This window comes from Saccharibacillus sacchari DSM 19268, from assembly GCF_000585395.1.
In the GTDB taxonomy this organism is placed as follows: domain Bacteria; phylum Bacillota; class Bacilli; order Paenibacillales; family Paenibacillaceae; genus Saccharibacillus; species Saccharibacillus sacchari.
On the sequence record NZ_KK073875.1, the window covers coordinates 4,326,524 to 4,441,190 of the forward strand.

General features: G+C 53.1%; 120 protein-coding genes, 1 riboswitch and 1 other annotated feature (1 of these 122 only partly in view). Of the genes, 16 read left to right on the forward strand and 104 right to left on the reverse strand.

All coding sequences use genetic code 11. The features are described 5' to 3' along the window. Window positions 1–204: 204 nt before the first annotated feature. The 5 genes from SACSAC_RS18665 to SACSAC_RS18685 all read right to left on the reverse strand — a co-directional run bounded on the left by SACSAC_RS18665 (window position 205) and on the right by SACSAC_RS18685 (window position 5,486). Complete coding sequence (locus SACSAC_RS18665; RefSeq protein WP_037289183.1) at window positions 205–885, reverse strand: DnaD domain-containing protein; 681 nt, start codon at window positions 883–885, stop codon at window positions 205–207. 57 nt (window positions 886–942) lie between these two features. Continuing rightward, window positions 943–2,238 carry an asparagine--tRNA ligase gene (asnS, locus tag SACSAC_RS18670; RefSeq protein ID WP_037289186.1) on the reverse strand — a complete coding sequence of 432 codons (1,296 nt, stop codon included), beginning with the start codon at window positions 2,236–2,238 and terminating at the stop codon, window positions 943–945. 23 nt (window positions 2,239–2,261) lie between these two features. Next, entirely contained in the window at window positions 2,262–3,470 is a 1,209-nt protein-coding gene (locus tag SACSAC_RS18675; protein WP_037289188.1) for an acetate/propionate family kinase, read from the reverse strand. Beyond that, complete coding sequence (locus SACSAC_RS18680; protein WP_037289189.1) at window positions 3,467–4,339, reverse strand: 3-hydroxyacyl-CoA dehydrogenase family protein; 873 nt, start codon at window positions 4,337–4,339, stop codon at window positions 3,467–3,469. The genes SACSAC_RS18675 and SACSAC_RS18680 overlap by 4 nt, the downstream gene beginning before the upstream one ends. 208 nt (window positions 4,340–4,547) lie before the next feature. Next, window positions 4,548–5,486, reverse strand: a complete 939-nt coding sequence (locus SACSAC_RS18685) for a LysR family transcriptional regulator (protein ID WP_245608663.1) — start codon at window positions 5,484–5,486, stop codon at window positions 4,548–4,550. Between the two features lie 107 nt (window positions 5,487–5,593). Between SACSAC_RS18685 and SACSAC_RS28500 the strand changes: the two genes are divergently transcribed. Beyond that, the gene (locus SACSAC_RS28500; RefSeq protein ID WP_245608664.1) at window positions 5,594–6,346 is read left to right on the forward strand and encodes a tautomerase family protein; all 753 of its coding nucleotides are present in this window, start codon (window positions 5,594–5,596) and stop codon (window positions 6,344–6,346) included. Window positions 6,347–6,436: 90 nt separating this feature from the next. Here the strand turns inward: SACSAC_RS28500 and SACSAC_RS18695 are convergent, their stop codons facing one another. From SACSAC_RS18695 to SACSAC_RS18985, 57 genes are all read right to left on the reverse strand, one after another. Next, entirely contained in the window at window positions 6,437–7,939 is a 1,503-nt protein-coding gene (locus SACSAC_RS18695) for an AAA family ATPase (protein WP_037289191.1), read from the reverse strand. Then, window positions 7,932–8,477, reverse strand: a complete 546-nt coding sequence (locus SACSAC_RS18700; protein ID WP_037289193.1) for a hypothetical protein — start codon at window positions 8,475–8,477, stop codon at window positions 7,932–7,934. The genes SACSAC_RS18695 and SACSAC_RS18700 overlap by 8 nt, the downstream gene beginning before the upstream one ends. 416 nt (window positions 8,478–8,893) lie before the next feature. After that, a complete protein-coding gene (locus tag SACSAC_RS18705; RefSeq protein WP_037289195.1) occupies window positions 8,894–9,412 on the reverse strand; it encodes a DUF5590 domain-containing protein in 519 nt (172 codons plus the stop codon). A 25-nt stretch (window positions 9,413–9,437) separates the two neighbouring features. After that, complete coding sequence (locus SACSAC_RS18710) at window positions 9,438–10,748, reverse strand: amidohydrolase (protein WP_037289197.1); 1,311 nt, start codon at window positions 10,746–10,748, stop codon at window positions 9,438–9,440. Continuing rightward, window positions 10,711–11,388, reverse strand: a complete 678-nt coding sequence (locus SACSAC_RS18715) for a redox-sensing transcriptional repressor Rex (protein ID WP_037289199.1) — start codon at window positions 11,386–11,388, stop codon at window positions 10,711–10,713. Before SACSAC_RS18715 ends, SACSAC_RS18710 begins: the two co-directional genes overlap by 38 nt. A 25-nt stretch (window positions 11,389–11,413) precedes the next feature. Further along, the gene (dinG, locus tag SACSAC_RS18720) at window positions 11,414–14,278 is read right to left on the reverse strand and encodes an ATP-dependent DNA helicase DinG (RefSeq protein WP_037293228.1); all 2,865 of its coding nucleotides are present in this window, start codon (window positions 14,276–14,278) and stop codon (window positions 11,414–11,416) included. 224 nt (window positions 14,279–14,502) lie between these two features. After that, window positions 14,503–14,886, reverse strand: coding sequence for an aspartate 1-decarboxylase (panD, locus tag SACSAC_RS18725; protein ID WP_037289201.1), 384 nt, complete (start codon window positions 14,884–14,886; stop codon window positions 14,503–14,505). Next, the gene (gene panC / locus SACSAC_RS18730; RefSeq protein WP_037289203.1) at window positions 14,879–15,793 is read right to left on the reverse strand and encodes a pantoate--beta-alanine ligase; all 915 of its coding nucleotides are present in this window, start codon (window positions 15,791–15,793) and stop codon (window positions 14,879–14,881) included. The genes panD and panC overlap by 8 nt, the downstream gene beginning before the upstream one ends. After that, the gene (gene panB, locus SACSAC_RS18735) at window positions 15,790–16,719 is read right to left on the reverse strand and encodes a 3-methyl-2-oxobutanoate hydroxymethyltransferase (protein WP_037289205.1); all 930 of its coding nucleotides are present in this window, start codon (window positions 16,717–16,719) and stop codon (window positions 15,790–15,792) included. The genes panC and panB overlap by 4 nt, the downstream gene beginning before the upstream one ends. 502 nt (window positions 16,720–17,221) lie before the next feature. Continuing rightward, complete coding sequence (locus SACSAC_RS18740) at window positions 17,222–18,271, reverse strand: biotin--[acetyl-CoA-carboxylase] ligase (protein WP_051507250.1); 1,050 nt, start codon at window positions 18,269–18,271, stop codon at window positions 17,222–17,224. Then, on the reverse strand, window positions 18,268–19,554 hold the full coding sequence (locus tag SACSAC_RS18745; protein WP_037293233.1) for a CCA tRNA nucleotidyltransferase: 1,287 nt from the start codon (window positions 19,552–19,554) through the stop codon (window positions 18,268–18,270). Before SACSAC_RS18745 ends, SACSAC_RS18740 begins: the two co-directional genes overlap by 4 nt. A gap of 48 nt (window positions 19,555–19,602) precedes the next feature. After that, window positions 19,603–20,733 carry an N-acetyl-alpha-D-glucosaminyl L-malate synthase BshA gene (gene bshA / locus SACSAC_RS18750; RefSeq protein WP_037289207.1) on the reverse strand — a complete coding sequence of 377 codons (1,131 nt, stop codon included), beginning with the start codon at window positions 20,731–20,733 and terminating at the stop codon, window positions 19,603–19,605. Window positions 20,734–20,760: 27 nt separating this feature from the next. Further along, complete coding sequence (gene bshB1, locus SACSAC_RS18755; RefSeq protein ID WP_037289210.1) at window positions 20,761–21,459, reverse strand: bacillithiol biosynthesis deacetylase BshB1; 699 nt, start codon at window positions 21,457–21,459, stop codon at window positions 20,761–20,763. Next, window positions 21,452–21,877: a methylglyoxal synthase gene (gene mgsA, locus SACSAC_RS18760; RefSeq protein WP_037289212.1), complete on the reverse strand. Its 426-nt coding sequence runs from the start codon at window positions 21,875–21,877 to the stop codon at window positions 21,452–21,454. Before mgsA ends, bshB1 begins: the two co-directional genes overlap by 8 nt. Window positions 21,878–21,912: 35 nt before the next feature. Continuing rightward, a complete protein-coding gene (gene dapB, locus SACSAC_RS18765; RefSeq protein ID WP_037289214.1) occupies window positions 21,913–22,713 on the reverse strand; it encodes a 4-hydroxy-tetrahydrodipicolinate reductase in 801 nt (266 codons plus the stop codon). Continuing rightward, window positions 22,710–23,063, reverse strand: coding sequence for a nucleotide pyrophosphohydrolase (locus SACSAC_RS18770; protein ID WP_037289215.1), 354 nt, complete (start codon window positions 23,061–23,063; stop codon window positions 22,710–22,712). Before SACSAC_RS18770 ends, dapB begins: the two co-directional genes overlap by 4 nt. 97 nt (window positions 23,064–23,160) lie before the next feature. Next, a complete protein-coding gene (locus tag SACSAC_RS18775; RefSeq protein ID WP_037289217.1) occupies window positions 23,161–23,808 on the reverse strand; it encodes a DUF1405 domain-containing protein in 648 nt (215 codons plus the stop codon). Window positions 23,809–23,936: 128 nt separating this feature from the next. After that, entirely contained in the window at window positions 23,937–24,155 is a 219-nt protein-coding gene (locus tag SACSAC_RS18780) for an IDEAL domain-containing protein (RefSeq protein WP_037289219.1), read from the reverse strand. A 323-nt stretch (window positions 24,156–24,478) separates the two neighbouring features. Continuing rightward, a complete protein-coding gene (locus SACSAC_RS18790) occupies window positions 24,479–25,084 on the reverse strand; it encodes a histidine phosphatase family protein (protein WP_037289223.1) in 606 nt (201 codons plus the stop codon). A 37-nt stretch (window positions 25,085–25,121) separates the two neighbouring features. After that, window positions 25,122–25,739: a hypothetical protein gene (locus SACSAC_RS18795; RefSeq protein ID WP_051507252.1), complete on the reverse strand. Its 618-nt coding sequence runs from the start codon at window positions 25,737–25,739 to the stop codon at window positions 25,122–25,124. Next, on the reverse strand, window positions 25,729–26,334 hold the full coding sequence (locus SACSAC_RS18800; RefSeq protein ID WP_037289224.1) for an RNA polymerase sigma factor: 606 nt from the start codon (window positions 26,332–26,334) through the stop codon (window positions 25,729–25,731). Before SACSAC_RS18800 ends, SACSAC_RS18795 begins: the two co-directional genes overlap by 11 nt. A gap of 207 nt (window positions 26,335–26,541) precedes the next feature. Beyond that, window positions 26,542–27,162, reverse strand: a complete 621-nt coding sequence (locus SACSAC_RS18805; RefSeq protein WP_037289226.1) for an immunity protein Imm33 domain-containing protein — start codon at window positions 27,160–27,162, stop codon at window positions 26,542–26,544. Window positions 27,163–27,181: 19 nt separating this feature from the next. Continuing rightward, window positions 27,182–27,625, reverse strand: a complete 444-nt coding sequence (locus tag SACSAC_RS18810) for a hypothetical protein (RefSeq protein WP_037289230.1) — start codon at window positions 27,623–27,625, stop codon at window positions 27,182–27,184. Between the two features lie 43 nt (window positions 27,626–27,668). Next, window positions 27,669–28,460 (reverse strand): metallophosphoesterase family protein, encoded by a 792-nt coding sequence (locus tag SACSAC_RS18815; protein WP_037289233.1) that lies wholly within the window; start codon window positions 28,458–28,460, stop codon window positions 27,669–27,671. 18 nt (window positions 28,461–28,478) lie between these two features. Further along, window positions 28,479–28,793 carry a hypothetical protein gene (locus SACSAC_RS18820; RefSeq protein ID WP_051507253.1) on the reverse strand — a complete coding sequence of 105 codons (315 nt, stop codon included), beginning with the start codon at window positions 28,791–28,793 and terminating at the stop codon, window positions 28,479–28,481. Next, window positions 28,790–29,515: a DUF4274 domain-containing protein gene (locus SACSAC_RS18825; RefSeq protein ID WP_037289236.1), complete on the reverse strand. Its 726-nt coding sequence runs from the start codon at window positions 29,513–29,515 to the stop codon at window positions 28,790–28,792. Before SACSAC_RS18825 ends, SACSAC_RS18820 begins: the two co-directional genes overlap by 4 nt. Before the next feature lie 280 nt (window positions 29,516–29,795). Continuing rightward, window positions 29,796–30,488, reverse strand: coding sequence for a metallophosphoesterase family protein (locus SACSAC_RS18830; protein ID WP_037289238.1), 693 nt, complete (start codon window positions 30,486–30,488; stop codon window positions 29,796–29,798). A gap of 118 nt (window positions 30,489–30,606) precedes the next feature. After that, window positions 30,607–30,954: a hypothetical protein gene (locus SACSAC_RS18835; protein ID WP_051507254.1), complete on the reverse strand. Its 348-nt coding sequence runs from the start codon at window positions 30,952–30,954 to the stop codon at window positions 30,607–30,609. A gap of 473 nt (window positions 30,955–31,427) precedes the next feature. After that, on the reverse strand, window positions 31,428–32,516 hold the full coding sequence (locus SACSAC_RS18840; RefSeq protein ID WP_037289240.1) for a prephenate dehydrogenase: 1,089 nt from the start codon (window positions 32,514–32,516) through the stop codon (window positions 31,428–31,430). A gap of 85 nt (window positions 32,517–32,601) precedes the next feature. Then, entirely contained in the window at window positions 32,602–33,699 is a 1,098-nt protein-coding gene (gene hisC, locus SACSAC_RS18845) for a histidinol-phosphate transaminase (protein ID WP_037289241.1), read from the reverse strand. Window positions 33,700–33,865: 166 nt separating this feature from the next. Next, on the reverse strand, window positions 33,866–34,774 hold the full coding sequence (gene trpA / locus SACSAC_RS18850) for a tryptophan synthase subunit alpha (RefSeq protein WP_245608665.1): 909 nt from the start codon (window positions 34,772–34,774) through the stop codon (window positions 33,866–33,868). Continuing rightward, the gene (trpB, locus tag SACSAC_RS18855; RefSeq protein WP_037293243.1) at window positions 34,771–35,973 is read right to left on the reverse strand and encodes a tryptophan synthase subunit beta; all 1,203 of its coding nucleotides are present in this window, start codon (window positions 35,971–35,973) and stop codon (window positions 34,771–34,773) included. Before trpB ends, trpA begins: the two co-directional genes overlap by 4 nt. Before the next feature lie 5 nt (window positions 35,974–35,978). Then, on the reverse strand, window positions 35,979–36,695 hold the full coding sequence (locus SACSAC_RS18860; protein WP_037289243.1) for a phosphoribosylanthranilate isomerase: 717 nt from the start codon (window positions 36,693–36,695) through the stop codon (window positions 35,979–35,981). Then, the gene (gene trpC / locus SACSAC_RS18865; protein ID WP_037289245.1) at window positions 36,692–37,510 is read right to left on the reverse strand and encodes an indole-3-glycerol phosphate synthase TrpC; all 819 of its coding nucleotides are present in this window, start codon (window positions 37,508–37,510) and stop codon (window positions 36,692–36,694) included. Before trpC ends, SACSAC_RS18860 begins: the two co-directional genes overlap by 4 nt. After that, window positions 37,500–38,576: an anthranilate phosphoribosyltransferase gene (gene trpD, locus SACSAC_RS18870; protein WP_051507255.1), complete on the reverse strand. Its 1,077-nt coding sequence runs from the start codon at window positions 38,574–38,576 to the stop codon at window positions 37,500–37,502. The genes trpC and trpD overlap by 11 nt, the downstream gene beginning before the upstream one ends. Before the next feature lie 437 nt (window positions 38,577–39,013). Further along, window positions 39,014–39,385 (reverse strand): chorismate mutase, encoded by a 372-nt coding sequence (gene aroH / locus SACSAC_RS18875; protein ID WP_037293248.1) that lies wholly within the window; start codon window positions 39,383–39,385, stop codon window positions 39,014–39,016. Further along, window positions 39,385–40,500, reverse strand: a complete 1,116-nt coding sequence (gene aroB, locus SACSAC_RS18880; protein WP_037289248.1) for a 3-dehydroquinate synthase — start codon at window positions 40,498–40,500, stop codon at window positions 39,385–39,387. Before aroB ends, aroH begins: the two co-directional genes overlap by 1 nt. Window position 40,501: 1 nt before the next feature. Next, window positions 40,502–41,671 (reverse strand): chorismate synthase, encoded by a 1,170-nt coding sequence (aroC, locus tag SACSAC_RS18885; protein ID WP_037289250.1) that lies wholly within the window; start codon window positions 41,669–41,671, stop codon window positions 40,502–40,504. Between the two features lie 199 nt (window positions 41,672–41,870). Beyond that, a complete protein-coding gene (locus SACSAC_RS18890) occupies window positions 41,871–42,695 on the reverse strand; it encodes a CheR family methyltransferase (protein ID WP_037289252.1) in 825 nt (274 codons plus the stop codon). Then, the gene (ndk, locus tag SACSAC_RS18895; protein ID WP_037289254.1) at window positions 42,686–43,129 is read right to left on the reverse strand and encodes a nucleoside-diphosphate kinase; all 444 of its coding nucleotides are present in this window, start codon (window positions 43,127–43,129) and stop codon (window positions 42,686–42,688) included. The genes SACSAC_RS18890 and ndk overlap by 10 nt, the downstream gene beginning before the upstream one ends. A 360-nt stretch (window positions 43,130–43,489) precedes the next feature. After that, entirely contained in the window at window positions 43,490–44,464 is a 975-nt protein-coding gene (locus SACSAC_RS18905; protein ID WP_037289259.1) for a polyprenyl synthetase family protein, read from the reverse strand. Continuing rightward, window positions 44,461–45,315 carry a menaquinone biosynthetic enzyme MqnA/MqnD family protein gene (locus tag SACSAC_RS18910; RefSeq protein WP_425414821.1) on the reverse strand — a complete coding sequence of 285 codons (855 nt, stop codon included), beginning with the start codon at window positions 45,313–45,315 and terminating at the stop codon, window positions 44,461–44,463. Before SACSAC_RS18910 ends, SACSAC_RS18905 begins: the two co-directional genes overlap by 4 nt. After that, window positions 45,312–45,929 (reverse strand): UbiX family flavin prenyltransferase, encoded by a 618-nt coding sequence (locus SACSAC_RS18915; RefSeq protein ID WP_037289263.1) that lies wholly within the window; start codon window positions 45,927–45,929, stop codon window positions 45,312–45,314. Before SACSAC_RS18915 ends, SACSAC_RS18910 begins: the two co-directional genes overlap by 4 nt. Beyond that, window positions 45,923–46,795 carry a UbiA-like polyprenyltransferase gene (locus SACSAC_RS18920; protein WP_037289266.1) on the reverse strand — a complete coding sequence of 291 codons (873 nt, stop codon included), beginning with the start codon at window positions 46,793–46,795 and terminating at the stop codon, window positions 45,923–45,925. Before SACSAC_RS18920 ends, SACSAC_RS18915 begins: the two co-directional genes overlap by 7 nt. 1 nt (window position 46,796) lies before the next feature. After that, window positions 46,797–47,513, reverse strand: a complete 717-nt coding sequence (locus SACSAC_RS18925; RefSeq protein WP_037289268.1) for a demethylmenaquinone methyltransferase — start codon at window positions 47,511–47,513, stop codon at window positions 46,797–46,799. Further along, window positions 47,513–48,304, reverse strand: a complete 792-nt coding sequence (locus SACSAC_RS18930; RefSeq protein WP_051507256.1) for a heptaprenyl diphosphate synthase component 1 — start codon at window positions 48,302–48,304, stop codon at window positions 47,513–47,515. Before SACSAC_RS18930 ends, SACSAC_RS18925 begins: the two co-directional genes overlap by 1 nt. Window positions 48,305–48,421: 117 nt before the next feature. Further along, entirely contained in the window at window positions 48,422–48,646 is a 225-nt protein-coding gene (gene mtrB / locus SACSAC_RS18935) for a trp RNA-binding attenuation protein MtrB (RefSeq protein WP_037289270.1), read from the reverse strand. A gap of 168 nt (window positions 48,647–48,814) precedes the next feature. Continuing rightward, window positions 48,815–49,087 carry an HU family DNA-binding protein gene (locus tag SACSAC_RS18940; RefSeq protein ID WP_037289272.1) on the reverse strand — a complete coding sequence of 91 codons (273 nt, stop codon included), beginning with the start codon at window positions 49,085–49,087 and terminating at the stop codon, window positions 48,815–48,817. A gap of 242 nt (window positions 49,088–49,329) precedes the next feature. Further along, window positions 49,330–49,692 carry a 2Fe-2S iron-sulfur cluster-binding protein gene (locus tag SACSAC_RS18945; RefSeq protein ID WP_037289274.1) on the reverse strand — a complete coding sequence of 121 codons (363 nt, stop codon included), beginning with the start codon at window positions 49,690–49,692 and terminating at the stop codon, window positions 49,330–49,332. A gap of 60 nt (window positions 49,693–49,752) precedes the next feature. After that, window positions 49,753–50,793 (reverse strand): NAD(P)H-dependent glycerol-3-phosphate dehydrogenase, encoded by a 1,041-nt coding sequence (locus tag SACSAC_RS18950; RefSeq protein WP_037289276.1) that lies wholly within the window; start codon window positions 50,791–50,793, stop codon window positions 49,753–49,755. Further along, window positions 50,786–51,424 carry a glycerol-3-phosphate 1-O-acyltransferase PlsY gene (gene plsY / locus SACSAC_RS18955; RefSeq protein ID WP_037289278.1) on the reverse strand — a complete coding sequence of 213 codons (639 nt, stop codon included), beginning with the start codon at window positions 51,422–51,424 and terminating at the stop codon, window positions 50,786–50,788. The genes SACSAC_RS18950 and plsY overlap by 8 nt, the downstream gene beginning before the upstream one ends. Before the next feature lie 60 nt (window positions 51,425–51,484). Further along, window positions 51,485–52,813, reverse strand: a complete 1,329-nt coding sequence (gene der / locus SACSAC_RS18960) for a ribosome biogenesis GTPase Der (protein WP_037289280.1) — start codon at window positions 52,811–52,813, stop codon at window positions 51,485–51,487. Between the two features lie 208 nt (window positions 52,814–53,021). Continuing rightward, entirely contained in the window at window positions 53,022–54,302 is a 1,281-nt protein-coding gene (gene rpsA / locus SACSAC_RS18965; RefSeq protein ID WP_037289282.1) for a 30S ribosomal protein S1, read from the reverse strand. Between the two features lie 93 nt (window positions 54,303–54,395). Then, window positions 54,396–55,091, reverse strand: coding sequence for a (d)CMP kinase (gene cmk / locus SACSAC_RS18970; RefSeq protein WP_037289285.1), 696 nt, complete (start codon window positions 55,089–55,091; stop codon window positions 54,396–54,398). Window positions 55,092–55,277: 186 nt separating this feature from the next. Next, on the reverse strand, window positions 55,278–55,919 hold the full coding sequence (locus SACSAC_RS18975) for a flagellar brake protein (RefSeq protein ID WP_037289287.1): 642 nt from the start codon (window positions 55,917–55,919) through the stop codon (window positions 55,278–55,280). A gap of 211 nt (window positions 55,920–56,130) precedes the next feature. Then, window positions 56,131–56,880 (reverse strand): glutamic-type intramembrane protease PrsW, encoded by a 750-nt coding sequence (gene prsW / locus SACSAC_RS18980; RefSeq protein WP_156951040.1) that lies wholly within the window; start codon window positions 56,878–56,880, stop codon window positions 56,131–56,133. Window positions 56,881–56,987: 107 nt separating this feature from the next. Then, entirely contained in the window at window positions 56,988–57,599 is a 612-nt protein-coding gene (locus SACSAC_RS18985; protein ID WP_037289289.1) for a genetic competence negative regulator, read from the reverse strand. Window positions 57,600–57,959: 360 nt separating this feature from the next. Here SACSAC_RS18985 and SACSAC_RS18990 point away from each other — a divergent pair, with 360 nt between their 5' ends. Beyond that, window positions 57,960–58,922, forward strand: a complete 963-nt coding sequence (locus SACSAC_RS18990) for a polysaccharide deacetylase family protein (protein ID WP_037289291.1) — start codon at window positions 57,960–57,962, stop codon at window positions 58,920–58,922. Between the two features lie 63 nt (window positions 58,923–58,985). Here the strand turns inward: SACSAC_RS18990 and SACSAC_RS18995 are convergent, their stop codons facing one another. Genes SACSAC_RS18995 through SACSAC_RS19005 form a run of 3 tightly spaced genes read right to left on the reverse strand, consistent with a single transcriptional unit; the run spans window position 58,986 to window position 60,834 of the window. Further along, window positions 58,986–59,822 (reverse strand): metallophosphoesterase, encoded by an 837-nt coding sequence (locus SACSAC_RS18995; RefSeq protein WP_051507257.1) that lies wholly within the window; start codon window positions 59,820–59,822, stop codon window positions 58,986–58,988. Next, window positions 59,813–60,247 carry a hypothetical protein gene (locus tag SACSAC_RS28070; protein ID WP_156951041.1) on the reverse strand — a complete coding sequence of 145 codons (435 nt, stop codon included), beginning with the start codon at window positions 60,245–60,247 and terminating at the stop codon, window positions 59,813–59,815. The genes SACSAC_RS18995 and SACSAC_RS28070 overlap by 10 nt, the downstream gene beginning before the upstream one ends. Further along, entirely contained in the window at window positions 60,244–60,834 is a 591-nt protein-coding gene (locus SACSAC_RS19005) for a type II CAAX endopeptidase family protein (RefSeq protein WP_037289293.1), read from the reverse strand. Before SACSAC_RS19005 ends, SACSAC_RS28070 begins: the two co-directional genes overlap by 4 nt. 314 nt (window positions 60,835–61,148) lie before the next feature. Then, window positions 61,149–61,390, forward strand: a binding site (T-box leader). A gap of 230 nt (window positions 61,391–61,620) precedes the next feature. Between SACSAC_RS19005 and serA the strand changes: the two genes are divergently transcribed. Beyond that, window positions 61,621–63,207, forward strand: a complete 1,587-nt coding sequence (gene serA / locus SACSAC_RS19010; protein WP_037293259.1) for a phosphoglycerate dehydrogenase — start codon at window positions 61,621–61,623, stop codon at window positions 63,205–63,207. Between the two features lie 106 nt (window positions 63,208–63,313). Here serA and glpK read toward each other — a convergent pair whose 3' ends face one another. The 9 genes from glpK to ribE all read right to left on the reverse strand — a co-directional run bounded on the left by glpK (window position 63,314) and on the right by ribE (window position 72,129). Further along, the gene (glpK, locus tag SACSAC_RS19015) at window positions 63,314–64,816 is read right to left on the reverse strand and encodes a glycerol kinase GlpK (protein ID WP_037293261.1); all 1,503 of its coding nucleotides are present in this window, start codon (window positions 64,814–64,816) and stop codon (window positions 63,314–63,316) included. Between the two features lie 95 nt (window positions 64,817–64,911). Next, on the reverse strand, window positions 64,912–66,366 hold the full coding sequence (locus SACSAC_RS19020; RefSeq protein WP_037289296.1) for a HAMP domain-containing sensor histidine kinase: 1,455 nt from the start codon (window positions 66,364–66,366) through the stop codon (window positions 64,912–64,914). A 1-nt stretch (window position 66,367) separates the two neighbouring features. Then, window positions 66,368–67,084, reverse strand: coding sequence for a response regulator transcription factor (locus tag SACSAC_RS19025; RefSeq protein WP_037289300.1), 717 nt, complete (start codon window positions 67,082–67,084; stop codon window positions 66,368–66,370). 96 nt (window positions 67,085–67,180) lie between these two features. Continuing rightward, on the reverse strand, window positions 67,181–67,924 hold the full coding sequence (locus SACSAC_RS19030) for a pseudouridine synthase (RefSeq protein ID WP_037293263.1): 744 nt from the start codon (window positions 67,922–67,924) through the stop codon (window positions 67,181–67,183). Window positions 67,925–68,144: 220 nt separating this feature from the next. Then, complete coding sequence (gene scpB / locus SACSAC_RS19035) at window positions 68,145–68,804, reverse strand: SMC-Scp complex subunit ScpB (protein ID WP_051507258.1); 660 nt, start codon at window positions 68,802–68,804, stop codon at window positions 68,145–68,147. Continuing rightward, window positions 68,773–69,564: a segregation and condensation protein A gene (locus SACSAC_RS19040; RefSeq protein WP_037289302.1), complete on the reverse strand. Its 792-nt coding sequence runs from the start codon at window positions 69,562–69,564 to the stop codon at window positions 68,773–68,775. Before SACSAC_RS19040 ends, scpB begins: the two co-directional genes overlap by 32 nt. Before the next feature lie 31 nt (window positions 69,565–69,595). Further along, window positions 69,596–70,066 carry a 6,7-dimethyl-8-ribityllumazine synthase gene (gene ribH / locus SACSAC_RS19045; RefSeq protein ID WP_037289304.1) on the reverse strand — a complete coding sequence of 157 codons (471 nt, stop codon included), beginning with the start codon at window positions 70,064–70,066 and terminating at the stop codon, window positions 69,596–69,598. 59 nt (window positions 70,067–70,125) lie between these two features. Beyond that, complete coding sequence (locus SACSAC_RS19050) at window positions 70,126–71,439, reverse strand: bifunctional 3,4-dihydroxy-2-butanone-4-phosphate synthase/GTP cyclohydrolase II (RefSeq protein WP_051507259.1); 1,314 nt, start codon at window positions 71,437–71,439, stop codon at window positions 70,126–70,128. Window positions 71,440–71,463: 24 nt separating this feature from the next. Then, window positions 71,464–72,129: a riboflavin synthase gene (ribE, locus tag SACSAC_RS19055; RefSeq protein ID WP_037289306.1), complete on the reverse strand. Its 666-nt coding sequence runs from the start codon at window positions 72,127–72,129 to the stop codon at window positions 71,464–71,466. A gap of 424 nt (window positions 72,130–72,553) precedes the next feature. Continuing rightward, a riboswitch (FMN riboswitch) is annotated at window positions 72,554–72,719 on the reverse strand. 156 nt (window positions 72,720–72,875) lie between these two features. Here ribE and SACSAC_RS19060 point away from each other — a divergent pair. Further along, complete coding sequence (locus SACSAC_RS19060; RefSeq protein WP_037289308.1) at window positions 72,876–73,286, forward strand: DUF3221 domain-containing protein; 411 nt, start codon at window positions 72,876–72,878, stop codon at window positions 73,284–73,286. A 92-nt stretch (window positions 73,287–73,378) separates the two neighbouring features. Here the strand turns inward: SACSAC_RS19060 and SACSAC_RS19065 are convergent, their stop codons facing one another. The 8 genes from SACSAC_RS19065 to SACSAC_RS19100 all read right to left on the reverse strand — a co-directional run bounded on the left by SACSAC_RS19065 (window position 73,379) and on the right by SACSAC_RS19100 (window position 80,541). Next, window positions 73,379–73,645, reverse strand: coding sequence for a hypothetical protein (locus tag SACSAC_RS19065; RefSeq protein ID WP_037289310.1), 267 nt, complete (start codon window positions 73,643–73,645; stop codon window positions 73,379–73,381). 170 nt (window positions 73,646–73,815) lie between these two features. Next, complete coding sequence (locus SACSAC_RS19070; RefSeq protein WP_037289312.1) at window positions 73,816–74,250, reverse strand: peptidylprolyl isomerase; 435 nt, start codon at window positions 74,248–74,250, stop codon at window positions 73,816–73,818. 466 nt (window positions 74,251–74,716) lie between these two features. Further along, window positions 74,717–76,051, reverse strand: coding sequence for a diaminopimelate decarboxylase (gene lysA, locus SACSAC_RS19075; protein ID WP_037289314.1), 1,335 nt, complete (start codon window positions 76,049–76,051; stop codon window positions 74,717–74,719). 154 nt (window positions 76,052–76,205) lie between these two features. Further along, window positions 76,206–77,036 carry a purine-nucleoside phosphorylase gene (locus SACSAC_RS19080; protein WP_037289316.1) on the reverse strand — a complete coding sequence of 277 codons (831 nt, stop codon included), beginning with the start codon at window positions 77,034–77,036 and terminating at the stop codon, window positions 76,206–76,208. Between the two features lie 52 nt (window positions 77,037–77,088). Beyond that, entirely contained in the window at window positions 77,089–77,973 is an 885-nt protein-coding gene (gene xerD, locus SACSAC_RS19085) for a site-specific tyrosine recombinase XerD (RefSeq protein ID WP_084778201.1), read from the reverse strand. Between the two features lie 282 nt (window positions 77,974–78,255). Continuing rightward, window positions 78,256–78,711, reverse strand: coding sequence for a ferric iron uptake transcriptional regulator (gene fur, locus SACSAC_RS19090; RefSeq protein WP_037289318.1), 456 nt, complete (start codon window positions 78,709–78,711; stop codon window positions 78,256–78,258). Window positions 78,712–78,823: 112 nt separating this feature from the next. Further along, a complete protein-coding gene (locus tag SACSAC_RS19095) occupies window positions 78,824–79,387 on the reverse strand; it encodes an NUDIX domain-containing protein (protein ID WP_037289320.1) in 564 nt (187 codons plus the stop codon). A gap of 26 nt (window positions 79,388–79,413) precedes the next feature. Beyond that, window positions 79,414–80,541, reverse strand: a complete 1,128-nt coding sequence (locus tag SACSAC_RS19100) for a M20/M25/M40 family metallo-hydrolase (protein ID WP_037289322.1) — start codon at window positions 80,539–80,541, stop codon at window positions 79,414–79,416. A gap of 429 nt (window positions 80,542–80,970) precedes the next feature. Between SACSAC_RS19100 and prli42 the strand changes: the two genes are divergently transcribed. Then, window positions 80,971–81,066, forward strand: coding sequence for a stressosome-associated protein Prli42 (gene prli42 / locus SACSAC_RS27770; protein ID WP_084778204.1), 96 nt, complete (start codon window positions 80,971–80,973; stop codon window positions 81,064–81,066). A gap of 330 nt (window positions 81,067–81,396) precedes the next feature. Here the strand turns inward: prli42 and SACSAC_RS19105 are convergent, their stop codons facing one another. The 5 genes from SACSAC_RS19105 to SACSAC_RS19125 form a co-directional block, all read right to left on the reverse strand. Further along, window positions 81,397–82,818 carry a dihydrolipoamide acetyltransferase family protein gene (locus SACSAC_RS19105; protein WP_037289325.1) on the reverse strand — a complete coding sequence of 474 codons (1,422 nt, stop codon included), beginning with the start codon at window positions 82,816–82,818 and terminating at the stop codon, window positions 81,397–81,399. A gap of 27 nt (window positions 82,819–82,845) precedes the next feature. Further along, window positions 82,846–83,829 (reverse strand): alpha-ketoacid dehydrogenase subunit beta, encoded by a 984-nt coding sequence (locus tag SACSAC_RS19110; RefSeq protein WP_037289327.1) that lies wholly within the window; start codon window positions 83,827–83,829, stop codon window positions 82,846–82,848. A gap of 1 nt (window position 83,830) precedes the next feature. Next, window positions 83,831–84,868 carry a thiamine pyrophosphate-dependent dehydrogenase E1 component subunit alpha gene (locus tag SACSAC_RS19115; protein ID WP_037289329.1) on the reverse strand — a complete coding sequence of 346 codons (1,038 nt, stop codon included), beginning with the start codon at window positions 84,866–84,868 and terminating at the stop codon, window positions 83,831–83,833. A gap of 343 nt (window positions 84,869–85,211) precedes the next feature. Then, complete coding sequence (lpdA, locus tag SACSAC_RS19120; RefSeq protein WP_037289332.1) at window positions 85,212–86,633, reverse strand: dihydrolipoyl dehydrogenase; 1,422 nt, start codon at window positions 86,631–86,633, stop codon at window positions 85,212–85,214. 42 nt (window positions 86,634–86,675) lie between these two features. Beyond that, on the reverse strand, window positions 86,676–86,888 hold the full coding sequence (locus tag SACSAC_RS19125) for a hypothetical protein (protein WP_037289334.1): 213 nt from the start codon (window positions 86,886–86,888) through the stop codon (window positions 86,676–86,678). A 200-nt stretch (window positions 86,889–87,088) separates the two neighbouring features. Here SACSAC_RS19125 and SACSAC_RS19130 point away from each other — a divergent pair, with 200 nt between their 5' ends. The 10 genes from SACSAC_RS19130 (at window position 87,089) to SACSAC_RS19175 (ending at window position 97,569) form a co-directional block, all read left to right on the forward strand. Then, the gene (locus SACSAC_RS19130) at window positions 87,089–87,496 is read left to right on the forward strand and encodes a GntR family transcriptional regulator (protein WP_037289335.1); all 408 of its coding nucleotides are present in this window, start codon (window positions 87,089–87,091) and stop codon (window positions 87,494–87,496) included. Continuing rightward, window positions 87,493–88,593 carry a DUF1648 domain-containing protein gene (locus tag SACSAC_RS19135; RefSeq protein WP_037289337.1) on the forward strand — a complete coding sequence of 367 codons (1,101 nt, stop codon included), beginning with the start codon at window positions 87,493–87,495 and terminating at the stop codon, window positions 88,591–88,593. The genes SACSAC_RS19130 and SACSAC_RS19135 overlap by 4 nt, the downstream gene beginning before the upstream one ends. A 246-nt stretch (window positions 88,594–88,839) precedes the next feature. Continuing rightward, a complete protein-coding gene (locus SACSAC_RS19140; protein ID WP_037289339.1) occupies window positions 88,840–89,691 on the forward strand; it encodes an STM4015 family protein in 852 nt (283 codons plus the stop codon). A gap of 2 nt (window positions 89,692–89,693) precedes the next feature. After that, a complete protein-coding gene (locus tag SACSAC_RS19145) occupies window positions 89,694–90,980 on the forward strand; it encodes an STM4014 family protein (RefSeq protein WP_245608666.1) in 1,287 nt (428 codons plus the stop codon). Beyond that, window positions 90,977–91,780 carry an STM4013/SEN3800 family hydrolase gene (locus tag SACSAC_RS19150; protein ID WP_037289341.1) on the forward strand — a complete coding sequence of 268 codons (804 nt, stop codon included), beginning with the start codon at window positions 90,977–90,979 and terminating at the stop codon, window positions 91,778–91,780. The genes SACSAC_RS19145 and SACSAC_RS19150 overlap by 4 nt, the downstream gene beginning before the upstream one ends. Before the next feature lie 19 nt (window positions 91,781–91,799). Then, entirely contained in the window at window positions 91,800–93,164 is a 1,365-nt protein-coding gene (locus SACSAC_RS19155; RefSeq protein ID WP_037289343.1) for an STM4012 family radical SAM protein, read from the forward strand. Beyond that, window positions 93,161–94,051 carry an STM4011 family radical SAM protein gene (locus tag SACSAC_RS19160; protein WP_051507261.1) on the forward strand — a complete coding sequence of 297 codons (891 nt, stop codon included), beginning with the start codon at window positions 93,161–93,163 and terminating at the stop codon, window positions 94,049–94,051. The genes SACSAC_RS19155 and SACSAC_RS19160 overlap by 4 nt, the downstream gene beginning before the upstream one ends. Beyond that, entirely contained in the window at window positions 94,048–94,629 is a 582-nt protein-coding gene (cysC, locus tag SACSAC_RS19165) for an adenylyl-sulfate kinase (RefSeq protein ID WP_051507262.1), read from the forward strand. The genes SACSAC_RS19160 and cysC overlap by 4 nt, the downstream gene beginning before the upstream one ends. A 112-nt stretch (window positions 94,630–94,741) precedes the next feature. After that, window positions 94,742–95,869, forward strand: a complete 1,128-nt coding sequence (locus tag SACSAC_RS19170; RefSeq protein ID WP_037289345.1) for a DNA alkylation repair protein — start codon at window positions 94,742–94,744, stop codon at window positions 95,867–95,869. Window positions 95,870–96,003: 134 nt separating this feature from the next. Beyond that, the gene (locus tag SACSAC_RS19175) at window positions 96,004–97,569 is read left to right on the forward strand and encodes a methyl-accepting chemotaxis protein (RefSeq protein ID WP_037289347.1); all 1,566 of its coding nucleotides are present in this window, start codon (window positions 96,004–96,006) and stop codon (window positions 97,567–97,569) included. 101 nt (window positions 97,570–97,670) lie between these two features. Here SACSAC_RS19175 and SACSAC_RS28075 read toward each other — a convergent pair whose 3' ends face one another. The 7 genes from SACSAC_RS28075 to SACSAC_RS19205 form a co-directional block, all read right to left on the reverse strand. Next, window positions 97,671–97,811, reverse strand: a complete 141-nt coding sequence (locus tag SACSAC_RS28075; protein WP_156951042.1) for a hypothetical protein — start codon at window positions 97,809–97,811, stop codon at window positions 97,671–97,673. A gap of 171 nt (window positions 97,812–97,982) precedes the next feature. Continuing rightward, the gene (locus tag SACSAC_RS19180; protein ID WP_037289349.1) at window positions 97,983–98,894 is read right to left on the reverse strand and encodes a hypothetical protein; all 912 of its coding nucleotides are present in this window, start codon (window positions 98,892–98,894) and stop codon (window positions 97,983–97,985) included. 47 nt (window positions 98,895–98,941) lie between these two features. Next, window positions 98,942–99,421, reverse strand: coding sequence for a GNAT family N-acetyltransferase (locus tag SACSAC_RS19185; RefSeq protein WP_169833790.1), 480 nt, complete (start codon window positions 99,419–99,421; stop codon window positions 98,942–98,944). Between the two features lie 313 nt (window positions 99,422–99,734). Further along, complete coding sequence (locus SACSAC_RS19190) at window positions 99,735–100,310, reverse strand: GNAT family N-acetyltransferase (protein WP_037289352.1); 576 nt, start codon at window positions 100,308–100,310, stop codon at window positions 99,735–99,737. A 199-nt stretch (window positions 100,311–100,509) separates the two neighbouring features. Next, window positions 100,510–101,577, reverse strand: a complete 1,068-nt coding sequence (locus SACSAC_RS19195) for a GTPase (RefSeq protein ID WP_156951043.1) — start codon at window positions 101,575–101,577, stop codon at window positions 100,510–100,512. Between the two features lie 96 nt (window positions 101,578–101,673). Beyond that, a complete protein-coding gene (locus tag SACSAC_RS19200; protein WP_037289354.1) occupies window positions 101,674–102,315 on the reverse strand; it encodes an SDR family oxidoreductase in 642 nt (213 codons plus the stop codon). 29 nt (window positions 102,316–102,344) lie between these two features. Continuing rightward, the gene (locus tag SACSAC_RS19205; RefSeq protein ID WP_037289356.1) at window positions 102,345–102,593 is read right to left on the reverse strand and encodes a hypothetical protein; all 249 of its coding nucleotides are present in this window, start codon (window positions 102,591–102,593) and stop codon (window positions 102,345–102,347) included. Between the two features lie 171 nt (window positions 102,594–102,764). On the opposite strand from SACSAC_RS19205, the gene SACSAC_RS27290 reads away from it, so the two are divergent. Continuing rightward, on the forward strand, window positions 102,765–103,712 hold the full coding sequence (locus tag SACSAC_RS27290; protein ID WP_051507263.1) for a copper amine oxidase N-terminal domain-containing protein: 948 nt from the start codon (window positions 102,765–102,767) through the stop codon (window positions 103,710–103,712). A 386-nt stretch (window positions 103,713–104,098) separates the two neighbouring features. Here SACSAC_RS27290 and spo0A read toward each other — a convergent pair whose 3' ends face one another. The 10 genes from spo0A to nusB all read right to left on the reverse strand — a co-directional run. After that, window positions 104,099–104,905, reverse strand: coding sequence for a sporulation transcription factor Spo0A (gene spo0A / locus SACSAC_RS19215; protein WP_156951044.1), 807 nt, complete (start codon window positions 104,903–104,905; stop codon window positions 104,099–104,101). 342 nt (window positions 104,906–105,247) lie between these two features. After that, a complete protein-coding gene (recN, locus tag SACSAC_RS19220) occupies window positions 105,248–106,978 on the reverse strand; it encodes a DNA repair protein RecN (RefSeq protein ID WP_037289358.1) in 1,731 nt (576 codons plus the stop codon). A 154-nt stretch (window positions 106,979–107,132) separates the two neighbouring features. Further along, window positions 107,133–107,582 carry a transcriptional regulator AhrC/ArgR gene (gene ahrC, locus SACSAC_RS19225; RefSeq protein ID WP_037289360.1) on the reverse strand — a complete coding sequence of 150 codons (450 nt, stop codon included), beginning with the start codon at window positions 107,580–107,582 and terminating at the stop codon, window positions 107,133–107,135. 82 nt (window positions 107,583–107,664) lie between these two features. After that, entirely contained in the window at window positions 107,665–108,528 is an 864-nt protein-coding gene (locus SACSAC_RS19230) for a TlyA family RNA methyltransferase (RefSeq protein ID WP_037289362.1), read from the reverse strand. A 49-nt stretch (window positions 108,529–108,577) separates the two neighbouring features. Next, entirely contained in the window at window positions 108,578–110,482 is a 1,905-nt protein-coding gene (gene dxs, locus SACSAC_RS19235) for a 1-deoxy-D-xylulose-5-phosphate synthase (protein ID WP_037289364.1), read from the reverse strand. A gap of 243 nt (window positions 110,483–110,725) precedes the next feature. Beyond that, window positions 110,726–111,631 (reverse strand): polyprenyl synthetase family protein, encoded by a 906-nt coding sequence (locus tag SACSAC_RS19245; protein WP_037289368.1) that lies wholly within the window; start codon window positions 111,629–111,631, stop codon window positions 110,726–110,728. Then, window positions 111,628–111,909, reverse strand: a complete 282-nt coding sequence (xseB, locus tag SACSAC_RS19250; protein WP_425414837.1) for an exodeoxyribonuclease VII small subunit — start codon at window positions 111,907–111,909, stop codon at window positions 111,628–111,630. The genes SACSAC_RS19245 and xseB overlap by 4 nt, the downstream gene beginning before the upstream one ends. Before the next feature lie 10 nt (window positions 111,910–111,919). Next, complete coding sequence (gene xseA / locus SACSAC_RS19255) at window positions 111,920–113,278, reverse strand: exodeoxyribonuclease VII large subunit (RefSeq protein ID WP_037289371.1); 1,359 nt, start codon at window positions 113,276–113,278, stop codon at window positions 111,920–111,922. 15 nt (window positions 113,279–113,293) lie between these two features. Then, on the reverse strand, window positions 113,294–114,154 hold the full coding sequence (folD, locus tag SACSAC_RS19260) for a bifunctional methylenetetrahydrofolate dehydrogenase/methenyltetrahydrofolate cyclohydrolase FolD (RefSeq protein WP_037289373.1): 861 nt from the start codon (window positions 114,152–114,154) through the stop codon (window positions 113,294–113,296). A 375-nt stretch (window positions 114,155–114,529) separates the two neighbouring features. Continuing rightward, a protein-coding gene (gene nusB, locus SACSAC_RS19265) for a transcription antitermination factor NusB (RefSeq protein ID WP_037289374.1) crosses the window boundary here: on the reverse strand, window positions 114,530–114,667 show its 3' end. The gene runs 315 nt beyond the window's last position; only the last 138 of its 453 coding nucleotides appear in the window; its start codon lies beyond the right edge, outside the window — the gene reads right to left on this strand; it ends in the stop codon at window positions 114,530–114,532.

Genomic DNA, 114,667 nt, shown 5'->3' on the forward strand with positions numbered 1-114,667 from the left:
TTTATGGAGAGCGTCTTGCTTTTTGTTTTAAAAAAGTTCTGATCGATGAAGCTTTAGCGGAGGGAGAAATTCAGTGAGAAACGCCTTTGAACTCGGAAAACTTCCACTAAAAATTCTAATCGGTTTTTCCGGGTGAGACAGCGTTCCGAACGAATTTCTCCCGCAGCGCCCCAGCTTCCCCACCGAAACAGGACTTTCCACGGTTTATCGTTGTCCGCGGAACTTTTGGGAATACGCACGGACGTCTTCGGGCGTACGAACGCGGTTGCGGCTCCATTCGAGCAGGATGCGGTCGATGTAGCGGAAATGCAGTTTGCCTGCGAATACCGCTTCTTTTAGAGCCAAAAGAATCAGCTCCTCGGGATATCGATCCTGGTCGATCCAGACGGAGATCGTTTCGCATTCCATCGGAGACAGCGGACGGGCGAATTCTTGTTCGAAAATGCGGAACAAATTATCGACCGTCTCCGCCTCTTCTTCGGGAACGACCGGGCGTTCGGTGCGCCGCTGGTTGCGTCGCTCTTCGGCCAGGCAGCCGGCAATGCGTTCGTAGAGTCCAGCCAGATTGTAACGTTCGTAGCGAATGCCGGATGGCGTGTCCTCGTCTTCATGGATGGCCAAGAAACCTTCCTTGATCAGACGTTGAAGCTTACCGGCGAGTTCGCCCGTTGCAAGTCCGGTGCGTTCTTCCAATTCTTCGAGCGTTGGGAAGTCATTCAACTCGGCTTGGCGGAAGCCGATAAGCTGAATCAGCAGCATCGTCTCTTCCAAGCTAAGGTCCATCTTGCGGTAAAAACGCAGCAGGGCGTGAGGAATATGAACCTGCGGCGATTCCATCGCATGGGAGACTCCCATGGCCCAGGTTTTCCAGGCTTCGTCATTCACCCGCTTGTTCCTCCTTCCGCCTGCTTGATCTACTCTTCGCAGCATGCGTAAAGCGCCTTACGGATAGAGACGGTACAACATGCGCGGGAACGGAATCGTCTCGCGAACGTGGTCGAGGCCGCAGATCCAAGCAACGGTACGCTCCAAGCCCAGGCCGAAGCCGGAGTGCGGAACCGAACCGTATTTACGCAGGTCCATATACCATTTGTAAGCGTCGGACGTCAGGTTATGCTCGGCAAAACGCTCTTCCATCAGTTGCGGATCGTCGATACGCTGCGATCCGCCGATGATTTCGCCGTAACCTTCCGGCGCGATCATGTCTGCGCACAATACGACTTCCGGACGATTCGGATCCGGCTTCATGTAGAAGGCCTTGATCTCTGCCGGATAATGCGTAATGAAGACCGGCTTATCGTAGTGGTTCGCGATTGCCGTCTCGTGCGGCGCGCCGAAGTCTTCGCCCCAAGGCACTTCGAAGCCATTGTTGTTCAGGAACTCAATCGCTTCATCGTACGTGATCCGCGGGAACGAACCGGTGATTTGTTCCAGCTTGGTCACGTCGCGTTCCAGCGTTTCCAGCTCCGCTTTGCAGTTCGTCAGAACGGACTGTACGACATGGCTTACGAATTGCTCTTGGATTTCCAGGCTCTCTTCCAAGTCCACGAAGGCCATTTCCGGCTCGATCATCCAGAACTCGATGAGGTGACGACGAGTTTTGGATTTTTCGGCGCGGAAAGTCGGTCCGAACGAATAGACTTTTCCGAGTGCCATGGCAGCAGCTTCCATATAAAGCTGTCCGCTTTGCGTCAGATAAGCATCTTCGTCGAAGTATTTGATATGGAACAATTCCGTTGTGCCTTCTGCCGAAGACGGCGTCAGGATCGGAGGATCCATCAAAGTAAAGCCTCTTGTGTCGAAGAATTCACGAACGGCGCGCACGATTTGCGCGCGCACGATCATGACCGCACGTTGCTTCGTCGAACGCAACCACAAGTGGCGGTGATCCATCAGGAAATCTACGCCGTGCTCCTTCGGCGTGATCGGATAATCTTCCGTGATATGCAGCACTTCGATCCCGGTTACCGTCATTTCAAAGCCGGATTTGCTGCGTGGCTCCTCACGGATGATGCCCGTCACGTAGAGCGAGCTTTCCTGAGTCAAGCTCTTCGCGTCGTTCCAGATTTCTTCCGAAACTTCGCTTTTTACAACGACCCCTTGGATATACCCGGTGCCGTCGCGCAGTTGCAAGAACTGAATTTTGCCGCTCGAACGTTTATTGTTTACCCAGCAGCCGATTCTAACGGTCTCGCCGACGTGGGCGCTAACGCCGCGAATGTCTGTTTTGGTGGACATGGAAGTCATTCCTCTCCTATATGTTAAGCATTGCTCTCTTCTACGATACGGAACGTATCGCGGGCGATCACAAGCTCTTCGTTCGTCGGAACGACCAGTACTTCCACTTTCGAATTCGGAGTGGAGATACGACGCGGGTCGCCGGAACGGATTTTATTCAACTCTTCGTCGATCTCGATGCCGAGGTACGACAGGTTGTCGCAGACTGCTTTACGCACGATCGCCGAATTCTCGCCCACGCCTGCGGTGAAAATCAGCACATCAACGCCGTTCATTGCAGCTGCATACGAACCGATATACTTGCGCAAACGGTATTCGTACATTTCAAAAGCCAGCGTCGCGTTTGCTTCGCCTTTTTCCCAACCGTCCGTGATGTCGCGCATGTCGCTGCTGACACCCGAGATTGCCAGCAACCCGCTGTGTTTGTTGAGCATGGAGTTCACTTCGCTTACGCTCAGCTCTTCCTTGTTCATGACGTAAGGCACGATTGCAGGATCGAGATCGCCGGAACGCGTGCCCATCATCAGACCTTCAAGCGGAGTCATGCCCATCGACGTATCGACGGAAACGCCGCCCTGAATCGCGGTCAAGCTGCCGCCGTTACCGATATGAGCCGTGATGATCTTCAGATCTTCGATCGGTTTGTTCAGGAACTCGGCTGCCGCAAGGCTTACGTAGTAGTGCGATGTGCCGTGGAAACCGTAGCGACGCACTTTGTATTTGCTGTACAGGACGCGCGGAATGGCGTACAGGTACGCTTTTTCCGGCATCGTTTGGTGGAACGCGGTGTCGAATACGACAACCTGCGGTACGCCCGGCATATTGATTTCCGAAGCTTCGATCCCCATGACGGCCGCAGGGTTGTGCAGCGGAGCCAAGTCGATCAGCGCGCGGATGTTCTTCTTCGCTTCTTTGTCCACGAGCGCGGATTCATTGAAGAATTCGCCGCCGTGCACGACGCGGTGCCCGATCGCATTGATCTCGTCGACGCTCGACAATACGCCGTGCACGCCGTCCGTCAATTTGTCGATGACTTTGCGGATTGCCGTATTGTGTTCAAGGATTTCGCTGACTTCCACGACTTCGTCCTTGCCTGTCGGCTTGTGCGTCAGAATGGAAGAGTCCATCCCGATCCGTTCCACCAGACCTTTGGCCAAAACCGATTCATCCGTCATATCGTACAGTTGGTATTTAAGCGAGGAACTCCCCGAGTTGATTACGAGTACTTTCACAGTCTGTCACCATCCTTGTCGTACTTGAAGAAACCTTCGCCGGTCTTCGTGCCGAGATGCCCTGCGCGCACCATCTTTTTCAGGATAATCGCCGGACGGTACTTCAGATCACCGTATTCGCGGAACATGCCGTCGAGTGCTGCAAGCACCGAATCCAGGCCGAAACGGTCGCACATCTCGAGAGGTCCGCGGTTGAATTGGTAACCGATGCGCATTGCATCGTCGATATCTTCAGCAGAAGCTACGCCTTCTTCAAGCACATGCAAAGCTTCGTTGATCAACGTACAGATCAGGCGAGTCGAAACAAAGCCCGGAGATTCGTAAACGGTCACGCCTTTTTTCTCCAGCGTTTCCTCTACGAAGTTCTTGGTCGCTTCGAATGTCGCATCCGATGTTTTCAATCCGCGGATCAATTCAACCAGGTTGATCGAAGCTACAGGATAAATAAAGTGCATGCCAATAACGCGTTCCGGATGGAGCGTGGAACTGCCGATTTCGGTCAGGCTCAGCGCGGACGTGTTACTCGCCAACGTAATATGGCTCGGGCACACTTGGTCCAACTGGGCGAATACCGCTTTTTTCGCTTCCAGATCTTCCGAGATCGTTTCGATGACCAAATCGCAAGAACCAAGTTCCGCAAAATGGGTTACTTTCGAAATTCTCGACAGTGTAAGCTTTTTCTCTGCCGGGGTAATGCCCCATTTTTCAAGCTTTTTGTCCAGGCTTGTTTCAATCATGCCGTACGAATAGTCCAGCTTCTCGTTATTTTTCTCTACGAGCAGGACATCAAGGCCTCTGGAGGCAAGCATCTCTGCGATGCCTTGTCCCATGACCCCTCCGCCGACGACGCCTATTTTTTTAAAATTCATCTCTAGTATTCATCCTTTCTGGTCTCTCCTGCAAGATTGTCCACTCCTACAGCCGACATGAGCGTCTTGCATTCCCAACATCTAATCATATCTTAGCATAACCGAAATGTAAAAAAGAAATTGCAGCTTAAAAATATTCGGAAATGCAAAGAAATTATAACAAGAATTTAAATGGGCATTGTCGACCGTACGCGGACATACTCTTCTATCATACCTCCGAAATACGCGTCGTTGAGGAACGACTTTCGGAAGTTTTGTGAGCATTGCGAATCAGCTGCGTCAATGTGTCCAAACCGGGACTTCGATAACGGCTTTTTCCGTTTTGCAGGAGTCCGATCGGAATTTTGGGATCTTCGAGCGCGAAAGGCATGTATCGCATATTTGCCGGCAAGGCAGTAGATGTCAAGACCGCACCGATTCCTTGAAGCGCGCTCGCCGCGTTCGGGATCGATGATAAACGGCTGACCGTATAACTGAAAGGCTTGGTCGCGTAAGTCGCGAAAACTTGTTCAAGCCGCAAATGATATAAACACTGTTCGCCGCCCGTAACAAGCGGATATCGATAAAAGTCTTCCAAGGCGAGGCTGTCTTTTTCGGCAAGCGCGTGCTTCTTATCGACCGCGAATACAATCTCTTCGTCGTACAACGGATCAAAAAAAGCATCTCCCATACTTCTCGGTTGACCGCATAAAGCCAATTGCAGCTCTCCATCATGCAGCGCACGAGCCAAATGCTCGCTGGAATCGATCGTGACCGAACATTCGATGCCCGGTTTTTCGTTTCGAAAAGCAGCAAGCAGATCTCCCAACCTATTTTCCGCAACAGGTTCGATCACGCCAAAAGATAAAGTGCCGCGTTCTTCGCCGCCGAGCTCCGCAGCCAGGCCGCGAACATATTCCCAGTGACGAATCAACCCGTCCGCCTCCGCCGCATATAAACGTCCGGCTTCCGTAAGCTCCGCTTCCCAGCCTCGCTTGAACAGCGCAAATCCCAATTCTTTTTCCAACCGTTGAATTTGAGAAGTTACCGTCGACTGTGCGTAATGCAACTTTTCCGCCGCCTTGGCAAATGTCCCATGCTCGATTACCGCGCGAAAGGCGATAAGTTCTTTTAAGCCCAATCCAATAATCTCCATTTCTTTTTTCATTTTTTTGATTCTTATTATCTATTATATGAATAAACGTTTTGCAGATACAATAGGTGCATCCCGTACCTTTAACATTGATCAGGTACCCACGAAAAGGAGTGACGATTTTGCCTTTTGTCCGAACCAGCTACTCGCGAAACTATCATGATGCGACCCGTCTCCGACTCTGCGCCGAAACGCTTCTGGAATCGTTGATCGAACACTTCCGAATTCCGCCCGACGATTTTTTTCACGTTTTTCACGCGATCGAGCCTGACGAATTTTTCTTCAGCCCCGGCTATCTGTCGGTCGAACGAAGCGAAGCGCTTTTGTATATCGAGATTACGCTTGCTTGCGGACGAAGTTCGGAGCAAAAACAAGCTTTCTATCAGGATGCAGCCGATCGTTTGGCCTTGCGCTGCAATATACGCCGGGAAGACGTATTTATCGTACTGTCGGAAACGCAGCTGGAAAACTGGTCATTCGGGCTCGGACTCGCCCAGATGATCGAAACGCCGCCGGCTTGGCTCCGATCAGCGCAAGACGGAGAATCCGCATGCGCCTCCGCCTTGACTGATTCAGCCGGAGCTGATTACGCTCGCGTGTCACCGTCCTTTGCCGAAAATACGCGTACCTTGTTGTTCGGGGAAATCTGGAAAGATCCGGCGTTGTCTCCTCGCGAACGAAGTCTCGTCACGCTTGCGGCTCTCGTCTCGGAAGGCGCCTCGGAGCAGATTCCGTTTCATATCCGACTCGCGCAAGCCCACGGTCTAACGCAAATGGAGTTGTCGGCAGCTTTCTCCCACTTGGCGTTTTATGCGGGATGGCCTCGGGCCGCTTCGGCTTTAAAGCTGCTTGACGGTATCGAACGCGATCAGTGATATCTGCTTCCGGTCTTTTTCGAATCAAAAAAAACCGACTTTAGCTTTCGGCTAAAGTCGGTTTTTTTGATTCGATCTTTATGCGTGAGTTCAAGCAGGAAGCTGCGCCAACTCACGGAACTGAGCTCGGAATTGTTCGCCCGAAAGAACCTCTTCGTGCATCAGAATATCCAGCGAGCCTTCGAATACTTTCCGGTACCGATCCAGTTCTTTTCGCGTAGATTCGGTCAAGGCACGCAAAATCTTATCATTGTGTTTCATTAATTCTTCCTGGGTCAACATCTTCAGGCTGACGATTCCAAGATCCGTCAGACCGGATACGATCATGTTTTCGACCAGATCCAATGCCTGTTCAAAATCGCCTCGCGAACCCGTGCTGCGGCCGCCGTAATAAATTTCTTCCGCGGCCGATCCTGCCAGTGCAATCATGATCTGTTCTTCCAAGAACTGCTTGGTATACAGATACTGTTCTTTTTGAGGATTATGACGCACATAACCCAATGCTTGTCCGCGAGGGCTTAACGCAACCTGACTGACGCTGCCCGGGCGCAGCAACTCAGCCATGATGGCATGTCCAAGCTCATGAATCGCCACGCGGCGTTTTTCTTCCGCGCTCGTCTCGCGATCCGTTCTCTCGCCCAGCATGACTTTGTCAATCGCGCGCGACAAATGCCGTTGATCGATCACGGCTTCTTTATCACGCATCGCATAGATTGCCGCTTCGTTCATCACGCTTTCGAGCTGTGCGCCGGAGAACCCATAAGCTTCCTCTGCGATGCGGTCCAGATCGGCATCCGACGATACCGGACGGCTTTTGGCATGCAGCTCCAAAATATGCTTGCGCCCTTTTTTATCCGGCAAATCAACCTGAATATGACGGTCGAAACGACCGGGGCGAAGCAGCGCGGCATCCAGCATTTCTTTGCGGTTCGTTGCCGCAATAACCAAAATGCGCGGCTCCTCGTTGTTGTAGATGCCGTCCATTTCGGTCAGCAACTGGTTCAGCGTCTGATCATACTCGCGCTGCTGCCCGCCTTCGCGCTTCCCGCCGATTACGTCGATCTCATCGATGAAAATAATGGCGCTTTGCTTTTTTTCCTGCGCCGCGCGGGTACGGGCATCCTTGAACAAATCACGGATGCGTCCCGCCCCCACGCCTACGTACATTTCAACGAAATCGCTGCCCGAAGCGGCAACGAAGACCGAGTCCGTATAATGGGCCGCGGCTTTCGCCATCAGCGTCTTTCCCGTTCCCGGAGGGCCCGTCAACAAAATGCCCTTCAGCGGGCGAATGCCGAGCTTTTTGATTTCTTCATGCTTGATCAAAAAGTCCAAAGCTTCGCGCAGCTCTTGCTTGGAGTTGTCTTGTCCGCCGATCTGTTCGAACGTGAACTTTTCGGGCTTTTGCTTTTTTCGCTTGCGATCCTGCGCCGCGCCGACGGCCAAACCGCCGCGCATTTGAAAAATCGCGAAGATTCCGACGCCGATAAGCGCCATCACGGCAAAAGGCATGATATTGACTCCGATAAGGCCAAGGAAAATGATAAGCGCGGCCGTAAAACCGATTAGAATTTCCATTGTCCATTTAGGCATTCGATTGTCCCCCTGTTCCGGTCGCCGCGGCCAGCGGCAGAATGATATATTTGTTGGCCTTCTTGTCCGACGCGGAACTTAAGGCAACATACACGTAGCGGTCATCCATATCGCTGGAAATGGTGTATCCGTTATTTTCGCTTTGAATTTCGGCCAAAGTGTCGGGAATCATCGTATAACGTTTATTGGCCATCGCTTCGGCAACCGAGAACGAAGCCTGCTTCCAAAGCTGTTCGATCTCCGGCGTCGAGTGGTCGGCAATATCCAACTTGATCGAACGGCCTTCGAGCAAAGAGCCTTGTTCTTTGCGAAGCTGGGCGATCATTCCGCGCAAATCAACATTCGATTCCAGATCAAGTTTCAATACGGCCTGCTTCTGGGTAATATGAGCTTGGGCGCTGGTAACACCCGGATATTTCGCGAGCATCTGTTCCACGGGACGCTCAAGAGCAGTTTGACGATACATGAACCATCCTCCGAGCAGAAGAATGAGCGATAATGCGGCAGTAACGACAATAGGCAACACGCGAATTTTCAATGGGCATTTCTCCTCTTCTTGCTGTATGTGTAAGCATGGGGCAGAGCAGAGTCCAACATCCATCAGTTTTTCCGGCATTTTTGCGAAAAAATGCTTTTTCGGCGTTTCTTTAACTATCTAAATCAAACCGTCGTTTTCCTTCTTTTATCCAAATTTAAACCTTTGTTGAGAATAAGTATATCACACCGTTTTCTCATTTTCTAATTCACGATTCTTTCCTGAATGCTTGCTCGGCACGGTTTTGACCAAAAAAAACGTTCTTGCGCGAACAAGAACGTTTTCAAGCAAGCCTGCAAAAATGAGCCAAATAACAACAGTGTCCTACAAAGATTCAGCCGTGCGTATACCAAAAAGCCTTCCCCTCGCGGGAAAGGCTTTTTTTATCCGAATATTCGGTCACGAGACGGAAATACTTCCTACCACTTCGGCAAAGCGGAAGGTTGTCCGACCTCGCTGCCGTCTTTGAGATTGTAGAACCGGTAATAACGCGTATCGTTCTGTTCGTAAAAAATCTGCCATACATATTGATTGCTGTATACGCCGGGCAGAAGACGAATCAATTTGGCATCCGGAAGCTCGGCTTCGAATCGGCTGCGCATATCTTCGCGCGTAACGGTTCCGGAGACAGGAAGAGTTCGCAACGCGTTCTGTCCTTCAGCCGATGTACCGTCCAACTTATATTTCATCCACACATATTCTTCTTCGCCTGCCGCGGTCGTCCCCAACACAACCCAGAAGATGGAGTTTTCGCCCCAAACCCACTTGTCGGCACGTTCCACTTCGGTCAATTGCGCTTGGGCACGAGCTGCCGCGATTGCCGCATTGCGCTCGCTCGTTCGATCCTGCATCGAGATGGTGTAATACAAATACGCTCCCGAGAGCAGGATCAATAGAATGAGAACCGCCAGCAAAATGATTTTTGCACGCTTACTCACGTTGTCTTTCCTCCCGGTGTCCGGTTTATCGAGCTAACAGCCCTTCGAAAGCGGCTTGCGCTTCGAACCGGATTTTCTCTTCGTCCAGGGTCAGGCATTCGCGGTTCTTCACGATCTGGCGACCATCCACCCAGACATGACGCACGTCCTGACCGGCTGCCGAATACACGGCGTGCGAGACGTAATCCGTGCGCGGCACGAAATGCGCCTGTTCGATATCCAGGGCGATGAAGTCCGCTTTCATGCCTGCGGACAATGTTCCCAGATTCTCAAGGTACAACGACTGGGCGCCGTACAAGGTTCCCATCCGCAAAGCTTCCAGCGCAGGTACAGCCGTCGGATCTCCGGATACGCCTTTGTGGATCAGCGCCGCAAGGCGTATCTCTTCGAACATGTCCAGATTATTATTGCTTGCCGAACTGTCCGTTCCGAGCGAGACCACTACGCCTGCTTTGAGCATTTGCGGCACTTTCGCCACGCCGCTCGCCAATTTGAGGTTGCTGCCCGGATTATGGGACACCGCTACCTTGTTCGCTGCAAGAACTTCGATCTCTTCGTCGGTCAAATGCACGGCATGCGCGACCATGGAAGGCCGCGAGAAGAAGCCCAGCTTTTCCAGGTGCGCCACCGGACGAAGGCCGTATTCGCGTACGTTCTGTTCCACTTCCGCTGCCGTTTCCGACATATGCGTATGCAAAGGCAGATCCAGATCATGCGCGGCTTGAACAAAGCGTTCGATGTAAGCGGGCGGACACGTATAAGGGGCATGCGGAGACATCATGACCGTAATGCGGCCGTCCGCACCGCCGTGCCAAGTTTTCGCGAACGAGATAGCGTCAGCCAATTTGCGCTCTTGCTCTTCTTCCGAACACAAGCCGATGACGCCGCGCGTCAATGAAGCGCGCATGCCGGATTTTTCTACCGCTTCCGCCACCCGATCCATGTGATCATACATATCCAAAAATGTTGTCGTGCCGCTTTTCAACATTTCAACGATCGACAGAGAACTGCCCCAATATACGTCGTTCGACGTAAACTTGGCTTCCATCGGCCACATTTTCGTTTGCAACCATTCCTGAAGCACCATATCGTCGCCGTAACCTCGCAGCAGCGACATTGCCGTGTGTCCGTGGCTGTTTACGAGACCCGGCATGAAGAGTAATCCCTTACCGTCAACGGAAGGCAAATCGCGCGCGTCTTCAGGCTCTTCGGTTCCGATGTACGCGATCGTGCCGCCGTCAATGATCATGCAGCCGCGCACGACGCCTCCTTGCTCGGCGGTGGCGAATACGCCGTTTCTAATGATCCACTTCTTCGGGCTGTTTGTCGTTGTCATGGACTTCGGTTTCCTTTCCGTTGTCGAGATAATAAGCCAGGCTCAGCAAATCGGTAGTGAAGTCGGCTGCATGAATCCGTACTTCGGCCGGCACTTTAAGCACGGTCGGCGCAAAGTTCAGAATCGCTTCGACTCCCGCTTCCACCAATTGATCGGCAACGCGCTGCGCTTCCGAATCCGGAACCGTGATGATCCCTACGCGAATGCCTTTTTCGATCACCGTTTCTTTCAATTCCTCGATCGGCTGCACGGTCAGCATATTGATCTTGGTTCCGATCTTCGGCGTATAGGAGTCGAAAACGGCCACGATCTTCATGCTTTCTTTCAAGTACATGTTGTAGTTGGACAGGGCGTGACCCAAATTACCGGCACCGATCAACGCAACGTTGATCTGACGGTCCAGCTTGAGGATATGGCGAATTTTCTCGATCAGGTAAGATACGTCGTAACCGATGCCCTTCCGGCCGAAATCACCGAAATATGCAAGATCTTTGCGGATCTGAGCCGGATTCAAATCCAACTTCTGTCCAAGTTCTTGCGACGACACCGTCATCACTTCGCGTTTATGCAATTCGGTCAGGTGACGCAAATAAACGGGAAGTCTGCGAACGACGGCTTCCGAAATTTTTTCCGCTTTCATTCAAGGTCCCTCCCAGGGAAAAAAATTAATCCGCCTTTACTTCCGGCTCCAACCATTCTTCGACTCTCGGCACAATCTGATCGAGAGTCATATGCTCCATTTTCGGGCCAGGAAGCGAGTATAAAAAGTATTTGCCGTAATAAGATTCGATCACGCGCGTATCGTAAACGATGACGATCCCGCGGTCGCGGCGCGTACGCACCAAGCGGCCGAAGCCCTGCTTGAAACGAATGACCGCCTGCGGGACGGAAAGCTTCATGAACGGGTTGAGATTCTGGCGCTTAAGCAGCTCGCTCTTGGCTTCCAACAACGGATGGCTCGGCGGCTGGAACGGCAGGCGAACGATCGCCAAGCAGGTTAACGCATCGCCCGGAATGTCTACCCCTTCCCAGAAGCTGCTTGTGCCCAATAGAACAGACTTCGGATTCTCCATGAAGCGCCGGGTCAACCGGCTCCGGCTTCCGCTGTCTACGCCTTGACCGATAATTGAAATGCCTGAGGCAGCTAGCATTTCTTTCAGCGGTTCATACACCTGCCGAAGCATGCGGTACGACGTGAATAGAACAAGCATCCGCCCCTGGGTCGCTTCTGCCGTGCGCGCCAGCGAATCGGTCAACGCCGCCAAAAATCCGACGTCGGCATTCTGCCCTCTGACACTCGGGAAATCTCTCGGCACGATCAACAGCGCCTGCTCCCGATAATTGAACGGAGAAGGCAGCACTTCGGTTAGCAGTCTTTTTTGCGAAGCCGACTCCCGAAGTCCGAGCTGATCGATCATATAATCAAACTTTTTGTCCACGGCCAAAGTAGCCGACGTCAGGACAATGCTTTTCTTTTTATCAAAAAAGTGCTGCTGTAATTGGGCGCTGACATCGATCGGCACCGCATACAACTGTAGCGACTTGCTTTTGAATTGCGAACTGCCTTCCAACCAATACACGGTACTTCCGTCATCAAGCCGCATAAAGAAGCGCAGCGACTCTCTCGCCTCGGATAAATCCTTAAGCAGCCCGGAAATATCCGTCGCCAGGCCTTCAGCCGTGTAATCGCCGCTGTCTTCCTTGACGGAAGCCGCCATGCGCTCACCGCGCCGTATCGCCTCGCCAAGCCCCACGTAGATCTGGTCCTCGAGCGTCGACAGGGTATCCCAACCCTTCGGGTATTCGCCGGCCGTCAAGCGCAGCGTATGCTGTCCTGCTTCGGGCGCTGACGGGTCTGCTCGGTCCGGCAGCAGCGTATAAAGTATTTCGGTCAGCTTATCCCAGCTCTCTTTCGCATCGATTAGCTCGGGAATCACGTCATCGATGGCCCGGGTCCAGTCATTGGTTTTCTCGTGACTCAGACGGCCAAGGAGCTGACGCAATGCTGACAGTTGACCGTTTTTGGAGTCCTTATACAAGCGGGTCATCGAATGGACCAACGAAAAATATTTTAAATGCAGCCCCAGATGCTTCCCTGCTACGTCCTCAAGATGATGCGCTTCGTCGATGACAAGTCGCTCGTAGGCCGGCAATAGCTGATCGTCGGCCTTCACGTCGGAGAACAACTTGGAATGGTTCGTCACGACGACGTCGGCCATCGATGCTTCATGCTTGGCCCGGTAATAGAAGCAGCTTCTAAACCACGGACAAGCCCGTCCCAGACAGGAGTCCGTCTCGCTCGCCACCGTATCCCAGAAGTCTTGTCCGCGACCGATTCCCAGGTTCAGCTCCTCGTCGTCGCCGCTCTGCGTTCGCGTCAACCAGACGACGAGCTGCGCCGACGTCATCGCATCGTCCGCCGGATGCACGAATTCGCGCCGGTCGATTTTCTGCTCCAGTTTGCGCATGCACAAATAATGCTGACGACCTTTGAAAACGGAAGCCCGGAACTCGAAAGGAACCACTCGCGTCAACAACGGTACATCGCGTTCGCGCAGCTGCTCCTGCAAGTTGATCGTATGCGTGCTGATCATGACTTTGCGATCATTTCGTACGCTCTCGTAAATGGACGGAATCAGATAACCGAGCGATTTGCCCGTTCCCGTTCCCGCCTCGATCAAAAGATGTTTGTCGCTTCCGAACGCTTCCTGCACTTTGCCGAACATCATGTTCTGCGATTCGCGTTCCTCGTAACCCGGCAACTCCGCGCGCAGGTTATCCTGCACCTGCTCCAGAAAATCCGCGAACGAAAGGTCTTCAAGCGGATTACCGTCCCGAATTTCTCGCGCGGGCGGAACTTCCGCCCACTCTCCGGCTTTCAGCGCAAATTGGCGATAGAACTTGAACTCTCCGCCGTCCGGCAATTCTTCAAGCTCTTTCTCTTCGACCAACGTCTGGAAAAACCAACCCAGATCGCTGTCTCCTTCAAGCAGTTCCGCTACGCGTTGAAGCGTAATAAGCGGTAGCGATCTGGCTTCCTCCAAGCAGTGCAAAAAAACGTGCGCCGTTGCCAACGCATCGCTATCCGCCTGGTGCGGTCGTTCGTGAGGAACGCCGAACTGCGATGCGACTGCGCCAAGCTGGTAGCTCGTAATCGAAGGGTACAAAATGCGCAGCAGGTCAATCGTATCCAGAATTCGTCCGGTAAACGGCAAATATCCGGTCTGGTCAAGCGCACGCTGCAAAAATCCGAAATCGAACGCCACATTGTGTCCGATCAGAACGGCATCGTCAAGAAGCGGAATCATCCCGATGATCGCTTCGTCCAGTCCCGGAGCCTCGCCGAGCTGTTCTTCGCGGATTCCCGTCAGTTCAGCAATGAACGGAGGAAGCGGGACGCCGGGATTGACCAGGGATTGGTAGGTCTCCACGATCTGCAGATCATGGTCGATGACGCTCAGCCCGATCTGGATGATGGCATCCGATGCCTGAGTGCCCGTCGTTTCAAAATCCAGCACGGCAAATTTCATGGTGTCGATAAATCCTTTCAATCGGTTTTCCTTACCAGCATACCAGACAAACAGCAGTTTGGGAAACTGTTCACCACTTCTTGAAGTCCAAAAAAGGAGGAGTTTGCGAATAGGCCCTAGCCGCCTGTCGGCACAAACGGCGGCTGCCGAACGACCCTTCTGTCAAGGATCGCCGGAGCCGCCGCCGGGACGCATATCCGATTACGAAAATATCCGGTCGCTATTTAACGGATCGTTGCGTGAACTTCTTTGACAGCCGTCTCGACCGCGCGATTGCCCGCATCCACGAAGACGACCGTAGGTTCATGCGTCAAGGCTTCCTCGTTCGACATCGAAGCATACGAAATGATAATGACGGTATCGCCAGGCTGCACGCGGCGTGCCGCCGCGCCGTTCAGGCAGATCACGCCGCTGCCGCGCTCGCCCGGAATCACATAGGTTTCCAAGCGCTCGCCGTTGTTATTATCGACGATTTGCACTTTTTCATTTTCCAACAAATCGGCCGCTTCCATCAAATCTTCGTCAATGGTGATGCTGCCGACATAGTTCAGGTTCGCTTCCGTGACGGTCGCGCGGTGGATCTTGGATTTCATCATGGTTCTATACATGCAAAGGAACCTCCTTGAGCTTCATAATCGTGTTATCAATCAGACGCGTAGAGCCGAACTTGACCGCCAAGGCCAAAATAATCGAACCTTCCGATGCACGCAGCTTTGTAAAACCGTCTTGTTCATCCAGCGGTTCCAGATTCGGAAAAGTCAGCAGGTCCACATAATCGATCTCGGCCAACGGCGATTCTTGAATCGCCGTAGTCACCTCCGCCATAATCAGCTCGGGTGTCACAGCGGCATCACTTTCGATCCGCAGCGATGCTGTCCGTAACGAACGCGAGAGCACAAGCGCTTCGCGGCGCTGTTCCTCGCTCAGATAAACGTTGCGCGAACTGAGCGCCAAGCCGTCTTCTTCCCGAACGATCGGACAAGGAATGATCTCGATATCCATGTTCAGATCGTTGACCATCTTCTGAAGCACGGCTACCTGCTGGGCATCTTTCGCGCCGAAAAAAGCTTGATCCGGCTTGACGATGTTGAACAGCTTCGATACCACCGTGGCCACGCCGTCAAAATGTCCGGGACGCGAAGCGCCGCACAGACGCTCCGTGACCCCCGTAACGGTCACGGTCGTCCTGCGCTCTTCCGGATACATCTCCGTTACAGAAGGCAGGAACACAACGTCCACGCCTTCACGCTCCGCCAGCTTCAGGTCGGCCTCTTCGCTGCGCGGGTAGCGGTCAAGATCTTCGTTCGGCCCGAATTGGATCGGATTGACGAAGATGCTGAGTACCGAAATCCCGCTTTCCTGCCGCGAACGGCGCAGCAGGCTGGCATGGCCTTCATGCAGGTATCCCATCGTCGGCACGAACCCTACGATGCTGCCGGATGCCGTGCCGCTCCGTTCTGCCCGCAATTCGGCGACGAAGGAGCGAACTTCGGCAATCGTCTTGGCGATTCTCATCCTTGCGTCCCTACTTTCTCTTTATCGGAAGCCGAAGGCACATTTTGCTGCGTTGCTTCTTCCGAACGCCCGCCGCCGTACAACGAATCAAGGGATTCGCTTACGCCTTCGTCTGCTTTGAACACATGATTTTCCGCAGGGAAAGCTCCGCTTTTCACTTCATTAACGTAATCTTCGATGCCGCCGCGAATCTGCGAACCGACATCGGCGAATGTTTTGACAAATCGTTTTTCCATATAAGGAGAGGCGTACTTGACCACGTCGTGGAATACCAGAACCTGACCGTCGCAATCGCGGCCCGCTCCGATTCCGATCGTCGGAATGGATAATTCGCGCGAAATGGCGGCTGCCGTTTCTTCGGCCACAAGTTCCAATACGATCGCAAAGGCTCCGGCTGCTTCCAGCGCTTTGGCTTCGTCCATCAGACGCTTGGCGTCCGCGGCGTCTTTGCCCTGTACCCGATAGCCGCCGATCGTATTGACCGACTGCGGCGTCAGGCCGATATGGCCCAGTACCGGAACGCCGGATTGCACAATGCTTTTTACCGCCGCCGCGATCTCAAGTCCGCCTTCCATTTTCACGGCATGCGCATGACCTTCCTGCATCAGACGGCGCACGCCCTTAAGTGTCTCGTCCGTGCTTCCGTGGTACGTCATGAACGGCATATCCGCCACGATGAACGTATTGCCCGCTCCGCGTGCCGTCGCTCTAGAATGATACACCATGTCGTCCAGCGTAACCGGAATCGTCGAATCGTAACCCAATACGACATTCCCCAGGGAATCGCCGACCAAAATGATATCGATGCCTGCTTCCTCCGCAAGTTTTGCCGAAGGATAGTCGTAGGCGGTAATCATGGTAAGGCGTTCCTTTTGCTCTTTCATTTTTCGAATCTTGACTACGTTCAACGGTTTTTTCGCTGCCATGTCATCAGGCTCCTTTTGTGGATAGTGTGGGCCTTTGCACCGGATTTGCAACTTCGTCCAGCACAAATAGCCTTTTGCTGTCACCAAAAGGGCCGAAAGGTAAAGAAGAAACGGGTGCGACGATTCGCTTCTCCCTTCTGTCTCGGTCCTTGTTAGGCTCAGAGCAGAACTGCAGGGCTTGCCTGGGCGATGTTTCGCCCGATTGGTGCATTTCTTGGCGTTTCCGATTTCGTACATCTGGGCAACCCGAGCGATGCTTTGGCTTTTGCGTTCAATTCGATATTCCGCCCGGAAAGCAGGTCGGATTTCGAAATAAACGTAGATCCGTGTGCGGCTTATGCACGCGATCGCCTTGCTAAGACTAGGATTTGCGGCAGTGCAGTTCGGCCTGATTTCGCCGATACCGCCTCCACATCGCCAGTATACCAAAACCAAGCTTGAAAATCACCCTGGAACAATCATGAAAATACCTACCCTGCATTTAACTAGTAGCTTGACCAAGCTACTCGTTATCAGGCGATCCGTCAGCTGCGCGCGTATTCGGATAGAGTTCGACGTCACCCGAATAAACCGGAATAATCTCGCCTTGCTCCGTTCGCATCATAAGCTCCCCCTGCTCGCCAAGACCATGCGCGACGCCGCGGCGTTCGCCTTTCAAATCGCGTACGGCGATCTCGCGTCCCAACGTCACGCTGAGGGATTCCCATAGTAGGCGAATCGGTTCAAAACCACGTTCGTTATACAACTCGTACAGCATTTCGAATTCATTCATGACCGCAGCAATCAGAGCCGAGCGATCAACTTCAACCCCGGATTCGCGTCGCAAAGAGGTTACCTTGCTGCGCAGGTCTTCGGGATAATCGCTCTCGCCGAGGTTCGCGTCGATCCCGATTCCCATGATGCAATGCCGAACGCGTCCGTCTTCCACGACCGCTTCCAGCAAAATACCGCATAGCTTTCGCCCATCGGCCAACAGATCGTTCGGCCATTTGATTCCGGCTTCCACGCCGCTAACGGCGCGAATCGCCCGACAAACGGCAACTGCCGTGAGCAGCGTCAGCTGCGGCACAGCCGTCAATGGTCCTTCGGGACGCAGAACCGCACTCATCCATACGCCAAGGCCGGGAGGAGAATGCCAAGGGCGCCCTTGCCGCCCGCGGCCCGATGTCTGTTCCTCGGCAACCACGAGCGTTCCTTCCATTGCGCCTTCACGGGCCTTTTTCTCCGCTTCCGTCTGTGTCGAATCGGTCTTGCTCAATACGGTCAACTCGCGACCGAAACGGGATGTCGTCAACGCAGCTTGGATACGCCTTGCATCAAGTGCCGAATCCGAGTCGGCCAGTCGATAACCAAGCTTCGGCGAAGCGTCGAACACATATCCGGCTTCTTTTAGCCTGCGAATTTGCTTCCACACCGCGGTACGGCTTACGCCCAATCGTCGGCTGATCTCTTCGCCCGACAAATACTGCCCCTCGGCCGCTTCGAACATGTCGAGCAGCCGGTCTCTGCTTTTTGGCTCTAGGGCATCCGCCGTTTTTTTTGCATCGGTCATTCTAGATTCGCCTCCTTGCCGGTTTCCGCTTCTGCGATTGCTTTTATTCGAACAACCTCAGCCAGCAAAGCTTCGCGCTCATTCGGAATATGTCCAAGCGCAACTTCTTCAAGCAGGCTACGAATCAGCAATCCCAGCCAAGGCCCGGGTTTACGATCCAAATGCGCGACGACATCATGACCGCCAAGCGCGAGCTCCCGCACCGATTCCGCAGGAATCTTTTTCAGCCACAGCGTTTCTCGTTCTAATGAAAGTGGGCCGTCATCGGCGATCGAGCAGCGGTAAGATATCCAATTCCCGACCGAGGCGCGGCCGAAATCGAGTACGCAGCGGACAAAAATGAGCTTCGCGTGCTGCTCCCCCTTTTGCCTTGCTTCACCCATACGCTCATCGATTCGCAGCAGTGCCGAAACCGACTTCGCGAAACTGCCGGAAAAGGTCCAGCTTTTGAGTACCTGCTCCGCTTCTTCGCCGGGAATGCCTAGACCGTCAAGCAGGGCAGCCCAGCGAAGTTCTTCCGGCTTCTCCGGCAATGCGTCCAACGTTTCAACCTTTACGGCTTCCAACATCTCCGGCGTTAGACGGATTTTGGCGCGCGCCAGCAGTCCGCTGCCCGTCAATAAACGAACACCGTCTGCCGGACGCGGTCCCGAAACCATTTTTTCCAACTCCGCACGGATCCGCTCTGCCGCGATATGCGCCATATTGTCTCGCAATTCGAGCAGCGCTTCCCACGTCTTGGGTTCCATGTCAAAACCAAAAACCGACGCGAACCGAACACCGCGAAGCATTCGCAGCGCGTCTTCGCGAAACCGCTCTCGGGCTTCGCCCACGCAACGAATGACGCCTTGCTCCAAGTCTGCTCGCCCATTGTAAGAATCGATAAACGATCCGTCCAGGAGACGGGCAATCGCATTCATCGTAAAATCGCGACGCCTAAGATCCTCATCCAGTGATCGAACGAAAGTGACTTCCTCCGGTCGACGAAAATCCTTATACTCGGTTTCCGTCCGAAAAGTCGTGACTTCGAACGGAATCTTCTCCATCACCACGGTCATCGTGCCATGCTCGATCCCGGTAGGGACAGTGCGCGCAAACAGCTCGGCAACCTCTTCCGGCCGTGCCGACGTCGCGATATCCATATCGTTAACCGGACGCCCGATCAGCTCGTCGCGAACGCATCCGCCTACCCAGCAGGCCGTATGGCCCGCTTGTTCGAGCGTACGCAGGATTTCTGCACTAAGCCGCACCTGCTGCGGATCTGCATGCTTCCACTGCGTCACATCGTTCAACTCCGTTTCTTTCTGAATCTGCATCGTCGCGACTGAAGTTCAACGCTCCAACACGCGATAATAAATGTCTTCATATTCCTGCATGATCTTCTGGTCGCAAAATTGCGTGTGCGCGCGTTCCAGGCAAGCTTCGCGCATCTCCGCTTTTTTCGCGGGATCACGCAGCAACGACGTCGCATAAGCCGCCATCGCTTCCGTGTCCCCAATCGGAGCCAGATATCCCGTCACGCCGTGCTGAACCAGCTCGGGAATCCCTCCGGCTTCCGAACCGACCGTCGGCACGCCGCAGGCCATCGCTTCCAAGGCTACGAGACCAAAGCTTTCCTTCTCAGAAGGCAGCAGCAAAATATCCGCAAGCGAAATCACCTGGGCGATCTCATCCTGCTTGCCGAGAAAATGAACCCGTTCTTCCAGCCCGAGTTCCCGGATTTTGCTCTGTACTTTGGGCATATCGGGTCCCTCGCCCACCAGCAGCAGCTTCGCCGGCATCTCGGCATTAACCCGGTTGAAGATATCGATGACGTCCGGTACTCGTTTCACGGGACGAAAATTCGAGATATGCATCAGGATCTTCTCGTCCGTCGTCGCAAACTCTGTGCGCAGCGTCGATACTTCGCGCGGATAATAGACTCTTTTATCGATAAAGTTATACGTCAGGTCGATGTCCCGCGTAATATCCAGCGCTTGGCGCGTTTGTCCGATCAGATCCGCCGACACTGCCGTCACCGCGTCGCTTCGATTGATCGCAAGAGCGATCAGGTCTTTAAGCGTCTCGTCCTGACCGAGCACCGTAATATCGGTTCCGTGCAGCGTCGTGACGATTTTCAGATCATCCCCGACCATTTGTTTCGCCAAATAAGCGCAGACCGCATGCGGCACCGCGTAATGGACATGCAGGATGTCGAGCTTTTCCCTTTTGACCACTTGCGCCATTTTGGATGCCAGCGACAAGTCGTAAGGCGGATAACGGAACACGTAATAATCGCTGACTTCGACTTCGTGGTAATGAATATTTTTATGAAAAGCACCCAGCCGGAACGGAATGCTATGCGTGATAAAATGGACCTCATGTCCTTTTTCCGCCAGCAGTTTGCCCAGTTCCGTTGCTACTACGCCCGATCCGCCGAGCGAAGGATAGCAAGTGATGCCGATTTTGAGTACGTCTTTCATGAAGGCCGGAACCCCTTTCTCGCCGCTTTAAAAAAGATGAACCTTATGCGGCAGTCGGGATGCGAAGCCCTCTGCATAGCCGATGCCGCATTTTTGACCCAGCAGCGAATCGCGTGCTTGAACCCGCTGCACATATTGAGCGGTCAGCGGGGTAGCCACGGTATCCGAACCTTGTGTTGGCCCTGTGAACTGCGACGCATAACAGCGTAACGAAGCTTCTTTTTCGGCATAAAAATCGGTCACGTCAACCGTAAGGTCGGCACGTCCGAGATCATTGATAAAATAAAAATACGTCTGGCTGACCGTCACCGGAGGCATCTCGGGCATGTAGCGTCGCAGCTTGGCGTTGAATACTGCTTCTTCGACCAATCCGCTGCACGCGATATGATCGGGATGCCGGTCTTCCCAGTACGGAGCAAACACGATACGCGGCGCCCATTTGCGAATTTCGGCGACGATTCGCCGAATATGCTCTTCCGTGCGAAATAGTCCGCGATCCGGCAAACCAAGATTGCTGCGCATGGAGAGGCCGAGCACGGCGGAGGCCGACTCGGCTTCTTGTTTGCGCAGCTCTACAGTGCCGTTGGAAGACATCTCCGCGCACGTAAGGTCGCAGATGCCGACACGGTAGCCCGCGCGCGTATGCTTGACGATCGTGCCGGCCATGCCGATCTCGGCATCGTCGGCATGAGCGCCGAAAACGAGAATGTCGAGCGGCTCAGTCATTGCTCTCGATTCCCGGCTTGTACTTATGTACCAGCTCCCGCCAACCGAAATCGCCGCGCATCAATGCTTTGACGAGAATTTCGGCAGTCGCCACATTCGTGGCTACCGGGATTCCCTGGACATCGCAAATCCGAAGCAAGGCCGTAATATCCGGCTCGTGCGGCTGGGCCATCAACGGATCACGCAAGAAAATAATCAGATCCAGTTCATTCTCCGCCACAAGCGCCCCGATTTGTTGGTCGCCGCCAAGCGGTCCGGACATGAAACGATGAATACGAAGCGAGGTAGCTTCCATGATTCGCTGCCCCGTTGTTCCCGTGGAATACAGCTGACAGTCTACGAAAGCTTGCTCATAAGCGGTAACGAAATTGACCATTTCGTCTTTTTTGCGATCGTGCGCGATAAATGCGATCTTCATCGAGTTCCCTCTTTCCGACTATGTTAATAAAAAAACTACATCAAATGCTCGAAACCGTATACCATTCCCGTATAGTCCATCACCTTTTTGATTCCGATATTGACGCCCGGCATATAGCCGGCCCGCTCATACGAATCATGACGGATTTTCAGGCTTTGGCCATATCCGCCGAATACGACTTCCTGCTGCGCAAATACGCCCGGCAAACGCAAGCTATGAATACGGAACCCGTTATACTCTCCGCCTCGCGCTCCCGGCAAAATCTCTTCCTCATTCGGATTGCCTTGCTTGATTTTTTCGCGTCCTTGGGCAATCAGCTCGGCTGTTTTGATCGCGGTACCGGAAGGTGCATCCAGCTTCTGATCGCCGTGCGTTTCGATAATTTCGACGTGCGGCAGATATTCGGCGGCTTTCGCGGCAAATTGCATCATCAAAATCGCGCCGATCGAGAAGTTCGGAGCAATCAATCCCCCGATGTTCGCTTCTCGGCAAAGACCGTCCAACTCTTCAATTTGCTGCGGAGTAAAACCTGTCGCGCCTACAACCGGACGAACGCCATGCCGAATCGCCGTGACTGTATTCGCATAGACAACGGACGGAACCGTAAAGTCTACCAATACATCCGCTTTATTTTCCGACAACGCCAGATCCAGGTCCGAGACAGCAATAATGCCGCAAGGCTTCAACCCTGCAAGTTCGCCCGCATCCTGACCTGCACCTGAACGGTCGACGGCCGCAACCAATTCAAGCGACGCGTCCTCCAGTACCATTTTGACAACTTCGCGCCCCATGCGCCCGCTGGCTCCGGTAACGGCTACTTTGATTTTCTCGCTCATTGTTGTTCCTCCTCCGCCTGCTGTTCCGTATCGATTCGCGTCCAACGGTCTTTGTCGCGCGTGTTGAATTTATGCATGACCCGATCATGGGCCTCAGTCAAATCAATGTTGAGCGAATTGGCAAAACACAGCGTGATAAACAAAATATCGCCCAGTTCCAATTCGATCGAGTTGTCGTCTTCTCCAGCTTTTTTCGGTTTCTCTCCAAAGCTGTGGTTGACTTCCCGCGCAAGCTCGCCGACCTCTTCCGTCATTCGGGCGAGCATCGACAACGGACTAAAATACCCTTCCTTAAATTGCGAGATATAACGGTCGACCTCGCGCTGCATCTCGGCCAGGCTTTTTTCCATGCCGGTATTCGCCTCCTTCTGCAATGTAGCTATAATGGACTGCACTCTTCCCTATGTTATCGCAAAGGGATTTTGAAGACAATGGTTGATATGTAGCCTAAGACGTATATACGGATCTGGCTCCACGACCTCCGCCGCGAATGGCCAACCATCCGGCCAGCACGCTTGCGGCCGTCAACCCAAACGTAAAATTGCGAACCTGGTCGATGATCGCCAAATGCTGCAACGATAAATAGGGAAAAATGCCGTATGTATAATCGACCGTGTCATTAGTGAACGTCCAAATCGCAGCGGGAATCAGCCATAACGTCCCCAAACTGAAGAAACGAACGTACAACAGAGCTTCTATGGCCATAATGCCGTGCGAAGCGATCAGCATCCAACTGAGCGGTTCAATCGGGTTGCCCAACGCGGCATCCCAGAAAATAATAGAGATCGCCCAAACTCCGTATTTAACGGACGTGACAATCGCCAACGCTTCAATCAAACGAACCGCTCCGCGCATCAAACGGGAAGCCGGAGGGAATAACAGTCCAAGAAGCGCCAGCGTAAAGAATAAACTTCCGGTCGGACTGTCCGGTACAAATACAATTTGCCAAGCCGGCTGAGTGCTCCAAACACTGGTCAGTTGCCCCCAGTACCAATAATAACCATAAACCGTACCTACCAAATTGCTAATGAAAAGCAACCAGAGAATCCGGCGATCGGTCAAAAGAGCGCGGCTCCATAACCACGATAACGACATGTTGTTCCTCCCGAATCAAATTAAAGACGCACCCGGTATCCTTTACCGGGCCTTTCCTTCATAAAAAGCCTGACCGCGTCGGCGGTCAGGCTTTTTATGAACCCGTTTTTATTTTACAGTTCGCATCTTCAAGTTGGCAAGCGCGAGGATTCTATCGATACACTGTCGCGTTCAATCATTTTCAATTCGCTCGTTAAAGCCAAGAAGGCGAGTTCGTCTCCGCTGGCCAAAGCTGCGTCGATATCCTGCTGCAACATTTCACAGCGTCGTCTGCGCAATGACTCATCCCATACCATCTCGGCGGCCAGACCCAACATCACTTCGTAAGCTGCTTTCATCTTGTCCAAAGGACGCACCTCCCGAGTTTTCATATCTTCACCGGCAATTGTTCAGCTCCGACGACTTCTGGTTGGAGGCGGTTCCCCCGCGCCCCTATTCATCATTTTGTTGTGAGCGCCCTCATTTTTTCGCAATTTCAAGAGACGGAAGAGACAAAGAAGCTAACTCCTTTCTATGCATTTAACCCAAACTTCGATCCGTGCACCATAAAACGGAAAAATTCGGTAATTATATTTAACCCGTGCGCTTTCTTAAACTTCGTACAAAAAAAGCTTTTCTCCGGCCAAAATACGCTGGCCATCGAAAAGCTTTCTATTCCATTCGATCAAAATCAGGAGTGATGAAGATTACCGGACTGCTCGACCGACAAATGCTTCGTGCAGTTATAAACTAACGATTCCCAAAGCCCGCCGTTTTTTTCAAGCACGGTGAGTGACAGATTACCGATGCGTTCAACCTGTCGATCTGCATAAAGCGTAGCATATAGCTGAGCCAGCAAGCCTCCGTGCGTCACGACGAGGATATTCTGATCGGGGTATTTCACTTCAAGATCAGCCATGAACGCGAGTGCTCGCGCGCCAAGCTCTTGAAGCTGCTCCTGACCGTTATCTTGGGTGCTCCAATCTTCTCCGTACTGCTCGATCAGCTCGGAAATTCGCATGCCTTCCAGAGGTCCGAATCCGCGTTCCGTTAAACGAACATCGGCTTCCAATACCGGCAGGCGCAATCGGGCCGCAATAATTCCAGCCGTTTCCTGCGCTCGCAGCAATCCGCTGGAAATCGCAAAATCCCACGCGTAAGACTCTTCCGTCAACCGCTCCGCTAATCGCGCCGCTTGAGCACGGCCCTCGTCATTAAGCGGAATATCGCTTTGTCCCTGAATTCGACCCGCTGCATTCCAGTCGGTCAGTCCGTGTCTAATCAAGCCGATACGCATGAACGTCGCTCCAATCTTTGGTAAAAAGTAAATCGCTTTATTTTCGCATTGCAGCAATTCGGGTTAGCGATAACAGCGCGAGACCCATGCCTGTCAGTGACAGGAACATCCAATATTGGGGATGCGTCGGTCCGATTTGAGCGACCAGAGGCTCAATAATGCCGCGTCCCGACATTTGTTCGTCCGATTCGGTATCTGTAGATTCAGAAATACCGGCCTGCACAGTCAAAGGCTGAACAATCACTCCTGCCGGCACCTCTTGTGCTGCGCTGCGTTCGCGATCAGGCACGCCCCAACCTGCAAGGTAAATAAAACTGACAAGAAACACAGCCAGCAGCGCGGCAATCCATACGGCTGCACGGCTGCGGAATCGGTGCTGCGAAGCGTAAGTCTTGGCTTCTCCTGGAAGCAACCAAGGAGATTCCTCATAAATCCGATCCATGACGCCGCGGTTCATCCGTTCGGCATCCATCTCGGGCAAATCAAGAGAGGCTTCTTGCAGCAACTCGTCCAGATCAGGGAAATCATCCAGATCAAACGTCTCGCTGTGCCGATCTTCCGGCCGAAGCGGTCCGCCCTTTTTCTCGTCCGGGCGCTGCTCATGCGGATTCCAGCGCATGCCCGCCCGGTGTCCGCCATCCTCTCTACCCTTCATTCGGTCTCATCCCCTTGTAGATCTCCTCATCGTACACCGGGCCGTAATAATAGGGTTCCAACTGATTTTTGATACTGAGCCTTGCGCGGAACAACAAGGATTTGACGGAGCTGATGCTTTGCCCCAAAATACGCGCGATCTCCTGATAATCCATTTGATCGTATTCGCGTAAAATCAACGCAGCTCGTTGTTTCTCCGGCAAATTGTCAATCGCCGAGCGAACCATGCCGACCTGCTCGTTGCGAAGCAGCGCCTGTTCGGGTGCCGCATCCGTCGACGAATCGGTCACCAGCTCGCCGTCCTCAAGCGGGACATTGGTCGCCCGGTGTCTGCGAAGCTCGCTGAGCGCCGTATTTCTTGCAATCGTGTATAACCAGGTGGAAAAAGACGCCTCGACCTCGCGAAACGATTGGAGGCTTTTGAATGCTTTATAAAAAGTCTCGGAACTCACGTCTTCGGCAAGATGGCCAAGGCCCGCGCTCTTCAACATATAGTAGGTAAATGCCAGGATTTTGCGCTGATAGCGCCGCATGAGAACCGAGTAAAGTTCGACATTCCCTGCTTTAATTTCCCGAATCAACTCGGAATCTTCCATCGAAAACGCGCCCCTCCCTCGCTCGCCGCAAAAAATCTACAGCCCATTTTATCATTGTAACTTATCCACGTCATAGTGCCCGTATTTTATAAAAAAACCGGGTCGTCGACTCATAGACGGACAAAGTCTCGATAAAGTTGCAGCGATTGGCGAAATTTTTCTTTTTATTTTATATTCTTACCCGCTTTTCGCCCATGTATCGCCATTTTACAGCTTGGCTTTCCAAATATTCCGATCTTCCGCATCCAATACCGCTTCGACCTCGTCGCCGTCCAGAACCGCCACGCAGCCTTTCGGCAAAGCCAACACCTTCAGCAAGCCCGGGCGCAGATTGAATAATTGAAAAACATAATACAAACGCAGCTCGTCCTGCTCGACTTGCCCTTCGGCAGGTCCGAGATACCAACCGGAACGTCCGTCTTGCCGATGATCGGTTCGCTCCAGATAAACCCGCTCGGCATTGAGTGCTTTTTCCGATGCGATCAGCGTATCTTGGAACAAGCAAGCCTCTCCTGCCGTTCCGCTTTGTTTCAGTACATGATTCTGCGCCAACTGCACCGATAACGTCGCGGACAAATCATCGGTCGTGCGCGAAAACGGATCCGTCGCATAATCGGGAGCGAGAATTTGCACTTGATCTTCACCCGTCTCATGGACGAACAAAATGCTCCAACCGACCTGAATCTTCATTCCGTCTTCAAGAAACCCGGCATCCGCCTCGGTAGTCTCGAATAAATTCAACAGAAAATCGCCTTGCAGCTCCAAGCTTTCTTCACACTTTAAAGAGAACGTGCGAGAACCGATTTCTTTGGTCTTCGTGATCAGCATGATTCAGACGTCCCCCGGTTCAGTATGACTTTTGCTTACGAATACGTTCCTGCTCGCTCAAATACTCCTTATATCCCCAAAACGCTTCTTCGCGCCCGCCGCCTTCCAGCAATGTCGCGACCGCATACGACAATAATTCGACCCACTCGGCCATTTGTTGCAGTTCTTCATCGGTGATCAGCTCGTTGCTGCGCAGCATGCCGTTCGGCTCGATTGCCCATGCCCTCGCATACTGGCAAAGACTCCAAAAACACGACACGATCGTGCGATCGAGATTTTCTTTTTCCAACTCATCGCTCAGTACGTCCAGAATCTCCATCAGCTCATGAAAATTCGCTTCAATCAGCTTACCTCTATAAGGACGCAACATGCCGAGAAAACCTTGTTCCTCTTTTTCGTGTTCCAGATCGTCATGTACGAAAGCATGCATCTTCAACCGTTCAACGGCTTGTTCCTTATTCAAAACCAACCCTCCATGATGTGCAAATTCCGGTCATTCCTCTTCCTTACGCCTGCGTTAAAATAAAAGCCCGTCCGTCTGCATTCAGTACCTGCACTTGTCCGATCTCGGCTAAAGGCTGCTCCCAATGCACATGACCGCAGCAAACCAACGTATCCGAAGCCGATTCCAATTGCTTTCTAATCCCCGCATCGCCGCGCAGCCCAAGCGTAGGCTTATCCGGTCCTTGATGCAGCAGCAAAAGGTCAGGCTTACGCGCCAGCAATCTTTTCAATTCACGCAAAAAAAGTTCTTTCGGCATTCGATTGGGTCGGTCTGCTCGGCCCATAATGCCTCCAAGTCCCGCTATCCGCATGCCTGCTGCCTTTTGTATACCCGGATGTTCGAAAAACAAGACTTGCTCAAGCTGCTGCGGTTCGCCCGACGAAAATAAATCATGATTCCCCGCGACTCCGGCTACACTGCCGAACTGGCTGCTAAAAGCTCTCAAGACAGGCAAAGGATCACCGCTCGAACCCCGAACGTTCGGATCGGCATACAAATCTCCGCAGAGCAGGACCAGCACGCGCTGCGGATCAATCTTCGGAAACTCCAATTGGAGCAGCAAAGCAAGATGTTCGGCCAACTCCTCGCCGAGCAAACGCTCTTGCCCGATTGCGCTTGCTTGACAGGTTCCCTGCAAGTCGGACGTCACGATCAAAGCCTCCCACTGAGCAGGCAGGCCTTCCACTTTTCCGCTATGTACAGGCAGCTCGATGTGCTCAATCCCGCCTCCCGATGCCGCCGACAGATAAGGTACCGCATCCAGGGGCTCCGGGTCAAGTTTGACGATACGCATCAAGCTCCTCCTTTTGATTTAAAACGGCTTTTGTCCTTTGAAAGGGGCAAACCGTGCCGGATCGGCTCCACGCGAGCAAAGGTAATGCAGCGCTTGATCGAAGTCGTCGAAGGTCAGCAGCTCTTCTTCCGCGCAGTCCTCGACAATATGCACGTCTTGCGGATCGACGGCAAAAAAATAAGCTTGGTAACTCCCGTCTTTTTTTCGCATCGCATACTGGATAAATTCTTGCTTTTCAGGAGCGTTCGGCTTCGGCCGTATACATTCGTACCCGCGCGTCCGTCCACGCTCCACGGCTTTTTTCCAGACCAACTCTTCGTTCTGGTGGCTCAACGGTCAAGCTCCGACATGGAGGCTTGCAGTCTTGAACGCAAATTCTCCGCCAGTTTACGGAATGCTGTTCGTTCTTCATCGTCCGCATACTCTTCCTTACGCAGCTCCAACCAGTAGTCGCCGTCGGCCAGATCATACATATCGAGCAGCGTAATCTCTGCGCAGGCCGGGCTTTCCATTGCCGCGAACATCAGTTCAGGACCGTCATCCCAATTATATCCGTTCACGAAAGCATGCAGCAAAACTGCCGAGTCCAGATTGCGCACGGCCTCCAAAGCCTTTTCGCGGTCTTCTTCGTGCAGGAGCGCATCCACCTTCTGCTGCTCCTCGGCGTTCAACGTCAATCGGATCGCGCCGCGGGTCTCCATAAGCAGATCCGCTACCGCGCGGTCTCCGCGGGAAGCGGCGGCATTCCAAGGCGTTGCCCGAATCCCGCGCGGAGAGTCGATCTGAGCCCCGTATTTCAGCAGCAGCTTAACCGCTCCTTCTTGTTGGAATTTGATTGCCTTAAGCAGCGCCGTTTCGCCCATCTTATCCGTGACTTCGATCTCGGCGCCTTTTTCCAACAAAATCTCGACTGCCTCCGTCGGCAGCTTATACGTCATGAATAGCATCAAAGGGGTCCGTCCCCTCGCATCCCGCTCGTTGACATCCAGTTCTCCGGCAGCGGTTCGTACCGCGTGCACGTTTTTGGTTCTTGCAATTTCCGCCCAGTTCGTCATCTTTCGGCTCCTTTGCAGCTTACTTCTACCCAAGGCGCCCTAGCGCATGTTTTCAAACCTGCCAATGTGCATCTTTTGCCGCCTTTTCGCCCTCCACAGCGTCACTTTCCCTTGACGTGCCCCGGCACGACTGCGGAAAAGTTCCTTGTTGAGAACGAAAATTCGGCAAATCTGCTTCCACCGAGGTTTGAAGACACGCCCTAGCGCCGTTATCATTCCTTATCCTACAGTATCCTATGCGCGTGCTTGCAGTTCAAGTCGAAATGAAAGGTTCATGCTATCAGATGCGAATCAGATCACGATAAATCAGCCGCTGCGCTCCGGGAAGTTCCAGATCCGCATGATAATGACCGAATAACCACTGCTTGAAAGAAAGACGCTGCTCAATGGTTTGAAAATAATCGTGCATGGCATCCGGTTGAACTTCCGTACCCCGTTCTGCCGAGATCCACTGCCAGGCAGAGCGCGAACACGTATGCGTCAACACTGTATCCACCTTCCAGTCACAACGATCCAGATTACGCAGCCCTTCCGCATACTCCGCCTCGGACGGCATCTCTTCAGCCCACCAGGATATCCCTTCCTTGCGGTGTTCCCGATCATGCGAAGCCGCGCCGCCGAAAGTAAAGATGCGTTTTCCGTCCAGTTCAAAAACTTGTCCGCGCATCAGATGCAGCACACTGTCATTGATTCGGCGCACTTTGCCCCCATTCCATCGTTGTTCGGGAAACGTAGCGAGCAGATCGAAGTTCTCATGATTTCCGTCGATAAAAAGCGTCGTAAACGGCTTCGTCTGATCCAGCCACTTCAACCAAAACCGATCTTCGGCATCCAGGTTCCAAATCAGACCGAAGTCGCCTGCAACGATTACATAGTCTTCCTTAGTCATCTGTTTTTGCTGCGGAAAATTCCGGGTATTCAACCGCTTACCTATCTTCTCCGCTCCATGCACGTCCCCCGTCACCCAGATCATGCCGTCCCTCCGCCCTTGCTTGATCCCTATCTCTCCAGTATACCTCTTTTGCTGATCAAAACAAAAAGCGAAGGATCGGCGTCCGCCATTCTTCGCTTCTGATTTCATCAGTAGATATTCAACTCCATGTCTTGAGATCCATATACGCTTCTAACTGTTCAACCAGTAATCGACGTTCCTCGAATTGCTGTTCATCCACGAAATGCGCTTCCAGCACTCCGTTACCCTTTTTTTCGAACTTAAGCCTATATCGCTGCAGCACATAACACCCCGACGGATCTCCCTCCGGTTCCCATCTCACATACAACTCGTAGCCGAGATGCCGGTGAAGCACGCTCAGCAAAATCGAACCGTAGAACCAATCCATCGTCTCCGGCGACGGATCGATTTCTCTCAGCTCGTTGACCTCCACCCTCCATCCGCTCGGAATCCGAAGCGGCTGAAGCGCCACCCGATCTTTCTCCATTCAATCTTCTCCTTATCTCCGGTCAAACTTTCTCGCATCTGCATCCCGATCTCCAAATAACCGCGTCTGTCCTCTTCTATTTTACACATTTACACAAAAAAAGGCCGCTCACTGTGAGCGGCCCGCACACCATTTCGAAGTGTGCTAAGAGTTATAGGAGTGGAGAGAAACCATACTGTACGTTTATTATATGTATACGCTTCCAAAATGTCAACGCTTTCTTTTCCTTTTTTGTTCATAAAAATAAAAAACCATTTCCGTCATCCTACATCGACGGAAATGGCTTTTGAAATTCTATTCAAGCGAAGCGCTAGGCGGAGGGAGAAGTTCAGCGAAAGACGCCTTTGAGCGCGGAAAGCTGTAAGCTGACGCCTTTGAGCGCGGAAAGCTGTAAGCTTTCTGCGCGAGACAGCGTCTTGAGCGAACTTCTCCCTCCGCCCGCCCAGCTTCAGCCAACGAATAGGACTTCAACCTCAGACATACACGTCGAACTCCAACCCCTCCAACGCTTCTTTCCCCCGGTTCATATTCATCTCATCCCGGAATGAAAGCCGCATCAGTCCCGGCACGTCCTCGCGACTCTCGATAATCTGCAAGTTGCTCAAGTTGATTCCGCGCGAGCCGAGTTCGGTCGTGATCCGTCCGATAATGCCCGGATGGTCAGGGACGTCGAGGTAAAGGTCATACGTTTTGGCGATGACGCCTTTGCGGCGTTCCGGCAATTCGTTGCGGAAATCGCCGGCATCCCGGAAGCGTGCCGAGATGCCTTCGCCGTCTTCCCGCTCCAATTGATCGATAAAGCCTTCTACCTGCTGATTCCAGTCGCGTAGAAGCTTTAAAAGATTGAAGCGGTTGTTCAGTAAAATGTCGCGCCATACGACGGGGTCGCTGGACGCGATCCGCGTGATATCACGGAAACCTCCGGCAGCAAGCGTTCGATACAAAGAATTGCTTTCATGGTAGCCGCTGATCTGATTCACCAACGCCACGGCAATAATATGCGGCAGATGGCTGATTGCCCCGACGATTTCGTCATGCTGGCTCGGTTCCATGCAGATGACTTTGGCACGGGTCAATGCCAGCAGCTTCGTCAACGCTTCGGTCGCTGCCGCATCGGTGTCCGGCTCCGGCGTCAACACGTAATACGCGTTTTCGAACAGAAGCGAAGTCGCCGCCTGCACGCCCGAGCGCTCCGAGCCTGCCATCGGGTGCCCGCCGATAAAGCAGGCGTCCCCCCAGTCCAACTCTCTCGCCCGCGTCGCGATCGAAGCTTTGGTGCTGCCTACATCCGTGACGATGCAGCCTTTTTTCAATGGCAACGCATTGATTTGTTCCAAATAGGTCTCCAGCAGCCCGACAGGCGTGGACAGAAAAATAAAGTCGGCATCGTGTACCGCTTCTTCCAACGACAGGGTCGCGGAGTCCACGACTCCGCGCTCCACGCTCAGATCGGCCAGATCCTGCCGGTGGGAAAATCCGACGATCTGGACGTTCGGCTTCCCGCGGAAGCACAAGGCCAGCGAGCCGCCGATCAGCCCGACGCCGATCACAGCAATTTTCATAAGAGGTCAGCCTCGCTTCGTTAAGGTTCTTGCAGGAAAGCGTCCTGGTAACTTGACCAAGTTAAATATAAGGTTGGTCAAGCTGCTAGACGTTCGCTTCCTGCCCGTTCAATGCTTCTTCGAACGTCCGGATGAAAATCTCGTTCTCTCTCGGAGAACCTACAGTCACCCGCAGATACGTCGGATAAAGCTTGAACCCTGCACGTGCGATTACCCCTTTTTGCAGCATGCGTTGGAACAGTTCCACAGCCGATTGTTTCGTATCGACCATGATGAAGTTGCCGTTTGCCGGGAAATGAACGAGTCCCAGACGGTCGAATTCGCTTTGCAGGTACTTGATTCCTTCGGTATTCTTTTCGCGGCAAGATTGTACGAATTCCTGATCCGCCAATGCTGCTTTGGCCGCCGCTTGAGCGATGCGCGTCGTATTGAACGGCTCGCGTACCTGATTGATCGAACGGATCACGGAAGCTTGTCCCACGCCGTAGCCGATCCGCAGCGCGGCAAGACCGTAAATTTTGGAGAAAGTACGCAGAACGACCACGTTAGCGTAATCCGCCAGCAATTGCGTGCCGTCCGGGTATTCGCTGTCGGTCACGTATTCGAAATAAGCTTCGTCCAGCACGACCATCACGGAAGAAGGAAGTCGGTCCAGGAAGCTTTTCAATTCGTCTTTGCTGACGATGGTACCGGTCGGATTGTTCGGATTGCAGATCCATACGATCTTGGTCCGGTCCGTTACGGCAGCCAGCATGGCATCGAGATCGTGTTTGCCGCCTTGCAGCGGAATCTCGATGCTCGTTGCTTTCTCGATATCTGCATTGCTTTTATATACGGAAAAAGTAGCATCCGCCATGATATTCTCGTCGCCTTCCGACAGGAACGCACGAGCAATCAAGGCAATGATTTCATCCGATCCGCAGCCGAAAATAATCTGGTCGGAGTTAACGGACAGATGCTCGGCAAGTGCCGCCGTCAGTTCGACCGCGCCGCCGTCCGGGTACAAGTTGAATTTAGTCAATTCTTCTTCGATTGCCGCTTTGACGCGAGGGGAAAATCCGTAAGGATTTTCGTTGGAAGCCAACTTCACGACTTCGCTGAGTCCGTATTCTTTTTGAACTTCTTCGATCGGTTTACCGGGCTGATAGACCGGGAGGTCGACAATGTGTGCTTTAGGCTGCATGGATATTCCCCTACTTTCCTGATTTGGCGTGTTGCAGTGCGACAGTGTCGGGCTGCAAACAGACGCAAAAAGTATATGCTTAGAGCGAAACAAGGAAGGTCCGCGAAAAAGCAGGCAAAGCGCACGCCCGATTCTTCGCTTCGTTCCTTGATTTCGACTTGCGCAATTATACCTTTAATTCTGCCACAAATTTGCGAATTTGCAAGAGTGCATCTTCGCGCTTGTCCGCATTCATCAGATCGGGGATCAACGATTCGATCGTGCGAACGATCGCGCTGCCTACGACAACGCCGTCGCACAGCTCCGAGAACCGCTCGACCTGCTCCCGGCTGGAGATGCCGAATCCGACCGCCACCGGTAATTCCGTGCGGGTTTTCACGTCGCGGATAAAGGCATCCACACCCTCGTGGAACGAAGCCCTCTCTCCGGTAACACCGAGCGAGGAGACGCAATACACGAAGCCGCGGCCATTGTTCAGGATACGCTCGATACGCTCGCTGGACGTCGGCGCAACCAGCGGGATCAAAGCAATTCCGGCTTGATCCGCCCGTTCCAGCAATTCGCCCGATTCTTCGTAAGGAACGTCCGGAATGATCAGGCCGCTGATGCCGTGCGCGGAAGCCTGATCAAAAAATTCGTTCAATCCCATTTGCAGCACGGGATTATAGTAGGTGAATAGCACGAACGGCATTTTCACGCCGCGCTCTCTCGACTTTTTGGCGACATCCAGACAAGTGCGCACGGTAATCAACTGCTGCAACGCTCGAGAAGAAGCCCGCTGAATGACCGGTCCGTCCGCAAGCGGATCGGAGTAGGGAACGCCTAACTCCAGAATATCCGCTCCCGCGTCTTCCAGGCGCTCAATGATCTCAAGCGTGGTCTCGATGTCGGGATCGCCTACCGTGAGAAAAGGAATCAGCGCCGTACCGCCCTGCTCGCCGATGCGACGGAACGTTTCACCGATCAGGTTGGGACGCGCATCGCCCGGAGCCGCGAACGAAGCGCTTGTCGACAGTCCTCCTTCGGCCGCTGGATGCATCATGATCCGACGTACGGCATTCGATTGGATGTTCATTGCGCGTTCCCTCCTTCGTTTTCATAAGCCATGATCGATTCGACGTCCTTATCGCCGCGACCGGACAGACACACGATCAGCAGTTTGTCTTTGCCCAACTCCGGCGCGATTTTGCCTGCTTGCGCCAGTGCATGAGCCGATTCCAGCGCCGGGATGATCCCTTCTGTCCGGCACAGAAGCTTCAGTGCGTCCAGTGCTTCGTCGTCGGTAATCGGTACGTATTTCGCGCGTCCGGTATCTTTCAGATAGGAATGCTCCGGTCCCACGCCCGGGTAATCGAGTCCCGCCGAGATCGAATGCGCAGGCTGAACCTGACCGTAATCGTCTTGCAGCAGATAGCTCATCGACCCCTGGAACACGCCTTTCGTGCCCAATGTCATCGTAGCCGCATGCAGCGGAGTATCGATGCCTTTGCCTGCGGCTTCGACGCCGACGAATTCGACTTCCTGATCGCGAACGAACGGATAAAACATGCCTATTGCGTTACTCCCTCCGCCGACTGCCGCCACGATCGTATCAGGGAGGCGACCTTCGCTTTCGAGAATTTGGCGCCGGGTTTCGTCTCCGATGACGCGTTGGAAGTTACGCACGATCAGCGGGTACGGATGCGGACCGACAGCCGAACCCAAAATGTAAAAGGTATCGCTCACATGGCTGACCCAGTAGCGCAGCGCTTCGTTTCCTGCGTCTTTCAGCGTCTTCGTTCCCGATACGACCGGTACGACTTCCGCGCCGAGCAGCCGCATGCGGAACACGTTCAACTGCTGACGCTGCATGTCTTCTTCGCCCATGAATACTTTGCATTCCAGGCCGAACAATGCCGCTACGGTCGCTGTTGCTACGCCGTGTTGGCCTGCGCCTGTTTCGGCAATGACTTTCTTTTTCCCCATGCGTACCGCAAGCAGGCCTTGTCCCAGCGCGTTATTAATTTTGTGCGCACCGGTATGGTTCAGGTCTTCCCTCTTGAGATAAATCTTCGCGCCGCCGAAATGTTCCGTGAGACGCTTGGCGTAGTACAGCGGTGTCTCGCGTCCCGAATACTGCTTCAACAGCTCGTTCAACTCGGCATTGAAGTCCTCGTCGGCCGAGTATTTCAGATAGGATTCTTCGAGTTCAATTAAAGCATTCATCAACGTCTCGGGCACGAAACGCCCTCCAAAATCACCATAACGTCCTTTTGCATCCGGTACTTGTTGAATCATGATCAAACCGCCCTCTCTACGAATGTAGTCATTTTCTCAAGATCTTTATGTCCGTCCGTCTCGACACCGCTGGAAACATCGATGCCGTCCGGTTTGTAGTCTGCAATAAGCTGTTGCACGTTTTCCGGCGCCAATCCGCCGGCTACGAATAATTGTAAACCATTTCGCCGCGCGGCGCTTCGATACAGCGGAATGATCTCCCAATTGAACGTCCGACCCGAGCCGCCTCCGTACAGCGGGTCATGGGTATCGATGAGCAGCACGTCGACCGTGCCCGCGTAGTCGGCAGCGATGCGTTCCGCTCGTTCGGAATGACTCTCTTCGCGATCGTCCCCGCCGATCGGCACGGCTTTGAATACGGGAATGCCGAATCGGTCTCGCGCTTGTTTGCACAGCTCCGGACTTTCTTGTCCGTGCAACTGGATCACATCCAGGCGAACGTTCGATAATATCTGTTGAAGCTCTTCCAGAGTCGGATTGACGAACACGCCCGCGACGCGAGGACGAAACGTTGTATCGGCTTGCGCTTCAAACGATTCATGCCAAGCATGCAGCTCTTGAATCAGTTCAGCCGCTTGCTGCATATTCACCTGCCGCTTGCTGGGAGCAAATACTAGGCCGATATAATCGACCTGCAATTCAGCCGCTTTTTTCAACGCTTCCGGTGTTCGTATCCCGCAAATTTTGATTTGGGGACGCTTGTTTTCTTGATCGGTCATCGCGCCGCTCCGTTATCGATCGGCGAAGACGGAACTCCCATCACTTCGGTCACGGCTTCGCCGATATCAGGACGCCGCATAAACGTCTCACCGATCAGCACTCCCTTAGCGCCGTTGGAACCGACATAAGCGATATCTTCTGCTGTACGAATTGCGCTTTCGCTAATGAGCAGCGCTTGATCGGGAATGGAAGCCGCGAGTTCTGCGGTCACGGTCAAGCTGGTCTCGAACGTATGCAGATTGCGATTATTCACTCCGATCAACCCTCGATCCGTCACTTCCAACACCCGCTCCAACTCTTCGGCGTTATGGACTTCGATCAGCGTATCCAACCCGATGGACTCGGCCGTTGCCTTTAGTTCGCGCAAACGCTCTGTCGGCAGAATCGCCGCAATCAACAATACAGCGTCAGCTCCGATCAGACGCGCCTCGTAAATTTGCAATTCGTCGATCACGAAATCTTTGCGCAGCAGCGGCAGCTTGACGGCTTCGCGAATTTGCGTCAAATATGCTGCGCTGCCCTGAAAATAATCGACATCGGTCAGTATAGACAAGCAATCCGCACCCGCAGCTTCATAGGCTTGAGCCAGTTCGACCGGATTAAAGTCTTCCCGAATCAATCCTTTGGACGGCGAAGCTTTTTTCACTTCGGCAATCAATGCCATTCCGGTCCGTTTCGGGCTGCGCAGCGCAGTTTCGAATCCACGTGTCGGCGGCATCGCCGCAATACGTTGCTTGGCCTCTGAAATATCCAGTGTTTCTTTTAAACGTTGCACTTCGCTTTTTTTAGTGTCTACGATTCGATCAAGATACATATCCGCATTCCTCCGTTGTCTGGATAAGCTGTTCCAACTTGCTGAGGGCCTGCCCCGAGTCCACGATGTCTGCCGCCTTGCGTACGCCTTCTGCCAAATCCTGCGCGGCCCCGGCTGTGTAGATGCAGGCTCCGGCGTTTGCCAGTACGATGTCGCGCCGTGCCCCGCGTTCGCCCGACAGCACGCCGCGGACGATACGTGCATTATCCGCAGCATCTCCGCCAAGGATGCTCTCAAGCGAATGGCGTTCAAGTCCCAGTTCTTCAGGCGTGATCTCGTATGTGTGCACAGCGCCGTTTTTCAATTCCGATACCCGAGTCGGGCCGGAAACGCTGATTTCGTCCAATCCGTCCAGTCCGGCCACGACCATCGCGCGCTTTGCGCCAAGGTTGCCGAGTACGGAAGCAATTTGCCCGGTTCGGCTCGCGTCGTACAATCCGAGCAATTGCCGATCTGCGCCTGCCGGATTAGTCAGCGGTCCCAGCAGGTTGAACACGGTACGTACGCCCAACTCCCGGCGAGGAGCAGCGGCATGCTTCATGGAAGGATGATACGTCTGAGCGAACAAAAAGCAAATACCGATCCGATCCAAACATTCGGCCGCTTGAGTACCGTTAATTCCGATATTGACGCCGAGTGCTTCCAGCACATCCGCGCTGCCGGCGCGCCCGCTTGCGGAACGATTGCCGTGTTTGGCGACGCGGACGGAAGCCGATGCGGCGATCAAAGCCGATGCCGTCGAGATATTGAATTTATGAATGCCGGAGCCTCCAGTGCCGCATGTATCCAGCAGATGCTCGCGCGCAGTTCCGACTGTTCCCGCAAAGCTTCTCATGGTTTCGGCAAATCCGGTAATTTCCTCAACCGTTTCGCCTTTCATCCGCAAAGCCAGCAGGAATCCCCCGATCTGTGCCGGCGTTGCGGCTCCGGTCATGATCCCTTCCATGGCGGCCCTTGCCTGCTCCCGGCTAAGCGAGATTTCTTCGGAAACCAATGCCAGCGCGTCCTTGACACTGAACGTAGACTGGATCGAGTTTGTTGTATAGATCTGCGAGGATGGTTGCATATCAGGTTCTCTCCTTCAAGTTGGATTGAGCTTGAGTACCTAAGGGCCTTCCCCGGAATCCCGCTTCCCTCGCCGCGAAGAAGTTATAAAAAAGACCTCCGCTTCGCAGCAGAGGTCTTCGGTGCGAACAAGGGAACTGCCGCTTGGCAGCATACCGGGTTCGGACTCCGACGGATCGCATTCGTTGATGCATAGCTCAAAAAAATCCGCGGCCCCAGCCTTCGAATTCCTTGCCTATACGCTAACTCTGCTCAGCCTGACTCTGCTCTGTCTTGCGGCTTATGCCGCATCGGTCCCTATGGACCTCACGATTCTGCATGCCCACCCAAAAACACTCCTGTTTTCGGCGCGGTCATGTGAATCCTTCATGTTGTTCCCTACTATACCCGATCATCAATCGGATAGCAAGCGTGCCTGCCTAATCCGGCTTTAAACCTTTACTTTTGACCGGCAAGATCCGGACGCAGCACGGTAGCTCCCTGTTGATACACATGCCGAATGTCGCGCTGGCTCTTCTCCGTGTTCACCTGAATCATCAGTCGGATACAGCGCGGCAAGCTGCCTTCGACAGGAACTTCCAACGCACACATGAGGGGAACAAAATCCCAGCCTGCGCGTTTACGCACTGCCACCGCCGGAAAAGCGGCATCCAGATCGTGCGTGACGGTGATCCAGACATTGCTGACCGTCTCCGGATCGATTGCGTTTCGCTCGATCATCTCCGCAACCAATGCTTCGGTCGCGGCGTAAATTTCGTCACGATCGTTATGTTCGACGGTCGTCGCTCCGCGAATGCCTCGATTGTAGATCACGATGATTCCTCCTTTTCCTTCAACCGTTCGATGATATCCCGAACAGCGTCCGCTTCAACGTCGTCCGCGATTTCCACGCGGCCGATCTCGGTCGGCACGATATACACCATTTTGCCTTCCCTGAACTTCTTGTCGCGCTGCATGGCGGACATGAGCGCTTCCGTATCCATGTCGTCCGGCAGCGTAACCGGAAGTTCAAGCGCTCGCAGCATTAACATCGTCTCGCCGTACAGTCCGGTTTCCCCGCCGCGTTCTTCGCCCAACAGAGCTGCGGCGACCATTCCGACCGCGATCGCTTCGCCGTGCAGGAAGCGTCCGTATCCCGCTACGGCTTCAATCGCGTGGCCCAGCGTATGTCCGAGATTCAGGATCGCCCGCAGGTCGTTTTCCCGTTCATCCCGCGACACGATCTGCGCTTTGATCGCGCAGCCTTTTTCCAACCCGTAAATCAAAGCTTCCGAATCGAGTGCCAGCAGGCGAGGCGCATTGTCGTGGCACCATTCGGCGAACTGCCGGTCCCAAATCAGTCCGTGCTTGACCATCTCCGCAAGGCCCGCGCGCACTTCTCGGATCGGCAAAGTGGACAGCGTATCAACATCATAAAGCACTAATTCCGGCTGATGGAATACGCCGATCATATTTTTGGCAAGGGGATGGTTAACCGCTACCTTGCCGCCTACGCTGCTGTCATGCGCCAAAATGGTCGTCGGCACCTGAATAAAGCGAATGCCGCGCATATATGTGCCCGCCACATAACCGGCCAAGTCGCCGACCACGCCGCCGCCGAGTGCCAGAACGGCCGAAGAACGGTCTAATCCTGCCTCGATTGCCTGCGTAATCAGATCGTTGTAGACGGACAGCGATTTGGTTGCCTCACCCGCCGGAACGATCGCACTGACGACGCGATAACCGCCGTTTTCCAAAGCAGACTCCAGCTTCTTCAGATAAAGAGGAGCCACGTTGTCGTCGGTCACGATCATCAGCGGACTTTTATCGGGTACGCCAGCTTCGCGTAGATACTCCGCCGCACGATCCAGCAATCCGCCGCCGATCACGATCGGATACGAACGCTCGCCCAATTCAACAGTTAGCGTTGTCGTCGCCGTACCCATATTAGTAGTTCTCCAATTGACGCTTATAGTTGTCGTAGTTGGCTTTGATCTCCTCCATGGAGTCGCCGCCGAATTTCTCCAGGAATGCTTTGGCCACTTCCCAAGCGACAACGCTCTCCATTACGACGCTTGCTGCCGGCACGGCACAAGCATCGGAACGTTCCACCTGCGCGTTGAACGGTTCGCGAGTGTCGATGTCCACGCTGCGCAGCGGTTTGTACAGGGTAGGGATCGGCTTCATCACGCCGCGCACGACGATCGGCATACCGTTAGTCATACCGCCTTCGAAGCCGCCGAGGCGGTTAGTAGCGCGGGTGTAGCCCGTTTCTTCGTTGTACAAAATTTCGTCGTGGACCTGCGAGCCGCGAAGCTGACCGGCTTCGAAGCCGATGCCGATCTCGACGCCTTTGAAAGCATTGATCGACATCACCGCTTGCGCGATGCGTCCGTCAAGCTTGCGGTCGTACTGCACGTGGCTGCCCAGACCTACAGGCAGACCTTCGACGATACATTGCACCACGCCGCCTACGGAGTCGCCTTCTTTTTTGATCAAGTCGATGTAAGCTTCCATCTTCTTCTCGGTTTCTTCGTCCACGACGCGCACCGAAGAGGCTTCCGTACGTTCGACCAGCTCGTCCAAAGGCAGGTTGTTAACCGGAGCTTCGATCTCGCCGATCCGCAGCACCTGGCCGCCGATGCGAATGCCGAACGCTTCAAGAAGCTGGCGGGCAAGAGCGCCGACAGCGACGCGAACCGCCGTCTCGCGGGCACTGGAGCGTTCCAGTACGTTGCGAAGATCCTTGAGATCGTATTTCAATCCGCCGTTAAGGTCGGCATGACCGGGGCGCGGGCGGTGTACGCGGCGCTTCTCTTCATCCGTGCCTTCGATCGGCTCGATGTTCATGATTTTGGTCCAATGTTTCCAGTCGTTGTTGGCAACGATCAGCGCGATCGGCGCGCCGGTCGTTTGCCCGTGGCGAACGCCGCCCGCGATATCCGCCGTATCCCGTTCGATCTGCATGCGCCGGCCGCGGCCGTATCCTTTTTGTCTGCGCAGCAGTTGGAAGTTCAAAGCTTCAAAATCGATACGCAGATTACTCGGCATCCCCTCTACGATCGCGGTCAACTGCGGTCCGTGGGTCTCCCCCGCGGTCAAGTAACGTAAACTCATGATGCGTTCCCCCTTTAAACTTTTAAACTGTAAACGGCTAAAATCCGTAAATGTCTTTGCCCATTATAACACCTGCCTGCTACTTGTCCAAGCCGCCTTTACATTTTGCGTCAGCTGTTCTTTTGAACGACAAAAAGCCGTCGTGCCCGCTAGCTAGCGGGCACGACGGCTTTGCGGGACATTTTTTAAAAATATCCCTTTAAAGTTTTTTGTAGAAGAAGGTGTCGCACGGCTCAAGTCCGTATTGCCCCGGAGAGAAAATCTGCTCGGTGCTGCCCACGAACAATACGCCGCCTTTACGCAAGCTTGCCGAAAATTTGTGATACAATGCCGACTTTGCTTCTTCCGTGAAGTAGATCATGACATTGCGGCAAACGATCAGATCGTAACCGTCGTCGAACTTGTCCGTTAGCAGATTGAGCTTGTGGAAGTTGACGGCGCGTTTCAGCTTATCGTCTACTTTGTACATCAGGCCTTCGGCTTTAAAGTACTTTTCGGCCACCTTCGGAGGGACGTCTTTCAGCGAACGCTCCAGATATTGTCCTTGCTTGGCTTTCGCCAACGCGCCTTCGTCCAAATCGGCCGCATTCAGCTTGGAATCGCCAAGAATGCCGTGACCGTCCAGAATCATCGCCAGCGTGTACGGTTCTTCGCCTGTCGAACAAGCTGCGCTCCATACTTTAAGACCTTTTTTGCCGCCTGCGCGAAGCTCCGGAATAATCGTGTCGCGCAGCACTTCCCAACGGTTCGGGTTACGCCAGAATTCGGAGACGTTGATCGTCATCCGATCCAGGAACTCGAAGAACAGGTTCTTGTCCTTCTTCATCGCTTCAAAAAACTCCGCAAACGTATTGTAGCCATGCTTACTGCGCAATGTCGTCAACCGACGCTTCATCTGTGCTTCTTTGTATTGAGACAGGTCAATTCCCGTACTTGCGTTTACGCTTTTGATAAACCCCGTGTAGTCCGGGTCGCTGCCCGGTGCCGATGCTTCTTCGCGTCCTGCTCCTCTGATTAGATCCACCTTGCCACCGCCTTGTCGTAATCAAGCTGTTCCGCTTCGGTGAAGAAATTAGCGATCTCCCGAGCCGCGCTTTCCGGGCCATCCGATCCGTGAATCAGATTGAACGGCGTATGTGCCGCAAAATCTCCGCGAATCGTTCCCGGCAGTGCTTCCGTCACTTTGGTCTTGCCCATGACGATTCGGGACAGCGCGATCACGTCGTCGCCTTCCCATACCATCGCGAATACCGGACCGGACGTGATAAATTCAACCAGTTCCCCGAAAAACGGCTTGCCTTCATGCTCCGCATAATGGCGTTTGGCCTGTTCTTCCGAGATTTGCATAAATTTCCCGGCAACCAACTTGAATCCTTTATCTTCAAATCGGCTGACGATTCGTCCAACCAGTCCACGTTGTACTCCATCGGGTTTGACCATCAAAAAAGTGCGTTCCATCGGTAATCTCCCACTTTCGGCTATGATTTATTATCGGCTAAGACGCTTGCTTTTTAATAGAGTTATACGTTTTGGTGCGATAATCCTGCTTAATATGCGAAAAAAGGGAGATTCATTGGAATTTGTCCGGGTTTTGGAGAAGTTCCTGTTTGAAAAAGAAGCAGAACCGCTACGAGAGAAATTCGTTCAAAACGCTGTTTCACTCGGAAAGCTGGAAGTAAATCAAGTAGGATGCTTTCCGAGTTCAAAGGCGTTTTTCACTGAATTTCTCTCTCCGCTGGGTGGCTTCGTTCTCAAACAATACTTCTCTGCAAACCGGATAAATTCTTGAATTCCCCTTTTGCTTGGTGGTAATGGGTGTTAATAGGTGCGCCGGGACACGAAGTGCGCGATATCACGCAGATGGCGTCTAGCGCGGATATCGGGCAGGCGGTCGAGGGCGGCTAACGCTTTTTGGGTGTAGCGGTCGGCCAGCTCTTCGGCTTTGGCGATGCCCGTGCTATTTCTGATCATGGCAACGGCGGCGGTTACGTCCGTGCGGCCGTTGGCTTCGTGGATTCGGCTGATTTCATTCAGCAGCGGTTCGCGCAGCGACTGTTCCTGAAGGGCATACAAGACCGGGATGGTAATGTTGCCTTGACGGATATCGCTGCCCGGCGGTTTCCCGATTTGTTTTTCGGTTCCGCACAGGTCGAGCAGGTCGTCCCGAATTTGAAAAGCCATGCCGACGTTGTAGCCGTAGTTATAGAGTTCGCGCGCGGCTTCGTTCGAAGCGCCGGCGGCGAGCGCGCCGAGTTGACAGCTTACGGCGATCAGCAAAGCCGTTTTGCGGCGGATGCGCAGCAAGTAGCGGCGGATGCTTTGGCCGGAGTTGAAAAAGTCGCGGATCTGCTCCATTTCCCCGATCGACATTTCCACCATCGCTTTGGCTAAAATGCGGTGAATCCGGGGGTCGTCGAGGCCTGCTACGATCTCCAGTGCTTTTGCGTAGATGTAATCTCCCGTGTACATGGCGATTCGATTGTCCCATTTCGCTTTGACCGTCAACTGGCCGCGGCGCGTTTGCGCGTTGTCGATGACGTCATCATGCACAAGCGATGCCATGTGGATCAGCTCAAGCGGAACGGCGATGCGTTGCAAACGATCCAGCTCATATGTACCGAACTTTCCGCCCAGCAGGACGAAAGCCGGGCGAAGTCGTTTGCCTCCGGCTTTGAGCAAGTGCATGGCCGCTTCGCCCAATGCTTCGCTCTCGACTTCGATGCTCGCGTACAGCGAACGTTCTACGGCATCCATATCCTTTTTTAATGTTCCGAAGATCTCCATTCGTTTCATTCATTCACCCGTATCTGCGTATTATCGCTCCAAATGTCGATCTCCGCCTCTTGCGGCAGCAATCCCATCTCCCGAACATAGCGGAAATAAAGGCTCAAGCCTTCCAACCGTTCCGGAGTCAAGTCGTAATTCAGATTCGCAAAATACCCCTGCCAGTATTCCAGCTTACCGCCGAGCTTCTTCTGCGCTTCGACGGCGACCGGCGTTACGTCTTGCACACTGCGCTGTTTGCTTACAGCAAACGCCGCAGCCAGTTCGGCAATTTGCTTCGGATAGCGTGCCGCAGCCTTTTTCGAAACGGTCCAGACCGCAAACGTCATGCTTTTCCCGGTCCAATTTTTCCACTCTGCTCCGAGATCGGTCACGATGTAATCGGTATTTGCCCAATCGGCCCGGATGGCATGATCCCCGATCAATAATGCAACATCCGCATGGCGCAACATGTCTTCCAGATCCGGTTCGCATGTTATATATTCAGGCTTGGCTTCATACGCTTTTTCCGCGATAACTTTAAACAAATTGACCGAGGTTGCAGATGTATTGGTCAGCGCGATCCGTCCGTGAACCGCCTCCGCAAACGGCTTGCGTGAAAAACAGAGGATCGACTGGACCGGACCGTCCGCGCTCACCGACAAATCCGGCAGCAGCAAAAAGTCGTTTGACGCTGTCGCGTAGGCAAAAGAGGAGACCGGACTCATGTCCAATTCCCCATCCAGCAGCAGTCGGTTCAAGACAGCCGGAACTTCGATCCGCGTCGTCGCCGGAAAGCTGAGCGCAGAGGGATCAAAGTAATGATACACCGGCCAAACGTTCGTGTAGAGAATGCGCCCCAAGCGCAAAGGCTCGCTCACGACTCTTCCCCCCATCTTTTAAACAAATTATGTGGTATTCCAACCGTATCCAATACCTTGCCGACCAAGAAATCGACGATTTCCTCCAAAGTGCGCGGACGTTGGTAAAAGGCCGGCATAGCCGGAACCATTTTGACTCCGAGCCTGGACAGCTTCAGCATATTCTCCAAATGGATGGCGTGCAACGGCGTCTCTCTCGGCACAATGACGAGCGGACGACTTTCTTTGAGCATGACATCAGCCGCACGGGTCATCAGATTGTCGGACGAACCATGAGCAATCGACGACAACGTACCCATGGAACAAGGGGCGACGATCATTCCCTCGGCCCGAAAAGAACCGCTGGCGATCGACGCCCCAATATCCGCCACCGGATGATAGATCAAGCGACCTGAACGCCCGCCGAAGCGACGTTCCAGTTCTGACTCCCGGCTCGAAGCGTCAAAATCCATCTCTTCTTTAAGTACGCGCCAACCGGCATTCGAAATCACCAGATTCACGGTAAAACCGTAATCCAGCAGTTCCTCCGCCAGTCGTACGCCGTAAACGCTGCCGCTGGCACCAGTGATGCCCAATACCCAGTGCCTGCCGGTGCCTACGAGTTCGTTTACCAAAATTTCACCACCAAATCGATCAATGTGAAAACAAAGACGATACTGCTAAGCCAACTGTTCATCGTGAAAAAAGCAGTTTGCACGCGGCTCAAGTCGCTCGGCTTCACGATGCGGTGTTGGTAGAACAAGATCGAGCAAGCGATCACGACGCCTGCCGCGTACCACCAGCCGAGCGGAGTAATGAAAACGAGCGAAATCAAACCGATAGCCGTTACGATATGGAAGCCCTGAGCGATCTTCAATGCTTTTTCCAAGCCGAACCGACTCGGGATCGAATAAATGCCTTCTTTGCGATCAAAGTCGATATCGTCGCAAGCATAAATCACGTCGAAGCCGGCGGTCCAGAACGCGATGGCGATATAAAAAACGAGCGACGACCAACTGAAGCTGTCCGTTACCGCCGCCCAACCGCCGAGCGGTGCCAAAGCGATCGTTGCGCCGAGCACGATATGGCACAACCAGGTAAAGCGCTTCGTATACGAGTACAGCAAGATGAGCGCGAGAGCGATCGGGAACAACGTCAATGCAAATCTTGACAATTCCCATGTTGCCCACAGAAATAGACCGAGGAAAACAACGACAAAAATCGCAACCTCGCTCGTTTTCAGCAAACCTGCCGGAATCGCGCGCTTTTCCGTGCGCGGGTTCTTGGCATCGATGTAACGGTCGATCAAGCGGTTCATGCCCATCGCCGCGCTTCTAGCCCCGATCATGGCCAGCAAAATCCAACCGGCCTGCGCCCAAGAAGGCAGGTGTCCGTTAATGACCACGGAGCCGAGCAGCATTCCCATAAAGGCAAAGGGAAGCGCGAATAACGTATGTTCAATCTTGATCATTTCTAAAAAGACACGGATTTTCCCGAACATGCTATTTCTCCTTAATTCCGATATGCAGCGCGGCGACTCCGCCTGTCAGCGGATAATCTTCGACCTGTTTCAGGCCGACATCGCGAAATGTTTGGGCCAATTCCTTGCGTCCGGGAAACGGCTTAAGCGATTCCGGCAGCCACTTGTATTGCTCATAGCTTTTAGCAAAGATTTTGCCGAATACCGGCAAAACGCGATCGAAATAAAAATAATACAGACCCTTGAAAGGTTGGGTCGTGGGCTTGGAAACTTCCAGGCATACGACCATTCCGCCCGGTTTGACCACGCGACGCATTTCTGTCAGTACTTGAACAAGGTCAGGCACGTTGCGCAGACCGAAACCGATCGTCGCATAATCGAACGAATTATCGGCAAACGGAAGTTCCATCGCGTTCCCCTGAATCAGCTTGATCTGATCGCCGTAAGGAGCCACCGCAATTTTTTGTCGCCCAACGTCCAACATGGCCTGGCTGAAATCAAGTCCCGTGATCGGCCCGCTTTTGCTGGCTTCTGCCAAACTAAGCGTCCAATCGCACGTCCCGCAGCACAAATCGATCGCGCTGTCCCCAGGCGACACGGCCATTTTTCGCATGGCGAACTTGCGCCACGCCTTATGGCGGTTAAAGCTGATAATGTTATTCATGCGATCGTAATTCGGCGCGATCTTCTGGAACACGTCGTGAACGTGCTCCTCTTTCGGTTTAGACGAATCCGCCATTATCCGATCACCTTTCCTTTCAACTCTGCCGAAGCCTTGAAGTTTTCAATCAGCGGATTTAACAATTCACGATTTACGGTGGATGGCAGTTCCGCGACTGCATTCTCCAGTTGCTCCGCAAACATCCCAAGCCATTGGGCTAATTCCGCATGGACTGCTGTTTCCTTGTCTGACGCCTGCCCAGCGGATCGGAAGGATATAAGATCCTGATCCGTTCCGCTTGCAACAGCCAATTCCTCTACAGCCGCTTCGCACAAGCCGACAAGGTTAAGCAACGTCTGCCAATGAGCCGACAAAGCCCCTTTCAACAAACCGTCAAAGCCCTCGAATAGGCGCACCTTGATACCGGCCACCTCATCAAGATATTCACGTAGTTCGGGAACTTTTCCTCCCTGAATCCGCAGGTACAACTCCATTTTTCTCCGGTTCACATCCGCGATTGCGCGACTTAGTTCGGCAATCATTTCGACCTCGCCCGCCGCAGCCAGCAGCTCGTAAAAGCGACTGCTGTAATAATCGCCTGCCAGCACTTTGAGCTGCCGGGTGCGCATTGCTTGTTCTTCCTCGCTATCGTCTCCCGGCGCTACGCGGTCATGGATATCCAGACCCGTCTGAAGCAAGGCGGTGACGGTTCCATAGACCTCGCTCCGGCCGGCAAATTCCGAAGCTTCAAGGAAAACATGCAAAAGTCGAAGCCGGGCGTCCGGCAATGCCGGGATGGCCGTATGCTTCCGGATCATATCATATCCGGCATATTTTTCGGTTTTCTCCGGTACGCAGTAAGGTTTCATCAACAGGCCTCCGACTTTTTACAACGTTCAACGCTAATTTTGTCACAATCTTTTCTATTATAGCATAAGCTTCTTCAAACAACTAATACTCTGCCGCAGATGAAGGCAAGGTTGTGCTTAGGATTCGGTCTCGATATTCCCGTGTTTAGTAAAGACGGTAGCCTTGCCGCGCACCTTGATTGCAGAGGTATGATCGGTAAATTGCGCGATTAGCACCTCGCCCTTGTCCAGTTTCTCCGTGTGATGAAAGCGCGTGTCTTGTCCTCTTGTCAGCCCGATTACATGAACGCCGTTCTCATGGGCTTTGATGACGACGTAATCCGCTTTTTCCGATTGCTCCATAATATTACCTCCTTGATGGTATGTGAGATCATTTATTTGCGTATCGTTGTGTGTTCAACGGTAAATAAAGAAAAAGGCCGTGAATGTGTATTCACGGCTTTCTCCCATCTTCAGCCGCAAGCAGCCTCGATGTTCAAAATCTTAAATCCCGAAAGGATTATGTAGATTTTATTTAATTCCGTCTTTCAGGGCTTTGCCCGGTTTGAAAGCAGGAATCTTGCTTGCCGGGATTTCGATCTCTTCGCCAGTTTGCGGGTTGCGTCCTTTACGGGCGGAACGTTCGCGAATTTCAAAGTTACCGAATCCAACGAGCTGTACTTTCTCGCCGTTTTGCAGAGCAGTGGCAATGGCTTCGAAAACAGCGTCAACCGCTTTGGTTGCTTCTTTCTTACCAAGCTCGGATGCTTCTGCAACGTGGCTGATCAGGTCAGATTTGTTCATGCGTTTCACCTCCTGTTACAATCATACCCGGCACTCGTCCGAGTGCCCGCCTATAAGGCGTATTTGGTCTTTCCGTTTTGCCACAAAGCAAACCGCTAGGCGGTACAAAGCCGGAATTCTCAAACTGCCCAGAACCTGCGTTCTGTAGGCAACAAACCTATAGTAATACACCAGCCTTATAATTTCAAGCGTTTCGTCTACCCTGCAACAGATTTAACAGAATGCCGCAAAACAACACCCCATCAACGCCAAAAATCGTCTTCCTCTTCTTTTTGCCGTTCAAGCTGCAAGCGAATCGCTCGTTTCAAAGGGTCTTCCGGTGTCTGCACCGAAACGTCTCCGCAGACTTTGGCTTGGCAAGCCAGACGGATTCCGTCTTCCAGGCTGGCCCCCAATTTTCGACGTTCCGGTTCAGCCGGAGGCAAAACTCCGGCGTTTTCCGATTCCACCGTGACCTTGCACATGAGGCAGCCCATTCGTCCTTCGCAGCGCACGGGAATCCGTACGCCCGCAGATCTTGCAGCAGCAAGCAGCGTAGTCCCCGATCTTACGCGCACGTTTTTACCGTCCGGCGAAAAAGATACGGTATGACTCTGAGTGGGCATGTTCGCTCCTCCTTTTTTCAAAGGCATCATCCGCAAGAAACTGGAAGTCAAAGAACACGCTTACGTATGCCACTGCTCCCAGGTCTCTTGAGAAATCATTTCCATCTCCGTCTTCGGTCCCCGCCCCATCAAGGCTTCGACGGCCGTTTTGGGATCGAGTCCCTCAAACAAAACATGGTACAACTGCTCCGCAATCGGCATTTGAACCTTATATTTTCGAGAAATGAAATGAGCGGCCTCCGTTGTGCGAATGCCTTCGACAACCATTCCCATCGAATCGAGAACTTCTTGAAGCGGCTTGCCTTGTCCGAGCATATAGCCCGCCCGCCAGTTCCGGCTATGCTTGCTTGTCGCCGTAACAACAAGGTCGCCTACCCCGGCCAGTCCGGCAAAAGTAAGCGGATTCGCTCCCATTTCCGTGCCGATTCGCGTAATTTCAGCCAAGCCCCGAGTTAGCAGCGCAGCCTTTGCATTATCGCCGTTTTCCAGGCCGTCCGACATCCCTGCACCCAGTGCGATAATGTTTTTAAAGGCGCCTGCAAGCTCGGCTCCAAGCACGTCACGGTTCGTATATACGCGGAAATAAGCATTCATCAGCAAATTTTGCGCGCGTTGAGCTTCTTCCTCATTGGATGAAGCCACGGCAATCGTTGTAGGCAGCCGTCTGGCAACTTCTTCCGCATGGCTCGGTCCGCAAATGACGCCGATCTTCGACTCTTCGCAGCCTAATTCCTCCGCGATAACCGTCGACATCCGCTTCAACGTACCGACTTCCATTCCTTTCGTAGCGTGAACGCAGAGCATATCTTCGTGCCAAAAAGGCTTCAATGCACGAACGACTTCGCGCATTGCCTTGGACGGCGAAGCGATCACAACCGCTTCGGCGTCCTTGACGGCCTCTTCCATGTCGCTTGTGGCGCGAACTCCGCTCGGAATCTGAACACCCGGCAAAAAACGCGCGTTTTCATGCCGTTCGTTAATCTCCTTCACATGCTCTTCGTTACGCGCCCATAGCCGGACGTCATGGCCATTGTCGGCCAAAACCATAGCCAGAGCCGTTCCCCAACTTCCCGCTACCAATACGCACACTTTTTTAGCCAAGGCTGCGCTCCTTCCCGCCGGACTTCGAGCCCAGCTTGTTCTCTGTTCCGTTTTTCAGCTTGACCAGATTGCCGCGATGCCGCCAAACGGCAAGTGCCCAGATCGCGATGCCGACAATCAGCACGGCGGTTCCGTAATCATGCCAGCCGGCAGCGTTATATATAATCAGCACAACCGGTGTCAGCGTCACAAACAACAACGAGCCCAGCGAAACATAGCGGGTGAAGACGATCGCCAAGATGCCGACAATGCCCGCGATCAAAGAAGGCAGGAAGCAAAGCGTTGCCAACATGCCAATGGTAGTCGCAATCCCCTTTCCGCCTTTGAAGTGGAAATACAGCGGCCAGTTGTGACCGATTACGGCTGCCAGCCCGGCAAGCGCCGGAGTCCAATCGTAATCGGGCGCCAACCAGCGACCCAGCCACACGGCGAGAACGCCTTTGCAAATATCCAGCACAAGTACCAGGATTGCGGGCCCTTTTCCAAGCACCCGAAGCGTATTCGTCGCGCCGGCATTGCCGCTTCCGTGGTTACGAATATCGATTCCCTTGAACAATCTGGCGAATAATACGCTGAAACTGACCGAGCCCAGCAAATAAGCGGCTACGATCGCGATTCCCGAAAATATCATGGTTCGCTCCCCTTCGTGCAACTAAACTTTTACAGCCCCTTATCATGTGCCGACGTCATGTTATGCGTTTTTGTTATCGTCGGATTTGCGTCTGGTAAAGATTCGAATCGGCGTTCCTTCGAAATCGAAAGCTGCCCGAATCTTGTTTTCCAAGTAACGTTCGTAAGAGAAGTGCATCAGTTCCGGCGCGTTCACGAATACCACGATCGTCGGAGGTTTAACCGCAACCTGAGTCGCATAGTTAATGCGCATGCGACGCCCCTTGTCTGTCGGCGGCGGATTGATGGCTACCGCATCGGAAATTACGTCATTAAGCAAACCTGTAGGAATGCGACGCGAATGCTGTTCAGCCGCTTGATTCACGACAGGCAGCAACTTTTGCACGCGTTGTCCGGTCAAAGCCGACAAGAATACAACCGGTGCGTAGGTCATGAACAGGAAGTGATCCCGAATACTTTTCTCGAAATGCTGCATCGTTTTGTCGTCTTTTTGAACAACGTCCCATTTGTTGACGACGAATACGGAAGCTTTACCTGCTTCAAGCGCATATCCCGCGATATGTTTATCTTGTTCGATAATGCCTTCTTCGCCGTTGATAACAACCGCAACCACGTCTGCGCGCTCAATCGCGCGCATCGCACGCATCACGCTGTACTTTTCCAGGTTTTCGTACACTTTGCCGCGCTTGCGCATGCCGGCGGTGTCGATCAGTACGTAACGTTGTCCGTCGCGCTCGAATTCCGTATCGATCGCATCGCGGGTCGTTCCGGCTACATCACTGACGATGACGCGCTGCTCACCGAGCAAAGCATTGACAAGCGACGATTTGCCGACGTTTGGACGGCCGATCAACGCAACGCGGATCACGTCCTCGTCGTACTCTTCCTCTTCCGCTTCAGGCAGGTTTTCCACGATCGCGTCAAGCAAATCGCCTACGCCGCTGCCGTGCGCGCCCGATACGCCGATCGGATCGCCAAGACCCAGATTGTAAAACTCATACGTATCATCCATGCGGCTCATGTTATCGACTTTGTTAACCGCCAACACGATTGGTTTTTTGGAGCGATACAGCATTTCCGCGACTTCCGAGTCCGATTGCGTAAGACCGGCTTTGGCATCGCACATTAGAACGATAACGTCAGCTTCTTCGATCGCCAGCTCGGCCTGAAGCTTAATCGATTTGAGAATTTGTTCATCATTAAGCTCGATACCCCCGGTATCGATAATGCTGAACGACCTGCCGTTCCAGTCGCCTACACCATAAATCCGGTCGCGCGTAACGCCCGGCTTATCTTCGACGATGGACAGTCGGTCGCCGATGATTCGATTGAAGATCGTAGACTTGCCCACGTTTGGACGGCCTACGATCGCGACTACTGCTCTTGCCATTTGAACATTCCTCCCGTCAGCCTCAGCTGAATTTTCCCGTTACACGACAAGAAACGGTTAAACCAATCCATTCGCGGATTAGCCCCCGTTTCCCATCGGCAGATCCGGCCCATAAAGATGCAGATGACAGCCGATCTGTCCTTATATTGCACAAACGGCGAACCCGCAGCGGGTCCGCCGTTTGCTCGTTGCTATACTAAGGTACCAATTATTCTTCCGATTGGCCCAGTTTTTCTTTGAGTGCTGCCAGGTCGAAACGCTCGCCCAGGGAAACGTTCATGCTTTGATTGCTCAGCGAAACGTTAGGGTTGTCGATTTTCTCGACGCGAGGACCTTTATCGCGGCCTCTGCCCGCTCCCGATCTTTCTGGACGCTCAGTTCTTTCCGGACGCTCAGCGCGAGCTTCGCCCGCAGGAGCTTCTTCGGTTTCTTTGATGCTCAGGCTGATGCGTTTTTCCGAAGGGTTAACGTCAAGTACTTTAACTTGAACGGTTTGTCCTTCTTGAAGAACTTCCTGAGGCGTGCCGATATGCTTGTGGGAGATTTGCGAGATGTGAACCAGACCTTCCACGCCAGGAGCGATTTCCACGAATGCGCCGAAAGGTACAAGACGTTTAACTTCGCCGCTGATGATTTCGCCTTGGTTGAACTTCTCGGAAGCCGTTTCCCATGGACCTGGAGTAGCTGCTTTGATGCTCAGGCTGATTTTGCCTTTTTCCGGATCGACTTTAAGGACTTTCACCTTAACGCTGTCGCCTTCGGATACCGCATCGGATGGTTTGTCGACATGATGCCAAGCCATTTCCGAAACGTGAACCAGGCCGTCAACGCCGCCGACATCGACGAATGCGCCGAATTGAGTCAGGCGTTGTACTTTGCCTTCGATCACTTGACCTTCTTGAAGTTCAGCCATCACTTTAACTTTATTGGCTTCGAATTCTTGTTCAAGAACATCTTTAGCGGACAGAATGACTTTGTTGTTTTCGCGATCCAGCTCTTTTACGCGAACGCGGATTGTGCGGCCTTTGTAATCGCTGAAGTCTTCAACGAAATGACGCTCAACCATCGAAGCAGGAATGAAAGCACGCAGACCTACGTCTGTTACGATACCGCCCTTAACAACGTCGGTAATCGTAACTTCGAAGATTTCCTTGTTAGCCAATTTTTCTTCGAGTTGATCCCAAGCTTTCGCTCCGTCGATCGCACGCTTGGAAAGAACCATTTGCTCTTTGTTGTCGTTCAGGCTAACAACTTTAGCAACGACTTCTTGTCCGATTTCAGCGCCTTCTTCGAGCTCGCGAGTCGCGATTACGCCGTCGTATTTATAACCGATGCTGACGTACGCTTGGTCATCGTCCAATTTCACGATCGTGCCTGTAACAGTGTCCCCTTTTTTAACGGAAACCACTTGCTCCAGTTGATCTTGCGTAGCCGTTTCTTCGTTCACTTCTTGGTTTACTACTTCTTCATTTCTTGTCTCTTCCGACATGTTAAATACCCTCCTCGATTCAAAACCCTCATATTTAAACCCGCGGTGCGCAGAGTTCAAAACATTATTGCTTCAACCGTCTTCATTTCGTTCTTATCGAACGATCTTCCGATCGGCTTGGTGCACGATCGCGTCAGCCACCTCATCGATGGTCATGCTCGTCGTATCCAGCACCATCGCATCGTCCGCACATACCAGCGGCGACACTTCGCGATTACGATCCAACTCGTCTCGCTGCGAAATTTCCTGTTCAAGCTGTTCAAGCGTAATGGCTTCAGACTCCGGCATTTCCCGATATCGTCTTCTTGCCCGCTCCTCAACGGTAGCGGTCATGAAGATTTTCACTTCTGCGTCGGGAAGTACGGTGGTTCCGATATCGCGTCCATCCATAACGACACCTTTACGCAAAGCCATTTGCCGTTGTGAAGCTGACAGCTTCGCACGCAGCCCCTCGATTTGCGCATATCGTGAAACCGTCCGATTGACTGCGAGAGACCGAATTTCGTCCGTCACGTCTTGGCCCGAAAGCCAAACGCGCTGGCCGTCGTCTCCGGGAACCAACTCGATGTCAAGCGCCTTAAGGCGTTCGAGAACCGAAGCCTCGTCTTCCGCCTCAATGCCGTGCTTCAGCATATCCCATGTCACGGCCCGGTACATTGCCCCCGTATCCACGTATACATAAGAAAGCTTAGCGGCAACCTTGCGCGCGACCGTGCTCTTCCCTGCTCCTGCAGGTCCGTCGATCGCGATGTTGATTCTGAACTCCCGTTCCCCGTTCAAACTGGACAAGGGGCCATTCCTCCTCAAAACCGTCTATCCGAACAAACAAATAGACTTCTCAATCAATAAAAAAGCAGGCTGGGCCTGCGACAATAAAATTATAGCACAAGGATGTTTAATTTGCAAAACGTCAGCAAACGAAAGCAAAAAAATGCGAATCCTTTTCAAAAAACATCGAATCAAACCTGATTGGAATTACCGATTCCGAAAATCAAGCTGACGTTCGAAGCAGTAACGAATGACCTTTTGGCGCTCGGCATCCGCAATCCGACTGAAATGTACGCTCACCGTATTCAGACCTGTACCCGGTTCCTTAACCCGAAGCACTTCGCCGCTGAATTGAACATGATCGATGCTTCCGCTTTTGAACGCAAGCAAAATCCAACCATCGACCTCTTGATTCATATGAAGATCATGCTCATGGGGTGAAGTAAAAGATAATCCGCCGCCGCTTAAATCGGAAGTGATTGCCGTAAAATGAAATTCCGGCGCCAACACGGCGATTTCCACTTTTGCGGGAACCCGCAAGTAATGTCTCCGTTGAATCTTCGATATTTCTTCCGGTAAGGGCTTGCTGATCCGCATCAAAGGAATCGAATCATCGTGATAGCCCAGTACGTGCGAGGTAAAATAATATTTGATTCCGTCTTCCGTCATATGGTAGACCGACAATTCCTCACCCAGGCGAAGTCGACTCATCCGACCTCCGCGCATCGGAATTTCAACCAGCAAGGATTGTTCTTCGATCTCCGAAATCCGGGAACGGTGTTCATTTTCAAGTTTGGCTTCCATGGATACGGGCTGCATAAACAGCATATCGTTCGTTTTTGGATACATTTTTTGATCGCCCGCCTTTAATATGCTTGCCATTCGGCTGTTCGCCGCGTTGTCAGGCCCCCTGATCATCGGCCTCATCAGTATAGCATGGAAAAATATGCTTGTGAGCCTAATATCCCAAAAAACAAAAAGAAAGCCCGGCCTCCAAGCTATTTCTAAGCCAGGAGCGGACTTTAAATGGATTTTCGAGTGCAAAACCAGTACTTTCGAATCAGGCTTTTTTCTTTTCCGATAGCGATGTGCGGGAAGAAGTCGGCTTTTGCATCGCTCGATCGAACGGTTCTTCCTTTTTCAAAAAACGGAACGGGGAACGATTATTGGCCTTGACGACCTTGTCCATTCCTCCATACCACATCAATGCCATAAACGGAATGATGTACCAGAGCCAGTAATGACCGGATAGGTTCAAAATGATGTCGTAGACGCCGTGCCAGAGTAGAGGCATCAAGAGTGACAGCAAAAGGAATTTTTTGCGTTGGGAAGGATTGGCGAATTTCGCCCTCCCCATGTAATAGCCCATTACGACGCCGAACATCGCATGACCCGATACCGGAAGCAATCCGCGCAGCAGCAGCGCACCGAAGGAAGCCTTGAGTTGAAAAGCATACATAATGTTCTCGAGCGTGGCAAATCCGAGCGCTACGGCTACCGCATATAAGATTCCGTCATAAGGTTCGTCAAACTCGGTATGATTATAGATAAAATGGAATAAAACAAACCACTTGAACGCCTCTTCCACGCCTGACGATATGCCAAAAGCAAACAAATACGGGTTATCGCCAAAAGCTCGCAAAAGGCCTTGTTGCACAATCGTAATCGGCAGCACGACCAAAAAGCCGAGCAAAAACATCCGTACCACCATGTGCAAAGGCTCCGCATCATACTTGTCTTTGAGGTAAAAGTAAAAAAGCAGCGCTACACCGGGCGTAACGGCCGCGACTAAAATGGTGAGAACAAACAATGCTTCCTCCTTTCCCGCCTGCTTACGGCGAATGTACGGGTATCGATTTCATGCGAAAACGGAAACGGCCGTCCCGGCAATCGGGACGGCGGCGTTTCGTTCGGGTATCAGGCCCGGCGGTCAAAGTGCGTGCAAATCTGGGCAACCGCCCGATCTGCCATGACCGTCTTACCGTATTCCTGAAGCACGGCCGGTGTCACTGACGAGGAGCTGCCGAATTCGGCAAGCACCGCCGCCAGAGAGTCGTGCAGCGAATCATCCAAATCCTCCGCGGAAAAATGCAGGAACCAGGCGTTGTTATAATGGTAAAGCGAACCGTTCTCGGTTACTCGTTCACGCAGTACGTGAGCGGCTTCGATCAAAGGATCGATATCGTGGAAGGAGTAAACGATCGTATCGTTTGCCTCCATGGTCACTTCCATTTCATAAACTTCATCCGGCATTTCTTCGTCTCCCGGTTCCGAATGGAGCGGATCGTATTTCCCTTTGGTTACGACTACGACCATGCCTTGGGCAGGAAGAGCGAATACTTCGACAGCCAAAGGACCCGTTGCGTCAAACCCCAGCTCGGAATAGGCTTGATCCATCATCTCGGTAAACAGCTCGTGGACTCTCGGAATCTCCTGCCACATGTCTTCTCGCTGAATACCACGTTCATTGAGATCATCGGACGTAAGGAAGATGCGAATTTTATCCTGACTTAATCGTTCAATTTTCATGACAGGACCCTCCTTTTGGAGTGAATTTTGTTGAAAAGGCATCCCATGATCGGCATGTCTTCAGCGCTGTCATTCGTACACCGAGCACGAAGCGCCGGCTCCTGGAGACACAGCACTTGCGGCGTCGGCCCGAAAACAACTCCGAAAAACTCGCCACTGGTTGTGTTTTATATATATAACCACATATTTATGTTATCACTTCTTTCCGCTAAATGCACGCCCGGAAATCAAAACGCGTGAAAGGTTTCAGGTTGAAATGAAAAGGTTACAATCCCGTTATGTGCCGCAAAGCTTCTGGCACTTATGCTAGACTTTGAAAGGGTTACATAAATGAATGACAGAAAGCGAGATGGATGACAGATGTGGAAAAAGACGGCCATGTTCTGGCTGGCTGCCGGCCTCGTGCTCGGCGCCTGCGGGAGCACTGCCGAAGAAGCGGGAACAAGCAGCACGGAACAAACCGCAAATGCAAACGACGCGCAGACGACCGACAATGCGACGGAAAACGGCGAGTCGCAGACTACGCAAGATCCAAATAGTCAAGCCGAAGAAACAGACAGCGCAAATAGCGGCGAGAACACGGATTCGAAAGCCGAAAAAGACGCGACTGCGGAAAACGAAGAAACAAGCGCCGAGAAAGCCGATGATTCAAGCGAAGACTCGGCGGCGGCTTCCGAGGAGATTGCGATCGAATATCATATGAACGCAAACTACGACATCGTTCCCAACGAAGGGACGGACGTTCCGAAAAAAGTCGTGTTGTTGACGTTCGACGACGGTCCCAAAGAAGCCGACATGATCAACAGCTTGATCGATACGCTGGACAAGCACGACGCCAAAGCGATTTTCTTCGTTAACGGATACCGCGTCAAAGCCAATCCCGATCTGCTTAAACTGATTCATGACCGGGGCGGAATCATAGGCAATCATAGCTATGACCATATTATTTTGAAAAAGGAAAGCGACGCCGAGATCAAAAAACAAATGGAAGACACGCAAGCCATCGTTGAAGAAACGATCGGCGAAGCGCCCCACTTCTTCCGCCCGCCAAACGGTGCAGGCAATGATTACACGCGCGTCGTGGCAGCAGAAAATAATATGCTGCATATGAACTGGTCCGTCGGTTCGCTCGACTGGGTCAATCAAAATGATTCGCAGGCCGTGATCGACAACGTCTTCGACCAGCTCCACTCGGGCAGCAACATTTTGATGCACGAGCTTCCTTGGACCGTTGAAGCTTTGGACGACTTGCTGACGCAGCTCGAAGCCAAAGGGTACTCGTTCGTGGATCCTAGAGCGATCGATACGACCAAACAGCCTTAACCTGAAAAGCAATTAAGCCGTCCCCATTGCGGGGACGGCTTTTTCGTACTGCGTTCAGCCTATTTACTTCTGTAACGGCGGCGAACTGCGCAGCGTAATCAAATGGGTCTCGGCCGGCGAGCCCAGACGCAACGGAAAGTGGCTCGTGCCGATTCCTCGCGTAATGCGCAGCCCTGTCATGCCGCCGTCTTCGGAATCGATAAAGTGCGTGCCGTCCAGATAGGTCTTGTAAAACGGCTTTGACGCCGCCGGACCGACTAACGGCAGGCTGATTTGTCCGCCGTGGGTATGGCCCGCAAAAGCGTAGTTAGCCGAGATCCGGCGCAGCGCCACCACCCACTTGGGATCGTGCATCAGCACGAGCACGCAATCGTCGCGGCGAATGCGCGGATCTCCGCGCCACATGCCTGCGGGACCCAAATCGTCGATTCCGGCGAGCCAAATCGTGCTTCCTCCGCGATGGAGCGGAACGTTTTTGCTGCCGAGCGGCTTGACGCCGCAGTCTTCAAGCAATCGATCCAGCTTCTCCATGTTCGGCATATAAGCTTCGTAATCGTGATTCCCGTAAACGGCATACGCCGGTCCCAGATTGCGCAACATGCGCATGTTAGCGCGCGTACGCTCTTCCGGTACTCCGCGATCGGTCAAATCTCCGGCAATCCAGACAATGTCCGCCTTGCCTTGCAGTGCGGCAATCTCCGCTTCGGGCAATGCCCGGCGATGAATATCCGCGATGAAATACACGCGATAACCGTCAAAAGCTGCGGGCAATCCCGGAATATGCACGTCTTCATGCACGACGCGGAAAGCCATCGCTTCCTTCACCATATGTACGCCCAGGCCGGCAGCGGCGCCCGCCGCTGCTGCCAGAGCTTGTTTCCAACCCAATTTTATTGCCACGGCAATTTCACTCCTGTCGCCTGGGTTCCCCACCATAGCAGCGTCCCGAGCAGTATTAGAAACAGCAAGATCAGCGTTTCGTAAAACCATTTGGTCAACCGAATCCGACCCGACGGATACAATACGCTGCGCGGCGGAAGTTCTTCCTCCGGCTCCGTCTCGTTCACGCTGGACGCTACAGCAGTTCCCCTTAACACGGGACGCTCTGAGACACGCGAGGCCGCAGACGACCTTACAGCAGGCGTCTGCGGGACTGGCTCGGGCAATACGGCCCCTTTGCGATTCTCGGGAACCGACAGCCTCAATACGGTCGTATCCGACAGTTTCCTCTGATTATCCTGCCACTCCTGCTTGAACGATGGGCGCTTGCGGCGCTTCTTCCTTGTGCTCGGATGCCGATCCATGCGGCTTAAACGTTCGCTCATTGTTCCTTCTGTTCCCTCCGTTTAATCATGATGCCCGAAATAAAATCAATCAAAAAATGACAAACGATCGGTGCCCACAGCGTGCCGGACTGCAAGTAAATCCAACCCAGTCCGTAACTGCTGGCAAACACCCATGCCGTCGGCAGCCAATGCCGCAGATAACGGATATGAATGACTGCGAAAAGGATACTCGTCCAGTAAGGACCCAGATGATACTGAAGCGCTCCCCGAAACAACAACTCTTCGCAAATCGATACAATCGCCGCAATCGCAAAAATATGCCAGATCGGGCGATTACGAAATAATAGAGCATTAATCCCGCCGTCGTCCAAATCCTCTTCACGGCCCCAGAGCGTCATTAAAAAGTCAATCAAAAACATGACGACAGCCAATCCAAGTCCCCAATAGAGGAATGTTGGAGTTTCCGGCAGAGCCAAGAGCTCCAAAGGATTTCTACCCTGCAGCAAGATCCAAACCGTGCCGACCAACAGAGTTAATCCTTGGGTTAGGTACAGATTAATCAGCAATAGCCGATCCGTAAGCTGCACTTGAGCCCGCCTGCTTTTGTTCTTCTTTTTATTCGTCATGTTTTCGTTCCTTAGTACCTACAATTTAGAAAGCGGGTTTCTAATCAAATGATAACCAAAAGAATAGATGTAATCAAGTTCTGCCCGACGATATAGCCCTTTTATCCCCCTAGGCAGAATACCTCCTAATCCAGAATTTAGACATCAAAAAATACGTACGCATTCCTGTATAATATCTTTAATGATCGGAATTCAGTCTTCATTCATCGATAGAAAACGAATTTTAAGGTTTACTCATTCGTAAAATCCGAATTTGTTTTACCCGTTGACACTCCGTGTAACCTTGTGTTAAAGTATGAAAAAATTAACCTGAGCGAAACGCATTGAAGGAGAACGAACGGACCCGTACATTTCAGAGAGCTGGTGGTTGGTGCGAACCAGTATGGCGATCCGTTCCAGAGCGCTCCCGAGCGTCTGTCCGATCCCGCAACTTGCGGCGTAGGCGCAGCCGGTGTCACGCCGTTACCGTGAAGGGTCGGATTTTCCGACCCGCTAAGGCCGCAGCCTGCAAAGGTTCGGCGAATTAGGGTGGCACCGCGAGACTCTCGTCCCTTTACCGTACTATCGGTATGAGGACGGGAGTCTTTTTATGTGGAAGCATTTTGCGAGCCGCCTCTTTTGCTCAGGCCCATCCTCTGCCACAGCAACGCGTCTTTCCGTTATTGCAATATTGTAAGCGATAGAGTATTTGGTTTTTCGGACGTTCCGCAGGCGCGGACCGATTCCTTGAACATATTGGCTTGACTTGCAACGTACAGCGTACCGAATAAGGGAGGAAAAATGACGATGTTTAAAGTATTGGTATCCGATCCGATCAGCGATTTGGGAATTCAGCAACTGGTGGAAGCCGCAGATGTGCAAGTGGACAAAAAGACAGGGCTTTCCGAGTCCGAATTAATCGAAATCATCGGCGAGTATGACGCACTCCTCGTGCGCAGCCAAACCAAAGTAACCGAAGCGATCATGACCGCGGGCACGCGGCTTAAAGTCGTAGGCCGCGCAGGCGTAGGCGTCGACAACATCGACCTTCCTGCCGCGACCGGACGCGGGATTATCGTTATCAACGCTCCGGACGGCAACACGATTACGACCTGTGAACATGCTTTTGCCATGATGATGGCACTGGCTCGTCATATTCCTCAAGCCTATGCCAAAACGGTCGGCGGCGAGTGGGATCGCAAATTCCTCGGCGTCGAACTGCGCAACAAAAAACTCGGCGTGCTCGGCATGGGTCGGATCGGCAGCGAAGTTGCCAAGCGTGCCAAAGCGTTCGGCATGGATATTCTCGGCTATGATCCGTTCCTGACGGAAGAACGCGCGGAGAAACAAGGAGTGAAACTGTCCAGCGTCGATGATATTGTCAAAAACGCGGACTTCATTACGGTTCATACCCCATTAACGCCGGAAACTAAACATATGATTTCGACGGCCCAATTCGCCGTGATGAAAAAAGGAATGCGCATCATCAACTGTGCCCGCGGCGGCGTGGTGGACGAAGCCGCACTCGTTGAAGCGATTGATCAAGGCATCGTGGCCGGCGCCGCATTCGACGTATTCGAACAAGAGCCGCCGGCTCCGGATCACCCGTTCCTGAACAATCCAAAAATCATCGTTACGCCTCACTTGGGCGCTTCGACCGTCGAAGCCCAAGAGAACGTTGCGATTGACGTATCCGAGCAAGTGCTGCACATCCTGCGCGACGAGCCGTTCAAGAACGCCGTTAACATGCCGCCAGTGGCAAGCAGCGTCATGAACAAGCTGCAACCGTACTTCTCGATCGGCGAAAAACTCGGCAGCTTCGCTTCCCAACTGACAACGGCAGCCGTAAAATCGATTCGGATCGAATACGCCGGCGAATTGTCGGAAGTCGATGTGCAGCCGCTGACCCGTTATATTATCAAAGGCGTGCTCTCCCGTCATCTGGGCGGCGAAGTCAACATCGTCAATTCGCTGCATTTGGCCAAAATCCGTGATCTGAATATTCAGGTGAACAGCTCGTCTACGACAAAAGGCTTCACGAACCTGATCACCGTTACGCTCGTCGAGCAAGATGACCAACAGCGTTCGGTATCCGGCACGCTGCTGTACGGTTACGGCGAACGGATCGTTCAAGTCAACGAATTCCCGATCGACTCGGCGCCGGATAGCCATCTGCTGCTGATCTCCCACAATGACCAACCGGGCATCATCGGCAGCATGGGTACGCTGCTCGGCCGCAACGAAGTCAACATCGCGACGATGCAAGTTGGACGGAAAGTCGTCGGCGGTGAAGCGGTTATGCTGCTCAGCGTAGACAAAGAAGTACCGAAAAACGTATTGACCGAGCTTGTGGGCCTCGAGGCCATCAACTCGGCTCAGGAGATTACCCTTTAATATTCAATCCTTTCCTCGTAAAAAAGCTGTACGCGGCCCCACGGCGCGTACAGCTTTTTGCATGTAATCGTGACTTCCGCCTTAAAGCAAAGCCTCTTCTGCTCGCTCAAGCCTCTGGCTCTTCCCAGCCGCGAGTCCGCTCAACCGCATTCTGCCAACGGCGATAGCGCTTTTCTCGCTGCTCGGCATCCATTTCGGCTCGGAAGTGTGCCGCGGGCGGATTGAAGGAACGAAATTGATCCAGTTCCCAGAGTCCGCATTGCAAGCCCGCCAACATGGCTGCACCGAGCGCCGTCGTCTCCGTTTGCTCGGTACGCACAACTTCCAATCCCAGAATATCCGCCTGAAATTGCATCAGAATGTTATTGCGTACAGCTCCCCCGTCTACGCGCAGTTCGCGCAGCGGAATGCCGGAGTCCTTTTCCATCGCATTCATGACATCCCGCGTTTGCAACGCGAGAGACTCCAATGTAGCACGGGCGATATGCCCAGGCTGCGTTCCGCGCGTTAAGCCGAATATCGCCCCCCGCGCATACATATCCCAGTAAGGCGCGCCAAGCCCCGTAAAAGCCGGCACGATCACTACGCCACCAGAATCCTCGACGCTAGCCGCCAACTGTTCCGATTCGAGAGGATCTTCGATCAAATTCAGACCGTCTTTTAACCATTCGACTGCGGCTCCTGCGACGAATACGCTGCCTTCCAAGGCATAATGCAATTCGTCGCGCCAGCCCCAGGCAATAGTAGACAACAGGCCGTGCGTGGAGCTTACGCGCTCACTGCCTGTGTTCAATAAGATAAAACAACCTGTTCCGTATGTGTTTTTGGCATGACCCGCTTCTACGCACGCATGGCCGAACAAGGCAGCCTGTTGATCGCCGAGCACGGAAGCAATCGGAATTTCGACGCCGCCAAACCATTCCGGAAGCGTCTTGCCAAAATCGGCTCCGGACATTAACACCGTTGGAAGCATAGAGGCGGGAATATTCAATTCCGCAAGCAATCTTTCATCCCAAGCCAGCCTGCCGATATCGAACAACATCGTGCGGGACGCATTAGTCACATCCGTGACATGAGAACGCCCGCCGGTCAGTTTCCAGATCAACCAGGTGTCGACAGTTCCTGCCAGCAACTCTCCGGCCTCTGCCCGCTCGCGCGCACCCGGAATATGCTCCAGCATCCAAGCAATCTTAGTCGCCGAAAAATAAGCATCCACCACCAATCCCGTCGTTTCGCGGATATAAGGCTCCAATCCTTTTTTCTTCAAATCCTCGCAGATCGACGCTGTACGGCGGTCTTGCCAAACAATCGCCGGACCGATCGGTCGTCCCGTCTCCCGATCCCATACCAGAGTCGTTTCCCGTTGGTTGGTAATCCCGATCGCGGCAATCTGATCAGGTGCAACCCCAGAAGTTGAGAGTGCTTCCCTAGCCGCTTCAAGCTGACTTTCCCAAATTTCATCCGGGTCATGCTCGACTTCGCCAGGGTTCGGGAAATGCTGCGCGAAGGTCCGTTGCCCGATCGCTACCGGACGCGCCTCCCCATCGAAAAGAATCGCCCGGGAACTGGTCGTTCCCTGATCCAAAGCCAATATATAAGTACCGTTCATCCTGCCCATCCTTTCCGCGATAAAGAAAACATGCCGGAATTGCTCCAGCATGTTCATTGTTGAGCCTGTTCTTTCGACTTGGACATCGCAGCTTGTTATAAACTTCGGCCATTTTTGGGAAGGATCACACGGAACTTGGTTCCCTCTCCAACGACGCTTTCGACTTGAATGCGTCCGCCGTGCGCATCCACAATGTTTTTGACAATCGCAAGACCCAGACCCGTTCCGCTCGAAACCGCTCTCGTTCTTGCTTTGTCGGCTTTGTAGAAACGTTCGAAAATATAAGGGACGTCTTCCGCCGGAATTCCGTGGCCTTCGTCAGCCACATAGATCGTCAAAGCATCCCCGTCGGCAATCGTAGGCTTGACCGCAATCGTAACTTTGCGTCCGGACGGCGTATGGCGAAAAGCATTATCCAATAGATTGGTGACCACCTGTTCCAGACGATCCTCGTCCGCCTGTTCCAGTACCAATTCTTCCTCCGCCCGCTCCAAACTGAAATCCAATTCGTCTTCCTTGGCACGCACGGCAAATTTGCGATAGACCCGCTCTACCAATTCGCCGATATCCACGCGCTCCCGGGAAATATCGGTATGTCCTGCTTCCATCCGCGCCAAATCCAGCAGATCCTTAACCAGACGCCCCATTCGCAACGATTCGTCATGAATGACATGCAGCAGCTCGCCCTGCTCCTCCGGCGAATCCGCAAATCCGTCGAGCAGAGCTTCGCTGTATCCTTGCATCATGGACAACGGCGTACGAATTTCATGCGAGACATTGGCGACGAAATCTTTGCGCATCTTTTCCATGCTTACAGCTTCAGTCACGTCGCGCAGCACCGCTACGGCCCCCCGAACCTCGTTATCGAGGAACAACGGCGCCATGTTGACGGCCCATACGCTTTGTCTGACCAGCACGTTGGCGCTTCGATCTTCGAGTGTCGTTCTGACCTGATCGAACAGCGGATACAGCGGCTCGGGAATGCGCGAAGAAGAGACGGCGCCCGTTTCCGATTCCGCCTCCCAACTGATCGCTTTCCAATCTTCGAGCAATCGCTGGCCGCCCGGATTGGTCAACTGCACTTCTCCCTCGCGGTTAAAGGTAATCATGGCATCGCTCATGCTGCGCAGGACGCCTGCCAATTGTTCCTTTTCAATGTTCAGGTCCCGGATGTTTTCTTCCAATCGGGCTGCCATCAGGTTAAATGTGCTGGCCAGCTCACCGATCTCGTCATGAGCTTCCAGATGGACTCGCGTTCCGTAATCCCCTCTGCGTATAGAGTCTGCGGCGTCGATCAATTGGCGCATCGGCTGCGTAATTTTTTTCAGCAAAAAAAGCGCAAACACGGTCGTCATGGAGAATCCAACGATTCCCACGTAGATCAGCATGCGCTTGACGGCCGCAGAATTGGCGAAGGTGATATCGACGTACGGAATCAAAAAAAAGCCAAGAGTCAGCAGCACGCAGGCGACGAGCGCAATAATCGTCAGCCAGAGCTTGCCGACCAGTGTTCGCCACAGCGTGCCTACCCCTTCTCTCCACCCTGCCATCTTACTTCGGAACCTCAAGTTTATAGCCAACGCCCCATACGGTAGTAATCATGGACGCCGAGTCCGGAGACACTTTGTTCAGCTTCTCGCGTAGACGTTTGACATGCGTGTCGACGGTGCGCAAATCGCCGAAGAACTCGTAATTCCACACATCCTTGAGCAATTCCTCGCGCGAAAATACTTTATCCGGAGAAACGGCCAGATAGTGCAGCAGCTCGTATTCTTTCGGCGTCAGACTGACTTCATGCCCACCGGCCAAAACGCGGTGCGCGTCATGCTCGATCGTCAGATGCGGGAATACGATGTTGTTGCTTGTACCGCTTTCCTTCGTCAGATAGGCCGTTGCCGAAGAACGACGCAGAATCGCCTTCACCCGGTAGATGACTTCGCGCGGACTGAACGGCTTAACGACATAATCGTCGGCGCCGACTTCGAAGCCTTGAACGCGGTTCACTTCTTCGCCTTTGGCAGTCAGCATCAATACAGGGGTCGATTTGACCTGGCGCAAACGTGCACAGACTTCTACTCCGTCAATGCCCGGCAGCATCACGTCGAGAATCACGAGCGTGTAGTCGCCCTCGGTCGCTTTTTGCAAAGCCGTCTCTCCGTCCTCGGCCTCATCGATTTCATAACCTTCTTTTTCTAAATACATGCGGAGCAGACGCCGGATTCTCTCTTCGTCGTCCACCACGAGAATACGCTCTTTTTGATCAGCCACGCTGCAACAATCCTTTCGTCTACGGCATGCCGGGGATGGCGAATCTGTCCCGCTGCGGCATATCCGATCAAAATCCGTTCTATTTAAAATGAAGTGTTAGCTTTTTGATTGATCTTCCTTTTTATCCAGAAGCTGTCGCAGCTCATTAATCTCGCTCTTAGTCAGAGGCCGGTGCATGCCGCGTTTCAGGTTCTGCAAATACAGATTGCCCATCGAAATGCGCTTCAGGCGCTTGACCGGGTGCGAGATTGCGTCGAACATGCGGCGAACCTGACGATTCTTGCCTTCATAAATGGTGATCCGGATCGTGGCCTGCTTTTTCACCTGGTCCACATCATAATAGTCAAGATCCGCTGGAGCGGTCATCCCGTCTTCCAATTTGATCCCTTTTCGCAACTTTTCCAAGGAGTCTCCGTGCGGGATGCCTTCCACGGTTGCCAGATAAGTCTTCGGCACGTGATGGCTCGGATGCGTCAACAGTTGTGCCAATTCACCGTCGTTGGTCAACAACAGAAGACCTTCCGAGTCATAGTCTAACCGGCCGACCGGGTACACGCGTTCCTTGATCCCTTTGATGTAATCGGTTACGACCTTGCGGCCTTCCGGATCGGTTGCGCTCGTAATCACGCCCTTCGGCTTATTGAGCATCAAATATAGCTTTTGTTGCGCCTTGATTGCCCGTCCGCTGACCGTAATCTCGTCGGCATCCGGATCGGCTTTGGTTCCGAGCGTCGTCACGACTTCGCCGTTAACCTCGACCTTGCCCGCCAAAATGAGCTCCTCGCATTTCCGTCTCGAAGCCACACCTGCCTGGGCCAAAATTTTCTGTAATCGTTCCATAGTCATCCAGTCACCTCACCTTCCATCATACCCATACCTACGTAAAATCACAAGCGCAACTGCTCCCGGTTTTCACGGATTCGCCATGTTTTCTGCCTGTAAAAACGTAAAATCCGTTGCAGCAAGCGACCCCGTTAAGGCCGTGAACACATTGAGGCCCTCCCCCTATGGGGAAAGGCCTCAGTCACGTCCTCAGTTCCGCGTAATCAGCGCATGCGGATCATAGCTCTTCTTCATGCAATCCTTCATCTGAATCTCCTGCAAGCCCGCCCTCTTCCGAAGAACGTTCTTCGCCGCCGGCCGATGCGGAAGACGCTGCGCTTCCGAACAACAACCGTTCTTCCTCTTCAGAAATGACCATCGCTTCAAAAGCAGATGCATCCGGCAGCTCTTCCAATCCGCCCAATCCGAAATGATCGAGAAACGGCTTCGTTGTCCCGTACAGGATCGGTCTTCCGATCGCATCGGCGCGGCCGGTCTCCACGATCAAATTTTTGTTGGTCAACGTATGAATCGCACGCTCGGACTTTACGCCGCGAATCTCTTCGATCTCGATCCGCGTAATCGGTTGGCGATAAGCCACAATAGCCAATGTCTCCAGCGCCGCCTGCGACAAGGTCGCCCGCGACGGCGAGTACGCCAAGCGCTCGAAATATTCCGAATGCTCGGGCAGCGTTGTCAAATGGTAGGCTCCCGCCAACTTGGTGACACGCACGCCGCGAAGCGACTTGCGCAGATCCCGCTGCAAACTTTCAACGGCTTTCTGGGCTTCGCTTGGCTTGCTTTCCGTAATTTCGGCAATCTGCCGCACATTCAATCCTTCATCTCCCGCCAAAAACAGGAGTCCTTCAATAATCGACTTCAACGTCTGCAAATCCATTTGACGCCGTTTCCCCTCTCCACTCCATTACGATGTCGTCGAACAGCCGATCCTGATAGCAGCTCACCTGCTTCATCTTCATCAGTTCGAGTACGGCGAGGAACGTCACGACGATCTCCTGTCTGTACATCCGCTCGTTCAACACGCTAGAAAATAATATTCGCCCGCCCGGTCCCGCGCCGCGCAGCGCCCCTTCAAGCTCCCGCATCCGATCCTTGACCGAAATCTCGTCGCGACGAATTCGGGTGACGACCGGTTTGCGATCCGCCCGTGCAAGCGCGCGCTGAAGCGCAGACACCAAATCATCCACATGCAGGCCTTCCAGCGGATTCAAAGCTTCTTCCGGCAGGAAGGGCGCCAAGTCGTCCGGTTCACGGATATAAATGCGACCGCGTTCATGCTCTTTTTCGTGCAGCAGGCCGGCAATGCTCTTATACTTCCGATATTCGGTCAACCTGCGGATCAGGTCTTCCCGCGGATCGGGTTCTTCCTCTTCGTAGAAATCATATTCGTCCATATCCATGACCGGAGGTTTGGGCAGCAGCAGTTTGCTCTTGATCGAGAGCAGCGTCGCCGCCATCACGAGAAATTCGCTCGTCACTTCCAACTCAAGCTCCTGCATGCTGTGCAGGTACTCCATGTATTGCGCCGTAATCTCGTTGATGGAGATCTGTTGAATATCAATCTCCGCCTTGTCGATCAAGTGCAATAGCAGGTCGAGCGGACCTTCGAACGATTCCAGTTTGTAAAGTACAGTCAAGCCGTTTCCCCTCCGCCTGTATTGCGAACGGTCAGCCTTTGAATTGACGGCTCAGGCTGGCCATTTCAAGCGCGGCAAGTGCCGAATCCCAGCCTTTGTTACCGGCCTTGGTTCCCGCACGCTCGATCGCCTGTTCGATATTTTCGGTGGTGACGAGGCCGAAGATCGTCGGAACGCCCGTTTTCAAATTGATCGCGGATACGCCCTTCGCCACTTCGTTGCAGACATAATCGTAATGCGTCGTAGAACCGCGAATCACGGTACCCAGCGTAATGACGGCATCGTACTTGCCGCTTTCCGCCATCTTCTGCGCGATTAACGGAATCTCGAACGCGCCCGGAACCCAGGCTACGTCCACGTCGTCATCCTCCGCGCCGTGGCGCTTGAGCGCGTCCAACGCGCCCGTCAGCAGCTTCGACGTGATGAACTCGTTAAAGCGTCCTACGACGATCCCGAACTTATATCCCTGCGATACCAAGTGTCCTTCGAATACGTTTGCCATTTGTCATCAACCATCCTTTGTCTATTGTATACCAGATTGACCGGTTTGTAGCCTTCGTTTTACAAATTTCTTGACTTGATTTCACGATCTGCTGCAAAAGACGCTTCATTTTGCTCCAACGGTTCCAGTTCTCCCGACGGTGTTCCGGCAACCGCATTGCTATCGTCAAAATCCATCAGATGTCCAAGTTTGGACTGCTTCGCATGCAAATATCCGCTATTATCGACATTCTCCGGCATCTGGATCGGCACCCGTTCCGCCATCTCCAAGCCGTGTCCTTGCAAGCCCTTGATCTTGCGCGGATTATTGGTCAACAGACGGATTTTGCGTACGCCGAGATCGCTTAAGATTTGCGCGCCGATGCCGTACTCCCGCAAATCCGCGGCAAATCCGAGCGCCAGATTCGCGTCAACGGTATCCAATCCTTCTTCTTGAAGCTTATACGCTTTGAGCTTATTGATCAGTCCGATTCCCCGACCTTCCTGGCGCATGTACAGCAGCACGCCGCTGCCCTCCGCTTCGATCTGGCGCATCGCCGCGTCGAATTGCGGTCCGCAATCGCAGCGATGGGAATGGAAAACGTCGCCGGTCAGACATTCGGAATGCACCCGGACCAGGACGGGACGTTCCGGATCGATCTCTCCTTTTACCAGTGCGATATGTTCTTTGTCGTCAATCTTGTTGCTATACGCCACGGCTCGGAATTCGCCGAAGTCCGTCGGCAGCCGCACCTCAACCTCGCGCCGGATCAATTGCTCCTTTTCGCTGCGGTAATGAATCAAGTCCTTGATGCTGATCAGCTTCATGTCCCACTTCTTCGCCAGCTCCACCAGATCGGGCAGCCGCGCCATCGAGCCGTCTTCCTTGATGACTTCGCAAATGACGCCCGCCGGCTCCGCGCCGCTTAAGCGAGCCAAGTCGACCGCCGCTTCCGTATGCCCGGCACGCCGAAGCACGCCGCCGTCCTTGGCAATCAGCGGAAACATATGACCGGGGCGACGGAAATCATCGGCTGTCGTATCCAGGCTCGTAATTGCTTGAGCTGTAATCGCGCGTTCGTGCGCCGAGATGCCGGTCGTCGTCTTCACGTGGTCGACCGATACCGTGAACGCCGTCCCGTGAAAATCCGTATTACGCGCCGTCATCGGTTCGAGCTCCAGCAGCGCCGCCCGTTCGCGCGTGATCGGCAAGCAGACCAGACCGCGCCCTTCCGTAATCATAAAGTTGATCACCTCAGGCGTTACCCGATCGGCCAAAGCGATAAAGTCGCCTTCGTTCTCCCGATCTTCATCGTCGACGACCAACACGATTTTGCCGGCTTTGAGATCGGCCAGCGCGTCGTCGATGGTATCGAATGCAAACCGTTCGTCCATCATGATTCCTCCTTCAGTTTTTTCTTAAGCAAAGCCGTGACGAGATAAAAAGCTTTCGTCGATCGCGGAGAACGTTTTGGCCAGCGTCTGATCCGCTTTTCCGAAGCCGAGCAGGTGCTCGACGTATTTGCCCAAAATATCGCACTCGACGTTAACGGAGCTTCCGGCTTTTTTTTGCGCCAATGCCGTCTCGCCCAGCGTATGCGGAATGATCGAGACGCCGAAATGTCCGTTCTCCGCACCGGTTACGGTTAAGCTGATCCCGTCGATGGCGATGGAACCTTTGCCGATCACGTAGCGCATCATGTGCGGATCGTCGGCTTTGAACGCGAACACGACCGCATTCTGATCCCGCTCGATCGAGACGATTTGCGCGGTACCGTCGACATGGCCTTGCACGATATGTCCGCCGAAGCGCCCGTTCGTGGCCAATGCCCGCTCCAGATTCACAGGACTTCCGTTGCCGAGCGTGCTCAGGTTGCTGCTGCGATACGTCTGCGGCATGACATCCACGGTAAACGAATCGCGTTCGTAACTCGTGACGGTCAAGCAAACGCCGTTCACTGAAATACTGTCACCGATCGCAACGTTTTCCAGCACTTTCTTTGCGCCCAGAGTCAGCACCATCGCTTCTCCCCGTCGCTCCGCGCGCCTGAGGCTTCCTACTTCTTCGACCAGTCCGGTAAACATGGCTCTCCTCCTCTTTATTTTTGCGTGTCCGTTGTAGCTTCATACCGCTTCAGTAACCTTGCCCATAGCGTTGACAAGGCAACATTCTCTATTCGGCCTACAAAAAGGCCCCGCTATTCGGACAAATGTCCAAAGGCGGGGCCTGGGATTGAAAAGCGAAAGTTGACGTATTTGCCGAAAATTCGGATTGCAAACCAAACAGAAAGCTCCGATACGGAGTTCTGCCGTTTGCATCTGCCTGAATGTCGAAAAGGTCGCCTACGTATCCATGTGAAAAAATATACGAACAGCTTTAGGCAGAAGCCTACAGCATATTCGCCATGATTCAAAGCATACGTGACGCCGCTTCCCTATACGTATGCCTGAAAAAACCAACAAAGTCGGTATTCTTGCAGACGTACCTATGGCAAATACGACGGTTCGTTTTCTCTTTCTCCCATCCAGACTTTAACTGTCGGTCCCGGAATCGCACCAGGTCAGCCGGTCGGTTTCTTGTATAGGAAACCGACCGGGTCACGGACTTCGGTCTTTTGCACATACAAAAGGCCGTCACCGCCGGTGGGGAATTTCGCCCCGCCCCGAAAGAGTATTTTGTTGTAAGTATTACCTTGTGAGTTACCGAAGTACGGTATTCGTTATGATGGTAGCACGGTTGAAAAAGAATTGCAACGACGGGTAGAGGAACATGTTTATAGGGTACGTAAGTATCCTATAAACATGTTTGATTTTTTTTAAGGAGTGACGATATGAAAGCTTTTTGTTTAAGCGGGATTTTGTTGTTGGGCGTCGTTTGCGGTTGTTCGGCGGAAGCGGAGACGCGAATTACGGCAGAGCAGGACCTGTCGGAAGGCATCAGCAATTCTGGCGTGATTATTGATAAGCAGGATGGGCGCGTTCTTTTGGTTCCCAGCGCGGAAAAGCAGGATATTTTGAATGGCGCTGTCGATAACATATTGGCGGAACACAACGAAAATGCGATCTGGGTCCGCGTTCCGAGCGATGATTATTCAACCGTTTCCGAAGGAGATATTATCCGATATTTCGGAGAAGGAGTTATTGCGGTTGATGCTTCTTTTCCTGCACAAACGGAAGCCGCTCGGATCGAAATACAGAAGCCGGCTGATTGGACTGATGAAGAGCGTGCGAGGTTGGAGTGATTCGGACAAAAAAGAGGCTGTTCCAAGCTTTAACGTTAGCTTTGGAGACAGCCTCTTGCGTATTTGCGAAAATCCTTAATCGCAACCCGGACTCAACGCTTCTTCTTGCGGTTTTGGTTCGACTTCGGTGCTGCCGATCCGCCTTTGTTGTGCGGATTTCGCTTGACGCTAGGCGTTGGAGCAGGCGGAGCCGATCTGAATTTATGCTTTTTCCCGGAGTACCAAAATCCCCAGGCGCAGATGACGAGGATCATGAACGGATACATGGCGGTACCGTTAGGCCACGGGAGGACAAGCAACATCAGGAGTGCGATCACGAAGAAAATGGCGTAGCCGACTTGAAAAATACGATGCATCATGGGATAAAGCTCCTTTTTCGGGTGGTATCAGATGTGCAAAACTTAGTTAATTTAACTATACACTATCTATCGCGAAAACGGTTAACTTTGATGTTGCATGCTTGATTTACGCAAAAAAGCAGCGTTAGGCAGATATAATCCGCCCACGCTGCTTTTTATCGAATCAAAAATTACTCCGTTACAACCTTAACTTCTTTCATCTTGTCGCCTTGTTTGACGCTGTCGATCAGTTCCATGCCGCTGATAACTTTACCGAACACCGTGTGAACGCCGTCCAGGTGAGGTTGCGGGCCGTAGCAGATGAAGAATTGGCTGCCGCCCGTGTTTTTACCCGCGTGAGCCATCGACAGAACGCCTTTGGCATGCTTCGTCGTGTTGGTCGAAGTTTCGCAGTCGATCTGCCAGCCCGGGCCGCCGGTGCCTGTGCCGTTCGGGCATCCGCCTTGAGCGACGAAGCCCGGGATTACGCGGTGGAAAGACAGGCCGTTATAGAAACCGGAGTTTGCCAGTTTCTCGAAGTTTGCTACCGTGTTCGGTGCTTCTTCCGGGTAAAATTCGATTTCGACGTTACCGCCGTTTTCAAGCTCGATATATCCTTTTTTCATCAAATTCATCTCCTTAAAGTTCGTATGTTGCGCGATTTGGCCGAAAGCTTTTCAAACCGAACGCTTCGGCGACCTTAACCAGTTTACCCGAAACCGGCAAACAAAGCAAAGTGTACAGAAAAGAAACGAAGGATTCGACGCAACCTGCTTTGCTCGAAAGACGAGTGCGCAACGAGACGACTTACGTATCCGGGCTAAGCAAGCTGCCGCATACAAATACCTGCGTATCTCCATTTATTTTCTCCATAAACAAGCTATCCAGAAAAATAACTGTACATATGCAGATAATTCCAATAGAGAAATAACGTTCGCGATAATCGAACTTTTCCGCAAGCCTCAAATTGCTTTCATACGCCATGCTTTACAAAAACAGATCAAAAAAGACGGCTTTCGCCGCCTTTTCCGATCTGTTCGGTATTCGTCTATATCGACTTCTGCTCGTTTCTGTTCGTTAGCCGCAGCTCACTTACTTCGCTTCTACGCCTTGTTTCTCCAAGCGAGCCGGAATCACGTCGTTGCCCGTGATGTTGTCCAGACTCTCGCGACGCACGACCAGGTCGCTGGAACCGTCTTTAACGAATACGACAGCCGGACGGCGGATCCGGTTGTAGTTGCTCGCCATCGCATAGTTGTAAGCGCCCGTGCAAGCTACAGCCAGCAGATCGCCGGTGTTCGGCGTCGGTAGTTCCACGTTCCAGATCAGCATATCGCCACTTTCGCAGCATTTGCCGGCAATGGAGACCGTTTCTTCGTTCGCATCTCCGGCACGGTTGGCCAGCAGCGCTTCGTATTTGGATTCATACAGGGCCGGACGCGGGTTGTCAGTCATGCCGCCGTCTACCGCCACGTATTTGCGTACGCCCGGGATGTCTTTGCTGGTGCCTACCGTGTACAGCGTCGTGCCTGCATCGCCTACGATGCTGCGGCCCGGCTCTACCCAGATTTGCGGCAGCTGCGCGCTGATTCCTTCGAAGTATTTCTTCACTGCATCCGTAATCGCTTTAACATAAGCTGCCACTTCCAGCGGCGTGTCGCCTTCCGTATAACGGATGCCGAATCCGCCGCCCAGGTTCACGACTTTGAATTCAACGCCCAATTGTTCCTTAACGCCGCGCGCAAAACCGGCTACGCGCTCGACCGCCATCTCGAAACCGTCCGTCTCGAAGATTTGCGAACCGATATGGGAGTGCAGACCGAGCAGCTCCAGGTTAGGCAGCGATGCAGCTGTTTTCACCGCTTCGATCGCGGTGCCGTTTTGGATATCGAACCCGAATTTCGAGTCCGTTTGACCCGTGGAAATGTATTCGTGCGTATGTGCTTCAACGCCCGGCGTTACGCGAAGAAGAATGCTCACTTTCACGCCGCGGCCTGCCGCGATCGCCTGAAGCATCTGCAATTCCGTAAAGTTGTCTGCTACGAAACAGCCGATTTTGGCATCCAGCGCCATTTCGATTTCGTCCGGCGTTTTGTTGTTGCCGTGGAAGTGAATCCGATCCGCCGGGAATCCGGCTTGAAGCGCGGTATGCAGTTCGCCGTCGGATACCACGTCGAGCGACAATCCTTCTTCGTCGGCGATGCGGCACATTGCTAGCGTACTAAAGGCTTTGCTTGCGTAAGCAACCTGGAAAGTCAAACCGGACGCTTCGAACGCTTGGCGATATTCGCGGGCGCGACGGCGGATCAGTTCTTCGTCCATGATATAAAGCGGAGTGCCGTACGTTTGCTTCAATTCGACAACGTCGCAGCCTCCGATTTCCAAATGCCCTGCGGCATTGATTTTGCTCGTTCCGTGCAGATACATATGAATTCCTCCGATGTGTTCCGGGCTTTAATTTCTTCCGTTTAAACAAATAAGGCCTGCCCCGGGATTTGTACCCAGTATAACAGACCTTACATCCGGCACTGAATGGATTAAAGCGCAGTTGTTTTGTATTTTTGTTCGATAGCCAACCTGCTTACATATTCGGAATGATTTCCAGCACAAGATTGAGGAACTTTTCCTTGACCAATTCCGCAGTTTCCATCACTTCGCTGTGGGACAAAGGTTGATCCAGGATACCGGCAGCCATATTAGTGATGCAAGAAATGCCGAGCACTTCAATGCCCGCATGACGCGCGACAATCGTCTCGGAAACGGTCGACATGCCTACGGCATCCGCGCCCAACGTACGCAGCATGCGAATCTCGGACGGGGTCTCGTACGACGGGCCGAGCAGACCTGCGTATACGCCTTCTTTAAAAACAAAGTCTTGCTTGCTCGCCGCTGTCTTCGCCACTTCACGCAGTCTGCGACTGTATGCCTCGGACATGTCCGGGAAACGAACGCCGAGCGTATCGTCGTTCGGGCCGATCAGCGGACTTTTAGCCGTCAGATTGAGATGATCCGACAACAGCATCAGATCGCCCGGATGGAACGAGGTGTTGACGCCGCCGGCCGCATTCGTCACCAACAATCCGCTTACTCCGAGCGCTTTCATAACACGCACCGGGAATGCCGTGACTTGCGGGCCGTAGCCTTCATACATATGGAAACGGCCTTTCATCATCACCACCGGACGCCCTTGAATCGTGCCAAGCAATAATTCGCCTTCGTGTCCTTCTACAGTCGAAGTCGGAAAATGCGGAATATCTTCATAAGCAATAGACACGGCATTTTCAATCAAGTTTGCGAGAATCCCCAGACCCGAGCCGAGAATCAGACCAATTTCCGGCTTCAGATTCGTTCGCGAACGGATATAATCCGCCGCCTCCTGGATACTGCCTGTGATCATTTGCGGTGTAGTCATCCTCATTCACGCTCCGTTCCTATATTTTCGATCGCTAGAATAAAGCTGATTTTTACGCCCGCGGGTGATGCAGTTCATAAACTTCCTTCATGTTTCGCTTCATCACATGGGTATAGATCTGCGTAGTCGAAATATCCGAGTGACCGAGCATCTCCTGAACCGAACGCAAGTCCGCACCGTTTTCAAGCAGATGAGCCGCAAAAGAGTGGCGCAGCGTATGCGGCGTAATATCCGTCTCGATTCCCGCAGCAGAAGCGTATTTTTTGATAATCTTCCAGAAGCCCTGCCGAGTCAATCTCGTACCCAATTGATTCAAAAATAAAGCCTCTTCCCCGCTTCGCTTCAGCAGTTGGTCGCGCATCGGGCCGAGATATGCCGACACAGCTTCTGCCGTCATCCGGCCGATCGGTACAATCCGTTCCTTGCCGGCAGCGCCGCAACGCAGAAACTTAAGCTCCAGATCGATGTCTCCCATATTTAACGAAATGAGTTCGGATACCCGAATACCTGTCGCGTACAACGCTTCCAGCATCGCTTTGTCACGCACGCCTTGGGCACCGGACAGATCCGGGGCTCCCAACAACCGCTCCACTTCAGCTACAGTCAATACCACCGGCAACTTTTTCTCCGGCTTAGGCGTGTCCAAATCCATCGATGGATCTTGCACGACGAGCGACTGCCGGATCAGATAGTGGAAAAAGGAACGAATGGAGACCGAAGCGCGAATGACCGTGGACGACGCCTTGCCCGAACGTTTCATCTCATTCAGATAAGCAGCGATATGCGACTTGCGAACCTCGTCTACAGCCGTCAATCCTCGCCCCTCCGCAAACGCAATAAACTGCGCCAGATCGCGTCGATACGATTCCAACGTGCTCGCGGAACGTCCTTTTTCCTCCGACATATAGGTTATAAACGCGTCCAAATGCGTATTCACTAGTGGACCTCCTCCAAACTCTCCTCAGGAAAGCCGCTTGCTCCCCGTTCAGGCGGACCGCCGAATCCCTTTTGAACATATAGATTCCACGGAGAAAAGTAATTTCCTTCTTAAAAGATGAATTTCCGTATTTAAGCGACAGCGAATATAGGGAATATTTCCGCGTTTTTAAAATTTTCACCATCAAAAAAGCTCCGATGGATCGTAATGATCCGTCGGAGCCGACTTTAACATGCTTAATCGCCTTACATCGAACGAAATCCGCTCGGACCCCGCCGCCGCTTACGCGTTATCTTCTTCTTTCGCTCTGCAACGATGGCAGATCCCCTGAAAGTCGAGTCGGTGATCCAAAACGGTAAACCGGTATTCTTTCTCCAGTCGTTCTTCCAGCGGCAACAGCCAGTCTTCGCGAATCTCGTCCATCGTCCCGCACTGCACGCAGATTAGATGGTGGTGATGGTGCTTGTTCGATTCGCCCCGCAGATCATAACGCGAAACGCCGTCCCCGAAGTTGAGCTTCTCTACCACGTGCATTTCGCTGAGCAGTTCCAGCGTGCGGTACACGGTTGCCAGGCCGATCTCCGGCGCCTTCTCCTTGACCAGCATGAACACGTCTTCCGCGCTCAGATGGTCTTCTTCGTTTTCCAGCAAAACGCGAACGGTGGCTTCCCGCTGGGGCGTCAATTTGTATCCCTTGGACTGCAGCTGTTGTTTAATTTTATCGATCCGCGCTTCCATAGCTTCTCCTCCCCCTCGGAGCATGCCCGTTCTTGCCGGCCGTTCTCCAGTCAAACTCACGTTCCCTATTATAGAAGTTACAGGGCTTTAAAGTCAAACGTTTACGGCACGTTCACAGCGGCCATTTGCCCGTCAACTCGCGGATTTGCCAAGCGTATACGGCCATAATCGTCTTCGCGTCGCTGATCCGTCCCGCGCGCATATGCTCAAAGGCCTCGTCCAGCGTGATTTCGGTCAGTTCCAAAAACTCGTCTTCATCCGGCTGAAGCGTTCCGGCCGTCAGCTCCTCCGCCACGTAGAAATGGATAATTTCGTCCGCGAATCCCGGTGACGTATAAAAAGAAGACAGATGGATCAGCTCCGGGGCTTTATAGCCGGTCTCTTCCTCCAACTCACGCGCTGCCGCTTCGCGAGGGTCTTCGCCCGGCTCCAGTTTTCCCGCCGGAATTTCGATCTCCGTACGGCCGAGCGGCTGACGGAACTGCTCGACGACAAGCAGCTTGCCTTCGCGGATCGGCAGCACCGCTACCGCACCCGGATGCTTGACGATTTCGCGGCTGGCCGTTGTTCCGTCGGACAATTCGACCGTATCAATCTGAACCTTGATGATTCTTCCGTCAAAGATCGGCTTACTATCCAGTGTTTTTTCCCACAGTTTTTCTTTACCTGCTTCCATGAACGTTTCCGCCTCTCTTGCTGGATTTAATTCCGTACCGCTTGACGCACAATCTCGACGATAAAATCAGCCAGTTTGCTTAGGTCTTCGACCTTGATTTTTTCATCCGTCGTATGAATATTTTCGTATCCGACTGACAAATTGACTGTCGGCACGCCGAATCCGTTAAACACATTGGCATCGCTGCCGCCGCCGGATTGGAACGTGCGCCCGCTGAGCTCCAGCTTCGCCGCTGCCTTTTTCGCCAACTGAACGACTTCGGAGTCATCCGTATGATTGAACGAAGGATATACGATCACGCTTTCGAACACGGATTTTGCTCCGAATTCGGCGCATGCGGATTCCAAAGCTTCCTTCATCGAAGAAATCTGCGCCTCGACTTTCTCCTGCACGGTACTGCGCGCTTCGGCGTAAAGTTTCGCGAAGTCGGTCACGACATTGGTTGCGCCGCCGCCCGAGAAACTGCCGATATTGGCTGTCGTATCCTTGTCGATCCGCCCCAGCTTCATCCGCGAAATCGCCTTGCCGGCAACTTGAATCGCACTGATTCCGTCTTCCGGGTTCACGCCCGCATGCGCGGACTTCCCGTGAACTTCCATCGTGATTCTGGCTTGGGCCGGCGCGGATATCGCGATCTCGCCGATTTGGCCGTTGGAGTCGACCGCGAATCCGAGATCCGCGTCCAGCAACGAAGCGTCCATGAAACGCGCGCCCATCAGACCGGACTCTTCGCCTGCCGTAATCACGAATTGAATTTGACCGTGCGGAATCTTCTGCTCGCGCAGTACGCGAATCAGCTCAAATAGTGCGGCAACGCCTGCTTTATCGTCAGCACCCAGAATCGTATCGCCAGAGCTCGTGATCCAGCCGTCTTCATGCACGATCGGCTTGATTCCAAGGCCCGGCACGACCGTATCCATATGGCAGGTAAAGAACAGCTTCGGCGCGTCTACACCTTCGGTTGCCGGAAGCAGCGCGATCAGATTGCCCGCTCCGTGACCGGAACGCGATGCCGAGTCGTCTTCGACAACCTCCAATCCGTGCAGCTTGAATTTGCTTGTGAGCACGTCGGCGATTAACCGCTCATTTTTCGTTTCGCTGTCGATCTGCACCAATTCCAGGAATTCATGCACCAATCGTTGTGTATCGATCATAAAACTTCCCTCCGCTTTCCTGATACGTTAAAATAGATGGTATGACGGAATACGCGCCTTCCTCCGAGAAAGACGGCAAAACCGTTTGTCTCTCTATCTTACTCAAAATGATGGAAAAAACCAAAAGGGTGGGGTCGTGAATGCGTTTGTGGGGGGCGGCTGCGGGAGGTGTCTGTTTCGGTCGCGTGTTGAAAACAGGAAATTTCGATTGTATTTTATTTGTATATTTCCCGTTTTCAAAGGCGAGCACTTCGTTCCTACACAGACACCTCCCTCCGCCTACTACGCACGCATTTGGTAGGAGACAGGGGAAAAGCAAAAGCCTTTGAAGACGTATCTTCAAAACATATTCTGCGCTACGCTTTTTTATTCAAATTTTAGTTATGATGAAATTACTTAATTATTCACGAAAAGAGGTTAGAAGGCTTCATGCAGAACAAAAAATGGTTCAAGATTTTCATTTGGTTAATGATCGTAGCAATGGTCGGTTCGGTATTCCTCGGACTGCTTCAAGTATTCGTATAAAAATGATTGATAGCACTATTGATATTGTTAAAAAAGGAGCCTGTGACGATACAAGTCACAGCTCCTTTTTAGCATGCCTTTGATCTTTTCATGTGTCTTGTAAAACCAAACAGAGCCCGGACGGTTATGTCCGGGCTCTGTTCTTCCCTTAAAGAAAGTCCATTTGAAGCAAGCGAATAGGCGGAGGGAGAAATTCAGTGAAGGACGCCTTTGAACTCGGAAAGATTCCAATAAAATTTCAATCGACTTTTCCGAGTGAGACAGCGTCCTGAACGAATTTCTCCCGCAGCCGGCTTCAAGCGCCCCTACGAACAGGACTTCCCTCCCCTATCAATAGAGTTTCGTCTCCGCCGAATAGCCTTCCAGGTTTTCTTTGACCCGCTGCAAGAAGCGGCCGCAGATCAGGCCGTCCAAAATCCGGTGATCCAAAGACAGGCAGAAGTTTGCCATCGAACGGACGCCGACCATGTCGTTGATGACGACCGGGCGTTTGACGATCGATTCGAACGTGAGCTGCGCGGCTTGCGGATAGTTGATGATCGGCTGGGACAGGATCGAGCCGAACGAGCCGGTATTGTTCACGGTGAACGTGCCGCCCTGCATGTCGTCCAGTTTCAACGTGCGCTCGCGCGTGCGACGGGCCAGATCGTCGATCTCCATCGCCAGGCCGGCGATATTTTTCTGATCCGCTTTTTTGATAACCGGCGTCAAAACGGAATCTTCCGTGCCGACAGCCAGCGAGATGTTGATATCGCGCTTCACGATGATTTTGTCGACCGCCCAGACGGAGTTCATAATTGGGTAGTCTTTAATCGCGTTGACGACCGCCTTGATCACAAACGCCGGATAAGTCAGGTTGACGCCTTCTTTGCGCTTGAATTCGTCTTTGTGCGTATTGCGCAGCTTGACCAGATTGGTCATATCGACTTCGATCATCATCCAGCCGTGCGGAATCTCGGCTACGCTCTGGCGCATCCGCGTCGCGATCGTGTTGCGAATCGGCGTAATATCGATATAAGTCTCGTTGCTGCCGCGTCCGCCGTCTTCAATCTCGATCTTCGGCAGGGGCGGATTTTCGCTCAAGTGCAGACCGGAGTGACGAACCTCGTTTTGCGGCGACGAAGGCGCTGCAAAAATCGGAGGCTGCGGCGCGCCCGACGAAATCACAGTCGGCTGCTGGGTCGTTGGAGCAGTCGGCGCCGATGCCTGTGACGCCCCTCTGCGCTCTACGTATTGAAGCACGTCTTTGCGCGTCACGCGTCCTCCCATGCCGCTGCCCGGGATAACGGCCGGATCAACGTTATGCTGCGCTGCCAGGACTTGGACTGCCGGCGAATAGCGCGCTCTCATTCCGCCTTCGGAATGGGAGGAAGCTGTTGCGCTTCCCGCCGTAGCCGGACGGGAAGCAGATGTTTGCGCGTTAGAAATTACGGCAGGCGCAGATTCGGTTACCGCTTGTGCCGTGGATGGCGCAGACGCCGAGCCCGTCGATCCGTTTTCCGTCACGATTCGGCAGATGATCTCGCCTACGGCGATCTCCTGACCTTCGGAGGCCAGCAGTTCGCCCATCACGCCTTCTTCCGTAGACGGGATTTCAGCATTGACTTTATCGGTAATGACTTCGCAAATCGGTTCATACATATCGACCGTGTCGCCCGGGCGTTTCAACCACTTGGCGATCGTCGCCGACACGAGCGATTCGGCGAGTTGCGGCATCGTAATCTCTTTTTGCGTGGAATTCGTTGTACTCATTACATTCACTCCTCTTTGGTCAAGGACTTAATAAAAAGCCAGTTCGCGCATCGCGTCCAGCAGTTTGTCCTTGCTAAGCATGAAGAACTTTTCTTGCGGCGGATTGATCGGCATAGCCGGAGCATCCGGGCCGCAAAGGCGACGAATCGGCGCATCCAGGTCATACAGACATTCCTCGGCGATGATCGCAGCTACTTCCGCCCCTACGCCGCCTGTTTTATTGTCTTCGTGCACGATCAATACTTTGCCCGTACGACGAACCGCTTCGATAATCGCTTCGCGATCGAGCGGTTGAATCGTGCGCAGGTCGAGGATATGGCTGGTGATGCCTTCCTGTTCCAACTCTTCGGCTGCTTGCATGGCAAAATGCAGCGGCAAACTGTAGCTGATGACCGTGATGTCGTCGCCTTCGCGCAGCAGGTTCGCTTTGCCGATCGGAACGATATAATCGTCTTCCGGCACGTCTTCTTTGATCAGTTTATAGCATTTTTTATTTTCGAAAAAGAGAACCGGATCAGGATCTCGAATGGCAGCTTTGAGCAGACCTTTCGCATCATACGCCGAGTAAGGCGCAATGATTTTGAGTCCCGGCGTACCGAAGAAGATCGATTCCGGGCACTGCGAGTGATACAGGCCGCCGAAGATGCCGCCGCCGATCGGCGCGCGCACGACGATCGGGCAATCCCAGTCATTATTGGAGCGATAACGGATTTTGGCTGCTTCGCTGATGATTTGGTTGGTCGCCGGAAGCATGAAATCCGAATATTGCATTTCCGCGATCGGTTTCATGCCGACCATGGCCGCACCGATCGCGACGCCCGCAATCGCGGATTCGGCCAGAGGCGTGTCGATCACCCGATCCTCGCCGAATTGATCCTGCAAGCCTTTGGTCGTCGTGAACACGCCGCCTTTAACGCCCACGTCTTCGCCGAGCACGAACACGGAAGAATCTTTTTCCATTTCTTCCTTCATCGCCAAACGAATGGCATCAATATACTCCATCATCGGCATATCAGTTGTTCCCTCCCTGTCCGTCCGCATCGCCCGCATACACATGCAGCAGCGTGTCTTCCGCACGCGGATACGGAGCTTTGTCCGCATATTCCGTCGCTTCTTTCAGTTCCTGAGCCACTTCTTTGAGATAGGTTTCTTCTTGCTCCTCGCTCCAAAGACCCGCGTCGATCAGGTATTGCTTATAGCGCGGAATGCCGTCTTTTTTCCAATTGGCATCGACTTCTTCTTTTGTCCGGTAGGCCAGATCGTTATCCGATGTGGAGTGCGGAGACAAACGGTACATCATCGCTTCGATCAATGTCGGTCCTTCGCCGCGAACGCCGCGCTCCCGAGCTTCTCGCACGACGCGGAACATTTCCAGCGCGTCGTTGCCGTCCACTTGAAATCCCGGGAATCCGTAGCCCAGCGCGCGGTCGCTCACTTTACCCGCGAGCTGCTTGGCAATCGGCACGGAGATCGCATACTGGTTGTTTTCGCACATCATGATCACCGGCAATTTCTGCACGCCCGCAAAGTTTGCGCCTTCATGGAAATCTCCCTGGTTGCTGGAGCCTTCGCCGAAAGTGACGAACGATACCGCGCCTTCGCCGCGCATTTTCGAAGCCAGAGCCGCGCCTACCGCATGCGGAACCTGCGTCGTTACCGGGCTGGAGCCTGTCAATACGCGCAGACGCTTGCTGCCGAAATGTCCCGGCATTTGGCGACCGGCGCTGTTCGGATCTTCCGCTTTGGCGAAGGCCGAAAGCATCAGCTCGCGCGGCGTCATGCCGACTGCCAGCATAAAGCCGTAATCGCGATAGTAAGGCAGGAAATAGTCTTTCTGCGTATCAAGGGCGAATGCAGCGGCTACCTGTGCCGTTTCTTGTCCGATGCCGGATACGTGAAAATTGATTTTGCCCGCTCGTTGAAGCAGGTGGCAGCGCTCGTCGAATTTGCGCGCGAGCAGCATATATTTGTACATGTCGACGGCGCGGCGGTCATCCAGACCGGCCGCCTCGTGCAGAGTCTGCGGTATAGCTGTTCCTTTTTGGCTCATTGCGGGAACCTCCTTAATTGTCGTAAAACGAATGATTGATGTTCGGTTTCCTTTTACGGGGTATAAGTCGTTAACTGCTTCTAACACAACGTCTTAAAACCTGGTACTAATTCTTAACCCGAACCTATTATAATCCTTTTTCGACCGAAAAGAAAAGCGCCGCTTTAATGCGATGTCGTACATCGCGCAAAAATCCGGAACGGTAAAGCGGATCGAGTCCATGCGACGAGACGCTTTTCTCGGTTTTATTGTCCTCTTTTATGCTCACCGACGCAAATAGACCTGCTCTCCAGTAGGAAGAACAGGTCTATTTCGCTTGCTACGGCAACACATCTAATTTCAACTAGACGTTAATCGCATTCCCGTCGATCGCCAGCATCGCTTCGCCCAGCGCTTCCGAAAGGGTCGGGTGCGCATGCACGGCGCTGCCCACTTCCCATGGCGTCGCGTCGAGCACGGCGGCCAAAGAAGCCTCGGCAATCAGTTCGGTCGCATGAGGCCCGACAATCTGTACGCCGACGAGGTCGCCTGTCTCCGTATCCGCAACTACTTTGGCAAAGCCTTCCGCATGTCCTTCGACAAGCGCTTTACCGATTGCGGAAAAAGGAACTTTTGCCGATTTAACGCTGCGTCCCAGTTCGCGTGCGCGGCTTTCGCTCAAGCCTACACTCGCAACTTCCGGCTGCGAATAAACGCAGCGCGGGATAAAGGCCGGATCATACGCGTGCGTTTTTTCGCCTGCCAGATGCATAGCCGCCGCAATGCCTTCATGACTCGCCGCATGCGCAAGCTGCAAGCCGCCGATGCAATCGCCGATCGCGTAAATGTGGGATTCCCCGGTTTGGAAATTGGCGTTGACCGCAATATTTCCGTTCACGACGCGAATATCCGTATTTTCCAGGCCGATGCCTTCGACATTGGCGGTGCGACCGATCGAGACGAGCATCTGCTCGGCCTCGAACAACTGCTCCTCGCCTTGATGCAGCGCTTTGATCGCTATTCCGTTTTTGCCGGCCGAATACGTATCCGCCTGAAGCTGAACACCCGTCCGGATCTTCACGCCGCGGCGTTCGAGAGACTTGGCCAGCTCGCGCGCCGTCTCTTCGTCTTCGCCCGGCAAGATTTGCCCGGCCAATTCGACCACCGTGACTTGAACGCCGAAGTCGCACAGCATGGATGCCCATTCGATCCCGATCACGCCGCCGCCGACGATCAGCAACGATTCCGGAAGACTTTCCAACTCCAACGCTTCGTCGCTGCTGAGTATGTATTGACCGTCCGGCTCCAGACCCGGCAGCACGCGCGGGCGCGAGCCTGTCGCAATAATCAGGTTCGCGGGGACGATCGTTTCCATCTCCCCGTCCGGCAGTTCGACGGCGACGGCTCCGCTGCGCGGCGAAAAGATCGAAGGCCCGATGACGCGTCCGCTGCCTTCAATGACGCGGATTTTATTTTTACGCATCAAATATTGAACGCCTTGGTACAGTTTGTCTACGATTCCGCGCTTACGCTCCTGTACCTTCGGGAACACCAGGCGGCTGCCCGCGGTTTCCACGCCGTATTCTTCCGCGTTTTGAAGCAGCGAATAGACCTCGGCGCTTCGCAGCAGCGACTTGGTCGGGATACAGCCTTTATGCAGACAAGTACCGCCCAATTTTTCCTTTTCGATAATGATGACTTCCTTGCCGAGCTGTGCCGCCTTGATCGCAGCTACATAGCCGCCCGTACCTCCGCCAAGCACCGCAACATCGCATGTAATGGTCATAAATCGTTTTCCTCCGTCTGTGTTCGATTTTACTTATTGCGATTATTCATATAAGGCGTCGCGCAGCTTGGTCGACATCGTCGGCTTGCGACCGTTGGCCTTCAGCAGCGCTTCGCGCAATCTTTTGTTCTGCGCTTCGGTCTCCCGAAAACGATGCAGCATATCCGCAATCCACTCGGCGTCTTCCGCTTTCACGGCCCCGGATTGTTGCAGAAGTTGCAGCCGCTCCTCATCTTCCGTCCGATATTCGCCCATATTCGTTCATCCTTCCGTCTCCTGCTTCAAAACTTTTGGCCATCCTGCGATCTTCCATGCATTCAGACCTTCATGCAGGTTTTGGCCGCTCTTGTCTAGCATACCACGAGTTCGCTCATTTTTCTTCGGCAGGAATAGTATTGACCGAACGTTCTATCTGTTATACTATAAATATAACAAGTAGATAAAGGAGGGCCATTATGTTCATCGAACTTGATCTGCAATCTGAAGTTCCCATTTATAAGCAATTGGCTGATCAGCTCATCGAAGGCATTGCTTCCGGAACATTATCGTCCGGCCAGCCGCTGCCTTCGGTTCGTACGCTCGCTGCCGATCTGGGCATCAATCTGCACACCGTGAACAAAGCCTACCAAGCACTCAAGCAGGAAGGATTTCTCGAAATCCATCGCAAGCAGGGCGTTATCGTTCAACCGGGCGCCTTGCCGACGGCCGATTCCGCATTTCGAGAACGGCTCGGGCGCGATTTGCGCCCGCTGATCGCTGAAGCCGTCGCTCGCGGCATGAAGGAGAACGAGTTGCAAACACTGATGACTGCGTTGTACGGCCAAGTTCAAAATCCGTCATCCCAAGGAGGGACTTCCACATGAATTCCGTTAACTCTTTCGCTTTTCTTATCGCTTTTATCGACTTGCTATGGTTGTTTGCGTTAATGGGCATTCCTGCTTTGATGACCGCTACTTTGTTGGGCGTTTACGTCCCCAAAGAGGAACGGCGCATTCCGCAAGTCGCGCGCATCCGTCGATCCTTTTTGCTGCTGGGCGCGGGAAGTGCGCTGCTTGGCGGAATCCTCTCGATCCTCGCCTACTTTTTAAGCAAAGGCTCGGAAGGCTGGACGCTAGCGCTGCTGCTCATTCCGCAAGCTCTGGGCTTTTTTGTCACCTGGAACTTTTCACGACGCCAAGCGCTTGCGCTCAAAGCCGAACGCGGCTGGAAAGTCCCCCAGTCTTCGAAACGAACCGCTTATATCGGCAGTGACCGCGAATCCGCCGCGACCGGCGTTTCTGCCTGGGCGTATCTGCTGCACATCCTCGTTATTCTGATCACCGTCGCCCTCGTTGCTTTGAATTGGGACCGTATCCCCAATCCGCTTCCCGTCCATTTCGATGCCGCCGGATTGCCTGACCGCTATGCGGAAAAGTCGATCGGAAGCGTCTACACGCTCACGATCTTGCAGTCGCTGTTGACCGCGCTGTTCGCAGGCATTCATTTTTCGCTTCGCCGCATGCGTCAGTCTCTTGACCCGTCGGATCCGCAAGGGTCGCTTCGCAGACAAATTCAACTGCGCGCCTCCAACTCCTGGATGCTGTTTTTAATCTCGCTCATCGCGATGATCATGTTCAGCTGGCTTCAAATTCGAAGCACGTACGATTTTCGAGGGACTCTGCCGATCGGTTTGGCTATTGCTTTTCTTCTGCTTCTTACGATTCCGATCGTCGGCTTCATGATCTATATCAGACGCCGCGGCTTGGAAGACGAAGGGATCAACCGCCGTCACGGCGAGGACCGATTCTGGAGGGGCGGCATGTTCTACTTCAATCCGCAAGATCCCGGACTTTTTGCGGAAAAACGCACGGGATTCGGCTGGACCTTCAACTTTGCGCGTCCGACGGCCTGGTTGCTCATGACCGCCGTCATTATGCTTCCGATCGCTGCCGTAGTCGCAACCACGCTATTCGTCGGTTAAAAAAAGAACAAATCAAACTCTTGTCTCGCACGATTCCGAGCCGGTTTTCTTGTACCTAAGGTACTAGAAAACCGGCTCGGAATCGTGCCTTTCGACACGAAACGATCTGTGTTTTTTTCAAACTTTTTTACCATGAACGAAATAGGAACGTAAGTTCTCTTTTTCTGCTTGACTCCCCGCTTTGACGATGTTAGGTTGTTTTTAGGATTCCGATTCACCATTTCATCATTTTCAGGAGGGATTGACATGACGGAAATCAAACTTGAGATCGGTTACGAAGAGTATGAAAACGGGCAGAAAATGGAAACTTTGATCGAAGAATTGGCAGAAAAGCCGGAAGCCGAACAGTTGTCGAGTCTGATTATCGGCAGTTGGGGCGGCGCTTACGAAGATTCTTCGGAGTCGATCGCAGCCGAACTGGTGCGACTCAAGGATCGCTTCCCTGCGCTGCGCAGCCTGTTTATCGGCGATATGGATTCCGAAGAATGCGAAGTCTCGTGGATCATGCAATCGGATCTGAATCCCTTATTCGCGGCTTTCCCGGAACTCCGTTCGCTCACGATCAAGGGAAGCACCGATCTGGCTCTGGGCGAAGTCAAACATGCCAAACTTGAAGAACTAACCATCATCTGCGGAGGCCTCGGCAAAAGCGTGCTTGCTTCAATCGCCTCAGCCGAACTCCCGGCACTGAAAAAACTTGAACTGTACATAGGCATAGACAATTACGGATTCGACGGAGACATCGAAGACGTCATGTCCGTAGCCAAGCCGGGACTTTTCCCGAATCTCGTTTACCTCGGACTGAAAGATAGCGAAATTCAGGACGAAATTGCCGCCGCTATCGCTCAATCCGATATTTTAGACAACTTGGAGACGCTTGACCTGTCCGAAGGAACGCTCAGCGACGAAGGCGCGGAAGCCCTGCTGGCCAGCGAGAAAGTTCGTCGTCTGCCGAAGCTCGATCTTCATTACCACTTCATGTCCGAAGCCATGACCCGTCGCGTTGCGACAGAGCTGCCCAACGCAGACGTAAGCGATCGTCAGGAAACGGAAAAGTACGACGGCGAGGAATATCGTTATCCCGCTTTGACGGAATGATCGTGCAGCACGTCGAAAGTCCTTTTTCCCGATTTCCCGACGCCCGGCATACCCCGCTGCTCTTGATTGCCCATGCCGACGGAGAACGCACGGAAGGCCTGCGGCGGTCAAGATTGTCGTTGGGTCTGCCGGAGCCGATTATCGTTCCCTATGAGCAGCTGCTTGCAGGTATTCCTTTGCACGAAGCTGCCGAACGAGCCGGATTGCCGACAGGGATCGCGCCGTTTATCCGACTCGATGCGCCCGGCGAACATTTCGGCGTCGAACGGGCGTTGATCGCGCTTGGATCGCCCCAACGCGATGACGGCGATGCGCTGCTGCCTCTTCGGGAACGACGCGATCCGTATCGACTTTCCGAACAGGCGGCTTTGTCGTTGGGAGAACAGCCTGTACGATTGATGCACCCTTCCCAATGGTTTCGCGGCTTCTGCCGGTTGTTAGATCGGATTCGCACGGAAGCCGCGGAGGCATGGCCGCAGGTTCGATTCTGGCATGACCCGGCCGATATTGCGACGATGTTCGACAAGCGGGCTTGCCATCGTCGCCTGAGCGCGGCAGGCGTTAAGGTCCCTGCCTTGCTGGCAGAACCCGAGACGCTAACCGGATACGAAGCAGTGCGCGAAGCCATGTTCAACAAGCGGATGCACCGGGTATTTCTGAAGCTGGCTTTCGGTTCGGGAGCTTCCGGGATCATCGCTTACCAGATCAATCCCCGAACCGGCGCCGAGATCGCAACCACTACGATGGGAGCCGAAGTCTACGTTCAGCGCCCCGGCATCTTTTACAATTCAAAAAAAGTCCGGTCGCTGACCGACTCCGAGCAGATCCGTACGCTGATCGGCTACTTGTGCGGACATGGCGTTCACGCCGAACGTTGGATTCCCAAAGCTTCTCTGAACGGACGTCCGCTCGACCTTCGGCAGCTTGTCGCTTTTGGCGAAGCCGGGCATGCCGTCGTTCGGGTCGGCGAGAGTCCGATTACGAATCTTCATCTGCGCAGTCAACGAGTATCTCCGGCTGAGTCGGGTTTGTCGCACGAAGCGCTAACGGCAGCAAAAAACGAAGCATTGGCCGTCATGCGTGCCTTCCCCGCCTCTTCTTCGGCCGGGATCGACGTGCTGACGGATCGACAAACCGGACAGCCTTATATAGCGGACGTCAATCCGTTCGGCGATCTGCTTCGGCGGGTGCGTCATGAAGGACTCGATCCTTACGATTGGGAAATGAAACGATGGATGGAAGTCGGCGCGGATACGACGGGAAGCCTGCAAGGAGGAACGCAAGCATGACCCTTGAAAAAAGTTCGGTCGACATGAACAAAGTCGTCGGGACGCACGATATTTTAATGATTACGCTGGACACGTTGCGCTTTGACGCAGCACTGCTTGAGCAAGACAACTGCCCGAACCTATGCGGCAGCGGTCCTTGGGAAAAACGACATTCGCCGGGCAGCTTTACCTATGCGGCGCATCATGCTTTTTTCGGCGGCTTTTTGCCGACGCCGGCCAATACCGATAAGTCGTCGCATGTTCGCTTGTTTCATTCCCGGGGCACCGGACTGAAGACGCATCCGCATACGTGGCTGTTCGATACGCCGGATATCGTCTCGGGGCTTGCCGCGGAGGGGTATCGGACGCTTTGCATCGGCGGCGTTATCTTTTTCACGAAAAAAGTACCGCTCGCCCGCGTGCTGCCCGGTTATTTCCAGCGCAGCTTTTGGCGGATGAACTTCGGCGTCACCAATCCGCAGTCCACGAAAAACCAGGTGGATCATGCGCTGAAATTGCTGGCCGACATTCCGACGAACGAACGTTTCTTTTTGTTTATCAACGTCTCCGCCATTCACGGGCCCAACCATATGTTTCTTCCCGGTGCCAAACGCGATTCGGTCGACAGTCAACGGGCCGCGCTTCGTTATGTGGATGCCGAGCTGGGTCGATTGTTCGATGCGGTTCGGGCCCGAAATAATCCCGCGTTCTGCATGGCTTTCTCCGACCACGGAACGGCTTACGGCGAAGATGGGTATGAAGGGCATCGTCTGGCGCATGAGACGGTTTGGAACGTCCCTTACCGGGAATTTATGCTGTAAAAGAAAAGGAGCGATTACCATGACCGAAACGGCCGTCTACGATATCGAGCAGGTCCGGGCCTGGAAACGGGAACTGGACGCCGCTCCTTACCGTTCGTATCTCTATTCTTACCCGCACAAGACCGCGTACCGCCCGTTCGAAAAACCGAAGCCGTTGTCCGAACTGTGGCAGGACGAACCCGCGGAAAGCTTTTTCCTCTATATGCATATCCCCTTCTGCGGGGCGCGCTGCGGATTCTGTAATCTGTTTACCCTGCCGGATAAACGCGAGGACGTGCATAAGCGATACGTCGACGCGCTCGAACGCCAAGCCAAGCAATGGGCAGGTCTTGTTTCGCGTCCTTTTGCGCGGTTCGCGATCGGGGGCGGCACGCCGACGCTGCTGCGGGCCGATCAACTGAGCCGACTGTTCGACATCGCGGAAGATATCATGGGGCTGGACCCCTCCGCGGCTTCGATCTCCGTAGAAACTTCGCCGGAAACGGTTGATCCGCAGCGGCTGCGCATCCTAAAGGAACGGGGAACCGATCGCGTGAGCATGGGCATTCAAAGTTTTATCGAAGCCGAAGCGGCCGCGATCTATCGTCCCCAAAAGCCGGACGAAGTTCGCAGAGCTTTGGATCTGTTGCAGCGCTTTGAATTTCCTTTGCTCAATCTGGATCTGATCTATGGCCTGCCGGGGCAGACGTTGGAGACTTGGCTCTACTCGCTGGAACAAGCATTGAGCTACGAGCCTGGCGAAATTTTCCTCTACCCGCTCTATACGCGGGAGCATACGATCCTCAAGCCCGGCGACGTACAAGGCGGAGGACCCGAAGACCTGCGCATGGACATGTACTTGGCTGCCTGCAAACGACTGGAAGAGCGCGGTTACGAACAATTTTCGATGCGGCGTTTTGCCCGCAAAAATACGGTCGGCCATGATCCGTCCAAGCGACCACTTGCTTATGGCTGTCAGGAAGAAGGCATGATGGGGCTTGGCTGCGGCGCCCGTTCATATACGCAGCACGTACACTATGCTTCTCGATACGGAGTGAGTCGTAAAGCGACCGAGAGCATCATTGCCGATTACGTGGCCGCGGAGCGTTATGATCATGCGGATTACGGCTTCGAGTTGAATATCGAAGAGCGTAAGCGGCGCTTCGTGCTCAAAGGCATCCTGCACAGCGAGGGGCTTCCGCTCGAAGAGTATGCGCGTCGTTTCGGCAGTGATGCGTTCAGCGACCTGCCGCAATTGCATTTGCTGACGGAATCCGGATTGGCTGCGATTGAAGAAGGCATTCTGCGGATGGGACGCGAAGGTCTCGGTTATTCGGATGCCATCGGCGACTGGTTGATTTCCGAACCGGTTCGCAATCAGATGCATGAGTTTGTGCTGCCATGAAGGCGACTCTTTATTTCCGCGGCTCTTTGTCGTCCTGCAACTACTCTTGTCCGTATTGTCCGTTCAGCAAAACCACAGACAGTACCGAGACCTTGGCCAAAGATCGGCGTCAGGTGGAAAAGTTCGTCGAATGGGCCGCTATGCAGGAAAAGTCGGGGCATCGACTCTCTATCTTTTTCAACCCCTACGGCGAAGGACTCGTTCATGCTTGGTATCGGGACGCGATCATTGCCCTTTCCCATATGCCGCATATCGATCGGGTCGCGATTCAAACCAATCTTTCCGCCAAGCTGGATTGGACGGATCGGTTGAATCGGGATACCGCAGCGTTCTGGGCTACCTATCATCCGGGCGAAGTCAGCGAAGAACGATTTCTCGCGCGCTGCCTTGACCTGCATCGGCGCGGCATCAAGTTCAGCGTCGGAAGCGTGGGCGTCCGCAGCGCATTCGAGCGCATCGATTCGCTGCGGCGCGCACTGCCGGAAGATGTCTATCTGTGGATCAACGCGTTCAAAGATCGCAAAAATTACTATGAAGAACATGAGATTCAGCGCCTGCGCGCAATCGATCCGTTATTCGAGTTGAACCTGCCCGATTACGCAAGTCTCGGACAATCGTGCCGAACCGGAGAAACCGTGTTTTTCGTTCAGGGGCCCGGGATCGTCAAACGCTGCTACAGTGATCGGCGCGTGATCGGCCATTTGTATCGGGAAGGTCTCGAAGGCTTGTCGCAGCAGAGAGCTTGCGGAATGAAAAGCTGCGGCTGCTATATCGGTTACGTGCATATGCCGGAGTTGAATATGGAGAGCCATTACGGAGACGGTCTGCTTGAACGGCGCGGGTTGCGGGAACAATTCGTCACGGCTTATTCGGGAGGTCGACCATGACTGATTTTGATGCGACAAAAGCAGGCCGCACGTTCTGGCTGACCGGGCTGCCGTGTTCCGGCAAAACGACGACAGCGATTGCTTTTGCCGACGCACTGGCAGAGCGCGGAGCAGCGGTCGAAATCCTCGACGGGGACGAGCTTCGTCGCCGGATCGGCGGCGGACTGGGCTTCAGTCAGGAAGACCGCATGGAAAATGTGCGCCGAGCCGTCTATCTCTCAGGGCTGCTGAACAAACACGGCGTGACCACGATCGTCTCGTTGATCAGCCCTTATGCCGAAATGCGCAACTATGCCCGCTCCGAGCTTTCGCGATTTGTCGAAGTCTATATCGAGTGTCCGCTCGAAGAATGTGAGCGCCGGGATGTCAAAGGCATGTACGCGTTGGCACGCCAAGGCAAAATCACCTCCTTTACAGGAGTATCCGATGTGTACGAAGCCCCTGTATCTCCAGAGTTGACGCTTCGTACCGACCAAGATTCCGTACATGAGAACGTAGCGAAATTGTTGGAATTTTTCGATCAAGATCCATTTACGGCGCATATTCATACGGAATCGATACTTTCTTTGCCCAAGTAACTTTCTCGAACATGAGCAAACCCGGACATTCTGATGTCCGGGTTCTTCTGTTAAATTAGATGAACAAGACCAAATACTCCCGCGATCCGTGCGGCCCTCAGGAGGCACTCTCATGCCGGAACCATTAAAGCTCATGTATAACCGCTCTTTTTTGCAGGACTTTGCCAGCAAGGTCCAATCGGCTTATCCTCCCTTCGAAGATACTGCTTTTCTTAGCGATGTGCTTCAAGGAGACTGGGAAGAACTCGAGTTAAAGGCACGGATGCGCCGCATTTCGATTGTCCTCGGTCGTTATTTGCCTACGCCTTTTACCGCGGCGCTCGACATTCTGTACCGGATTGACGAGCAGTGCGTCGGATTCCCTTATCTGTTCTTTCCCGACTTTGTCGAAGTCCATGGACAGGCTGAGCACGATTTCGAAGCCGCTCTCGACGCGCTGGAACGATTCACGTCGAAATCTTCATCCGAGTTTGCCATACGGACCTTTCTGCTGCGCGATCCCAAGCATACGATGGTTCGCATGCTGCATTGGGCAAAAAGCCTCAATGAACACGTACGAAGACTCGCCAGCGAAGGCTGCCGTCCTCGTTTGCCTTGGGGACAAGCTCTGCCGATGTTCAAACTTGATCCGGCGCCCGTACTGGAGATTTTGGAAAAGCTCAAAGCCGACTCTTCGCTCTATGTCCGAAAAAGCGTAGCCAACAACTTGAACGACATCGCCAAAGATAACCCGGACCTCGTCAAACAGACTGCCCGGAATTGGTACGGATCCGATCCGCTAACCGATTGGATTGTTCGTCGCGGCTGCCGGAGTTTGCTCAAGCAGGCCGACCCTGAGATTCTGTCCTTGTTCGGATACTCTTCCTGGGACTCTTCCACAGACGAATCTTTGATTACAACAGCCTCGCTGCAAATCCAGCCTCAAACGCTTGCGATCGGCGGCGAAATCCAACTGCATTTTGAACTGCAAGCACGCCCCGGCGAGCCTTTGCGCATTCGTCTGGAATATGCAATCGACTTTGTTAAAGCTTCGGGACGAGCGTCACGGAAGCTGTTCATGCTTGCAGACCGTACGCTGGATGGCGCAGCTACCTTGTCCGGAACGCGCAAGCATCGTTTTGCCGATCTTACGACTCGCCGACATTATCCGGGATTGCATCGAATTGTCCTGCTTGTTAACGGGCAAGAATATGCGGAAGCTTCTCTAACACTGATACCTCAAATGAGTGAGTCATTATAAGTCGTCTGAACTAAACACACCAATAATCTCTTTTTTTCGGAGTGCGAGCCAAAAAACCGGTTGTTAACTTGCCTGCCTTTTCGTATAATGTTAAAAAACATTACATATCTATTCGCGAAAAGGGCGTGTTATCGATGAAACCGAACCGCATTCCGAATCTTTTGCTTTTTTTGCTTGGCATAGCGGCAGCTACCGTACTTTGGATTGATTCTTCTCGCAACCTGCTTCAGAATCTATGCTTGGCGCTCGCCGTTTTGTCCGCAGCAGCCCTTATGTTCTTCACGCGTCAACGTAGATACACTCTTTCATCCAAGCTTCAAACAACCCGAACCGAAAACGATTCAGACAAGCTTAAAAGCTTCGTATTCGAGTCTCAAGTCGTCTCCGATCGATTGCTGGCCGTCGTAGAGGAAGTTCATGCCTCCGTTCGCACGTTGACTTCCGTCACCGAACATTCCGAACGAGCCGAGCATGAATTGGATACAAGCAGTACAGAAGCCGCGGCGCGCACGCAAGAAGCCTCTGCCCTGCTTGAAGAAGCTTCGCTCATCTCGCTTCAAATGGTGGAAAGCGCAGCAACGATGGCGCGCGAAAGTCTTGAAGCCGGCTCCGCGGCAGGCGAACTGTCAGATGCCCTTAACTCCGCGGACCGCGTCATGACGAATATTTCGAGTCAAAACACAGCAATCGGCGAACGCATTCATGAATTGACTCAACATATGACGGATATCGAAGCCGTCAACCGCTTTATTCGGGATGTTGTGGAACAAACTTCGCTATTGGCACTCAACGCTTCCATTGAAGCAGCTCGTGCCGGAGAAGACGGCCGAGGATTTGCTGTTGTCGCCCAAGAGATCCGCAAGCTTGCCGCACAAAGCGGCGATGCGCTCGGACGGTCGGCCGCTACGCTCGGATCGGTCGTATCCGGCGTCAGCCATGTGACGGAAGCCATGGCGGCAAGCCGACTGGCTGTGGAACAAGGCTTGAACGAGATGCATCGCATGCGGCAAGAGATGCAACAGCTTCATCGTAGCGTTAACGGCGTACTGGGCTCCGCAAAAGACACGGATACGTTGAGCGGCGTCCAGCAGGAACGAATGACGCGAGGCGTAATGGCATTAACGGCCGCCGCCGAATTGACTAACCATACGACACAGTCCATGGAGCAACTTTTTTCGCATATCGCCCGGCAGCGGGATCAGATCAGCAAGCTTGCACGAATCGGCCACGAGATGCGAAGCGCTTCTACCGAGCTCTCCGACATGGTGAGCAGCTTCCAGTTCGATCAAGAAGACGGTCTTGCCAACAGCGATATCGAAGCCACTCGCCTCGTGCTGCAAACTGCCGCTAAGCAAGCTTCTTCGCTTCCGACAGACGAACGCGAGCATAATTTGCTGCTTTCCGGCTACATGGAACGATCTTCGTCGATCGAAGCGATCTGGTCAAACCGTACAGACGGCTCGTTCATTTTTTCCAAACCGCAAGCTGGTCTGCTCAATGCCAAGAATCGTGAATGGTGGCAGCAGGCGATGGAAGGTGAAATCTATGTCTCGCCCGTGTATATCTCCGCGATTACTAAACGCCCCTGCCTCACCATGTCCGCAGCGATCGTCGGCGAAAACGGCGAACGGATCGGCGTCGTCGGGATGGATTTGTCATTAGAAACCGGCACGGCAACGGATCATATTCGAGTCTCTTGACGACTAACAAACAGAACCGCCTACCGAATGTCTCTCGACGATCGGCAGGCAGTTCTGTTTGTTGTGCGAATCTATGGAATGTCTAGAATAGATAGCATTGATTAACGTACGGAAACTTTCGCTTGCTGCTCCCGTTCCGTTTCAAGTTCTTCGTCCGGCTTACCCTTTTTCGAACCGTAGAGAATAAAATTCACTTCCTCCAACACGTCCGAAAATTGTTGCATGTGTTGATTACTTTGCATGGTTGTTCCTCACCTTACTCCAGTCTTGTGTCGTGTCCACACTTATTATTTAACCAAACACCCAAATTTGAAACTTGCTTGCTGGGGCAGCGGTTCTGGACACAATCTCTCAACATTGGAGCAGCCGCCTTTATAGTTATCGGCAGGTGAAGCCCATTCCATAATATCCCTTTATTTCTTTTTGTGTTTGGTACGGGATTTTTTTTCTTTTTGTTTGGCAGAAGCTCTTTGCATGCGCCGTTTTTCCAGTTCCATCTCTCGCTTCAGATAAAGCTCCATGGTGTTTTCCGGATTATCCGAAGCAAACAACATGAACTTTTTTAAATGTTCATTATATTTGTCCTTGCCGAACACGCGGCCGTTCTCGCTTAAGAACAATTGTAACATTCGATGCGGATCTCCTGTGCTTTTAAGCGATTCGAACTCTTGCAGCACGTCTAAAATTTGCGAAGCAATCCGTTCCGAACGGTCCTTGATCCGCTCTTCCCCGAGCCGAATATCTCCCGGATAGGCATGAGACAGGATCAGAAAGATTCCGCCGACCCCGTATAAGGCCAGCATATCCGCCATATCCACCGAATCCGAACTGACGCGGCTTGTCCACTCCAGCGAAGCCCGATCCGGATGCGTGAAAATATTCAAAAAACCGTAGACGTCGGTCAACTCGAACGAAATATGCTCGTACGCATACTTCATGACGCCCAGGTTGCTCCCCATCACTTCCTGGGCAGCATCATGATCAATCGTTTCGGGAGCTGCGCGATATTGGAACAATCGCGCAGAATGCTCGAAAGCTACCCGAATTTGCACAGGTGCTTCGACGACCAGCCCTCCCTCACGCAGCAAGACGGCCGCCGATAGTGAATTCGCGATTCGTTGAAGCAGGGCTCCGGCATAATAATCGTCTTCCCGCTCCGTATACTCGCGAGCAATCTCGATTAATTCATGCATATAACCCAACATCTCGTCGCGAACCGAACCCGAGTGTTCAGGAGCCTCCAGCAGCGACGCTGGTCGCCATTCAACCGTTTCATCGCTTTGCGTCCCAGCACCCTGCTTCAAGCGCTCGTCTTTTCGCACCATTGGCTCCTTCTCCTTTCAAGCTTTCTAATTTTCGTTGCGCGATGACCTCAATGAGAGAGCAGTTGCTTTTGCCACATTTCCTCTTGCAGCATACGTCCCGATAAAAACGCCGAACGACTCTCCGCCAATCGAAAACCAAAGTTCGCATACAAGGCACGAGCCGCTTCCAGCTCCGCATTTGTCCACAATACGATGCTTGCATATCCGCATTCCTGGCAAAAAGCAATCGCCTGCGCCATCAGTCCGCGTCCGAATCCATGTCCGCGCACGGATGGGTCAAGCAGAAACCAGCGCAGTTGCGCCGTTTCTTCGTCCAGCCGGGTAATGCCCACAGACCCGCTATGCCGGCCTACTTGATCGACGACCCATAGTTGCTCGCGCGCCTTCGCATTCCGATTGCCGAAATCTCGAATGCCTTCCTCCACGAAACGCACGAAGGAATCGTCATACCCGCGCTCGCGACGATACAACTCGGCGTGCAGCGCAATGACTTTCTCTAAATCTTCCGGTCTATATGTGCGAATCAATTCCTTTTCATCCCCCTGTCGCGTCTCTTTCATTGTACCGGGTGCCATAGCTGCGTTTCAACTTCGACCGCAGCTATTTTGATGACAAAATCCTCATCATTCCGGGTGTGGGCAAAAAGGGAATTTAAATGATATTATTGTAAATTCATAGCAATGAACAAAAGAGACCCGCTAATTACGCGGATCTCTTGAAAGTTTTAAAAAAGCCTGTTACCTTATCAACGCTAAAAGTAAGGTTACGCCCGTCTGAAACCCACCTAAAGCATGCGGTTTTCAGCCAAACGTAATCCTCTGGTTAAGAGTTGAACGGTTACTACACCGAAATTCTGCTTTGCAAGTTAGCGGTCTTCGCTTCCCAATCTTCCAGCGTAATCCCGAACAAAACATGATCTTCCCAGACGCCGTTGATCTTCAAATACCGTTCGGCTAATCCTTCTCTTCGAAAACCCGCCTTTTCCAGAACCCGAAGCGACGGCGCGTTGCGCGGCATTACGCCTGCTTGCACCCGATGCAGATTATGCTTGGCGAAAGCCAGCTCCAGCACTCCGCATACGGCCTCGGTCATATACCCTTTTCCGTTATGCGCCTCATCCAGAAAGTAACCCAGATTCGCATTTTGAAAAGGCCCGCGCGCGATGCCCGTCAATGCGGCACGTCCAAGCAGTTTTCCGTTTTCGCGCAGACGAATCGCATAGACGTACGCCTGATCCCGTATGCGCCCCTGCTCGCTTTGCATGATTTCCGTCCGCTGCCCCGCAAGTGTTAAATACCCGTCCGAACGAATCGGCTCCAGCGGCTCCAAAAATGGCTGATTTTCCAACCGGAGCGCTAACAATTCTTCAGCCTCCTCCGGGGCGAATGGTTTTAATTCCAGCCGTTCGGTCAACATCCAAACTCCTCCTTAACGTTGATTCGCTATCGTAACCTATACTTTTCCGTTCATCGGAAATCGTGTTTTTATTATAGCAGAATCCGCTCAGGACGCCGAGACAACCAATTTTTAAAAAGAAAAAAGCCGCATCGGCAGCTCGACCCATTCAAAAGAAGGTTGGTCAAGCTGCCGGTGCGGAACTTTGACTCCAAGGTTCTTATTCCGGTTCGCCCGGTAATTTTTTGCCTTTGTCTTTTCGATCGCGGAACGTCTTGTACAGCTTGGAGACCGATTCGGGCGTAACGTCGATTCCGCGCTCGTACGCATATTTCACGGAGTACCCCAACGCGAGCGTTACCGTTCCTGCGACGCCTGCTGCGGCTACGCTGCCGGCTCCGGGGAAAAACTTGACGATCTGCGAGAAAATCGTTCGTCCCAGATTGCCGACGATGGCCGTAATGACGATCTCTTTTGCGGCCTCTCGGCTGATCGGTCGTTCGTACAACGTGGCCAGCTTGGTGAGCAGCCCGATCTGCAGCGCGGTCAGCGGCACGATATCGGCTCCCGGCAGCGGAACGGCTCCGATCGCGCCTGCAGAAGTCGATGCCGCGATGATCCATTTGTTGGCGATCGAAGACTTTTCTTTGATCGTGCGCGCGAACAGGATGTCTTTATTGTTTTTTTTTAAAAGTTCAAGAATCGCGTCGCGCAACGTATCGACATTTTCCCCGGTCCGCGACGAAATCGGAATGACGTCGTATTTTTGCCCGGTTTCGCGTCGCACTCTGCTAACCAGCCGATCCACTTCGTCCGCGGCATCGATTTTGTTCAGCACGATCAGGATATTCGGATTGGCCTTTTCCACGATCCGGAACGAACGCTGCTCGCTTTCCGAGAAGACCGTGCCTGCCGCATTAAGGAAAAACAGCACGACATCCGTTTTCCTGAAATAATCCAGCGTCGTTGCCGAGTTTTCTTTATTCACGTCGTTCAAACCGGGCGTATCGATGAAAAAGATTTTATCTTTGTACGCATGCGGATGGATCGCTGTCGTCTCGCCGGGTTCTGCGCCTACGCCGGCAACCTCTTCGCCCACGATCCGATTGATCGTCGACGATTTACCCGCATTAACATCCCCGACCAAAGCGATTAAAATTTCTTTGTTCAACTGTTCGTTAATCTCGGCCATTTCTTTATCGAAGGCATCGTCCGCGGCGTGCCGGATCTGACGTTTCATTTCGTTTTTCTGTGCTTCCGTATGAGTGCCTTTACCGATCGTTTTCATTTAACAGCCGCCCTTTCCCTATCCATATCGACTCCATGCCGCATATACGATATCGTTAACCGGAAAGTTTCGTTGCTGAAACGTACAGGAGGCCGCTCAGCTGCCGAATGCTTCGCTGATCGGCGTATCGCCGGAGATCAGATCGAATGCGCGTCTGTACGTATTGCGATCTTCCAGCACCTCCGCGATGACCGCAGCGACGTCGTCGCGCGGAATCGAACCGGGCTCCAAATTTTCCGCAGCCGAGATTCGTCCCGTGCCCGGATCGTTTTTGAGACCGCCCGGACGCACGATCGTATAATCCAAACCCGTCGTTTCCAGCATCCGGTCCGCATAATGCTTCGCCGCATAATAAGGTTTGATCGCTTCCGACCAGTTGTCGCGATTATGCGCCTGCATGGCACTGACGATCACATAGCGTTTGACGCCTGCTTTTTCGGCCGCTTCCATCGTTTTTACCGCGCCGTCGAGGTCAATCAGCAGCGTTTTGTCCAATCCCGTCGATCCGCCCGATCCTGCCGCGAACACGATCGCATCGCTGCCTTTAATTGCTTCGACCAGCACGTCAACACGGTCTTCAAGGTTCGCAAACACGGGCTCGATGCCTTCCGCACGAAGCTGGTCCCCTTGTTCCTGCTTGCGCACCATCGCCTTCACCTGATGCTTGCCTTCATGCGCCAACAACCGAATCAACCGACTTCCGATTTGCCCGTTTGCTCCGATTACCAATACGTTCATGCGATATTCCTCCTTGAGATTAAGTGATGTCAACGAATGCTGAATGCAACTTCCGATACTTTGGCCAAGTTGACGCTGATGTCCCGCCCTTCGCTTTCAAACGTCATGCAGCCGTCGCCTTCGGGCCGTTCGCCGCGGAAGGCCGGCACGACGTAAGCTTCCTTCAATTCCCGGACCGCAATCTCCAATTCAGCCGGAGTCAGTTCCTCACTTGAGTCGAAAGCATATTCTTTTTCGATGCCGTTGTCGTATAAAATTCGAATGTAAATGCCTCTCATTGTCGGTTCTCTCCCTTTCGGCTCTGAAGAATCATCCAGCGACTCCTCTCTTCATTATCTCAAACGAAATCACGGAAACCAAATCAGAGACCTTAACCTATGCAGAAATACCCGGATCGATTATGATTGGGTTATTATCTTTGCATTTACAGATAGAGGGGATTGAATTTATTGAAAAAAAGAATCTTACTGACCGCTTCCCTGGCTTTCGGCTTGTTCGCTTCGCAAGCGAGCGCCGCCGCGATGCAGGTATCCGTGGACGGTAAAGCCATATCGTTCAATACGAACCCCATCGTTCAAGAAAATGTCACGATGGTGCAATTCGCTCCCATTTTCCGCTGCTTGGGCATTTCGTTTAGTTGGAACCAACAGAAGCAACAAATCACCGCGACAAAAAACGGTACGCAGATGATTCTTACGCTAGGCAGCCGAACCGCTTATGTAAACGGAACCGCCGTACGGATGCAGCGCGCGCCGGTGTCCGTCAACGGAAATATTTTCGTGCCGCTGCGCTTTGTAAGCGAAGCGACCGGCGCGGAAGTGAATGTCTCCGGAAGCCGCATTTCGATTGCAAGCAGCGGGGCCGGCGCCACTCCCGGAAACCAAGCTCCCGTCGCCGGAGGAAGTTCGAGCGGAAACGCCAGCACCCAAAGCGCCCTTAACCCGTCGGAAGATGCCGTTACGGATTATCTGTATCGCCACTACGACACCCTGTACACGCCGGACTCCGGGTACGAGGTCGATTATGCCGTTGTGCAAGACGATGACGGACGCTACAGCGTAAACATTCTCCTCGACAACTATGAAGCCAGCGGCAATCTTTATGCGGAGAGCAAAAAAGATCCCGATATTCTGTTTGATTTTACCGGCGAATTTGTAGGGGATCTGGCGGATACGTTCGGATTGGATGAGGTTTATGTCTTTGTCGCTTTGGCCTTGCCGCTAAACGGCGAGCCTGTCGATCTTCCTGAGGAAGACTTGGTAGAGCTTGATGACGGGAGTTGGATGCTGATGCAGACGTTATTCGAGGGTAGTTACGACTTCATCGAGCAGTATGCGGAATTTTACGCGTTTCTGGACGGGGACAAGACGGAGTTGTTGACTGCGGGAGAATGGTAATTGTACTTAACTTTTAAATGATACATGTAAAGAAGCCATTTCGTTGCGAAATGGCTTTTTCGTTTTAATTAGTGGCCAAAGCTTTGCTAAGAATTTTAATGATATCATGGTAGTCATTGCGGAAAAATTCACTAAACCTTTCATCGATTTGAGTATTCATTTTCTCCCAAGTCATTGTTTCATAATCTACTGGATTCAAAAAACTTTTCTGATATGCGTGTCTTCAAACCTCAGATTCATGCGGTCAAGATAATAGATTCAAAAAACACGTATTCACAAGATTAGGAAAACCTTGTGAATACGTGTTTTTTGATATTATTGATCTTGAGTATTCAGATAGAGCGCAGTTAAAGTATTCATTTAACTACTCCTATGGAAATCAATTTTCAGCTCACTTTATGCTCGATTCGCAGCTTGTCCGCGATCATCGCGATAAACTCGGAGTTCGTCGGCTTCGACTTGTTGATGCTCACCGTGTAGCCGAACAGCTCGCTGATATTCTGCACCGAACCGCGTGACCAGGCCAACTCGATCGCATGGCGGATCGCACGCTCGACGCGTGAAGGAGTCGTAGCGTATTTCTCGGCGATCGAAGGATAAAGGGTCTTCGTGATCGCACCCAAAATCTCGATGTTGTGGTACACCATCGTAATCGCTTCGCGCAAATACTTGTAACCGCGTACGTGCACGGGAATGCCGATCTCGTTGATAATGGACGTGATGCTCGCATCAAGCGTCTTGCCTTTCGCCAGCATGCCGATACTCGGTTTAGGCGTAGGCGCCGGTTGCGAAGGCGCAATAGGCGAAGACGGGATGTTCAGCATCTGCCGTACCCGGCTGACCAAGACCTCGATATCAAACGGCTTTAAAATATAATAAGCCGCTCCAAGTTCAACTGCGCGCTGCGTAATATTTTCCTGGCCGAATGCCGTCAGCATAATCACTTTTGGACGCGGGTTTAGGTTCATGCCCTGCAGCTTCTCCAGTACGCCCAGTCCATCCAGGTGAGGCATGATGATATCCAGAATCAGAATATCCGGTGCGCGTTCGGCGCTGCGGAGTAATCCCAGTACCTCTTCCCCGTTAAAAGCGACCCCTGTCACCGTCATATCTTCCTGGGCGGAAATGTGTTCTTGGAGCATATGAACGAAATCCCGATTATCGTCCGCAAGCATAACTTCGATGTTTGGCAAAGCCTGTTCCTCCTTATCATCCGGCCGTAAAGCCGAATCCTCTGTAGTCCATAGAACTGTTTCTGTCTCTTTTGAACCAGAACTCTCGTACAGATCTCATACCGTAAAATTCGACACGGTTCGAAGATTCCCTTCTAGTCGTGTCAAATCTCCGCTCTCTCTTAGTATATCGGGTTATACGCCGATTTCAAACAAAAAATCCCAAAACCGTAAATTAGCACAGATACCGAATCCGATTTCGGATTTTTCTCTTTTTTCGTGCCTTTGCAATAAGGCCAAAGCGGAGCCGTTGGCTCCGCTCGTTACCCTTGCTCACAGTTTTGGGATCAAATGAATCAGCGGTCAGGAAACCCGATCATTTTTACTTTCTTCAGCAAGTTTCAGCATTTCCTGCGCATGATGCAGCGTTTTCTCCGTAATTTCGACACCGCCGAGCATCCGGGCCAGTTCCGTTACCCGACCTTCGTCGTTAAGCGATTCGATCCGGGTCATGGTCCGTTCGCCCTCTACCCGCTTTTCAATCAGGTACTGATGGTCCGCCATGCAAGCGACCTGAGGCAAGTGAGTGATCGAGAAGACCTGACAATCACGAGACAGCTTGACCAGCTTCTCCGCTATCGATTGAGCGGCTCGTCCGCTGACACCGGTATCGACTTCGTCGAAGATGAGCACGGGCACTTTATCGTGCCGGGCAAAAATACTTTTGAGCGCCAACATGATCCGTGACAGCTCACCGCCGGAAGCGATCTTGCCCAGCGGACGCAGAGGCTCGCCCGGATTGGGCGAGATCAGGAATTCCGCGCTATCGACGCCTTGACGGGTCAAGCGTACACGACGGCCTTCAAACTCGAAACCGCGGGCATCCTGGATCGGCTCCAAGCGAACTTCAATCGATGTACGCTGCATTTGCAAATCCTTCAGCTCGCCTTCGATCTGTCTCGCCAGGTCGCGCGAACAATCGCGGCGGAGCGCGCTCAACTCTCGAGCCAGGATAAGCGTTTTCTCCAGCTGCTTGTCGCGCTTGGCCGTCAACAGTTCAAGCCGTTCGTCTTTGTTCTCCAGCATATCGGTCTCCCGATGAATGCGATTGTAGTATTCGAGAATTTGTTCGACGCTGTCCCCGTATTTCCGGCGCAAGCCGGAGAGCAGGTTCAAGCGATCCTCGACCTCTTCCAGCCTCCCCGGATTAAACTCGATGTTTTCTCGATAATCCCGAAGCTGGAATACGGCATCTTCAAGCTGATAATACGCGTTGCGAACCTGTTCAAGAATAGGCTGCATCGCTTTCGGATCATAGTTTTCTACGTCTTCCAGACTGGAGATCGCCGAATTGACCGATCCGATCCCCTGTTCGCCGTAAAGCAAATTATAGCCTTCCGAGACGGACTCCATCAGTTTTTCGCTATGCGCAAGTTTGGAACGTTCGTCCGCCAGTTCTATGTCTTCGCCTACCTTGAGCTTGGCCGCCTGGATCTCTTCCAGTTGAAAACGGTACATGTCGAGCATCTGCAAAGACTTCTGGCTCGTCTCGCGCAATTCTCTCAGTTCCCGCTCCAGCTTCGCCAGCGCGGAATACTCTTGTTGATAGGCGGCTTTGGCCGGAGCAATCGTATCGCCGCCGTAAGCGTCCAGCAGCCCCAGATGGCTCTCCGGACGAAGCAGAGACTGGTGCTCATGCTGACCATGAATATTGATAAGCTGTTCGCCCACTTCGCGCAGCATCGTCAAGTTAACGAGCTGCCCGTTAATGCGGGACGTGCTTTTTCCTTGTGTGTTCACTTCACGCCGAATCACCAGATGTTCCTCGGACGAAGCGGATATACCGAGTTGTTCGAGCGTCTTCCATACGGGATGCTCCCCCGGTAGTTCGAATAAAGCTTCCATCTCCGCCTTATCGGCGCCGTAACGAATCAGTTCCGAAGAACTTCTTCCGCCGGAGATCAAACCCAGCGCATCGATAATAATCGACTTGCCTGCGCCGGTCTCACCGGACAATACATGGAATCCATGATAAAAATGGACGTCGACGGCTTCGACGACGGCGAGATTGCGAATGGACAATGCAACTAGCATGCACTCACCTCGTTGATAGTCTCCTCCGTCTCCATCCCGCAAACTTCGGGAGGAGAGGATTCAGTTCCATTATATTCATGCGAACACTTGTTTGAACAGTGGCAAATTGAAGAATCCGAAAAAAAGATTCGTTTTCTGCCGTTCAAAATCAAGTTCAGGAGATGAATCCCATAATTTGGCCGATCACTTTTTGGCTATTCTCCGGCTCTCTGCAGATCAGCAAAATCGTGTCGTCCCCCGAGATGGTTCCCATGATTTCCGACCATTCCATGTTATCAAGCAGTGCCGCGATCGAGTTGGCCGTGCCCGGCAGGCACTTCATCACGACCAGATTCGCCGAATAATCAATATGAACGAAGTTATCCACCAGTGCACGTTTAAGCTTCTGCACCGGATTATAGCGTTGATCGGTCGGCATGGAATATTTGTAACGGCCGTCGTCAAGCGGAACTTTGATTAACAGCAGTTCTTTGATGTCTCTGGATACCGTTGCTTGCGTGACTTGAAACCCGGCTGCGCGAAGAGCGCCGACCAGCTCGTCTTGGGTTTCGATATCCCGACTTGAAATGATCTCCCGAATTTTGATATGTCGTTGTCCCTTCATACGACTCCCCCTATGGTCATTAATCGATCAGCGATGACTGATTTCACCGTTCGCTTCATAAACGCGTCCAGCACAAAGAAACTCACCGTTCGGCGGATGAGTTTCTTTGGAAATTTCGAGCGGCTTCCGCCGCGGTATTCGAGGCCAGCTCACGAATAACATCTTCGCCAAGCGGCTGCGTTTCTCCTTCTGTCAACTTCAGATACGCGAGAAATTCAACATTGCCTTCCCCACCGGTAATTGGCGAAAAAGTCAAGCCTCCAATCTCGAAACCAAGCGCATTAGCGAAGCTCAACACTTCGTTCAGTACATCCTCATGCACCTTGCGATCGCGTACTACCCCTGATTTCCCTACCTTATCGCGACCCGCTTCAAATTGCGGCTTAATCAATGCCGCTACTTCAGCCGGACGTCGCAATAACTGCACCAAAGGCGGAAGAATGAGACGCAAGGAAATAAACGAGACATCGATACTCGCAAAATCCGGTTGCGCACCCGTCAATTCCTCGGGCGTCATATAGCGGAAATTGGTACGCTCCATCACGCATACGCGCTCGTCATTGCGCAGCGACCAGTCAAGCTGGTTATAACCGACGTCGATCGCGTACACATACGATGCACCGTTCTGCAAAGCACAATCGGTAAACCCGCCGGTCGAGGAGCCGATATCCAGCATAACCCGCTCCGACATCCGGATGTCGAACGTTTTGATCGCCTTTTCCAACTTCAGCCCGCCGCGGCTAACGTAAGGATGTATGGCGCCTTTGACATGCAAAGCCGCATTACGGGATACTTTCATTCCGGGCTTTTCGATCCGCTCATTATCGGCAAAAACAAGGCCGGCCATGATGGCCGCCTTGGCTTTTTCCCGACTTGCATAATACGCTTGCTCAACGAGCAGAACGTCAATTCTTTCTTTGGATGCTTTTTCTTTTGGCTCGGCCATAATCAGGCTCTCTTTCTGTGTAAAATGCGGGGTTTGCCTAGGTAAATATTTATGAAGGCAAGCCCGCTTTCAGTGCCAGACGACTGCCTGTCACGGCTTCGCGAACGAGGTCCGCAGCATTTTCAGCCGTCAAGCCGGACTCCTGCTGTTGTTCCTTAATGCTTCCGTGCTCGATAAAGCAATCCGGCACGCCCAAAATCCGGACCTCCGCATGCGCGATCCCTTTCGACGCATAGAATTCAAGCACGGCACCGCCCAGTCCGCCCGCTTGCGAAGCCTCCTCCATCACGAGAAGCTTAACGCCGCGATGCGCAAGATCGGTCAGCATCTTCTCATCAAGCGGCTTCAGGAAACGCGCATTCACGACGCTGGCCTGAATACCGGAAGATTTGAGCAGTTCTGCGGCTGCAAGAGCAACCTGAACCATCGGGCCGACAGCCAAAATCGCGCAGTTTTCGCCTTCGCGAACCGTCTCCCAGCTACCGATCGGAATGTTCTTGAGCTCTGTATCGAGCGGAACGCCCAGACCGTTGACCCGAGGATAACGGAAACCGATCGGCCCTTGATTGTAATCCAACGAAGTTTTCATCATGTGACGCAATTCGTTCTCGTCTTTCGGCATCATCAGCACCATATTCGGGATATGACGCAGGAACGCGATATCGTATACGCCCTGATGCGTCTCGCCGTCTGCGCCGACAAAGCCTGCACGGTCAATCGCAAAAATGACATTCGCGTTATGGCGGCAAATATCATGCACGATCTGATCGTATGCGCGCTGCATGAAGGTGGAATAGACGGCGAAGACCGGCTTCATCCCTTCCATCGCCATCGCGGCGCACAGTGTTGCGGCATGCTGCTCGGCAATACCGACGTCAATCATGCGTTTCGGGAAACGTTCGGCAAACGCCATCAGTCCCGATCCGCCCGGCATGGCCGGAGTAACCGCGACGATTCGCTCGTCCTGTTCGGCCAATTCGATCAACGTACTGCCGAACACTTCGGTATACATCGGATTTCCCGCTGATTTAAGCGTTTTGCCGGATTCGATCTTGTAAGGCGAAATGCCGTGCCATTTATGCGAATCGGCTTCTGCCGGCTTGTAGCCTTTGCCCTTTGTCGTTACGACATGGACAAGCACAGGCCCGTCGATGTTATCCGACTGACGGAACGTCTCCATCAACTTGGGCAGATCGTGACCGTCGACCGGACCGATATACTTGAAGCCCAACTCCTCGAACAGAACGCCGGGCACCATCATGTACTTAAGGCTGTCTTTCACTTTTTCCGCCGTGCGGGCCAGTTTGCCGCCGATCGCGGGAATCTTTTTGATCAACGATTCGACATCGTCTTTCGCGCGCAGGTAATGACGGTCCGAACGAACGCGGCTCAAATAATTGTGCATTGCGCCGACGTTAGGAGCGATAGACATCTCGTTATCGTTGAGCACGACAAGCAAATTCTTTTTTTCATGACCGATATGGTTAAGCGCTTCGAACGCCATACCGCCCGTCAAAGCGCCGTCTCCGATAATCGCGACGACCTTATTGTCTTCGCCCTTCAGATCGCGCGCCATCGCCATGCCCATCGCCGCGGACAGCGACGTGCTGCTATGACCCGCTTCCCAGACGTCGTGCTCGCTCTCCGTACGTTTAACAAAACCGCACAAGCCTTTGTATTTGCGCAGCGTATCGAATTTTTCCTGACGCCCCGTCAAAATCTTGTGCACGTAGGCTTGATGGCCCACGTCGAAAATAAATTTATCTTTGGGACTGTCGTAGCAGTAATGCAACGCCAGCGTCAGTTCGACCACGCCCAGATTGGAAGCCAAATGGCCTCCTGTCGCCGACAGCTTTTCGATCAAAAACTGACGGATCTCCTGAGCCAAAGGTTCCAACTGCTCGGCCGGCAGCTTCTTCAGATCGCCGGGTTGATTGATTTGTGGAAGGAGCATATGTCATTCCCCGCTTTCCTTCATTTTCCTGAAATTCGGTTGCGAACGATTTTTTCGAATGTGGCCATACCCTACGCAATAAGCGTTCAGGTATTTGCCGTAGTATCGGTTATTATATCGTTTTTGGGGAAACAAAGCCAATTTGCGACTTCCGCTTCCCTGCTTATTCGTCGCCGATTCATCTGATGTTCAATACCCAAGCAAGCGAGCGGCGAAACCGATCCGTCTCGAATTCGTTACCGATTAACGATCTCGTTCAACCAGATAGTCGGCGATCGCAAGCAGCATTTCGGCAGACTCCAGTCCAGCTCCCGATACGGCGGACTTGGCTTCTTCGCTCAAACGGCGTACTTCTTCGCGCGACTTATCGATGCCGAGCAAGTACGGATACGTGACTTTTTCCATCTTTACGTCGCTCTGCGTCTTTTTGCCTAACTTGCTCTCATCGCCAACCAGATCGAGAATGTCGTCCTGAATCTGAAAAGCCAGTCCGACGTCTCGTCCGAATGTTCGCAACGCCTCAAGCTGCTTCACCGAAGCTTCTGCCGTCCGTCCGCCCGCAAGCAGCGAAAACATGATCAGGTCGCTGGTCTTGTGCAGATGAATGTATTCCAGTCTTGCAAAATCCGTCGTGCCTTGTTCGCCTTCCATATCCGCTACTTGCCCGCCTACCATGCCGCGAGGTCCAGCGTACTCAGCCAGGTCAGATACGATTGCAATCGCTGCATCCGCCGGAAGTAGCCCCTCTTTCGCAAGCGAAGCGATTACGTAAAAGGCATGGGTCAGCAGGCCGTCGCCGGCCAGAATCGCCATAGCTTCGCCAAATACCTTGTGATTAGTCGGCTTGCCGCGTCGCAGATCGTCGTCGTCCATGGCCGGAAGATCGTCATGAACGAGCGAATACGTATGTACCATCTCGACGGCAGCCGCCACGCGGATCGCCGCAGCCCGATTTCCCCCAAGACTTTCACAAGCGGCTACGACCAATAACGGACGCAGACGCTTGCCTCCGGCATCCAGCGAATACTTCATTGATTCCAGCAATGCCGGGGGCATATCCCATTCGGTCGGAAAGGCTTGGTCAAAATAAGCTTCCAGATCGGATGCGACTTTTCTCATATACGGCTCAAGTTCAAACACGTTGCTCAAAAGTTGTCCCCGCCTTCCGCTTCACCCGCGAAGTTTCGGCGCCGAAGCTGTCCGTCCTCTTCGACGATCGTTTCGATTTTGCGTTCGACCTGCTCCAGCTTTTGACCGCACAATTGCGACAATTGCATGCCGCGTTGAAATAAATCAATCGCTTTTTCCAACGGCACATCGCCTTGTTCAAGCTCGCCGACGATTTGTTCAAGCTGGTCCATGGCCTGCTCAAAATTCAATCCGGCCGCGTCCATCGATTCTTGCGCCTGATCCCCATTGGATTGCATGCCCGCGTTATTATCCACTTCGATTGCCCTCCTCCGTCGTTTGAATGACCTGACAGTCCAGACTTCCGTCGTTAACTCGGACAATGATCCGGTCGCCTTCACGCACTTCGCGCGCAGATTTGATCAGTTTCTCTTTATTCTCGTCATAAACAAGGCCATAGCCCCGTGCCATAACCTTAAGCGGACTTAAAGCATCCAGTTGACGCACGCTACCTAATAAACGCTGACGTCGGTCTTTGACCGCTACATTCATAGCGCTGGTCAGCCGGCCGTCCAGCGTTCCCCATTGACGCGCAGCAAGCTGCAGCTGTGCACCGGGATAGAAACGCGCAAGCCGACCGTGCAGGCGCGTATGCTTATCTCGGCCCGTTGCAAGCTTGGCATCCGTTCTCGACGTCAGGCGGCGCGTCAGCCCGTCCAAACGCTGCGCATGCGGCAGAAGCGCGCGTTCCGGCTGCCTGAGTACGGCAGAGCGCTGCAAACGCGCCAGACGCTCGCGTTCCTGCGCAGCCCGGCGGAGCAAAGCTCCCCGCAGACGCTGTTCCAGCTGCGAAATTCGCTGCTGAAGCTCGCGTCGATCGGGCACCGCAAGTTCCGCGGCGGCGGTAGGCGTGGCGGCGCGCAGATCGGCCGCAAAATCGGAGATGGTAAAGTCGGTCTCGTGCCCCACGGCTGAAATGACAGGAATTGCCGAATCATAGATGGCACGAGCCACGATTTCCTCGTTGAACGCCCACAACTCTTCCAACGAACCGCCGCCCCGGCCCACGATCAGCACATCGGCTTCGCCCAACCGGTTCAGGATGCGAATCCCGCGCACGATAGAAGCGGCCGCTTCCTTCCCCTGCACAAGCGCGGGATACAGCATCACCGGAACGCCGGGAAAACGGCGCCCCAGCGTCGTCAGAATATCCCGCACGGCCGCTCCCGTAGGCGAGGTAATAACGCCGATCGCGCGAGGCATCGTCGGAATTTTCCGCTTGCCGCCTTCGTCGAACAGCCCTTCGCTTTCGAGCTTTTTTTTCAGTTGCTCATAGGCCAGATAGAGACTACCGACACCGTCGGGCTGCATCTCCGTGAGGTAAAGCTGGTATTGACCATCGCGCTCGAACACCGAAACGCTGCCGAGCGCGACGACGCGCGTTCCTTCGCGCGGAATAAACGGCAGCCGTTTATTGTGCGAAGCAAACATGATTGCGCGCACACGGCTGCCGGTATCTTTTAACGTAAAATACATATGTCCGCTCGAATGATGCGTAAAGTTCGAAATCTCGCCGCGCACCCACACTTCCGGCAGCAGCGGGTCCGCTTCGAACTTCTGGCGGATATACCGGTTCAGCTCCTGGATCGACAGTATGCGCTGCTCCATGTCCGGAAGCTCCGCTTAAGACACGCCGTGCGCGCGTTTCGCGGCAACCAGCGTATTTTTCATCAGCATCGTAATCGTCATCGGGCCTACTCCGCCCGGTACCGGCGTGATTGGACCGGATACGGCGCTTGCCGATTCAAAGTCCACGTCGCCCGCTAATTTGCCGGTGTCCAGACGGTTGATGCCTACGTCGATGACGACGGCCCCCGGCTTGATGTAAGAAGCGTCCACGAAGTTGGCACGCCCTACGGCTACGACCAAAATGTCGGCCTGACGCGTCAGTTCCTTCATGTTGGCCGTACGCGAATGGCACATGGTAACTGTTGCATTTTCGCGTTGCAGCAGCAGGGATACCGGTTTGCCGACGATGTTGCTGCGACCGATCACGACAGCATGTTTGCCGGACATTTCGATGCCCGTATGCTTAATCAGTTCAATAACGCCAGCCGGCGTACATGGAAGCAGGCTATCGTCGCCGATGACCAGATTGCCTACGTTGATCGGATGGAAACCATCCACGTCCTTTTCCGGCGAAATCGCGTTGATGATTGCTTTTTCTTCGATATGCCCCGGAAGCGGAAGCTGCACGAGGATACCGTTGATGTTTTCTTGTTCGTTCAGCTTCTGCACGAGTGCAAGCAGGTCTTCCTGCGACGAATCGGCTTCGAGGCGGTGAACTTCGGAATAATAGCCAAGGTCTTCGCAAGCTTTGGCTTTGTTGCGCACATAGACCTGGGAGGCCGGATCTTCCCCGACGAGCACGACGGCAAGTCCAGGCACGCAGTTCTGAGCTGCAAGGGCTTCAACTTCGAGTTTCAGGGTCTGGCGAATTTCGTCCGATACTTGTTTTCCGCTGATAATTTGGGCTGTCGTCATGATTTTATCTCTCCTTTGATGGTGGGGTCTACGTGGGTGTTGGGCTGCGAGGGGAGTTCGTTTCGATCGCGTGTTGAACTCGGGAAAATGGATTGGATTGTAATAAGGAATTTTCCCGAGTTCAAAGGCGAACGCTGGCGCTTCTTCACTGAACTCCCCTCTCCGCCAGTTACGTTTGAGTTGGGGCGAGTTAAAACATTTTTTATGGGGAGGAAAAGCTTAATTCGCTTGAAGGCGAATTACTGAACGATTATTTGCTTACTTCATCTTCGCTCGAATTCCTGACTCCATTAAATTAAATTTCTAGCTCTACGCTTATCTATCAATGCTCATTGACTACTGAAGCTTTTATTATTTACTTGTTTGATCGAAATCTTATTTCAACTTGCTTTTCAGTTCGTCGGAGTCTTGGATCATTTTACCTAGGACGCCGTTGACGAATTTGCCGGATTCTTCGGTGCCGAAGTGTTTGGACAGTTCGATGGCTTCGTTGACGGCTACTTTGGCCGGGAC

Coding starts and splice junctions, on each gene's coding strand:
- trpA (WP_245608665.1), bottom strand. CDS start 34,774: ATGAACATCCAATCGAATGCCGTACGTCGGATCATGATGCATCCAGCG.
- ribH (WP_037289304.1), bottom strand. CDS start 70,066: ATGGCAAACGTATTCGAAGGACACTTGGTATCGCAGGGATATAAGTTC.
- ahrC (WP_037289360.1), bottom strand. CDS start 107,582: ATGAAGGGACAACGACATATCAAAATTCGGGAGATCATTTCAAGTCGG.
- SACSAC_RS18840 (WP_037289240.1), bottom strand. CDS start 32,516: ATGAAAATTGCTGTGATCGGCGTCGGGCTGATCGGCGGCTCGCTGGCC.
- SACSAC_RS28070 (WP_156951041.1), bottom strand. CDS start 60,247: ATGAGCGAACGTTTAAGCCGCATGGATCGGCATCCGAGCACAAGGAAG.
- serA (WP_037293259.1), top strand. CDS start 61,621: ATGTTTAAAGTATTGGTATCCGATCCGATCAGCGATTTGGGAATTCAG.
- SACSAC_RS18680 (WP_037289189.1), bottom strand. CDS start 4,339: ATGAATTTTAAAAAAATAGGCGTCGTCGGCGGAGGGGTCATGGGACAA.
- folD (WP_037289373.1), bottom strand. CDS start 114,154: ATGACGACAGCCCAAATTATCAGCGGAAAACAAGTATCGGACGAAATT.
- SACSAC_RS19195 (WP_156951043.1), bottom strand. CDS start 101,577: ATGAAAACGATCGGTAAAGGCACTCATACGGAAGCACAGAAAAACGAA.
- dapB (WP_037289214.1), bottom strand. CDS start 22,713: ATGAGCGAGAAAATCAAAGTAGCCGTTACCGGAGCCAGCGGGCGCATG.
- scpB (WP_051507258.1), bottom strand. CDS start 68,804: ATGGATTTGCAGACGTTGAAGTCGATTATTGAAGGACTCCTGTTTTTG.
- glpK (WP_037293261.1), bottom strand. CDS start 64,816: ATGAACGGTACTTATATATTGGCTTTGGATCAGGGAACGACCAGTTCC.
- bshB1 (WP_037289210.1), bottom strand. CDS start 21,459: ATGACTGAGCCGCTCGACATTCTCGTTTTCGGCGCTCATGCCGACGAT.
- SACSAC_RS18685 (WP_245608663.1), bottom strand. CDS start 5,486: ATGAAAAAAGAAATGGAGATTATTGGATTGGGCTTAAAAGAACTTATC.
- SACSAC_RS18715 (WP_037289199.1), bottom strand. CDS start 11,388: ATGAAAGCGGAAAAAATTTCGGAAGCCGTCGTTCGCAGACTTCCCGTT.
- SACSAC_RS19060 (WP_037289308.1), top strand. CDS start 72,876: ATGAAAGCTTTTTGTTTAAGCGGGATTTTGTTGTTGGGCGTCGTTTGC.
- cysC (WP_051507262.1), top strand. CDS start 94,048: ATGACTGATTTTGATGCGACAAAAGCAGGCCGCACGTTCTGGCTGACC.
- trpC (WP_037289245.1), bottom strand. CDS start 37,510: ATGTATCTTGATCGAATCGTAGACACTAAAAAAAGCGAAGTGCAACGT.
- SACSAC_RS19180 (WP_037289349.1), bottom strand. CDS start 98,894: ATGGTGCGAAAAGACGAGCGCTTGAAGCAGGGTGCTGGGACGCAAAGC.
- rpsA (WP_037289282.1), bottom strand. CDS start 54,302: ATGTCGGAAGAGACAAGAAATGAAGAAGTAGTAAACCAAGAAGTGAAC.
- SACSAC_RS19150 (WP_037289341.1), top strand. CDS start 90,977: ATGACCCTTGAAAAAAGTTCGGTCGACATGAACAAAGTCGTCGGGACG.
- SACSAC_RS18975 (WP_037289287.1), bottom strand. CDS start 55,919: ATGTATCCAAAAACGAACGATATGCTGTTTATGCAGCCCGTATCCATG.
- SACSAC_RS18695 (WP_037289191.1), bottom strand. CDS start 7,939: ATGCCTAAATGGACAATGGAAATTCTAATCGGTTTTACGGCCGCGCTT.
- bshA (WP_037289207.1), bottom strand. CDS start 20,733: ATGAAAGACGTACTCAAAATCGGCATCACTTGCTATCCTTCGCTCGGC.
- SACSAC_RS18945 (WP_037289274.1), bottom strand. CDS start 49,692: ATGCCCACTCAGAGTCATACCGTATCTTTTTCGCCGGACGGTAAAAAC.
- plsY (WP_037289278.1), bottom strand. CDS start 51,424: ATGATATTTTCGGGAATCGCGATCGTAGCCGCTTATTTGCTGGGCTCG.
- dinG (WP_037293228.1), bottom strand. CDS start 14,278: ATGAAATTTGCCGTGCTGGATTTTGAAACGACGGGCACTCAGGCATCG.
- SACSAC_RS19175 (WP_037289347.1), top strand. CDS start 96,004: ATGAAACCGAACCGCATTCCGAATCTTTTGCTTTTTTTGCTTGGCATA.
- SACSAC_RS19230 (WP_037289362.1), bottom strand. CDS start 108,528: ATGGCCGAGCCAAAAGAAAAAGCATCCAAAGAAAGAATTGACGTTCTG.
- SACSAC_RS18815 (WP_037289233.1), bottom strand. CDS start 28,460: ATGCGTATCGTCAAACTTGACCCGGAGCCCCTGGATGCGGTACCTTAT.
- fur (WP_037289318.1), bottom strand. CDS start 78,711: ATGGAAGCGCGGATCGATAAAATTAAACAACAGCTGCAGTCCAAGGGA.
- SACSAC_RS19200 (WP_037289354.1), bottom strand. CDS start 102,315: ATGAACGTATTGGTAATCGGAGCAAACGGGCAAATCGGAAGTCGGTTG.
- mgsA (WP_037289212.1), bottom strand. CDS start 21,877: ATGAAGATCGCATTTATCGCGCACGATCGCAAAAAAGACGAAATGGTC.
- SACSAC_RS18920 (WP_037289266.1), bottom strand. CDS start 46,795: ATGTTCGGGAAAATCCGTGTCTTTTTAGAAATGATCAAGATTGAACAT.
- der (WP_037289280.1), bottom strand. CDS start 52,813: ATGGCAAGAGCAGTAGTCGCGATCGTAGGCCGTCCAAACGTGGGCAAG.
- SACSAC_RS19070 (WP_037289312.1), bottom strand. CDS start 74,250: ATGAAAAAAGGATATATCGAGCTTGAAAACGGCGGTAACGTCGAAATC.
- SACSAC_RS18740 (WP_051507250.1), bottom strand. CDS start 18,271: ATGACCGATGCAAAAAAAACGGCGGATGCCCTAGAGCCAAAAAGCAGA.
- SACSAC_RS18860 (WP_037289243.1), bottom strand. CDS start 36,695: ATGACCGATCAAGAAAACAAGCGTCCCCAAATCAAAATTTGCGGGATA.
- SACSAC_RS19155 (WP_037289343.1), top strand. CDS start 91,800: ATGACCGAAACGGCCGTCTACGATATCGAGCAGGTCCGGGCCTGGAAA.
- SACSAC_RS19135 (WP_037289337.1), top strand. CDS start 87,493: ATGAATTCCGTTAACTCTTTCGCTTTTCTTATCGCTTTTATCGACTTG.
- SACSAC_RS28075 (WP_156951042.1), bottom strand. CDS start 97,811: ATGCAAAGTAATCAACACATGCAACAATTTTCGGACGTGTTGGAGGAA.
- SACSAC_RS19050 (WP_051507259.1), bottom strand. CDS start 71,439: ATGGACGAACGGTTTGCATTCGATACCATCGACGACGCGCTGGCCGAT.
- SACSAC_RS19020 (WP_037289296.1), bottom strand. CDS start 66,366: ATGGCAGGGTGGAGAGAAGGGGTAGGCACGCTGTGGCGAACACTGGTC.
- SACSAC_RS19110 (WP_037289327.1), bottom strand. CDS start 83,829: ATGCCGATGATGGAGTATATTGATGCCATTCGTTTGGCGATGAAGGAA.
- SACSAC_RS19095 (WP_037289320.1), bottom strand. CDS start 79,387: ATGGAAGCAGGTAAAGAAAAACTGTGGGAAAAAACACTGGATAGTAAG.
- prli42 (WP_084778204.1), top strand. CDS start 80,971: ATGCAGAACAAAAAATGGTTCAAGATTTTCATTTGGTTAATGATCGTA.
- SACSAC_RS18940 (WP_037289272.1), bottom strand. CDS start 49,087: ATGAACAAATCTGACCTGATCAGCCACGTTGCAGAAGCATCCGAGCTT.
- SACSAC_RS18795 (WP_051507252.1), bottom strand. CDS start 25,739: ATGAAGGGTAGAGAGGATGGCGGACACCGGGCGGGCATGCGCTGGAAT.
- aroC (WP_037289250.1), bottom strand. CDS start 41,671: ATGAGTTTACGTTACTTGACCGCGGGGGAGACCCACGGACCGCAGTTG.
- panB (WP_037289205.1), bottom strand. CDS start 16,719: ATGGCAGCGAAAAAACCGTTGAACGTAGTCAAGATTCGAAAAATGAAA.
- SACSAC_RS18775 (WP_037289217.1), bottom strand. CDS start 23,808: ATGTCGTTATCGTGGTTATGGAGCCGCGCTCTTTTGACCGATCGCCGG.
- SACSAC_RS19190 (WP_037289352.1), bottom strand. CDS start 100,310: ATGTTGACCGAACGGCTGGAATTAAAACCATTCGCCCCGGAGGAGGCT.
- SACSAC_RS19030 (WP_037293263.1), bottom strand. CDS start 67,924: ATGGAACGATTACAGAAAATTTTGGCCCAGGCAGGTGTGGCTTCGAGA.
- SACSAC_RS18790 (WP_037289223.1), bottom strand. CDS start 25,084: ATGCGTATCGGCTTGATTAGACACGGACTGACCGACTGGAATGCAGCG.
- aroB (WP_037289248.1), bottom strand. CDS start 40,500: ATGGGTACGGCGACGACAACGCTAACTGTTGAATTGGGCGAGCGTTCG.
- dxs (WP_037289364.1), bottom strand. CDS start 110,482: ATGCTCCTTCCACAAATCAATCAACCCGGCGATCTGAAGAAGCTGCCG.
- asnS (WP_037289186.1), bottom strand. CDS start 2,238: ATGTCCACCAAAACAGACATTCGCGGCGTTAGCGCCCACGTCGGCGAG.
- xseA (WP_037289371.1), bottom strand. CDS start 113,278: ATGGAGCAGCGCATACTGTCGATCCAGGAGCTGAACCGGTATATCCGC.
- hisC (WP_037289241.1), bottom strand. CDS start 33,699: ATGCAGCCTAAAGCACACATTGTCGACCTCCCGGTCTATCAGCCCGGT.
- SACSAC_RS19205 (WP_037289356.1), bottom strand. CDS start 102,593: ATGAGAGGCATTTACATTCGAATTTTATACGACAACGGCATCGAAAAA.
- SACSAC_RS19170 (WP_037289345.1), top strand. CDS start 94,742: ATGCCGGAACCATTAAAGCTCATGTATAACCGCTCTTTTTTGCAGGAC.
- SACSAC_RS18835 (WP_051507254.1), bottom strand. CDS start 30,954: ATGGAGAAAGATCGGGTGGCGCTTCAGCCGCTTCGGATTCCGAGCGGA.
- trpD (WP_051507255.1), bottom strand. CDS start 38,576: ATGCAACCATCCTCGCAGATCTATACAACAAACTCGATCCAGTCTACG.
- SACSAC_RS19005 (WP_037289293.1), bottom strand. CDS start 60,834: ATGACGAATAAAAAGAAGAACAAAAGCAGGCGGGCTCAAGTGCAGCTT.
- lysA (WP_037289314.1), bottom strand. CDS start 76,051: ATGTATCTGCACGGAACGAGCAAAATCAATGCCGCAGGGCATTTGGAA.
- SACSAC_RS19140 (WP_037289339.1), top strand. CDS start 88,840: ATGACGGAAATCAAACTTGAGATCGGTTACGAAGAGTATGAAAACGGG.
- SACSAC_RS19160 (WP_051507261.1), top strand. CDS start 93,161: ATGAAGGCGACTCTTTATTTCCGCGGCTCTTTGTCGTCCTGCAACTAC.
- SACSAC_RS18805 (WP_037289226.1), bottom strand. CDS start 27,162: ATGCTGATCACGAAGACCAAAGAAATCGGTTCTCGCACGTTCTCTTTA.
- SACSAC_RS19125 (WP_037289334.1), bottom strand. CDS start 86,888: ATGGGCGAATATCGGACGGAAGATGAGGAGCGGCTGCAACTTCTGCAA.
- ribE (WP_037289306.1), bottom strand. CDS start 72,129: ATGTTTACCGGACTGGTCGAAGAAGTAGGAAGCCTCAGGCGCGCGGAG.
- SACSAC_RS19105 (WP_037289325.1), bottom strand. CDS start 82,818: ATGAGTACAACGAATTCCACGCAAAAAGAGATTACGATGCCGCAACTC.
- recN (WP_037289358.1), bottom strand. CDS start 106,978: ATGCTAGTTGCATTGTCCATTCGCAATCTCGCCGTCGTCGAAGCCGTC.
- mtrB (WP_037289270.1), bottom strand. CDS start 48,646: ATGGAGCAATCGGAAAAAGCGGATTACGTCGTCATCAAAGCCCATGAG.
- SACSAC_RS19080 (WP_037289316.1), bottom strand. CDS start 77,036: ATGACTACACCGCAAATGATCACAGGCAGTATCCAGGAGGCGGCGGAT.
- panD (WP_037289201.1), bottom strand. CDS start 14,886: ATGTATAGAACCATGATGAAATCCAAGATCCACCGCGCGACCGTCACG.
- panC (WP_037289203.1), bottom strand. CDS start 15,793: ATGAGAATCGCCAAGACGATTGCCGAAGTTCGCTCCTTCGTCGCCGAA.
- SACSAC_RS18925 (WP_037289268.1), bottom strand. CDS start 47,513: ATGGCGGATTCGTCTAAACCGAAAGAGGAGCACGTTCACGACGTGTTC.
- SACSAC_RS18905 (WP_037289259.1), bottom strand. CDS start 44,464: ATGAAACGAATGGAGATCTTCGGAACATTAAAAAAGGATATGGATGCC.
- SACSAC_RS18710 (WP_037289197.1), bottom strand. CDS start 10,748: ATGACAACGACAAACAGCCCGAAGAAGTGGATCATTAGAAACGGCGTA.
- lpdA (WP_037289332.1), bottom strand. CDS start 86,633: ATGACCATTACATGCGATGTTGCGGTGCTTGGCGGAGGTACGGGCGGC.
- SACSAC_RS19115 (WP_037289329.1), bottom strand. CDS start 84,868: ATGAGCCAAAAAGGAACAGCTATACCGCAGACTCTGCACGAGGCGGCC.
- SACSAC_RS19100 (WP_037289322.1), bottom strand. CDS start 80,541: ATGATCGATACACAACGATTGGTGCATGAATTCCTGGAATTGGTGCAG.
- SACSAC_RS18930 (WP_051507256.1), bottom strand. CDS start 48,304: ATGAAACCTTACTGCGTACCGGAGAAAACCGAAAAATATGCCGGATAT.
- SACSAC_RS18985 (WP_037289289.1), bottom strand. CDS start 57,599: ATGAAAATTGAACGATTAAGTCAGGATAAAATTCGCATCTTCCTTACG.
- SACSAC_RS18825 (WP_037289236.1), bottom strand. CDS start 29,515: ATGACGAACTGGGCGGAAATTGCAAGAACCAAAAACGTGCACGCGGTA.
- SACSAC_RS19065 (WP_037289310.1), bottom strand. CDS start 73,645: ATGATGCATCGTATTTTTCAAGTCGGCTACGCCATTTTCTTCGTGATC.
- SACSAC_RS18800 (WP_037289224.1), bottom strand. CDS start 26,334: ATGGAAGATTCCGAGTTGATTCGGGAAATTAAAGCAGGGAATGTCGAA.
- SACSAC_RS18990 (WP_037289291.1), top strand. CDS start 57,960: ATGTGGAAAAAGACGGCCATGTTCTGGCTGGCTGCCGGCCTCGTGCTC.
- SACSAC_RS18830 (WP_037289238.1), bottom strand. CDS start 30,488: ATGATCTGGGTGACGGGGGACGTGCATGGAGCGGAGAAGATAGGTAAG.
- xseB (WP_425414837.1), bottom strand. CDS start 111,909: ATGCAATCCAATGGGGATCAGGCGCAAGAATCGATGGACGCGGCCGGA.
- SACSAC_RS18770 (WP_037289215.1), bottom strand. CDS start 23,063: ATGGAAAAAAGCCTGGCCGAGATGCAGCGCGAGGTCGACCGTTATATC.
- SACSAC_RS19130 (WP_037289335.1), top strand. CDS start 87,089: ATGTTCATCGAACTTGATCTGCAATCTGAAGTTCCCATTTATAAGCAA.
- ndk (WP_037289254.1), bottom strand. CDS start 43,129: ATGGAACGCACTTTTTTGATGGTCAAACCCGATGGAGTACAACGTGGA.